Origin of the sequence: Streptomyces sp. NPDC002884 (genome assembly GCF_040295245.1) — a bacterium.
GTDB lineage: Bacteria > Actinomycetota > Actinomycetes > Streptomycetales > Streptomycetaceae > Streptomyces.
In genome coordinates, this window is the sequence record NZ_JBEOVB010000033.1 from 1 (window position 1) to 88,401 (window position 88,401).

82 protein-coding genes and 9 pseudogenes are annotated in these 88,401 nt (G+C 68.9%); 49 read left to right on the forward strand and 42 right to left on the reverse strand.

The window, feature by feature from the left end:
* Nucleotides 1–1,539: 1,539 nt before the first annotated feature.
* The 15 genes from ABT070_RS37785 to ABT070_RS37855 all read left to right on the forward strand — a co-directional run bounded on the left by ABT070_RS37785 (nt 1,540) and on the right by ABT070_RS37855 (nt 18,021).
* A complete protein-coding gene (locus ABT070_RS37785) occupies nt 1,540–2,343 on the forward strand; it encodes a hypothetical protein (RefSeq protein ID WP_351767442.1) in 804 nt (267 codons plus the stop codon).
* Between the two features lie 83 nt (nt 2,344–2,426).
* On the forward strand, nt 2,427–3,560 hold the full coding sequence (locus ABT070_RS37790; protein ID WP_351767443.1) for a hypothetical protein: 1,134 nt from the start codon (nt 2,427–2,429) through the stop codon (nt 3,558–3,560).
* 22 nt (nt 3,561–3,582) lie between these two features.
* On the forward strand, nt 3,583–3,975 hold the full coding sequence (locus ABT070_RS37795; protein ID WP_055645540.1) for a hypothetical protein: 393 nt from the start codon (nt 3,583–3,585) through the stop codon (nt 3,973–3,975).
* Nucleotides 3,976–3,977: 2 nt separating this feature from the next.
* A complete protein-coding gene (locus ABT070_RS37800) occupies nt 3,978–4,256 on the forward strand; it encodes a hypothetical protein (RefSeq protein ID WP_351767444.1) in 279 nt (92 codons plus the stop codon).
* 3 nt (nt 4,257–4,259) lie between these two features.
* Entirely contained in the window at nt 4,260–4,760 is a 501-nt protein-coding gene (locus ABT070_RS37805) for a hypothetical protein (RefSeq protein ID WP_351767445.1), read from the forward strand.
* Between the two features lie 42 nt (nt 4,761–4,802).
* Nucleotides 4,803–5,153, forward strand: a complete 351-nt coding sequence (locus ABT070_RS37810) for a hypothetical protein (protein ID WP_351767446.1) — start codon at nt 4,803–4,805, stop codon at nt 5,151–5,153.
* Complete coding sequence (locus ABT070_RS37815) at nt 5,150–6,856, forward strand: hypothetical protein (protein WP_351767447.1); 1,707 nt, start codon at nt 5,150–5,152, stop codon at nt 6,854–6,856. Before ABT070_RS37810 ends, ABT070_RS37815 begins: the two co-directional genes overlap by 4 nt.
* Complete coding sequence (locus tag ABT070_RS37820) at nt 6,856–7,200, forward strand: hypothetical protein (RefSeq protein ID WP_351767448.1); 345 nt, start codon at nt 6,856–6,858, stop codon at nt 7,198–7,200. Before ABT070_RS37815 ends, ABT070_RS37820 begins: the two co-directional genes overlap by 1 nt.
* A gap of 14 nt (nt 7,201–7,214) precedes the next feature.
* Entirely contained in the window at nt 7,215–7,613 is a 399-nt protein-coding gene (locus ABT070_RS37825) for a contractile injection system sheath initiator (protein WP_351767449.1), read from the forward strand.
* 3 nt (nt 7,614–7,616) lie between these two features.
* On the forward strand, nt 7,617–8,927 hold the full coding sequence (locus tag ABT070_RS37830; RefSeq protein WP_351767450.1) for a baseplate J/gp47 family protein: 1,311 nt from the start codon (nt 7,617–7,619) through the stop codon (nt 8,925–8,927).
* Nucleotides 8,924–11,131, forward strand: coding sequence for a hypothetical protein (locus ABT070_RS37835; RefSeq protein WP_351767451.1), 2,208 nt, complete (start codon nt 8,924–8,926; stop codon nt 11,129–11,131). Before ABT070_RS37830 ends, ABT070_RS37835 begins: the two co-directional genes overlap by 4 nt.
* Nucleotides 11,128–11,745, forward strand: coding sequence for a hypothetical protein (locus ABT070_RS37840; protein ID WP_351767452.1), 618 nt, complete (start codon nt 11,128–11,130; stop codon nt 11,743–11,745). The genes ABT070_RS37835 and ABT070_RS37840 overlap by 4 nt, the downstream gene beginning before the upstream one ends.
* 12 nt (nt 11,746–11,757) lie before the next feature.
* The gene (locus ABT070_RS37845) at nt 11,758–12,744 is read left to right on the forward strand and encodes a hypothetical protein (RefSeq protein ID WP_351767453.1); all 987 of its coding nucleotides are present in this window, start codon (nt 11,758–11,760) and stop codon (nt 12,742–12,744) included.
* Nucleotides 12,745–12,760: 16 nt separating this feature from the next.
* A complete protein-coding gene (locus ABT070_RS37850; RefSeq protein WP_351767454.1) occupies nt 12,761–16,468 on the forward strand; it encodes a hypothetical protein in 3,708 nt (1,235 codons plus the stop codon).
* Nucleotides 16,465–18,021 (forward strand): hypothetical protein, encoded by a 1,557-nt coding sequence (locus ABT070_RS37855; RefSeq protein ID WP_351767455.1) that lies wholly within the window; start codon nt 16,465–16,467, stop codon nt 18,019–18,021. The genes ABT070_RS37850 and ABT070_RS37855 overlap by 4 nt, the downstream gene beginning before the upstream one ends.
* Nucleotides 18,022–18,364: 343 nt before the next feature.
* Here ABT070_RS37855 and ABT070_RS46310 read toward each other — a convergent pair whose 3' ends face one another.
* Nucleotides 18,365–18,523, reverse strand: a complete 159-nt coding sequence (locus ABT070_RS46310; RefSeq protein WP_502990197.1) for a hypothetical protein — start codon at nt 18,521–18,523, stop codon at nt 18,365–18,367.
* Nucleotides 18,481–18,933, reverse strand: coding sequence for an IS5 family transposase (locus ABT070_RS37860; protein WP_502990196.1), 453 nt, complete (start codon nt 18,931–18,933; stop codon nt 18,481–18,483). The genes ABT070_RS46310 and ABT070_RS37860 overlap by 43 nt, the downstream gene beginning before the upstream one ends.
* A 563-nt stretch (nt 18,934–19,496) precedes the next feature.
* Between ABT070_RS37860 and ABT070_RS37865 the strand changes: the two genes are divergently transcribed.
* The 8 genes from ABT070_RS37865 to ABT070_RS37905 all read left to right on the forward strand — a co-directional run bounded on the left by ABT070_RS37865 (nt 19,497) and on the right by ABT070_RS37905 (nt 26,972).
* The gene (locus tag ABT070_RS37865) at nt 19,497–19,730 is read left to right on the forward strand and encodes a phosphopantetheine-binding protein (RefSeq protein WP_351767456.1); all 234 of its coding nucleotides are present in this window, start codon (nt 19,497–19,499) and stop codon (nt 19,728–19,730) included.
* Complete coding sequence (locus tag ABT070_RS37870) at nt 19,727–20,971, forward strand: beta-ketoacyl-[acyl-carrier-protein] synthase family protein (protein WP_351767457.1); 1,245 nt, start codon at nt 19,727–19,729, stop codon at nt 20,969–20,971. Before ABT070_RS37865 ends, ABT070_RS37870 begins: the two co-directional genes overlap by 4 nt.
* 13 nt (nt 20,972–20,984) lie before the next feature.
* Nucleotides 20,985–21,812: an alpha/beta fold hydrolase gene (locus tag ABT070_RS37875; RefSeq protein WP_351767458.1), complete on the forward strand. Its 828-nt coding sequence runs from the start codon at nt 20,985–20,987 to the stop codon at nt 21,810–21,812.
* 1,025 nt (nt 21,813–22,837) lie between these two features.
* A complete protein-coding gene (locus ABT070_RS37880) occupies nt 22,838–23,950 on the forward strand; it encodes a bifunctional DNA primase/polymerase (protein ID WP_351767459.1) in 1,113 nt (370 codons plus the stop codon).
* Entirely contained in the window at nt 23,947–25,488 is a 1,542-nt protein-coding gene (locus ABT070_RS37885; RefSeq protein WP_351767460.1) for a DNA primase family protein, read from the forward strand. The genes ABT070_RS37880 and ABT070_RS37885 overlap by 4 nt, the downstream gene beginning before the upstream one ends.
* On the forward strand, nt 25,485–25,886 hold the full coding sequence (locus ABT070_RS37890) for a DUF6009 family protein (RefSeq protein WP_351767461.1): 402 nt from the start codon (nt 25,485–25,487) through the stop codon (nt 25,884–25,886). The genes ABT070_RS37885 and ABT070_RS37890 overlap by 4 nt, the downstream gene beginning before the upstream one ends.
* A gap of 84 nt (nt 25,887–25,970) precedes the next feature.
* Nucleotides 25,971–26,132, forward strand: a complete 162-nt coding sequence (locus ABT070_RS37895) for a hypothetical protein (protein WP_351767521.1) — start codon at nt 25,971–25,973, stop codon at nt 26,130–26,132.
* A 450-nt stretch (nt 26,133–26,582) separates the two neighbouring features.
* Nucleotides 26,583–26,972: a hypothetical protein gene (locus ABT070_RS37905; RefSeq protein ID WP_351767462.1), complete on the forward strand. Its 390-nt coding sequence runs from the start codon at nt 26,583–26,585 to the stop codon at nt 26,970–26,972.
* 829 nt (nt 26,973–27,801) lie between these two features.
* Here the strand turns inward: ABT070_RS37905 and ABT070_RS37910 are convergent.
* A pseudogene (locus tag ABT070_RS37910) lies at nt 27,802–28,246 on the reverse strand (transposase); the annotation flags it as partial.
* 823 nt (nt 28,247–29,069) lie between these two features.
* Here ABT070_RS37910 and ABT070_RS37915 point away from each other — a divergent pair.
* Both ABT070_RS37915 and ABT070_RS37920 read left to right on the forward strand, forming a co-directional pair.
* Entirely contained in the window at nt 29,070–29,726 is a 657-nt protein-coding gene (locus ABT070_RS37915; protein WP_351767463.1) for a chaplin, read from the forward strand.
* Nucleotides 29,727–30,444: 718 nt separating this feature from the next.
* Nucleotides 30,445–30,765 (forward strand): annotated as a pseudogene (locus ABT070_RS37920) (IS110 family transposase); the annotation flags it as partial.
* Here the strand turns inward: ABT070_RS37920 and ABT070_RS37925 are convergent.
* Together ABT070_RS37925 and ABT070_RS37930 are read right to left on the reverse strand one after the other, a co-directional pair.
* Nucleotides 30,765–31,559: pseudogene (locus ABT070_RS37925) on the reverse strand (transposase). The pseudogenes ABT070_RS37920 and ABT070_RS37925 overlap by 1 nt on opposite strands.
* 717 nt (nt 31,560–32,276) lie before the next feature.
* Nucleotides 32,277–32,561, reverse strand: coding sequence for a hypothetical protein (locus ABT070_RS37930; RefSeq protein WP_351767464.1), 285 nt, complete (start codon nt 32,559–32,561; stop codon nt 32,277–32,279).
* A 1,095-nt stretch (nt 32,562–33,656) separates the two neighbouring features.
* On the opposite strand from ABT070_RS37930, the gene ABT070_RS37935 reads away from it, so the two are divergent.
* The 7 genes and pseudogenes from ABT070_RS37935 (at nt 33,657) to ABT070_RS37965 (ending at nt 37,994) form a co-directional block, all read left to right on the forward strand.
* The gene (locus ABT070_RS37935) at nt 33,657–34,130 is read left to right on the forward strand and encodes a hypothetical protein (RefSeq protein ID WP_351767465.1); all 474 of its coding nucleotides are present in this window, start codon (nt 33,657–33,659) and stop codon (nt 34,128–34,130) included.
* Between the two features lie 197 nt (nt 34,131–34,327).
* Nucleotides 34,328–34,612 (forward strand): hypothetical protein, encoded by a 285-nt coding sequence (locus ABT070_RS37940; protein WP_351767467.1) that lies wholly within the window; start codon nt 34,328–34,330, stop codon nt 34,610–34,612.
* A gap of 215 nt (nt 34,613–34,827) precedes the next feature.
* Entirely contained in the window at nt 34,828–35,112 is a 285-nt protein-coding gene (locus ABT070_RS37945) for a hypothetical protein (RefSeq protein WP_351767468.1), read from the forward strand.
* Nucleotides 35,113–35,513: 401 nt separating this feature from the next.
* Nucleotides 35,514–36,222 (forward strand): annotated as a pseudogene (locus ABT070_RS37950) (transposase); the annotation flags it as partial.
* 127 nt (nt 36,223–36,349) lie between these two features.
* Nucleotides 36,350–36,442 (forward strand): annotated as a pseudogene (locus ABT070_RS37955) (VOC family protein); the annotation flags it as partial.
* A gap of 420 nt (nt 36,443–36,862) precedes the next feature.
* Nucleotides 36,863–37,625, forward strand: a protein-coding gene (locus tag ABT070_RS37960) for an IS5 family transposase (protein ID WP_451102426.1) whose coding sequence is annotated in 2 segments (ribosomal slippage) — nt 36,863–37,179 and nt 37,178–37,625 — 765 coding nt in all. Because the reading frame shifts where the segments join, the coding sequence is not laid out codon by codon here.
* A 99-nt stretch (nt 37,626–37,724) separates the two neighbouring features.
* Nucleotides 37,725–37,994, forward strand: coding sequence for a hypothetical protein (locus ABT070_RS37965; RefSeq protein WP_351767470.1), 270 nt, complete (start codon nt 37,725–37,727; stop codon nt 37,992–37,994).
* 158 nt (nt 37,995–38,152) lie between these two features.
* Here ABT070_RS37965 and ABT070_RS37970 read toward each other — a convergent pair whose 3' ends face one another.
* Nucleotides 38,153–38,494 (reverse strand): hypothetical protein, encoded by a 342-nt coding sequence (locus tag ABT070_RS37970; RefSeq protein WP_351767471.1) that lies wholly within the window; start codon nt 38,492–38,494, stop codon nt 38,153–38,155.
* A gap of 272 nt (nt 38,495–38,766) precedes the next feature.
* Here ABT070_RS37970 and ABT070_RS37975 point away from each other — a divergent pair, with 272 nt between their 5' ends.
* Complete coding sequence (locus ABT070_RS37975) at nt 38,767–39,114, forward strand: hypothetical protein (protein WP_351767472.1); 348 nt, start codon at nt 38,767–38,769, stop codon at nt 39,112–39,114.
* A gap of 195 nt (nt 39,115–39,309) precedes the next feature.
* Here the strand turns inward: ABT070_RS37975 and ABT070_RS37980 are convergent, their stop codons facing one another.
* The 4 genes and pseudogenes from ABT070_RS37980 to ABT070_RS38005 form a co-directional block, all read right to left on the reverse strand.
* On the reverse strand, nt 39,310–39,609 hold the full coding sequence (locus tag ABT070_RS37980; RefSeq protein WP_351767473.1) for a hypothetical protein: 300 nt from the start codon (nt 39,607–39,609) through the stop codon (nt 39,310–39,312).
* A gap of 573 nt (nt 39,610–40,182) precedes the next feature.
* On the reverse strand, nt 40,183–40,428 hold the full coding sequence (locus tag ABT070_RS37990; protein WP_351767474.1) for a hypothetical protein: 246 nt from the start codon (nt 40,426–40,428) through the stop codon (nt 40,183–40,185).
* 1,289 nt (nt 40,429–41,717) lie between these two features.
* Nucleotides 41,718–42,593, reverse strand: a pseudogene (locus ABT070_RS46315) (IS701 family transposase); the annotation flags it as partial.
* Between the two features lie 641 nt (nt 42,594–43,234).
* The gene (locus ABT070_RS38005; RefSeq protein ID WP_351767475.1) at nt 43,235–44,005 is read right to left on the reverse strand and encodes a DUF2637 domain-containing protein; all 771 of its coding nucleotides are present in this window, start codon (nt 44,003–44,005) and stop codon (nt 43,235–43,237) included.
* Nucleotides 44,006–44,573: 568 nt separating this feature from the next.
* Between ABT070_RS38005 and ABT070_RS38010 the strand changes: the two genes are divergently transcribed.
* Nucleotides 44,574–44,975 carry a hypothetical protein gene (locus ABT070_RS38010; protein ID WP_351767476.1) on the forward strand — a complete coding sequence of 134 codons (402 nt, stop codon included), beginning with the start codon at nt 44,574–44,576 and terminating at the stop codon, nt 44,973–44,975.
* A 19-nt stretch (nt 44,976–44,994) separates the two neighbouring features.
* Here ABT070_RS38010 and ABT070_RS38015 read toward each other — a convergent pair whose 3' ends face one another.
* The gene (locus ABT070_RS38015) at nt 44,995–45,456 is read right to left on the reverse strand and encodes a transposase (protein ID WP_351767477.1); all 462 of its coding nucleotides are present in this window, start codon (nt 45,454–45,456) and stop codon (nt 44,995–44,997) included.
* 881 nt (nt 45,457–46,337) lie between these two features.
* Between ABT070_RS38015 and ABT070_RS38020 the strand changes: the two genes are divergently transcribed.
* On the forward strand, nt 46,338–46,544 hold the full coding sequence (locus ABT070_RS38020) for a DUF6417 family protein (protein ID WP_351767478.1): 207 nt from the start codon (nt 46,338–46,340) through the stop codon (nt 46,542–46,544).
* Nucleotides 46,545–46,755: 211 nt separating this feature from the next.
* On the opposite strand, the gene ABT070_RS38025 is transcribed toward ABT070_RS38020, so the two are convergent.
* Together ABT070_RS38025 and ABT070_RS38030 are read right to left on the reverse strand one after the other, a co-directional pair.
* The gene (locus ABT070_RS38025; RefSeq protein WP_351767479.1) at nt 46,756–46,995 is read right to left on the reverse strand and encodes a hypothetical protein; all 240 of its coding nucleotides are present in this window, start codon (nt 46,993–46,995) and stop codon (nt 46,756–46,758) included.
* Between the two features lie 161 nt (nt 46,996–47,156).
* Nucleotides 47,157–47,486 (reverse strand): annotated as a pseudogene (locus ABT070_RS38030) (transposase); the annotation flags it as partial.
* Here ABT070_RS38030 and ABT070_RS38035 point away from each other — a divergent pair.
* Nucleotides 47,419–47,580, forward strand: coding sequence for a hypothetical protein (locus ABT070_RS38035; protein WP_351767522.1), 162 nt, complete (start codon nt 47,419–47,421; stop codon nt 47,578–47,580). The pseudogene ABT070_RS38030 and the gene ABT070_RS38035 overlap by 68 nt on opposite strands.
* 59 nt (nt 47,581–47,639) lie before the next feature.
* Here the strand turns inward: ABT070_RS38035 and ABT070_RS38040 are convergent, their stop codons facing one another.
* From ABT070_RS38040 to ABT070_RS38060, 5 genes are all read right to left on the reverse strand, one after another.
* Nucleotides 47,640–48,896, reverse strand: a complete 1,257-nt coding sequence (locus ABT070_RS38040) for a wax ester/triacylglycerol synthase domain-containing protein (protein WP_351767480.1) — start codon at nt 48,894–48,896, stop codon at nt 47,640–47,642.
* A 224-nt stretch (nt 48,897–49,120) separates the two neighbouring features.
* Nucleotides 49,121–51,304, reverse strand: coding sequence for a geranylgeranyl reductase family protein (locus ABT070_RS38045; RefSeq protein WP_351767481.1), 2,184 nt, complete (start codon nt 51,302–51,304; stop codon nt 49,121–49,123).
* 2 nt (nt 51,305–51,306) lie between these two features.
* Complete coding sequence (locus tag ABT070_RS38050; RefSeq protein WP_351767482.1) at nt 51,307–52,209, reverse strand: polyprenyl synthetase family protein; 903 nt, start codon at nt 52,207–52,209, stop codon at nt 51,307–51,309.
* Nucleotides 52,210–52,261: 52 nt separating this feature from the next.
* The gene (locus tag ABT070_RS38055; protein ID WP_351767483.1) at nt 52,262–52,714 is read right to left on the reverse strand and encodes a hypothetical protein; all 453 of its coding nucleotides are present in this window, start codon (nt 52,712–52,714) and stop codon (nt 52,262–52,264) included.
* 49 nt (nt 52,715–52,763) lie between these two features.
* The gene (locus tag ABT070_RS38060; RefSeq protein ID WP_351767484.1) at nt 52,764–54,185 is read right to left on the reverse strand and encodes a S8 family serine peptidase; all 1,422 of its coding nucleotides are present in this window, start codon (nt 54,183–54,185) and stop codon (nt 52,764–52,766) included.
* 659 nt (nt 54,186–54,844) lie between these two features.
* Between ABT070_RS38060 and ABT070_RS38065 the strand changes: the two genes are divergently transcribed.
* Complete coding sequence (locus ABT070_RS38065) at nt 54,845–55,270, forward strand: hypothetical protein (RefSeq protein ID WP_351767485.1); 426 nt, start codon at nt 54,845–54,847, stop codon at nt 55,268–55,270.
* Here ABT070_RS38065 and ABT070_RS38070 read toward each other — a convergent pair.
* Nucleotides 55,246–55,698, reverse strand: coding sequence for a hypothetical protein (locus ABT070_RS38070; protein WP_351767486.1), 453 nt, complete (start codon nt 55,696–55,698; stop codon nt 55,246–55,248). The two genes, ABT070_RS38065 and ABT070_RS38070, sit on opposite strands and share 25 nt — an antisense overlap.
* 686 nt (nt 55,699–56,384) lie before the next feature.
* Between ABT070_RS38070 and ABT070_RS38075 the strand changes: the two genes are divergently transcribed.
* The 3 genes from ABT070_RS38075 (at nt 56,385) to ABT070_RS38085 (ending at nt 60,369) form a co-directional block, all read left to right on the forward strand.
* Nucleotides 56,385–57,980 carry a hypothetical protein gene (locus ABT070_RS38075; RefSeq protein ID WP_351767487.1) on the forward strand — a complete coding sequence of 532 codons (1,596 nt, stop codon included), beginning with the start codon at nt 56,385–56,387 and terminating at the stop codon, nt 57,978–57,980.
* A 23-nt stretch (nt 57,981–58,003) separates the two neighbouring features.
* On the forward strand, nt 58,004–58,927 hold the full coding sequence (locus tag ABT070_RS38080) for a hypothetical protein (protein ID WP_351767488.1): 924 nt from the start codon (nt 58,004–58,006) through the stop codon (nt 58,925–58,927).
* Nucleotides 58,928–60,066: 1,139 nt separating this feature from the next.
* Nucleotides 60,067–60,369: a hypothetical protein gene (locus tag ABT070_RS38085; RefSeq protein WP_351767489.1), complete on the forward strand. Its 303-nt coding sequence runs from the start codon at nt 60,067–60,069 to the stop codon at nt 60,367–60,369.
* 778 nt (nt 60,370–61,147) lie between these two features.
* Here ABT070_RS38085 and ABT070_RS38090 read toward each other — a convergent pair.
* A complete protein-coding gene (locus ABT070_RS38090; protein WP_351767490.1) occupies nt 61,148–62,791 on the reverse strand; it encodes a flavin monoamine oxidase family protein in 1,644 nt (547 codons plus the stop codon).
* 503 nt (nt 62,792–63,294) lie between these two features.
* Here ABT070_RS38090 and ABT070_RS38095 point away from each other — a divergent pair.
* The 6 genes and pseudogenes from ABT070_RS38095 to ABT070_RS38120 all read left to right on the forward strand — a co-directional run bounded on the left by ABT070_RS38095 (nt 63,295) and on the right by ABT070_RS38120 (nt 67,976).
* Complete coding sequence (locus ABT070_RS38095) at nt 63,295–64,344, forward strand: lytic polysaccharide monooxygenase auxiliary activity family 9 protein (RefSeq protein WP_351767491.1); 1,050 nt, start codon at nt 63,295–63,297, stop codon at nt 64,342–64,344.
* Nucleotides 64,345–64,898: 554 nt separating this feature from the next.
* Nucleotides 64,899–65,117 (forward strand): hypothetical protein, encoded by a 219-nt coding sequence (locus tag ABT070_RS38100; RefSeq protein WP_351767492.1) that lies wholly within the window; start codon nt 64,899–64,901, stop codon nt 65,115–65,117.
* Between the two features lie 258 nt (nt 65,118–65,375).
* Nucleotides 65,376–65,762 (forward strand): DUF6417 family protein, encoded by a 387-nt coding sequence (locus ABT070_RS38105; protein WP_351767493.1) that lies wholly within the window; start codon nt 65,376–65,378, stop codon nt 65,760–65,762.
* Between the two features lie 49 nt (nt 65,763–65,811).
* Nucleotides 65,812–66,888, forward strand: a pseudogene (locus ABT070_RS38110) (ISL3 family transposase); the annotation flags it as partial.
* Nucleotides 66,889–66,930: 42 nt separating this feature from the next.
* On the forward strand, nt 66,931–67,518 hold the full coding sequence (locus tag ABT070_RS38115; RefSeq protein WP_351767494.1) for an SMI1/KNR4 family protein: 588 nt from the start codon (nt 66,931–66,933) through the stop codon (nt 67,516–67,518).
* Nucleotides 67,519–67,697: 179 nt separating this feature from the next.
* The gene (locus ABT070_RS38120; protein ID WP_351767495.1) at nt 67,698–67,976 is read left to right on the forward strand and encodes a hypothetical protein; all 279 of its coding nucleotides are present in this window, start codon (nt 67,698–67,700) and stop codon (nt 67,974–67,976) included.
* 381 nt (nt 67,977–68,357) lie between these two features.
* Here the strand turns inward: ABT070_RS38120 and ABT070_RS38125 are convergent, their stop codons facing one another.
* Complete coding sequence (locus ABT070_RS38125; protein ID WP_351767496.1) at nt 68,358–68,510, reverse strand: hypothetical protein; 153 nt, start codon at nt 68,508–68,510, stop codon at nt 68,358–68,360.
* Between the two features lie 604 nt (nt 68,511–69,114).
* On the opposite strand from ABT070_RS38125, the gene ABT070_RS38130 reads away from it, so the two are divergent.
* The 3 genes from ABT070_RS38130 to ABT070_RS38140 all read left to right on the forward strand — a co-directional run bounded on the left by ABT070_RS38130 (nt 69,115) and on the right by ABT070_RS38140 (nt 70,730).
* Nucleotides 69,115–69,372: a hypothetical protein gene (locus ABT070_RS38130; RefSeq protein ID WP_351767497.1), complete on the forward strand. Its 258-nt coding sequence runs from the start codon at nt 69,115–69,117 to the stop codon at nt 69,370–69,372.
* A gap of 8 nt (nt 69,373–69,380) precedes the next feature.
* A complete protein-coding gene (locus tag ABT070_RS38135; RefSeq protein ID WP_351767520.1) occupies nt 69,381–69,749 on the forward strand; it encodes a PIN domain-containing protein in 369 nt (122 codons plus the stop codon).
* 744 nt (nt 69,750–70,493) lie between these two features.
* Nucleotides 70,494–70,730: an NHL repeat-containing protein gene (locus tag ABT070_RS38140; RefSeq protein ID WP_351767498.1), complete on the forward strand. Its 237-nt coding sequence runs from the start codon at nt 70,494–70,496 to the stop codon at nt 70,728–70,730.
* A 681-nt stretch (nt 70,731–71,411) separates the two neighbouring features.
* Here the strand turns inward: ABT070_RS38140 and ABT070_RS38145 are convergent.
* The 21 genes and pseudogenes from ABT070_RS38145 to ABT070_RS38245 form a co-directional block, all read right to left on the reverse strand.
* Nucleotides 71,412–71,675, reverse strand: a pseudogene (locus tag ABT070_RS38145) (replication-relaxation family protein); the annotation flags it as partial.
* Between the two features lie 6 nt (nt 71,676–71,681).
* Nucleotides 71,682–71,861 (reverse strand): hypothetical protein, encoded by a 180-nt coding sequence (locus tag ABT070_RS38150; protein ID WP_351767499.1) that lies wholly within the window; start codon nt 71,859–71,861, stop codon nt 71,682–71,684.
* An 86-nt stretch (nt 71,862–71,947) separates the two neighbouring features.
* Nucleotides 71,948–72,841, reverse strand: a complete 894-nt coding sequence (locus ABT070_RS38155; RefSeq protein WP_351767500.1) for a replication-relaxation family protein — start codon at nt 72,839–72,841, stop codon at nt 71,948–71,950.
* A 1,135-nt stretch (nt 72,842–73,976) separates the two neighbouring features.
* Nucleotides 73,977–74,882, reverse strand: coding sequence for a hypothetical protein (locus ABT070_RS38160; protein WP_351767501.1), 906 nt, complete (start codon nt 74,880–74,882; stop codon nt 73,977–73,979).
* Nucleotides 74,883–74,994: 112 nt separating this feature from the next.
* A complete protein-coding gene (locus tag ABT070_RS38165; RefSeq protein WP_351767502.1) occupies nt 74,995–75,348 on the reverse strand; it encodes a hypothetical protein in 354 nt (117 codons plus the stop codon).
* Nucleotides 75,349–76,043: 695 nt separating this feature from the next.
* Nucleotides 76,044–76,421, reverse strand: coding sequence for a DUF6907 domain-containing protein (locus ABT070_RS38170; RefSeq protein ID WP_351767503.1), 378 nt, complete (start codon nt 76,419–76,421; stop codon nt 76,044–76,046).
* Between the two features lie 110 nt (nt 76,422–76,531).
* The gene (locus ABT070_RS38175; protein ID WP_351767504.1) at nt 76,532–77,050 is read right to left on the reverse strand and encodes a single stranded DNA-binding domain-containing protein; all 519 of its coding nucleotides are present in this window, start codon (nt 77,048–77,050) and stop codon (nt 76,532–76,534) included.
* Between the two features lie 750 nt (nt 77,051–77,800).
* A complete protein-coding gene (locus tag ABT070_RS38180) occupies nt 77,801–79,342 on the reverse strand; it encodes a ParB/RepB/Spo0J family partition protein (RefSeq protein ID WP_351767505.1) in 1,542 nt (513 codons plus the stop codon).
* Between the two features lie 168 nt (nt 79,343–79,510).
* The gene (locus ABT070_RS38185; protein WP_351767506.1) at nt 79,511–79,912 is read right to left on the reverse strand and encodes a hypothetical protein; all 402 of its coding nucleotides are present in this window, start codon (nt 79,910–79,912) and stop codon (nt 79,511–79,513) included.
* Between the two features lie 141 nt (nt 79,913–80,053).
* Nucleotides 80,054–81,214: a hypothetical protein gene (locus ABT070_RS38190; RefSeq protein ID WP_351767507.1), complete on the reverse strand. Its 1,161-nt coding sequence runs from the start codon at nt 81,212–81,214 to the stop codon at nt 80,054–80,056.
* 52 nt (nt 81,215–81,266) lie between these two features.
* On the reverse strand, nt 81,267–81,443 hold the full coding sequence (locus ABT070_RS38195; protein WP_351767508.1) for a hypothetical protein: 177 nt from the start codon (nt 81,441–81,443) through the stop codon (nt 81,267–81,269).
* Entirely contained in the window at nt 81,440–81,733 is a 294-nt protein-coding gene (locus ABT070_RS38200; RefSeq protein WP_351767509.1) for a hypothetical protein, read from the reverse strand. The genes ABT070_RS38195 and ABT070_RS38200 overlap by 4 nt, the downstream gene beginning before the upstream one ends.
* 78 nt (nt 81,734–81,811) lie before the next feature.
* Nucleotides 81,812–82,573, reverse strand: coding sequence for a hypothetical protein (locus tag ABT070_RS38205; RefSeq protein ID WP_351767510.1), 762 nt, complete (start codon nt 82,571–82,573; stop codon nt 81,812–81,814).
* Nucleotides 82,574–82,588: 15 nt separating this feature from the next.
* A complete protein-coding gene (locus tag ABT070_RS38210) occupies nt 82,589–82,756 on the reverse strand; it encodes a hypothetical protein (protein WP_351767511.1) in 168 nt (55 codons plus the stop codon).
* 310 nt (nt 82,757–83,066) lie between these two features.
* The gene (locus tag ABT070_RS38215; RefSeq protein ID WP_351767512.1) at nt 83,067–83,510 is read right to left on the reverse strand and encodes an SsgA family sporulation/cell division regulator; all 444 of its coding nucleotides are present in this window, start codon (nt 83,508–83,510) and stop codon (nt 83,067–83,069) included.
* Between the two features lie 47 nt (nt 83,511–83,557).
* On the reverse strand, nt 83,558–84,022 hold the full coding sequence (locus ABT070_RS38220; protein WP_351767513.1) for a hypothetical protein: 465 nt from the start codon (nt 84,020–84,022) through the stop codon (nt 83,558–83,560).
* On the reverse strand, nt 84,015–84,698 hold the full coding sequence (locus ABT070_RS38225) for a hypothetical protein (RefSeq protein WP_351767514.1): 684 nt from the start codon (nt 84,696–84,698) through the stop codon (nt 84,015–84,017). Before ABT070_RS38225 ends, ABT070_RS38220 begins: the two co-directional genes overlap by 8 nt.
* 269 nt (nt 84,699–84,967) lie before the next feature.
* On the reverse strand, nt 84,968–85,972 hold the full coding sequence (locus ABT070_RS38230; protein ID WP_351767515.1) for a DUF932 domain-containing protein: 1,005 nt from the start codon (nt 85,970–85,972) through the stop codon (nt 84,968–84,970).
* Between the two features lie 150 nt (nt 85,973–86,122).
* Nucleotides 86,123–86,308, reverse strand: a complete 186-nt coding sequence (locus ABT070_RS38235; RefSeq protein ID WP_351767516.1) for a hypothetical protein — start codon at nt 86,306–86,308, stop codon at nt 86,123–86,125.
* A 44-nt stretch (nt 86,309–86,352) separates the two neighbouring features.
* Nucleotides 86,353–86,844 carry a hypothetical protein gene (locus tag ABT070_RS38240; RefSeq protein ID WP_351767517.1) on the reverse strand — a complete coding sequence of 164 codons (492 nt, stop codon included), beginning with the start codon at nt 86,842–86,844 and terminating at the stop codon, nt 86,353–86,355.
* A gap of 84 nt (nt 86,845–86,928) precedes the next feature.
* The gene (locus tag ABT070_RS38245) at nt 86,929–87,276 is read right to left on the reverse strand and encodes a hypothetical protein (protein WP_351767518.1); all 348 of its coding nucleotides are present in this window, start codon (nt 87,274–87,276) and stop codon (nt 86,929–86,931) included.
* Nucleotides 87,277–88,401: the final 1,125 nt, after the last annotated feature.

Below are 88,401 nucleotides of genomic sequence, written 5' to 3' on the forward strand. Positions count from 1 at the left end.
CGACGCGGATCTCGTAGCGCATGAGCTGCTCTCCCCGGGATGGCCTGGGACTGGCGGGCTGCGCACTCACCCCTGCGATCGTCCGCCCCCGCGGGGCGTCCGGCCTCGCCCGCAGCGGGCGATAGTCGAAGGCCCGGCCTCCTAGGCCGTCGCCACAGGCATCACAGTCGTCAGGTACGAAGTCCATACCTGCACCCAGCAGCCGACCGATCCCGCCTCGGCTTGCACGCCACGCTCGAGCGGCTGGAGCAGCCCCGCTGGGCGCTGGCCCCCTCCCATGGCATCGTCCACGTCCCGCTGCCCTGCCCCACCTGCGGCTGGGCTGAAAAACACGCCGAACGTACCCGCCTGGACATCCACGGCTGGGCGGCGCCGTATGCACAGCCGAGTGCACCGACCATGGTCCCTATGAGTACCGGTCGCCGCGCATCACGGCCCGCATCGCCCTGTCCGACGGCCCCGGTGGACACGCCACCAGTCGGCCGCCGCCGGTAGCAGCCAGCGCGCTCCCCTTTTGGCCCCACCCCGTGCCAGGACGGCCAGCCGCAGGCACCACTGTGGGCCCCAAGGGGGGGGCAGCCATGCATCCCTTGGGGCCCGGCTGTGGGCGCGCGGTTCAACGAGACAGCGACAACCGCGTCACGCGTGCGCTGGCAGGTCTCCGGTTGGCCCCCGCAGCCTTTCTTGGCCTGGGCGGACTCCATCTGGTGCTCCCTATCCCTGCTCGAGGTCACATACGTCCCGCCACGGCACGCCGCCCGACACCCTGTGTACGCCCGCGATTGATGCGCTTTCCGGCACAACCGGCCCGCTGCCTGCCGGGCAGGCAGCCGCTGACCTCGAGCGAGGACGGAATCAGTGGGCGGTCGTCGCCGATCAGTGAGTGGGCGGTGAACCGACGGCGTGGACGCGGCTGGAGGCCTCGAGGTGATCACGGCGCCGACCGGTTGGGCGGCGGCATGCTCGATGACGCGCAGGAGTTCACGGTCCCAGGAGTGTCGTGGTCCACGCGGCGGTTGACCCGGCCATCTTCCGCTTCGCCGGCGACGGGCTCGCCCCCGCCGAGACGCTGATGGTCGGCGACGGCCGTCCGCCGACGGCGGCCCGCTGGCACTCGGCGCCCGGGCGCACGTCGTCGAACACCTTCCCATCGACCGGCGGCCCGACGGTCTGCGCCCGGTCTTCGGGCTGCTGGGTGACACCGGCCGCGTCTGAGGGGACGTGCGTTGACGGCGGGACGGCGTCGAATACACATGAGGTGGCGTCAGGACCCTTGCGACATCTGGGAATTGCCGACGGCCCAACCGTACGCACGCCCCGGCGCACAATCCCCCACCAGGCTCGCGCGCTCGCCCGAAGGGGCGGGGGAGGGCATCGAAAACGTCGATCGCGGCGCAATCACCCGATCGGTGCCTCCTCTCCTCCGCACGGAGTAGGAGGCATTGTGACGTGGTGTGCGGACGTGCGTCCCTATGTCTTGCCGCATGCCGGAACAGCGCCTTCGCTCCGCGGTCCGCCGCGGCGCGAAAGGACGCGTGCATGGGTGTCATCCAGGACCGGGCCATGGCCCGGCTCGCCGACCCGGTCTTACTCGGCGCGCTGCTCCGACCCCGGGCCCGGTTCCTTGTCGAGCGCACCCATGAGCTGGAGTACGAGCGGATCGACTCGGTGGCGGAGCTGCGGGTCCGGAAGGTCGCGGCGCAGTGGCCGGTCTTCCCGCTCGACGCCCGCCGGGGCACCTGGAGTCAGGTTGTCCCGGGCACGACGCTGTCAGACTTCCGCTGGGAGGGCGAGACGGCCGAGCCGGCGTGGATCGACGTCCTCGCCGAGTTGGAGATCGACGTCGTCGCCGAGACCGACCCGGGCGGCCTCGACTCCCTCGTGGTCAAGGCCGTCGACGCGTACGACACCCTGGACGAGTTCCGTGACCAGTTCCGTTTCTTGGACCTGGACGCGTTCATGGGCAGCCACGGGCTCGTCACCGTGGAGGACCTCCGCGAGTCGGGCGAGTACCTCCGCACGGAGGTGAAGCTGCGCCGGCCGCCCGTCTTCGACCCGGGGCACCCCGCCAACCGGCGGACCGTCGCCGTGGACGTCGCCGTGGTCGTCGGCGCCACCGACGACGTCGCGGGGGCGGTACGGGCGGCCCGTCTGGTCGCCGCCGCGGCCCGCGACCGCCCGCTGCCGCCGGGGTCCTTCGGGGTGCGCGTCGCGCCGTACGCGCTCGTCGCCGCCTTCCCGGCCCCCGTACCGCTGCCGCCGCCCGCCGAGCCGGGGCTCACCCGGGCGCAGATCGAGAGTCTGCTGGAGGGCGCGGGCATGGCGGCGGTGTTCCTGACCTGACGCGATCGCCGCCTGCGGGCCTGTCCGGGCCACCGGTCGGCGAGCCCCGAAGACCCTCCCCGTTCCGGAAGGAAGCAGGTCCCATGCCCGACAGTCCCGTCCGCTACGTCCGCGTCAAGACCGAGGGCGTCCCCTTCGCCCCCGCCGTCCGTGCCTTCGGCAACGTCGGCATCATCGGCGTCGCGACCCCGTCGGCCAACCCTCCCGCGGACTTCCTCCCGCCCAACGTCCCCCACCTGTTCACTGACGTCAACGAGGCTCGCAGGATCGCCACCGGCGCCCTCGGCGAGGCAATCGCGACGGCCCTCGTCCAGGAGCCGGGACCCAGCGAGGTCTGGGGCGTACGGCTCGCCCAGTCCAACGCCTACGACGACGCGCTCGCCAAGATGGGCACGGTCAACGTGCAACTGGTCCTCTTCGCCGGCACCGCACTGGCCCTCAGTACTCCGACGGGAGGCCAGCCGACACCCACCCCCGCCATCGTGAAGCTGGCCGAGCACGTCGTCGCCCCCGTGGCCGACGGCATGGAGCGCATCGGCGTCGCGATGCTCGCCAAGGGCGCCGCCGACCCCGCCGTGGTGGTCGGCAGCCTCGTCAGCGAGCGCATGGTGTACGTGGCGCACAAGAGCGACGACGACGTCGCCGCAGCCGTCGCCGGCACCATCGCGGGCCACGAGCCGCACGTCTCGCTGCTCCTGAAGCAGGTCAAGGTGAGTTCCGAGGCGTTCACCGCCCAGGAACTCATCAAGCTGAACGACTCCGAGGGCGCGAACACCGGCGGCCCGGCCGGCAAGGGCGTCAACTGGCTGGTCGACCCGCCGCTCATCCCGGGCGCCGGGGTCTACCTCGGCGAGGGCTACACGGGCAATCCCGGAGGCAAGAAGTACATCGACATCGTCCGCACCGTCGACGACGTCACCTTCCGGCTCAAGGCCCGGCTCATCGGCACCATCGGCAACCTCCGCATCAGCCGCTCCGGCCTGCGCGGACTCGTCGCCGAGATGGAGACCGTCCTCGAACCCCTGCGCAGGGCCGAGGTCATCGAGGAGTACGAGATCGTCGTCCCCATCCTCTCCCTGCTCGACAAGTCGCAGCGCACCCCGGCCGAGGACGCCCTCGTCCAGGCCGCCCAGACCGAACGCGCCGCCGAGGCCATGGTCCGGGTCGACTACGCGGGGGCGGTCCACCGCATCAACATCACGCTCAAGTTCGACTGATCCGACCAAGGAGCCGTTTCCCATGTCCGACTGGAACACCCGGCTGGAAGTGAAACTCGCCGGCCGGACGATCTCGCCGATCACCAACTTCTCCCCATCGTTCAACGTGCCGCACACGGTGATCCACAGCCTGGAGGCGGACGGCGTCGGCTATGTGCGCCAGCCGTTCACCTTCACCTTCACCCTTACCATCCCGGCCATCGCGTCCGCCGTCGCGGACCTCACCGAACTCGCCGTCAACGGAGGAGAGTTCGCCATCGCGGTCGCCGAGAAGAAGGGCAACGACTGGGCGTTCTCCTCGCTCAAGTTCAGCCGCTGCGTGGTGAGCGCCGCCCAGCCCAGCAACATCACCGTCGACGGCGTCCCGCAGGCCACCTTCACCTGCATGGCCCTCAACGTCGGCGTGGAGGACTGACCGTGACCCGCGAGACCTCCGACGACGCCACCGCAGCGGCGGACCGCCCCGGCGACCGGGTGGAGCGCACCGGCATCGCCCTCGTCCACGAGGGCGAGTACATCGTGCCCGCTCCCGGCAGCGAGGCCGTGGTCTCCCACCGGGGCGACGGCGGCCAGGTCGTTCACTACCACTTCCCTGTCGAGGTGGAGGTGGTCGGCGCCCTCCAGGATCACCACGTCCGGCGGATCGCCGCGCACGTCTTTGAGGAACTCGACCGTGAACTCGGCAGCCGGGGGTAGCCCGTGGCGGACAAGGTGCTCGTCGGCACGATTCCCCTGCTGTACGTGCAGAGCATCACCATGACCGAGGGGTACCGGGTCGAGCGGATCCTGGGCAGCAGGTTCTCCCAGGCCACCCAGCCGTCCACGAAGACCCTGACCATCGAGGCGGTGCTGCTCGGCCCGGACCGCTTCGCGACGAAGAAGGCCCTGGAGGTGCTCGCGCTCACCTCGCGGGCGCTGCTCTCCGCCGCCGGACCGGCGCTCGCCGCCACCGGCATCCCCGTGGTGTGCGGGCTCACCCTCAGCCTCGACATGCAGATGACCGACCTGCGGTTCGCGCAGAGCGTGCAAAAGCGGGACGCCTTCGACCTGTCCATGACCCTCCAGTACGTGCCCCGCTCCAGCCTGAGCGCGCTGATCGGCGAGGCCGTCGACCTGGCGCTCGCCGCTGGGAGCCCCGGCGTCCCCTCCATACCAGCCCCCGGGGCCGTACCGCGCTCACCCGGCCCCCCGCTCCTCTGACCCAGCCCCACGACCAGCCGCCCCGTCCCGAGAGGAAGCCTGATGCAGGCGAGTTTGCCCGTCGACGCCGACGAAGGATTTCCGCAGTCCTTCCGGCTGCGCTTCGGCGAGCGCGTCTACCGGATCGAGTTGTACGTCAACGCCGCCGAGGAGACGGTGGCCGCGGGCGGGGTGCTCGACCTGCTCGGCGGCGGGCCGTTCCTGGTGATCGCCGTGGCCCGCGAGGAACCCGGCGGACTCGTCCCGCTGCTGCGCCGCAAGGCCGTTCGCGACCTGCCTTGCCCGGCCGGCGAGCTCCAGCTCGTCTTCCGGGAGGCCCGCGTCGACGTGCGCAACCTCAACGGCACCGGCAGCTACGGCTCGAAGGTCCTCGCGGGGGTGGGCGCCCGATGAGCTTCGCCATCCGCTACAGCCTCACCGTCGCCGAGGAAGAGGGCACCGGGCCCCTCTCGGGCCTCCTCGCCGAAGCCGACGCCGCCGCCGGGGCCGCCGGACCACTCGCGGCCCTCGGCGGCCTCACCACCCTGCCGTTGACCGTCTCCAACGACGTCCTCGGCGGCTCCCTGGTCCTCGACGCCGACATCACCGTCACCATGGGCGAGGGCGCCGTCGCGAGCACCTTCGAGGCGGTCCTCGTCAACCTCCCCGCCGAGACCGTCACGACCCTGCGCGACGCTCTCGCCCGCCGCCCGCTCGCCGCCACCGTCCGGCTCGGCTACTTCGACGACCCCTCCGCCGGCCGCCGCCCCGTCATGACGGGCCGGATCGTCCGACTGAACTCCTGGGTCGCCGAGGACGGCCTCAGCAGGGTTCGGCTCACCGGCCAGGACGCCGGCGGCTACGCCCTGCGCATGACCTCCGTCGCCGTCCACCGCGCCGAGTCCACCGAGGCCCTGGAGTTCGCCGAGAAGGTCGTCAAGGCCGCCGGACTCACCCTCGCCGAAGGCTCCGAGCTGGCGACACCGCTCACCGATCACACCGTCCGCAACCCCACCGCGCTCGGCGCCCTGCGCGAGCTCGCCGACACCGCCCGCGCGCCCGTCGTCATCCGCGACCGGCGCGTCCTGATCGGCCCCTCCGTCGGCACCGACGACCCCGCCCCGGTTGCCTTCGACCCGGAGGTCAACCTCGTCTCGTACGGCGACGCGCAGGGCGAGGAGACCCTCGTCGTGGCACCCGGCGAGGAACGCCCGCCGACCCGGAACTCGCTGAACCTGGTCGTCCTCGGCCACCCCGACCTGCGGGTCGGCCAGGTCGCCGCCTTCCGCCGCTTCCCCGACGCCCCCACTGGAACGCTCCGCGTCAACCGGCTCGTTCACCGCTTCGGCGTGCGCACCGGCTACGTCTGCGAGGTCCAGCTCGTCGCCGCGCGCGCCGGGGAGTTCGTCGAGGCCGTCGACGGCGTCCGTGCCGTCACCGACCGCCTCGACGCCGGCGCCGAACGCGCCCTGCTCGCCCGCCCCTCCGTCGACGTCGGCGAGGTCAGCGCCTACAAGACCGCCGGCCACCAGGTCTCCCTGCGCTACGGGCAGTCCCCGCCGCCCTCCATGAGCATGCCCAGCGTCGCCGGACCCGTCGGCGAGGACGTCCTGCTCGACAAACCCGTCGCCGCGCCCTTCGCGTTCGGCCCGTGCGGGCTCATGACGCCCGTCTACCCCGGCATGCGCGCGCTGCTCGCCCACAACCGCAACCTCGTCAACGACGCCGCCGTCGTCGGCTGGCTCTGGCCGCGCACCCCCGGCGCTCGGGCGCCCTCGCCCGAACCCGGCGACTACTGGCTCGCCCTGCCCACCGGCACCGGCTCCGACGGGCAGCCCACCGGCCCCGGCGTCAACGACCTCACCGACGCCAAGGGCGGCCGGATCGTCCAGGCCCGCGGCCTGCACGTCCTCGTCGGCACACCGAAACTGCCGCAGGTCGGCACCCGCCCCACCCCGCCCGACGATGACTCCGTCACCATCGAGCACCACACCGGCACCATCATCGCGATCGACCCCTCCGGAGCCGTCACCGTCCGCACGGAGGGCAGCGGCATCACGCTGACCAACGGGACCGTGAGCCTGTCCCTCGACGGCGCCTCGGTCCAGGTGACGTGATGCCCGAAGTCCTCACCACCGCCTCCGTCCTCACGTGTGCCCACGGCGCCACCCTCCTCACCACCGCCTCGCAGACCGCGCTGACCGTCGACGGCGCCGCCGCCCTGCTCGTCACCGACCTGCTCGGCGCCACCGTCCCCGCCTGCCCCAACACCGACGCCGCCAAGGGCCAGACGCCCTGCGTGAAGGTCACCGCCGTCAGCGTCGGCGCCAGCCGGCTGCTCAAGGTCAACGGCACTCCCGTCGCCCTCGCCACCGCGAAGGGCACCACCCAGGCCACCCCCGTCCTCCCCTTCGCCTGGCAGGTCCAGGACGCGGGCCAGACCCTGCTCCGTACGGACTGAGGAGCCGCAAGCCCATGACCACCCCCGCACCGCCCGAACCCCTCGGCCACAGCCTGCTCCTCGACGACGGCGACCTCGTCGTCCGCGGCGGCGGCCTCGCCGAGGTGCACGGCCTCGCCAACCTCGTCCAGGCCCTCACGCTGCGCCTGCTCACCCCGTACGGCAGCGACTCCTGCGACCACCGCTACGGGCTCAGCGCCGGGCAGGCCTTCACCCACCCCGGCGGCACCCGCGTCGTCAAGGACCTGCTGCGCCTTGAGATCGTCCGCACCCTGGCCGCCGACCCACGGGTGCGGGAGGTCGCCGACGTTACCTTCACCGAGGACCCCGCCGTCCGGGTCCTGACCGTCCGGGTCCTCGTCGAGGCCCTCGACGGCCGGACCACCGCCCTGACCGCCGAAGTGGAGGTGTGAACCATGGCGTACGGCGTGACTCCCGACGGCTTCGTCCTCAAGGGTCTCGACGTGATCCTCGCCGAGAGCAAGGCCCGTACCAGGGCCGCCCTCGGTGCCGATGTCGACCTGTCGCCCACCAGCCCCCTCGGCAAGATCCTGGAAGTGGTCGCCCAGGAGGACGCCGAACTGTGGAAGCGGATGGAGGCCCTCTACTACGGGCAGTTCACCGCCACCGCCGACGGCGCCGCCCTCGAACTCCTCGGCGACGACGCGGGACTCGCCCGCCACGCCGCCCGCCGTGCCGGAACCGTCGCGCTCACCCTGGCCGGCGGCGTCCCCGGCCGGACCTACGTGGTGCCCGAGGCGACCGTCCTGCTCGGCGACGGCGACCCCGCCCGGGCCTTCGCCACCACCGCCCCCGTCGAACTGACCGCCGCCGCCCCCGCCCGTACTGTACGGGTCCTCGCCGTCGACCCCGGGGAGGCCCCGGTCGCCGCCGGGACCGTCGACGACGTGCACCCGGCGCACCGCGCCCAGTACTTCGCCGACTGGCTGCCCGCCGCGCTCGTCGTCACCAACCCGGCACCCTTCGACGAGCTGCTCCCCGAGGACGACGACGCCTACCGCGCCCGGATCATCGCCCTCCCGCGCGCCCTGTGGACCGTGGAGAGCGTGCGGCAGGCGGCCCTGGGCGTGCCCGACGTCCTCGACGCCCGCGTCTCCGACCCGCTCGGCGGCATCGACGTCTCCCAGGCCTACTTCGGCGGCTTCGACTTCGGCGGGCGTACCTTCAGCGACGAACGCAGGGTCGGCGAACCGTACTTCGCCGAGGTCGCCGTCGCCCACCGCGGCCTGCGCCCCTGGCGCACCCTGCCCGCCCCGGGCTCCGTGACCGGCGTGTACGAGCTCGTTGAGGTCGCCGTCGACCGGGTCCGGCCGATCGGCGTCCATGTGGACATCGTCGAGGCGGACCACATCGACGTCGCCGTCCGCGCCGAGATCGTCCTCGCCGCCGGCTTCGACGGCGCCACCGTCGTCGACCGCATCCGGGCCCGCCTCACCGCCGACATCGGCCGGCTCCGGCTCGGCGACGACGTGCTCTACTCCCGCGTGATGTGCGCCCTCGCCGAACAGCCAGGCGTCGACGACGTCCGCCGGCTCCATCTGCGGCGCTGTCCGCCCGCCTTCGGGCGCTTCGGCTTCGGCGGCGTCGTCTACCAGCTCGGCACCGTCGAGGCCGCCGTCGGCGAGTCCCTCGCCATGGGCCCCACCGAGATGGCCGTCTTCGCCGCCGACCCCGCCCTTAGCAGCATCGAGGTGGTCGGCCGATGAGTGACACCCTCGACACGGCCACCCCCGCCGTCGCACCCGACCCGCCCCGGCTCGCCGCCGCTGACATGGCCGCGCGGCTCACCCTGCCGTTCGCACGCGGCGCCGACCGGCTGCGGCTCGTGGTGCGGGGCACGGCCGTCGACCTGTACGACTTCCAGCTGCACACCGCGCAGTTCGGCGTCACACCCCGCCCGCTGTACATCCTTCAGGCCCGCCAGGACGTCCCCGCCGGGACCACTGTCACCCTCGGCGTACGGGGCGGCCCGGCGCTGTCGCTGCCACTGCCCGACGGGCTCACCGCCGGCACCTCCGTCCCCCTCCCCGACGGCACCGGCCTCCTCACCGGCATCCAGTCCGGCCTCGCCGGACCCCAGGAGACCTGGTGGCAGCTCACCGCCCTCCTCGGCACCATGGGCCGGCTGCTGTGGGCCGTCGGCTGGGAACGCGACCACCTGCGCCGCCAGCTCTCCCGCACCGCCGCCCAGCGTCCTCTCGCCCACGCCTTCGGCGTCCACCTCGACCGCAACGGCGCGGGCCTCGGCGTCGTCCGCGCCCCCGGCGAGACCGACACCGCCTACCGGCGCCGCCTCACCGTCGCCTGCCGCTGGACCCTGCCCACCCCCGTCGGACTCCTCGCCGCCCTCAACGACGCCGTCGGCCCCGTCGACGGCGTCGCCGACCCCCTCGTCCTCGACGACACTGACGCCGAACTCCGCCGCGGCCTGCTGCCGCTGCGGGTCGCCCCCCTCGACCTGCCGCCCGGACAGAGCGTCGACCTCCTCGGCACCGTCGGCACCGACCTGCCCCGGCCTCCCGTCGAGGAGGCCTTCCACCCCGGCCTCCTGGTCGCCCTGTCCCCCTCCGCCGCCGAATCCCGGCCCCTCCCCGGCACCCCTGACCCGCTCCTCGTCCAGTCCGTCGTCGTCGCTGCCATCGCCCGGCTCAACCTCTTCGCCTCGCGGTCCGTCGTGCACGCCGGGTACGACCCGAGGGCCGCCGACGCCCGCGCCACCGGCCGCGCCGTCCTCCTCAGCCACGACACCATCCCCAGCGAACGGATCGCCGCCCTCGCCCACTGGTCCGGATTCGACCTGGTCACCCACCGACCGGACGGACTCGTCTACGCCGAGTGCGCCCCCGGCGAGCTCCTCGGCATGGACACCGGGGACGGCGCCCTCCCCGTTGACGGGACGATCACCCTCTCCGTACGGCCCCTCACGCCGCCGCCCGGCTCACTCGTCCGCTGGTACGTGCTGCGCAGCGGCGCGGGCCGCGGTGAACTCGTCGGCCCCACCGAAGGCACCTCCGTCGTCCTCCGCGGCAAGGCCGCCGGCCGAGTCGTCGTGGTCGCCGAACTCCGCCTCGCCGACCTCACGGCCTCCGCCACCCGCGAGATCGTCGTCCGTCCCGTCACCGTCGCCGACAACACCGCGATCGGCGCCGACGGCACCCTCGACCCGGCCCCGCCCTCGCCCATGCCGCCCGGCGAGGGCCTCCATCCCGCCTTCCTCGTACGTCACGACGACCCCGCCCACACCGAGTACGGCACCGACGCGGAGACCCACCGGATGCGCCGCGAGGTCGCCGAACACCTCGACGCGCTCATCGCCCTCGTGCCTTCGGCCACCACCGGCAAGCTGGCCGTCCGCAGGGACCTCGGCGCGACGGCGAGCCCCCTCGCGAAGGAGGCGCGCGAACTGCGTCTCAGCCATCCGGGCCTGCCCCCGGGGACGCTCGGCGCGCTCGCCCACCGGGCCGGCTTCAGCTACGTCCGCGTCGCCGGGGGAGTCGTGACGGTATCCCAGGAACACCAGGACCCGGTCAGGGTCACCGCGCCCGGGCTCTTCCGCGACATCCTGCCGATCGGCACCACCGTGCCACTGACCGTGACCCCCTCGCCCGCAGAGATCGGCGCCGCCGGAGTGCCCGGCTGGTCCACCGGCGACGGAGCGGCCGCCCTCCTGACCACCGCCCCCGGCACGATGTCCGTACGCGGCGAACACGGCGGCCCCGCCTGGGTGCAGGCCTCCTACCGGATGGGCGACAGAACCGGCGCCTACCAGCTCACAGTCCGGCTTCGCCCCGAACTCGCCGGCCACACCCTGCCGCCCGCCACCCGATCCCTGATCGTCCAGCTCCTCGACGACCTGCGCCCCCTGGGCGTCGAGGTCGTCACCCGTCTCCTGCCCGGAGGGAACCCGTGACCGACATCGTCTTCAGCCCCGGCTTCAAACACGTGCCATGGGTGGACAACCGCGACCGCGTGGCCGCGAGCGGGCAGAACGGCTTCAACGTGCGCTTCGACTCGATCCAGCGGGACCTGGAGAGCCTGTCGAAGGTGGTGAGGCAGATCGACACGGGGCTGAAGGCGGTGGGGCAACGGCCGACGGTGAAGCGGCTGCTGTCCCTGGCGCCGACGTTCTCACCCGTGCAGAACAAGACGCCGTGGGTGCTCGACTCGAGCGGTGTGGCGCTCCGGACGAGCGCGACGTCCACGGACCTCGGGGGGTTCCTGTCCGTCACGCCCCCCGATGGCGTCCAGCTGCTCGCCCTGCGGGCCACCGGAACGAACGCAGGCAACGGCAACCTGAAGGTCACCCTCTACCGCAGCTCGCTCGCCGTCACCGGCCCGCCCGAGCAGATCGCCCAGGCGCAGTGCTCCGGCGGCCCCTTCGGCGATCCCGAGCCGGTCCAGCCAGACAAGTCCCGGGTCGACATGTCCCGCTTCCACTACTTCGTCGAGGCGGGTCTGACCGACGCCACCCCCGGGGGCAGCGTCTTCATCACCAGCGTCCAGCTCTCCTACAACGTCGACTGATCGGAGTTCCCCATGGCCGGAAACCTCTACATCCCCGTGGAAGACGCGGACGACGGAACGCAACGCCCGTATCCCACCAACACGGGCACGCCACCTTGGGCCAGCGCCAATATCCGGATCAGCTATCTGGGAGTCGAGGGCACGAAGGCCTACGCGCAGAAGGACAACAAGGTCGTGGTCCGAGTGAAGAACAAAGGCGCCCAGAGCATGGCGAACGTCAAGGTCCAGGCGTGGGTGTTCGAACCCGGCATCGGCATGAACCGCCCGGGTGACGCCATTTTCCCGTTCACCTACGAAGGCACGCAGACCCTCGATCCGAACGCCCGGGCCACGTTCACCATGAAAGAGGCCTGGAATCCCGGGCCCGAGGTACTCGGCGGGGCGGCCGAGAAGCACTTCTGCCTCATGGCCAACGTCTATCAGGCCGGAGGTGCCAACCCCGAGGGCAAGGAGCTGCTATACACGAACACAGACCCGAGCAACAAGGTCGACGTCGACAACAACCAGCATCACGGCCAGTGCAACATCGTGCTGCTGCCCGCCTCGCAGGCCCCGAGCGGCGGGGGTACGAACTCGAAGGTCCCCACGACGACCTTTCCGCCCAGGGGAGGGAGTGCTGAGTTCCGCGTCCGCGCCGACCATGTCACCACCAAACCCGAGGCCAGCCAGCTCGCCGTCCTCAAGGCCCATCCCGGGATCGTGCCCGGTGGGGGGACGGCTCCGGGAGGTCTGAGCCTGATGACCTCCAAGGGGCCCGTCCCCATCACGCTCAGCACCGAGACCCCGGGCTTCGACCTGCGGTCCGAGGTCATCCCTGGGCTCGACACGCCCTTCCGCTTCTCCGAGGACCGTCCGGACAAGATTCCCACCGACATCGAGGTCCGACTCCCCGAGGGCGCGCCGCTCGGCAGCCTGCACATCTTCGACCTCGGACTCTGGACCGAACGGGGCGACCTGGTCGGCGGCGCGCTCCGCGTGATGATCCTGGTCACCGAGTAGCGTCGGCCGGACCACGATGGAGACCCACGTCCACGTTCCGGTGAGGATCACCCTCACCGGCGAGCCCGGCCCCGACGAACTCGCCGCGCTCACCCGGCGGCTCACCGCGCTCGTCGCCGGGCGGCTCGCGCAGGCAGAGCGGGAGGTCGGGCGTGGGCGGCGGACGGCGGCGTGGGCGGACGGGGCCCTGGCTCGTGAGGTGCACGAGCCAGGGCGGGACAGGGACGGCGGCTACGCGGTGCCCTCGTACGCCGATTCCGGCCGTCGTACCAAGGTCCCGGTGCACGGCAAGGCGCCCTGGACCGTCGTCGGCACCGCCCGCGCCCGGATCGAGGTCGACCGGTTCCTCGGCCTCGTGGCGAAGGTGCTGCGGCGGCCCTTCCCGCAGGCCGAGCTGTACCGCTCGCTGACCGGCACCATCCGCGAGGCCGACGTCTGGCTGGTGCGCGTCGACAAGGCGTACGTGCCGGACGTGCTGGCGCAGGAGCTGGTGGTCAGAATCTCCGCGCAGGAGAAGGGGAAGGAGAAAGCGCTGTCGAAGGCGGAGCGGACCGAGCCCGCCTGGGCCATGTCCGCGTCCGAGGACGTGCTGCGGGGGCTCACCGAGGCCGACGAGAGGGGGACCGTCGCCGCCCGCATCCCGCACGTCCCCCTGGGGCACATCGTCTTCGCCGTCATGCGGCTGCCGCGCGTCGACTTCAAAGACGTCGCCGTCCTCGGCCCCGGCCTCTCGGTCACCATGCCGGTCCGCGAGGCCGGGTTCTGCGTGGACGAGACCGTCTTCGAGCGGGCCACCGGCCTGCCGTGGAGCCGCTACGCCGAGGAGTACGCGAACGATCCGGTCACCGTCTGGACCCGACCCGCCGTCCTGCGCGAGGCCTCCAACCCGGTGCGCACCCCCACGGGCATCGCACGCGAGCTCCTCCTCGCGCTGTTCGACCGCGACGCGGCCGACGGCCACCCGCACCTCGAACCGGCCTCCCGCCTCTTCGTCGCCCAGGGCGACGCCCTGCCCGGCGTGCCCGACGCCGTGCGGCAGGAGACCACGTGGCCGGACGCGCCGGGCGAGCGGGTGCTCTACTGCCGCGCCGTGCTCGACGTCACGGCCGAGACCCTCGGCGCCGCCATCTTCCGGCCGGTCGCCCGGAAGATGGCGGCCGACCTCGTCCCGCTGATCGGCGACGACGGCTTCGGCGCCGCCCTCGACGAGGTGCTCGCAGAGACACTCTCGCAGGCGCGCGGACAGTACGGCAGCCTCTTCGCATACGTGCTGAACAGCATCGAACGGCACGGAAAGCTGCGCGAGTTCTTCGACGCCGCCGACGCCACCCGGCGGTTCGCCCTGCGGCTGCGCCTGCTCCAGCAGTGCGAGGCCACCCGGTACGCGCGCCACGAGCGGGTACACGCCCTGCGTGCCGCCCTCGCCAAGGAGCGCGCGGTCACCACCGCCCACGCCTACACGGTCGGCACGACCTGGCAGGGAGCCGTGGAACTCGACCGGCGGCCGGACGGGGCCGTGTTCGCCGGGCAGCTCCTGGGGGACGTCGATCCCCTTTACCGCAAGACCCGCACCGTCACGCGCCCGAAGCCGGGCCGGGCCGAGGCGCTGCGCACCGCACTCCTCGCCGAGCGGGAGCGGATGATCGAGGACATCCTCGCCGGACGCGATCAACGCGTCTATGAGGCAGGGGAGTTCACCTCGGTCGCGGTGGAGCGGGCCGCGCGGGTGGCCCGGATCACCGCCGACGACTTCGAGACCGTCGAGGTCGAGTTCGGTATCAGGCTCCTGGAGGTGTACGACGCCCGGGAGCACGGACTCCCCTCCTACGAGGTGGGGTTCGAGATCGTGTCGCGGGTGGAGGGCTCCGGCACGGGGTGGGGGACCGCCGCCGGCCCCCTGCGCGAACCCGTCGGCGAGTTCGAGGCACGGCTCGTGCAATGGCGGCTCGGCCGGGCAGGCGAGGCCTACCGGATCGCGGGCTTCGCCGTGCTCGCCATCGGTGGCGTGGCCCTCGCCTGGGAGGCCGGAGTCGTCGCCTCGCTCGCCCAGTTGGGCGGGGGAATCCGTGCGGTGGGCGTCGGCATCGGTATCTCGGAAGGCATCTACCTGGTCAAGATCCTGCTTCGCCAGGAGGAGGCGACCGCCGGCGGATTCCTCATGGCCGCCGTCGACGGCTACCTCGGCGCCGTCGGCTACCGGATCGGCGGCGGGCTCGGGGATTGGGCCGGCGGCCGTATCGGCACCGCCGGCCTGCGCGGCCGGATCGCCTCCTGGATCACGACCAAGCTGATCACCGGCGCGGTGGGCGGCGCCGTCGGGGCGGCCCTGGAGACCCTCGCCCACGATGTCGTCGCCGCTCGCTGGTCGGGAATCAACGCCTACGTGGCCAAGATGGAGTTCCACGCCGTCGTCGGCATCGTCGCCGCCTTCACCGTCGAGCCGCTCCTGCACAGGCTCTGCACCCGAGCCGGGCCGACGTTGATCAAGGCCGCCCTGCTGACCCGCCTCCTCAGCGCCGAGGGCGTCACAGCCGAGCGATGGGCCGAGGCCATGACCCTGACCCGGCGGCGGATGGAACACGCCCTGAGCCAGAGCCTCCCGGAGGCGGAGGCGCAGGCCTGGGCGCGGGCGGTCGGCGACCGCGTCGACGAGGCGGCGGAGGGGCTCGCCCACGCCCGCCCGACGACCAACGCGTCGCGCGTCCCCGCGCGCATCACGCCGGTGCACGAGACGGCGGCGCATGAGACACCCGGGCCCGCGTCCGAGCGTGCTTCCGTCCCCGTCCCCGTACCAGCCGCCGAGGCCACGCCCATGATCGAGACCTCGGCGGCCGCCGAGGTCACGCCCCCCGTCGAGGTCACGCCCCCCGTCGCGGAGGCCCCCCGCCCCGCCGCCGAAACCGCCCGCCCGCGCCCCCAGCCCGCTTCAGCGTGGCCGAGCTGGGCGCGCCTCAAGGAGGCCTCGCTCACCGACGGGGAAGCCGCCCTGGACCGCCGGTGGTACGAGACGGCGCGCCTCGAGGAACTGCGCGCCCGCGAGGCCCACGACCCTGTGGCCAAGCAGGTCCTGGACGAACGATGGGGCGGCGCCAAGCGCCCGTACCAGCCCGAACGCCCCACCGACCCCGCCGTACAGGAGCAGCTGCGTGGTGACCTGCGCGCGGCGCGCGCCGCCGTCGAGGCCGTGCGGCGCCAGCTGGAGGCGGCCGGGCTGCGCAAACCGTCCACCCGTGAGCCGGCGGGATACCGGAAGCGCACCACTCGGGTCGGAGTGCAGTGGGTGGAGCCGACCGCCAAGGCCGCCGCCGGGTACGAGGGAACGATCGGCGTCGCCCGTTCCGACATCCCCGCCCTCGCCGGGGAGCTGTTCACCGGCGGCTCGCCGCTCGCCTTCGGCTCGTACGACCCCGGCCACGCCATCCGGCCGCCGGACAATGTCGTCGTCCCGCAGGCCCACGGGCATGCCGAGCAGGACCTCGGCCAGCAGATCGACGCCCGTCTCGCCCGCCTGACCGAGGCCGAACAGGCCGCCGCGCGCGGCCGCACCGTCTACATCCGGGTCGACCAGGAGGTCTGCACGATCTGCGCCGCCGCGCTCGGTGGCGGGACCCGCGCCGGAGTGCTCTCCCGGCTCAGTGCCCGCCACCCCGACATCGTCTTCGAGGTCACCGCCGACGACGTCAGCACGGTCTACCGGATCGTCGCCGGAAGGAGGGTGCGGTGACCACCGGCCCCCGCGAGCGCCGCTTTCACCCGCCCGAGCTGCCCGCCCGGCCCGAGGGCCTCGCCCCCGAGACGGCGCGGCTCCTGGAGCTCGCCGTCCGGCGGGCCCTGGCCGACGCGGTACAGATGGTCGTCGGCGTCCCGCCCGGCGGGACGCCGACGGCAGCAGCCGCCCCCGACGGGGCCCGCCCCGCCGTCGAGGAGTCCCGTGCGCCCGGGGAACGCATCTCCGCGGACGGCTACGAGGTGCCCAGCTACGCCGACGCCGGCCGCCCGGTCATCGTGCCGTTGCTCGACGGCCCCGGGCTGCCCGCGACCGGACCCGTCGGACGGCCCGCGGGCGGCCTGGGCCTCGCCGCCCACACCGGGAGCGGCGTGCGCGACCTCGGCGCCGGCGCCCGCCCCTGGGGCGCGCCCCGGAGCGCGCCCGCGCCGCCCGCGCCCGCGGGAGAGTGGGCGCCTGAGCGGCTCGCCACCCTGCGGACGCGCATGGGTGACGGGTTCCGGTACGCGCCGCTCGGCAGGATCTCCCTCGACCGCCTCACCGTCGGCTCCACCGAGCTCCCGCTCGTGCCCGTGCTCGGCGGCACCGGCCCGGAGCGGACGGTGGCCGACCGGCTCGGCGCTGGGGCCTTCTACCTCGACCCGCTCGCCCGCGAACGCCTCGGCCCGGCCGCCACGACGCTGCCCGGCGCGGGCTACGCCGTGCACCGGGTCACCGACGACGGGCACCGCCACGACACCGGGCTCCGCGTCGTCACCTCGGACACCGGCACCGTCCCGGCCGGCATCCTCGCGTGCACCGTCCCGTACGCAGGAGAGCTCGGTCCGGGACCGGACGCTCGCCCGCACCCCCTCGAAGGCGCCGACGGGGCCTGTCTGTTCAGCGGCCTCCTGTGGGGCGCCGATGAGCACCTGGACCAGATCGTCGAGTGCGTCGGCGCGCTCGCCGCGGCTGTGCGTCCCACCGGGCACGCCGGGGAAACGCTCTGGTTCTGGGGCGCGAGCGCCGACTGTGTCGAGCATCCGCAGGTCCTCGCCGAGCAGGGGCCCCGAGAGTTGCGCGAGATCTACCGGGAGAAGCTGGAGCAGGGCGAGTTCTTCGACGCGGGACGCGCCCTCTGCCAGATGGTCCTTACGCTCCTCAGCCTGCCTGGGCGCCTCCCCGTCCCGTACCGGCCCACCCTGCGGCGCGTCGCCGTGGCGGACCTCGGCGGCATCGGAGTGCGGGCCCTGGACGTGATCTGCTTCCTGCTCGGCGGGCCGCATGCCACGCTCACCGCCGAGGGCGCGCTGCTCGCCCTGGCGGGGGACCACGCCGTCCTCGTCGCCGTGCCGGGCGACAAGGGCACCCGGGCGCTCTCCCGTTCCGGGCTCGCCATGGCGCTGGAGGCGGGCGACGTGCCGCTCACCGTCGCCGAGACGGAAGAGGTGGCGCGGGCCCTCGGCGGGAGCCCGGGGACCGGGCCGCGAGAGCGGCGCGTCCGGCGCGAGGCGGCCCGCAGGGTCGGCGTGCCCGCGAGTCCCGACACCCCGCCCGTCATACCCAGTTGATCTTCGCCTTCCCCAGCAGCGGATCGTCCACCATCTCCCACAGCGGCACGGCCACGTTGCCGATGCGGTAGCGCCCGCCGAACGGAGGCCGAGGACCCGGTGGTTGGTGAGGTCGAAGACGGGGGAGCCGCTGTTGCCGCCGAGGGTCGAGCAGTCGTGTTTCATCACCCGTCCGCCGGGCGTGAACTCCGTGGTCATGCCCGGCTGGAGCCGCTTCACGTTGTAGATGTCCATGAAGATCCTGCACATCGACTCCGGTTCGTTGCGGCGCCTGTCCCACGCCGGGTAGGCGATGACCTACACGGCCCGGCCAAACGGCGGGGTGTTTCACAGGCGCGAACACCTACCGATGCGAGCCTGTGACCCACCTGGCCGCTGGTGTGTGGCACGTTTCGCTCGTATTCCGGTCCCACCCCGACAGGGGCAGCAGTTGCCTGACATCGTTGCGGTTTCCGCCGGTCAGAGACACCGCGAGCGGGATTCCGTGGCCGTCGGTGATGATGTGGTGTTTGCTGCCCGGGCGTGCGCGGTCGACCGGGCCGGGCCCACTTTCGGGCTCCTGCGTGCGGCCCGCACGTGGGAGGAGTCGATCACCGCCCGCGACCAGTCCAGCTGGTTCTTCGAGCGCAGCTTGTTCAGCAGCAGCTGGTGCAGTCGGTCCCAGACACCGGCATCGTTCCAGGCTGCAAGGCGACGCCAGCACGTCATGCCCGAGCCGAAGCCCAGCTCTTGGGGCAGGTACTCCCACTGGATGCCGGTGTGCAGGACGAACAAGATCCCACACAAGGCCTGGCGGTCGGGTACTCGCGGCCGTCCCTCGACCTGCTTCGGCGGCGGCTCGGGCAGCAACGGCTCGATGAGCGACCACAGTTCATCCGACACGATCCACGGCCGCGACTGACGCTTCCCCATGCCCGCATTCAACGAGCGATCAAGCGGACAGTCACATGATCAACCCGCTTTTGTTAGAGCCAGTAAAGGGCCCGACCGCTACAACAAGTGCCGGGGACGCACCGCATCGGCACCGGCGGCCGCTACGGCCCCTACTTGTTTAGGCCGGTCGTGCCGATGGAAGCCCTGGGCCCCGCGGGCGCCTGCAACCCTCGATGCGGAGGTGTGGAATTGCGGGGGCCGGCCGTTGGCCGGGCGGCGGCACGAGGGGCCCGGGCGGCAGGCACAGTTCGGGCCCCTCGTCTGCGTACGCGTCCACGGGGGAGTTGTGTTCGCGCTGCAGTGCCCAACGACACTCGTGCAGAAAGGTCACATCAATAGGCGACCGCACGGCCCCGGATGAGACGGGACGCGTTCAATCCCTGGCGGTGAGTAGGCCAAGTTGAGACGCAATCACAGACGTCTGTTCCCGAACCGCGCTTTCGTTCATGGACCTCGTGTTAGGCCTGCCTCGTAGGCCGTGACCTCGCGATCGGTAACGCGTTCCTTATAGTTGTCCATCGCGAACGAGGAACGGTATCGACGTGGAAGCCACCGATCGTGTCACGCTTCTTTTACACAAGTGTTTCGGGGTTCGCCTCGACGAGTCCCCTGACGTCCCTCTGCATCAGCTGGCCATCGACTCTCTTGCCGCGGAGGAACTGCTCCGGATGATTGAGGACGAGTGCGCCATCGATATGGCCGACGTGACCCTGACCTCCAAGGACACGATCGACACCCTGATGAATATGGTTCGCCAGAAGGTAGCAACGGCATGACGCCTGCGGCACGCGAACCCGCTGCGGTCGTTGTGACGGGTCTCGGCCTGGTGACGGCCGCCGGCATCGGGGTGAAGGAATCCTGGAACCAGATCACCACTGCGGCCGCACCTCTTGGAGTGCGGCGGCCACCCTCACTGCAGGATCTGCCCTGCGACTTCATGTACACCATCGGCGGTCTCGACATCGATGCCGTGCTGGGTGTGGCCAGCTACCGGCTCATGGATCGCTTCGCTCAGCTGGCTGTGGTCGCGGCCAGGGAGGCCGTGGCGGACGCCCGGCTCGGCCCCGACATCTGGGACAGCACTCGCGTCGCGGTCGTCATCGGTTCTGCCCATGGGGGCCTGGACTTCTATGACGAGCAGCACAGGGTACTTCTGGAGCGCGGCGCACGCAGGGTGTCGCCGAGGCTGGCGCCGCTGAGTGTCGTCAACGGGGCAGCCGGCAGCGTCGCTCGGGACCTGGGCGCGATGGGGCCCAGCCTGGCGGTGGCGACGGCCTGCTCCTCCGGCACCGACGCGATCGGCACCGCGCTGTATTTGCTGCGTGCCGGGGCTTGCGACATCGCCATCACGGGCGGCGCGGAGTCCATGTCCACCCGGGCGTTCTTCGCCGGCGGATGCAACACGAAGGCACTGTCCACCCGTACAGCGGACCCCGCCGGGGCCTGCCGCCCGTTCGACGTGGACAGGGACGGCTTCGTGGTGGGGGAAGGGGCTGGTGTACTGGTGCTGGAACGTGCGGAACACGCCCGGGCTCGCGGCGCCATCTCCCGGGCCGTCGTGCGCGGGTACGGGGCGGCCTCGTCCAGCGATACTTCGTCCCCCGTCGCCCCGAGTGAAGCCGGCCTCGAGCTGGCGCTGCGCGCCGCGCTGGCCGACGCCGATGTGACTCCCGGCGACATTCAACACGTCAACGCGCACGGCACAGCGACGGTCATGAACGATCTGGCGGAAGCCGCTGTGCTGCATCGCGTCTTGGGAGATCACCCGCTGGTGACGTCCACCAAGGCCATGACCGGGCACACGCTTGGCGCCGCCGGCGGCATCGAGGCTGCCTTCACCGTCCTCGCCCTTGAGGACCAGTTGGTGCCGGCAACGGTGAACCTCAAGACGCAGGACCCGCGCGTACCGGTTGAGGTGGTAACCCAAGTTGCCAAAACTGCGCGTCTGGACTGCGCGGTGAGCACCTCGCTCGGCTTCGGCGGGCATAACGCCGCCCTCGTCCTCACCCGCGTCTGAGACGGGAGTAAGCATGACCGAGGAACATGTCCGCACCCTGTCCGTGCAAGGTGTGTCGTATACCTACCGGGTGCTGCAGCCGTCAGCCCCCACCGTAGAGCCCGTCATCCTGCTGGGCGGAGTACTGCAGGGCATGTACGACTGGGGGTACCTGGAGAGCACCGTGACGCCCAGGGCAAGCATGGTCACAGTGGATCTGCCCACTGTTGATCCCGGTGCCCTCCCAGCGGACCGGGACGATGTCGACACCCTGTGTGGCGGACTCGAAGGCATCATCGCGGACCTCGGTGCCACCCGCGTCAACCTCTATGGCTACTCCATGGGAGCGGCCGTCGCCTTTCAATATGCGCAGCGCCATCCTGAGCGCGTCACACGGCTGCTCATCGGAGGGGTGCGATATCAGCTCACGCCGGAGGTGTTGTCCCATTTGCGACGTGCCACCGACAGGGCGAGAGCAGGTGACGCAGAGGGCTTCGCCACCCTTATGGCCGCTGATCTGCTGTGCCTCGACGAAAACCACCATGTCCACCGCCGCGACCTGGCTCTCGGCTACGTGCTGCGTTTCATGCGCAAGGCTGCCCGCACGCCGCGCTACGTCGACCTGATCGCCAGCGCTCTGACGAGCCGACACCACTCACTTACAGGAGGCCTGACACGGGTGCCTACCATGGTGTTCAGCGCTGAACACGACCACCTCCACCCTCCTGAGCGGCAGCAGGCTTTTGCCGCGACGATCGAAGGCAGCCAGTTCGTCACATTCCCTGACTGCGACCATATGCTGCCATTGCAGCGCCCCGAAGCCGTCACATCCCTGGTGGCCTCCTTCCTCATGAAGGAATGAAGTTCGTGCTGCGGTGTAGTTCGGCCTGGATGATCCCCCCGTTCATTCAGCCCGAACCCGTGAGGGACCGCATGACACTGCCGGGGCCAAGACCCGCTCCACCACCGAGCCCCACGTCGTCACGGACACCGCGCCGCCCCTCGTGCGGGTGAATCCCGGGCCCACCCATCCCCGCCCGCAGTTACTCCCTGCGGGTGACGGTTTGTCAGTGCTGCTGCCTACCGTCCAACTGGTGACAACTCCCTTGCGCCCTGGCGGCGCTCGTTACCCAAGGCGGTGACCTCATGAGCCTGACCTCCGGTTTACTGTCCACGCACCCCGCTGCACCGGTTTCTGGACCGTGGACTGTCGGCCTGCCACCCGTTGCGCAAGAGCTTCCGCGCCCGGGGTCGGTGCGATCAAATGCTGCTGCCGGGCCCCGGCGTCAGTACGGCGATCGACTGGCTGCGCCCGGCGTTCACGGCTGCCGACCCCGTCGACCAGGTCGTGCGCACCGGCAACCGTGCCTGCCGACACCTCCAACTCTCAGTATCAGCGGGCAGTTGCAGACTCAGTGCCGGGCCGTCAGTCGCTTCAGTCGCTTGGGTCGCTGCACGGCGGAAGCTGAAGCTCGAGCAGCGACTGAAGGCGCAGCGACTGGGCGACTGTTCGGTCGCTCCCCCTGCAAGCATGAATGCGCAGGTCAGCGCCATGAAGCAGGGTGCGCAGCGACTGAAGCGACTCAAGCTCGGAGTATATGAGGCACTTATGTGTGTGCGTGTGCGTTATATATAGGAGGCTTCAGTCGCTTCAGTCGCTGTTCTGGGTGTTGCATGGTGACCCACCTGGGGTTTTCCGTGAACTGGAACAGCAGCGACCGAGCCCGTTCGGTCGCTGCCACGTCCGCTGAGTCGCTCCCGATGCACCTCCGATCCCATAGGGATACGGCATCAGGGTTCCTTTGCACGTGCTCCAGGACCTCATGCTCGACATTCGCTACGCTGTGTCCGTCGTTGAGTCGCTTCGGTCGCTGATGGGGGGTGCAAATGCTTGCTGAGCTGCGCTTTTCTGGCAGCGACTTACGGCCGCCTGTCTCTGAGTCTTCAGTCGCTGCCACTCTGGCCACCGCCAGCTGGTGCGCGCGCCGCGGCTGGCCCGTGCACCCCCTCGCCGCCGGCCGCAAGACTCCGGCCGGGAACTGCACCCAGTGCCGCACCACTCCGCACCCTCCTGCGCAGTGCCCCTGCTTGGCGGCAGGCCGTTGGTGCCACGGCTTTCACGCTGCCACTCTCGACCAGCGCCATATCACTCAGTGGTGGGGCGCCCATCCTGAGTTCGGCGTCGGCGTCGCCTGCGGTCCAGCCAGCCTGGTCGTCATTGACATCGATGCTCACCCCACTCAGCCGCCCACCAGGGACCGGATCCTGCCGGGGATCCCCATAGGCGACCACGTCGATCTCACCGGTCTGGCCAACGGCTTCCATACCCTGGCCGTCCTGGCCGCCCTGCGCGGCGAGCGCAGCCCCGCAGAAGACGAGACCACCCTGCGAGTCCGCACGCCCTCTGGCGGCCTGCACGTCTGGTACCGGATCGCCGACAACCGCCGCTGGCGCTGCTCGGCCGGCTCCAGCCAGGGCACCGCGCTTGCCTGGCAGGTCGACGTCCGAGCCCACGGCGGCTACATCATTGCCCCAGGCACCACCACCCACGACGGTTCCTACACTCCCGTCGACAGCGTCCGTGAGCCGACCGCCTTGCCCACCTGGCTCGCCCAGGAGCTCGAGCGCACCGGCCACCTGCCGACCCCCAGCGTCCCTGCGCCCCGCCCGGTCCCACCACGCGCGCAACAGGCAGTGCTTGCCTCAGGTGGCGGCCGCGACACCACCCAGCGCCTGCTCGCCACGGTCCTCGCCCCCGTCGAGGCCTGCGGCCAAGTCACCGAAGGCGCAGGGTTCTCCGGCACCCTCAACCGTGCCGCCTACACCCTCGGCGGCCTCGTCGCCGCCAGCCGGCTCACAAAAGAAGATGCCGAGGCCGCCCTTACCCAGGCCACGGCCGCCGCTCGCCCGGGCCAACAGCGCCGCGCCGCCCAGATCATCCGCAGCGGCCTGGCCGCCGGCAGCCAACACCCCCTCCACGCGCGAAGGGGGCCCCGATGACGTCCCACGGAAACGAAACCGAGGCGCTCTTCAAGTTCGACCCCGAAGCCGTCGCCGCCCAGATCCTCGACCAGCCGCGGACCTCCCCGGCTATCACCGTTGCAGTGCCTGCCCAGACGGCCTCTTCCCGGGCGGCCGACGGAGAGGCGACCCCTGCTGGACTGTTGCCCGACACCCTCACCGACCGGGGCAACGCCAAGCTGTTCGTCAAGCTGTACGCCAACGACTACCGGCATGTTCCTGGGATCGGCTGGTACCGATGGGACACCACCCGCTGGCAGATCGACGAGGACGACACCGTCCTGTGGGCAGCCGGTGACCTCGCCGAGGCCATCGCCGCCCACGACCCACGCGGCCTGTTCACCACCCAGGCCCTGCAACAACACCGCCGTCGCGCCCTGTCCACCACGGGCATCAACGCCATGCTCATCCAGGCCAAGTCCGCCCCCGGCATGGTCCTCAACGCCGCGCTCCTGGACGCCGACCCCTACGCCCTGTGCACCCCCGACGGCATCGTCGACCTGCGCACCGGCCTGGTGAAAGTCCCCGACCCGAACAAGGATTTCCACTCCCGTTCGACCACTGTGGGCCCCCAGTCGCTGCCCACGCCCCGCTGGGAACGCTTCCTGACCGACACCTTCGGCGCTGACGCCGAAGACCGGCAGATGATTGCCTACCTGCAGCTGCTGTTGGGCTACTCCGTCACCGGCGACGTCGGCGGCCAGGTCCTGCCCTTCCTCTTCGGCTTCGGCAAAAACGGAAAATCCGTCCTGCTCGACGTCCTCATGAAACTCTTGGGTGACTACGCGGACGCGGCGCCGCCCGGCTTCCTGATGGCCCGCCCCTACGAAGGCCACCCCACCGACCTGGCCGAACTCCACGGCCGACGCGTCATCGTCTGCTCCGAGGTCAAGCACGGCGACAAGTTCGACGAGGCCCGTGTCAAGCTGCTCACCGGCGGAGACCGCATCAAAGCCCGCCGTATGCGGCAGGACTTCTTCAGCTTCGAACCCACCCACAAACTCTGGCTGCTGGGCAACCACCGCCCTGAAGTCGGCACCGGCGGCTTCGCGTTCTGGCGCCGCATGCGGCTGATCCCCTTCGAGCGGATCGTCCCCGACCACCGCAAGATCGACAACTTGGCGGACATCCTCGTCACTGAGGAAGGCCCCGGCATCCTGGGCTGGCTCATCGACGGCGCCCGCCGCTACCTCGCCGGCGCCCGCGACCTCACCGGCCCTGAACGCGTCCGCATCGCCACCACCGCGTACGCGGAAACCGAGGACCACACCGGACGCTTCTACGAAGAATGCTGCATCCTCGGCCCCGAACTGCGCGCCGAGCAGACCGCGTTCTACACCATCTATCGGACATGGTGCCAAGATGAAGGGGCACCGGCCATGTCCTCGCGTGCCTTCGCCGCCCGCACCCGGGAACTCGTCGGCCTCGCCTCGCCCAAGCAAATGATCCTGTCCAACCAGCGCAAGCACTACCCCGGCATCGGACTGCTCACCGACCAGGAGAGGGACAACGAATGAGCTCCCTGATCGACGAAGCCGAGATCAGTCACGAAGCCGACATCGTCTGGCTGGAAGACACCACCGATCTCGACTACGTCCGCCAGAGCCTGGACCGCCTGCCGACCCGCAAAGGGAGGCCGGCCTACCACCGCGACGGCCGCATGGTCGGCTATGCCCTCCTCGACACCACCGCCAAAGCCTCCCGCGCCTCCGGTACTTTCCGCCGCCGCGTCTTCTGGCTCCTGCCGCACGACCGCGACACCGAGCCCGAGGGCCTGTACGCGAGGAGTGCCCCCGCCGAGGCCGTGGACCCTCGCACCCTCGAACCCCGAGTCAAGGGCTACAAGACCGAACGCTCCGAAGGCGGCCCGCCCTCCACCGCCATGCAGGAACTCGGGATAACGCTGCCGCTCTGACCGTGGAGTGGAACCGAACCCGGAAGAGCCGGGCTACAAGCGGCTCCGCAAGAAGGGCTCATGGGGCATGGTCTCCGTCGGCCGGTGCTTGACGTGGAGCGTGCCAGCCTCGGCGCCGTCGATGTCGACGATCTGCCACCCGTTTCCAGGTTGGCGCTGGCGTGCCATGCCCTCGAGCTGACACTGGATCAGGACGTCGTGCAGGTCAGGGGCCAGGTCGGCGAGGACGTCGATGCCTTCGTGTAGGTAGCCGGTAGCCGGTGGCCTGGGAAACGCCGGCGTCGCGGGCCAAGCAGTGCACACAACCGCGGTCGCGGAACCAGCGCAGCACCAGCACGGCCTGCCGAAACGGTCCCAGCGCCCGGGAGCGTCTGGGAGTTCCGATCTGGCGCCGGTGGTTTTCCAGCAGGCGAGCGAGGAACTCCGTCACGTGGTGCGGGACGTCGAGCGTGGCGACATAGGTGATCAACGAGCAGCCTCCGGTTGCTACGGACATGATCTTGGCGGACCTGTCCGGCCAGGGGATTCACGCCCGTCCGCCGCCATGTCCCGCCCGATCCGTACCGGTCGAGATGGTTCGGTGTCTGCGTTTGAACCGAATGCCCAGTGGATCTCACAGCCGGGGCGTGGCTTGCCGGCCGTGCACAAGGGAGAATCCCGCGGTCGGTCGCGCTTCCGACGCAGTACCGTGGGCCGGTGGATGAGATGCCGGCTCCGACGCCGGGTATGACGGTCAGTGTTCGGATGCGCCAGGACGTGGTGATCGTCGATCCGGAGCGCTTTGTCGCTTCGGCCCGCGCGGCGTACCGCGAAGCCTCCCCTGAAATCACCGAGGAGAGGGCAGCCGAGGAAATCCGTGATGTCTACGACGCTGTGTGGGCTCTGCTGGACCGCTTCGGTCGACTCGCAGCCGACGCACCAGCGTCCGCCGGGCTCCCGGGCCAACGAGTTCTGGACCGCCCAGACGGGCTCTCGCCTGCGGGCGAGTGGAAGCGCATCGTGCTGAACGATCCGCAGCCACTGCAGGACTACGGCTGTTTCATGCCCGAGGGGTACGACCCGTTCGCCATCCCGTCAGGGGTGTGATTCCGTCCACTGGTTCGCAAGATCATTTCTCTGAGAAAACCTCACTGAGCATCCTGGTAACCACTGAGTATGCCAACTGCCGCTGGACTCCACACTCGCAAACTACGACCTCGCCGAATATCAGGCTGAGACGACGACAGCCCCCTGATCTGAAAATCACCGCCGGAACCCATGATCCTTGCGGGGACGTTGTTGCCATGATTGGCGGGCACGTGCCGTTGCTGCCAGGGTGTCGATGAGCCAGCTGAGCGTGTTCAGCGCGGAGGCGGAGGCGGAGGCGGAGGCGGGCAGGTGGAGCAGGAGGAAGACGGCCCGACGCAGTCGAGGGGTCCGTGCCGCGCAGGGGCGGTTTTGTTCCTCATACTCTTGCGCCAGAGCCCATCTTCGATGGCCCTGCCCGTGCTGGGAGCCCTTCGGTCTCTATGGTTCCGGACCAGCCCGGTGCCTAGTGGGGCCGCCTCACAGCACACTTCCCCTGAGCGAAACTTGGCGTCGATGGTGGTTGGCGGGGCAGACCCTCCGCGGTGAGACGAAATAGGGCGTGACGAAACTTGAGCCGGGTCGTTGAACTGGTAGCGGTAGGCACGGCGCGTCCGCGCTCGGACGGCTTTTGACCATTTTCTTCCCTTCGGTGGTCGGCAGCTGTCGGACATCGGCCGCTCCTGCCGTCACTGGGGACGGGCCTACTGGCCCGGGGCTGGCCACCCTCTAAACCGGCCGACCCGGGGCTTGTCCCTCCACCAGTGGCGGGGGACAGGCCCCGGACTATTGCTGGGCACAGAAGCTGATTCGGGCGTAAGACGCAGGTTGAGGTACCGCAGGCATCTCTGGTGAGGTGGACGAGTCGCTTGTAGCAGCAGAGTGCGGCGGCGAGTCCGAGAAAGTCCAGGTAGTTGCGGGGATTTCGTTCGTAGCGTGGGCTGAGTCGTCGGTAGCCGGACAGCCAGGACATCGTCCGCTCGATGACCCAGCGTCGTCGTCCTAATCGTTCGCTGGACTCGATCCCTTTGCGGGCGATGCGCACGCCGATGCGCTTCCATCTGAGCCATCTGCGCAGATCGGCTCGGGCGTGGGCTCTTTCGGCGTGGAGGCGCTGGGGCTTGAAATGGCGGCCGCGGTGGGGGTCGCGTCTCGTTTGGTGACCCTCGATCATGGGCTTGAGCCCTTCGCTGCGTTCCGTCGCCCTGCGGCCGCACTCTCGAGGGCGGGATCAGCGGCTTCGCAATCTCCCACAGCCCGTCCGGAACAATCCAACTCCACGTACCCCGCCCCATGCACGGACCAACGACCGCCTCACCACGTAGGCCACTTAAGCGCTTTGGCTGAGGAGCGGGAACCTGAGGCGGCGCACGGTACCCGTTCGGGGACTCATCATCTGACGACGCCTACCGGTCACCCGACTCGTCGCGGAACACGACCACGCCGCCTGTCGCCAGTGAACCTTCAGAACCCGCCGACGTATTTGTTCCCTGGTTCGAGCCGGGACTGCCCGGCCAGGACGTGGCGGTTGCTGCCCGGCCATGCGCTGACGACCGGGCTGAGCCCCGCTATTGGGCCGCGTCGACCCGCACGTCGGGGGAGGAATCAATCACCGCCCGCGACCCGGTTCTAGCTTCTTCGCGGCTCTCGGCTTCCTCAGCAGCAGAGGGTTCGGCTCGTCCCACACGCAGGCTTCGTTCCAGGCGGTAATACATCGCCAGCAGGATGTGCCCGGTCGAATCCCGGCTCCAGGGCAGGTGCTCCCACCCAATCGGTGTCTGCTGCGCAGAGGATCCCGCAACAGCGCCTGTCGGTCCGAGATCTGCGGTCTGACCTCGGCCGGCTTCGGGCCTGGCTTGGGCAGCAACAGTTCGACGAGCGATCACAGTTCGTCCGAGAGATCCGCGGCCGCAATTTTCTCTTCGCCACGACTGGAGCACTACCAGACCGAAAGTCACATGATCGACGAAACCTGTCAGGACCTCTTAGCCCAGCACGACGACTTGGAAGGCGGCACGCCATAACCCTGTTGCTTTTCCAGCGTTTGTAGATGTGCGGGTAATTACCCGCGGTGATGTTAGGAAGGTATGGATTATGAGACGGGCTACTCTAAACCGCGTGCTCGCCGTTGCCGCAGCATCCGGCGCGATGGCACTTCCCGCGTCCGCCGCCTTCGCGGCCGACGGTGCTGACGCCGGAAGTACGGCGGCCGGATCGCCCGGGGTGCTTTCTGGGAACAACATCCAGGCTCCGGTGTCTGTGCCGGTAAACCTCTGCGGCAACACGGTGGACGTCGTGGGGCTGCTCAACCCGGCCATGGGCAACGTGTGTAAGAACACGGACACGGTAAAGGCTGACGGCGCGGAGACCGACGGCAGATCGGACTCGTCAAGCGAAACCTCGGCTTATGGCCGAGTCACGGACTCGCCCGGGCTGATCTCAGGCAACGGCATTCAGCTCCCGATTGATCTGCCGGTGAACGTTTCCGGGAACAGTGTCAACGTGGTCGGCGTGGGTAACCCAGCGATCAACAACCAGTCGGTCGTCGACCATGGCCTCTCTCACCCCCACGTCCCCCGGCAGACTCCGGCCCCGAAGCCCCAGGCATCGCAACCCCCGCCCCCTCGGCATCAGGCCGTTCCGTCCATCCCGGACCCGACGACGTCCACGCTGGCCCACACTGGAGCGGATCTGGCTGTCCCTGCCGTCGCCAGCGGCGCCGCGTTCCTCCTTGCGGGTGCCATCTTGTACCGCCGCTTCCGCCCGGGTTGCTGACCCGGATGCCGGTAGAGCCCCATCGGGCGTGTCTGGTGGGGCCCAAGCGGGCTGTCAGCGTCCGGCCGCCCTGCGCGCCGTGGTATCGACGTGAGCGCTTGGCCGCTGGAGCAGCTCCTGCCGCACACGATGTGTGGTTGCTGCGGCTCTCCGAGCCGCATAGGTGAGGTGGAAACCGGCCGCTCGCCATGTACTGACGATCGAGCAGCGAGCGCTGTGCTCCTCGTTGCGGATGCGTACGGGCATGAATTCGGTGATTCGCAGCATTCAGGTGCAACACCGACCCGTACTGGTCATGGCTACATGACTTCCTTGGCCGGCGGGTAAAGCAAGCATTGAGATCCGACGCGCGGAGAAGCTCGGTCTGTGTGTGTCATGGCATGCAACAGATTCATTGCAGTGCGAGGAGAGTAGTCGGCTGGCGCGCAACTTCTAGGGCATAGCATCGTTGGAGTATGTGCGTTCCCTTTCCTGGGCCCCAGGAGGTAATGGCGACTCCTCCTGGGGCCCGGATGGTTTGATCAGCTCAGTAATCGGGCTGCCTGCCACGAATGCCCCAGACGCCGCAGGTCCGGCCTCAGCCTGTGGGGGCGTGATTCCTCCGACGCCCGGAAGGCGCGACCTTCGGGGGATGACGCCCCCGCCCGCCTCACCGGGTCTTGTCGGCCTGCTCCCGGACTGTGCGGTTGATCCGGTCGAAAGGGTTCGTCATCGCGGGAGAGAGGCGTTCATCATCGCCGATGCCGCCCACGCGATGCCACACGGCGGCCGATCGGCGGCGAGGACGAGACGATCGCCGAACTGCTGATCGTCGGCTCCGACGACGACCTGGCCGGCGACCACCAGGGCCGCGAACCGGTGTCACGGCGTACTCAGGTGGATCCACCTGTCGTTGGAACGGGTGCTGGGGCCGCGGCTGCAGCACCCGGCTGTCCTCACGCTGCATGGAACGGTTCGGGTCCCCGGCCAAGATCCGCAGGGCTGGCATACGGCGGCTGGTCACCCTGCTGCGGCCAACGCGCCCAGGATGGCCGAGCGCTAGAGGTTGTCCTGCATGGGGTTTGAGTCATCGGTTGAGGCCCATGTTGTCAGCCGGGCGATGGCGAGCATGGCCTGGTGAACACTGTTGCCCTTGCGGCGGGAGTCGCGGAGAATCGTGTGGTTCTTCAGCCGGGACAGGGTGTGTTCCAGCCGGGCTCGGGCCCGGCGATGGATGGTGTTCTAGGCTCCTGCTCCGGGCTTGACTTGCGTCTGGTCGTCTCGTCTGCGGTGCGGGATGAGTAGGCCGGTGCCCTGGTAGCAGTCGTCGGCGATGACCGGGGCACTGTGGCAGGCCTGGTCGACGCCGGACTCGGAGAAGGCCTGACAGTCGTTGCGGCTGCCAGGCAGCGGGAGGCCGATCGCCACTACCAAGCGGCTGTTAGCGTCGATGCCGACCTGCAGATTGGTCGTATACCGATGGTTCTTGCTCGAGGCGGCGATGCTCCTGTCCTGCATGGGCACCAGGGTGTCGTCGACGATGTAGACGGTGTCCTTGCGCGGTCGGCGGGCCGGCGAGATGGCCAGCAGCGGTGCGAGGTGATCGAGGACGCGGTCGGCTGCGGACTTCGAGACTCCGAACAGCGGCGCCACCTGCCGCAATGTGAGGTTCGTGCGCCAGTACGTTGCTACCAGCAATACCCGGTCCTCCAGCGGCAGCCGCCAGGGACGGCCTCGTTGGACGTCGCCGCCACGACGCCGTACCAGCGCCACCAGTCTCGCGAACTGCACTTCGGTCAGCCCGGAGAACGGCTCGATCCACTTCGGATCACTCGCTGAGATCACCCCACCCATGCCCAGCCAACGCACCAACCGCCACACCAGTTATGGGACAGCCTCCAGTCGAGGACATCTTCACCGCTCTGGACGAGTGCCGACTGGGCGGATCGAGGAACTACTGGAGGCTCACCCATTTTCGAAGGTCCTGACGTCGATGCTGGGAAGAGGAAACAAGCAGTTCAAGCGCGCTTTCTTCCCTCCGGGTTTGCGGCACTTGGCGACCCGGCCTCGCGGGCCTGCTAATGACAAGAAGACAGAACACAACGCACCCCCGTTGCCCTTGCCAAAGACATGGGAGTACCCCCCGCCTGCGTTGTTCACGTGAGCACCTACCTGCCTCTGCGCATCACCCGGCACGCCGACAAGCGGCCCCGGCGCGGACGAGACCGACGAGGTGAGTGCGCTCACAGGCATCGACCCAGGGCGGACTCGACGAGCTTCGGGGCGTGGGGGACACGGTCGGCGACTTGACATCCCCACAGACACGCCGCTGGGGTCGCTTCTGACCCGGAAGGCATCAGGGACGAGGCGAGACGGAAGGCAGGTCGGCGGCGAGTCCAAGGAAAGCGGAAGCGGCGCGAACGCTTCATGCGTCCACGCCGCTTCCGTGCAGTCCGAATTTAAGTGATGATGCCGACTAAATCGAAAAGGTTTGCAGGCAAAAGGCCTTGCGTCACGCGTAAAGGCAGTGGCGCTGCGCCGATGGACTGCAGGGCGCGAGTTCGAGGTCCGTCAGAACGCGCGGCTGTTGCAACCCATGTTGGAACCGAGGTGGCTCTTCTGAGCGCCCGCAGCGCCTTCCCCGTTCAGCAGGTTGCCAGCCACGCCGGTGAGGGCGCCGATGCTGCCGATCACCTCGATGTTCATGTCGTGCGAGCGGCACTCGATGCCCTGCGTGACGTCGATGCTGTCGATGTCGTGGCCCGGCTCGCCGTGTGCGAAGGCGGTGTTGGCACCCAAGGAGCCGACACTGCCGAGGAGGGCGCACAGAAGAACTACCTTGTGCGAGGTGCGCATTTGAAGCTCCTTGAGAGAAGTGTGGGGACCTGACATGTTGAGTCAGGACTGCGGATGTGCAGGAAGCGGGCTGTCAGCCGATTCGGGGAAGCCCCAATTGCCCGACGGGAGGTGCCGCGATCTGTCCGAGGCCAACCGGAGCCAGCTGCGCTGCGCTCGCGGGCGTGATCGTCGGGTTGACGAGCGGGTTTACCTGAGGGTTGAGCTGCGGGTTCACCTGCGGGGCGACAATCATCGGGGGCTCTGGGCCGAATGCCTGGGGTACTGCTACCTGCGGGGCCACTTGCGGCATGATCTGCGGCATGACCTGCGGCACGACCTGCGGCGGGGCGGCCTGTGGCGGAGGGGCGGCCTGCACCTGCTGTGCGGGTGCGGCCTGTTGCGGGTTCGTCGAGCTGGAGGCTTGGGCCGTTCCCTGCGATGAGGCCGAGGCCGAGGCGTATCCCGTCTGCTGTGGTCCTGACGGGGCGGCTTGTGGGGCTGCGGCCGCAGTAGTTGGCTGATCCGGAACCGATGCCGGAGTGGCACTGGGGTGCCCAACCGGCGAGTCGGCAAAGCTGCCGCTGGCGCCGATGCCGGCCAAACCGCTGGCCGCTGCGACGACGAGCGCGGCCTTGTGAAGCTTCCGCATGAAACCCTCGGCCCTTCGTTACCTGAAATTTGAGTCCATTGCATTCAAAGCGGTCACGCGTGCCGTTGGTGCGTCACTCGCATCGCGCCGGAGGCTACGGTTGTCTCGAGGAGCACGCGGACTTCGTATCGGAGCTGGCAGCAGATCCTCTACCTCTTGCCTGGTTTACGGTCGCTGCCCTCTCCTCCGAGGAACGAGGCTTCGGCGCCGAGGTCACGGCACTCAGCGACTCGTCACCCATTTGCCGAGTGCGGACCCGGGCGTCACAGGTCGCACGCCCTGCATCAAATGGGTGACCACGCCCCCGCACCCGTATCGAGTCCGTGTCTATTTCGTTCCCCACGGGGCGATAGGAATGGTCCATCGCAGCCGAATTAGGGCAGCAAGGACAGCGAGACTGCGCTGCCCCATCGGCCATTAGCTTCCGTGCACAGGTCAATTGAAGAGCCGAGGAACTCATGCGCATGCTTCACAAGGTCGCGCTCGTTGCCGCAGCAGCCGGCGGCCTGTCCGGCGTCGGCGCCGGCCCAAGCTCCGCAGTCACCCCGTTCGTCCACAACGGCGCTGCACCGACCCCGGTTTCGCAGCCTGACGCGCAGGCCGCCTCGGCGTCTTCCGCTCAGGCGACCGCGCAGACCTATGGCTCGCCGGCTCCGCAGCAGGCAACACCGTCGCGAGGCACTCAGGTTTCCCCGCAGGTCAACCCGCAGCTGAATCCGCAGATCAGCCCTCAGATCTCTCCTGAAGCGCAGCAGAAGGCACAGGGCTCTTCAGCGGAGCAGACCAACCTGTTCCGCCCCTACCAGGAGTGCAGCCCGCAGACCCTGCTCGACGCGAACGTCCCGGTTGCTCTGCTTGCCGCATCCCAGACTCACGGCGTTGAGTGCACCCAGGCCAACAGCCAATCGAACTCGTTCGCCAGCGTGCAGCAGCACTGACAGACAGCCACGTCGACACCAGGGCACGGATCGTGGGCGACCGGGCCCGGCTGGCCCTGCGATACGGCTTTCGGTGCTTCCCCTGGCAACAGGAGGTCGGCGTGTCATTGTCTATTTCGCGGCATTTGTCGCTACTCTTCCGCACTGTAAACGCGATCTGTCACAGATCGTAAGCACTCACACCAATCGGAGATGAAATGCGCAAGCTTCGCAACGTTGCAGTCCTGGTCGCTGCCCTCGGCAGCATCGGACTCGTGGGCGGCACGGCCTACGCCGGCGGTCACGGCGGCGAGGATGGCGGCGACCAGTTCAACATCACGCAGAGCTCCACCTGTAAGTCGCACGACCTGAACCTCGACGTCCTCGGCCAGGTCGGCGTGCTGAACGGCCTGCTGGGCAACGCCCTCAACGGCGAAGGCAACCCGGGCGCCCAGTCCACCGACATCGGCTCGACCATGGGCTGCAACAACAGCGCCTTCTGAAGTCCCCTCCGGCGTAAAAACGTCGAACAGTGAATGGTCCCGGCACTGGGACTCAGGCAAAGTGCCGGGACCATTCACGTGCGCCGAACCACTTCCGCGGCGGCACAGCGTAACGCTGGACGCTTCCAGGTACGCCGTTCTGGCGCCGTTGAACCCTTCGCATCAAAAAGGCGATCCTCACAGATCGCATTCACCTCACTTCTTCTGGAGATGACATGCGCAAGCTCCGCACGGCCGCCGTCCTGATGGCCGTACTCGGAAACGCCGCACTCATGGGCGTCGGCGTCGCCCACGCAGATCAGGGATGGGACAAGGGCGACGGCGGCTTCAACATCTCGCAGCACACCACCTGTCAGTCGCACGACAGCAACATCGACATCCTTGGTCAGGTCGGCATCGGCAACGGGCTGGGCGGCAACCTGCTGAACGGCGAGGGCAACCCGGGGTCCCAGCAGACGTCGCTGGGCTCAACCATGGGCTGCAACAACAAGATCGGCTAAAGGCTCGCAGAAGAACAGCATGCGGGCGAGTGACTCACTGACCTGCATGGTCAAGTATCAAACCCACCGTTCGAGTGTCTGCAAGCCCCAAGCTTGGCGCTTATGGGCTGGGCGTCGAACACGGCCTCGCACTTGCTGATGGGTTTGTCCGAGTTTCGGACGCAAAAGCGGCCTTCGCCTGATCCTGTGCCCAACAGAGGCATGGAATCAACGCGAAGGCCGTAGCTGTGCGCTCTGTCGCCACACGGCGTCCCACGGGATGCGTGCCGAACTGTCACGTTTTCAGACGGAGCTCTACGGCCTGTTCCGGGCGCCGCGATGCGCTGTTCGAGCAGTGATGCCCTGCTGCGCGCGGATGGTCCGGTGAGGTCCTTGGTCAAACCGGGGATGGTACGACGCCCGTGCTCACGGTAGTCAACGAAGAGAGAACGACGTCACACGGTTCCCTGATTGACTGGATCGTCCGCGAAGGCGCGCGGCAAATGCTGGCCGACGCGCTGGAAGCAGAAGTCAGCGCCTGCATAGACGAGTTCGAAGAGCAGCAGGACGATTCCGGCCGCCATCTGGGCGTGCGCAAGGGCTTCCATCAGACGCGGAAGGTCACGACCGCCGCCGGGTCGATCGGAGTGAAGGCCCCGCGGGTCAACGACAAGCGCGTCGACGAGGCCAGCAGCGAACGATAGCGGTTCTCCTCGGCGATCCTGCCGCCCTGGGCCCGCAGAACCCCGAAGATCAGCGACCGCTGCTCTACTTGCACGGTCTGTCGTCGGGTGACTTCGTGCCTGCGCTTGAGCAGTCCGCGTGCCTCTCACCTGCGACAGTCACGCGGCTGACCGCGCAGTGGCAGGCCGACCACAAGGCGTTCATGGACCGCGAACCGTCGGCCACCGACTACGGCTACGTCTGGGCTGATGGCGTTCACCTGCGCATCCGCCTGGAGGGGGCAAAGGCCGCCGTCCTGGTCATGGCCGACGTGCGAGCCGACGGCACCAAGAACTGATCGCGATGGCCGACGGCTATCGCGAGCCTTCCGACGCATGGGCAGGACGGCTGTGCCCGCCGGGGCATGCGGCCCCCGTTCTGTCCGTCGGCAACGGGGAGCTCGGCTTCTAAAGTTCCTCGAATCCGCACAGGAACGCTTGCGGGCTGTGCACGCACCCCACCTCGTCGCCCTGGTCCGGGCCGGCGCCCGGTTCGAACGCGGCCACCTCGTCGCGCGCCCCGAGGCGGTGGCGGCGTGAACCGGCCCACCAACGGCACGTTGCACCACATCGAGCTGTGGGTGCCGGACCTCGACCGCGCGGTCGCCTCTCTCGGCTGGCTGTTGGAGAACGACGACGGCTTCGAGATCGAACTCGTCGCGATCAACCCATCGCAACGAAACTGAGGTCAACCGAAGCACAGATCTTGACGATTACTCGACGAGTGGGCGCTGTTTGGGGTGAAAGCGGAGCCGTAGGGGCCGGAGTTGAGCGCGCATGCTTCTCGGACGGACTGCAGCGTCGTAGCCGAACGCGATCATCGACCGCGGTGGCGTCGCCGCTGCGCCGACGGACGACTAGCGTGTCGCTGACCGTGTTCGTCGGCAGCCCATGGACACCAAGCCTAGGGCAGCCTTCTCCGGGGCCCGACTCGGCACGGGGGCCTCTGTTGCCACTTGGCTTGCAAAAGGATCTTGCCGATGTGCCCTGGTCGGGCCTGACCGATGTGATGACTCGACCGTTCGCGGTGTGTGACGACTCGGCCGTGGATCGTGGACGACGACGTGCGGGCGCTGACCGAACCATTGCTGCCGCCGTGGCCGGAGGGTTCACCGGGGCCGAGACCGGTGCCGGACCGGCTGTGTCCGCAGGGCATTCTCTATGTCCTGCACCAGGACGTCGCCTGGCAACTCCTGCCGTTGGAACTGGGTTTCGGCTGCGGGCCGACCTGCTGGCGGCGCCTGGACCGCTGGCAGAAGGCTGCTGCCTTCGAGCAGTTGCAGCGGATCCTGCTCGCCGAGCTGCATGCGGCCGGCAAGCTCGACTGGACTCGCGCGTGCGTGGACGGGTCCCACGTCCGTGCGAAAAGGGGGTGCCTCAACCGGTCCGTCACCGGTCGACCGGCGGAAGACGGGCAGCAAGCACCACCTGATCTGCGACGGACACGGCATCCCGCTCCACGTCATCACGACCGCGGCCAACGTCAACGACATCACCCAGACACTCAACCTGGTCGACGGCATCCCGCCGGTGGCCGGACGTCCTGGCCGTCCACGACGCCGCCCCGAATCCGTCCTGGGTGACAAGGCGTACGACTCCCGAGCCGTGCGGCGCGAGCTGCAACGACGGCGCATCATGCCGGTGATCTCACGCAAGGGCGCCCCGAACATCCAGGGCCTGGGCAAGCTCCGCTACGTCGTGGAGCAGACCTTCGCCCTGCTCCACCAGTTCAAGCGCCTCGCTGTCCGCTGGGAGCGACGTCTTGACGACGGACTCGTCTCGCTGGCATGCGGCCTCATCTGCTGGAGGTAACTCAAGTGGAAGGTAGCGTGATCACCTGAGGGACTGCTGACTCGTGGGCTCCTGGAGTGGGGCGGCCCCGCACACTGCAGCGATCAGCTTGCCGTCGCCATGGGGTTCACCGACACGCAGGATCTACTCCACCAGTGCCAACGGCTCCGGAAGGCTCTTGGTGAAGACGCCCCACTCGGCGCAGCGGACTGGGCACGGACACTTCTGGCTACAGAGATCGTCTTCGTCAGCGACCTCGCCGGCTCGGGCGTCGAATGGTCAACGACCACAGGGCGCGACGACGCGGCGACGATCAGGATGCTGCGGATGATCCAGCGGAAGCTGGCCCGGACCGTCAGTCCCTACTACGGAAAGCGACCGAGCGAGTAGCGCAGAGGGCCACTCCGTCAGTTTCCACGACTCGCTTTGGCTGCCCCCGGGGCAACGCAGAAGATCCTGTTGCGAGCTCTTAGGGTGGGGACCTGCCGCTCGGAAAATGAAATGGCTGGTCCGGGAATCACTTCCGAACCAGCCATTTCCGTGAGCGCTCAAATGCCGATGTGCGGCTTCTTGAACCCTTCAGGCAGCTTGGCCGTGTTGGAGCACTCCACAACCGCCCCCTCTTTGACAGGTTCGCTGCCCAGCAGTTGATCCTGCTGCGTGACCACGTTCGGTCGGTCTGTTGTCGTGCATTGCTGGTCCTGCTTGATAACGTGCGTGCCGTCCTCGTCGATGTACGTCTCGCCCTTCTGAACGCACATGACGCCCTCCTGCACGGTGGGGCAGTCACCTGACTTTCCCTCAGCAATTGCATGTGTAGCGCCGAGGCAGATGGCAGCGAGGCTTCCGACGAATGCGGCGGCGGCCGCAGTCTTCTGCGAAAAGAGCATGTGTTGCATTCCTTTGTAGTGAAGGATCGGACAGTCCCTTGTTGACCGGCGTCACCTGAGCCGAGATGGTCAAGCAAATGAATCTTTGCCCGCTGGCGGGATGCCTGTAGCCCGGACGCGAACTCAGCGTCCGGGCTACCTGCACTACGGGGTATCACTGAGCGCACCGCGCATAAATCGAGCCGTACGTAACCCCGACGCTGAGTGAGACCCCTGCGGGCCTCTACTTTTAGCTCTGCTCTTAGCCGCTACCGCTTGGGCGCGGAGCCTTCGTGCTCCTGTGCCTGGGCGGGCTGCTCAGGCGCCTGAGCCGGCTGCTCCTGTGCCTGGGCGGGCTGCTCAGGCGCCTGAGCCGGCTGCTCCTGTGCCTGAGCCGGCTGCTCCTGTGCCTGAGCGCGCTGCTCCTGTGCCTGAGCGGGCTGCTCCTGCGGCTGGAAGTAGTAGCCGCCCCCGACGGCCACAGCGTTGGCAGACGAGCTGGCAACGGCCGTGACCGGTACAGGCGCGCCGCCGTCACCGTCGGCGAAGCTGATGCCAGCACCGAGGGCGGACAGCCCCGCAACTGCCGCTACTACGACCGCGGCGCGCTGAAACTTACGCATAGCATGACCCTTTCCTGACCCAGGCATACCGCCCGGATTGACCACTCAAGGTGATCGTAAGCGCACCATGTGTAATCATTCGGGATTTGCGCCCCTTATGTCGCGCCGGTGCCTTTGCGCGCCGTAGAGCGTCAATGAGGCCGTAGCGCGAGGGTTCAGTCATCGCGCACCTCGGGGGAAGAGGCCGGGCAGTTTCCGCTTCCCGTCGGTCGTTTAGGGTGTTCCGGACGCGGCAGGCGAACAGGTCACCTTGGGGCCGAGTTGTGTCGTGCCGTTGCCCATAGCGGCGGGCAGCGTTACGGACTGCACAGGCAGGCAGGTCTCCTGATGAGGAATGGCGCCGCCCTCAGGGCTCTTGCCTTCGATGTGCTGCACACAGATGACGTCCCCTTGGGGGGTCCGAGTGCAACTTCCCTGGTCTGCCGCGACGTGCGCATGCGCCATGCCGGTGGACGCCACGGCGAGCCCGCCGATGAGCCCCGAGAGGGCTGTGATCTTCTTCTTGCTGAACATTGCGATGCGTGTCCTTAATGCGGGCGCCCGGGCGCCCACTCCCTCACGATCGACCGCGCCGCGGGCGTGGTCTGCGACACTGAGCCATTTCCAACTTCCCGCGTCGGCTGGGAAGTTGGCCTGACAGGCAAATGACGCCCCTAGCGGAGGGGTTTTCGACCAAGGGAACCGTCTCCACCAGAGGCTCGCGTGCTTGCCCACCCATTCCGGCATCGACATGTCCGCTCTGCCCTCCGCTTCTCGCCGCGGCTGGCATCACCTTTCTGGGCGGATAAGGGCTAGCACGACAGCCCATCTCCCCTACCGTGGCGGGATAACCCCTCCGCAGGTCGGCAGGCCGTCAACTGCGAGGTCCGGGCACTGTTCGAACAGGCCATAGCCACCCTGATGTCCTGGCGGCTTCTCGGCAAGCTCCGCCGCTCGACGGCCCGGATCACCGGCCTCGTCCAAGCAGCCCGCGCTCCCAATCAGGTCGGCCCGGAATGAGATCAAGGCAGTCGGCCGGCATTCGATCCCTTCGGGCTAGCCCGAAGGGATTACGTACCAACCGTCCCGACGTTGACGCCGCTTACCTCAGCCAGTGAAGGCCTTGTTGTACTGGCCGCAGGTGGTGTCCAGAGTCTGACCGAGACCGAGCACTCCGATCGGGATGTCGTTTTCCGACACCGTCTGCGGGCTGCACTCCTGGTAGGGGCGGTAAACGTCCTGTACCCGCGGCCCGTTGTCATGGGTGTCGGCCACAGCCGTTCCGGCACCGACGGCGGACAGGCCACCGGCCGCCACTGCTGCTGCGATCACGACCTGCTGAAACTTACGCATGGAACCCTCGGTTCTCCATTGCTTACACATGATGGCTAGTTGCCTAGCGTGACTGAATAAACACTAGCAGTAGCTTCCAGTGGCGGGCACACGGAGGTCATACGTGTCCTGGGGAGGAGCCGGACCCGGCGTGGACGCCAACTGGCACTAAAGGACGGCGCTTTGCCGTTCGGCATACGGCAGGGGCGCACAGCAGGCGAAGGTTCGGCACCGCACTCTGTCGCGTCAACCCGTATGACTGGCCAGAGAGTTACTTCAAGACCATGAGCTGGCTCGGCGTGGCCACTCATCGGGTGACGGGGGCGGTGTGCGTAAGGTACGACGCTCCTGTGCCGCTCATTACGCCGGTGCAACAGATGCTCCTATTTTCCGTCAAGCGTCCCGAGTGAGGGTGCGATCGGCGCTGTCAGCGCAGGTGAGCCTTGAAGACTTCACGGACTATGAAGCGTTTGAGGCTGCGGCGGATGTCTCTCCTGTGTAGGCCCGGTGCGGCGGGCGACGTATTCGTGTGCTCGGGGGCCCCGCCGTATGCGGACGACGGCGTGCGGTGGAGAGCGGTGTTGGCGGACCGATTCTCTCCACGGTTGAGCCGGTGGCGGTCCCTGCGTCCAAAGAGACGGGGAGGGGAGTGGCGCCGCACAGATGGGCGAAGGCTGCCTCGGAGCGCAGGCGTCGGACTGTCGCCGACAGCAGCGAGGAGCCGGGCGGCCGTCTCGAGGTCGACTTCATAAAGTGGTCATCAGGCACGGGGCGGCCACTGCGACAAGCATGCTCAACTCGGAGTCATATTCGCTGAATTTACGATCCCGTGCCTGACAACGGCGGCGAGGTGCCGCAAGGTGAAATTGGAGGTTCTGGCCAGGTCTGTGCTGAGGCGCAGTCGGGCGCAGGTAACGATGAGGTCGCTGGTCGTCAGGTCGCACACGCCTGCTAAAAGTGACCTTGACGCACAATCATTGACCGCGACAAGAGTCTGCTGCCAATTGTCGACCACGATGTCTTCCGCATCGCCGACGCGCTGCGAGGCTCCCCGCACATCCCTTTCGTCGCCGACGCCGAACCCGGCCACGAAACGGCCTGGTTCACCGACGCACGCGATGTCGACTACTCCCTGTCCCTGATTGCGGTGTAACCGCGCGAAGACGACCGTCAGGTACGAACCTGACCAGGCCCTACTAGCGCCCGGCAGGCCGCGCCACGGTCCGCGTTCACGTTCAGGTGGACCAGGAGCCGGTCCAGGTGGCGATGAATGTCCGCATTTTTCGGACTTCCTGGTAGAGGCTGAGACCTGCACCATGCTTTTGGTCTCGTGCCAGTCGTTGCAGTGCGCAGAAGACATGGGTGGCGGAGACAACGGCGACGTGGGGATGCCAGCCGTTCCAAATGCGGCCTTCGAAGTGGGCCAGGCTCAGGGCCTGTTTTCATCTCGCGGTAGTCGTGCCCGATGCGCCAGCGCAGCTTGCCCGGCCGCACGAAAGTGACTAGCGGCATTCCGGAGGGCCGGTTCGCCAGCCAGAACTGCACCGACTCGGGCTCGGTGGCGGGCCACTTGGCCAGCAGCCAGCACTCGGAGAGTTCCGCAGTGTCGCCGGTCTTGCGGACGTCGCGTCCGGCGGGCCGCACGCGCAGAGCGACGAACCTCGAAACCATGGGTGTCAAGCCACTGATCCCCTTGTCCGGCTGGGAGTCTTCCGGCAGGACACCGGTCTTGCGACCGTTCCCCCGGCCGCGATGATCAGGTCTTTCATAGTCTGTGCAGGCTCGGGATACTGCGTGCTCGGTGGCCGGCCGGTGCTCGGGTAGGCGGGCTGGACGGTCCAGGCGCCAGCTGGATGAGCAGTGTGGCGGGAGGAAATACGCACCGCGTAGGGCAGGTTGCGTTCTTCCAGGCCGTGGCGGAAGGTGGCGGCATCGCCATATCCGGGATTCGCGACGGCCAGGGGAATGCCGATGCCCCTACGACCAGGTCTCGTCGATCATGTCCAGCGACAGCTGCCACTTCTCACATACCCACCCGGCCAGGGATGCCGCAGCGGGTGCGGCGGGCAACTTCGTCCGGGTCCGCCTCCCGGGAGACCGGATCCCGAGGACGCGGGCAGGAACAGCCGCCAGTTCACCGCGGCCGAGGCATGATCCCGGGCCACGCACAGCGACACGCCGACCTCATCCGCACGACGGTCTCCTGCCGCACCTGGCCGCAGATGATTTCGGCGGCCACCGACTCGAGCTGCTTCAACTCCTCTCGCCCGTCAACGTCCTGGCGGGCGGTGTGCCGCTGCGCCCGCATCGGCCTGTCCGACATACCGAGCACAACCGCCGCCCGCAGGTTGGCCTGACGGTTGAGACACGGTCCGCTTGGTGACGTCATGAGCAGCACCCCCAGAGGTTTGCGCTTGATCGGCGCGGCAAGCGGCAAGCTGCGCGTCATTCGCAGCCAACTCCAGCCAGATGATCCACCGCGGCTCACAGGCGTTCGTCCTTGATTGCACGCGGATCTCCCGTACCTGGACGCGCGACGTCCCGGGCTATAGCTACTGCGCCGACGTCTCCGACATCTCCGGCGCTCTAGTGCATGGCGGTGTGGAGGACCGGCGCGGGGTGCGCGTTGGCGCCGACCCGACGTCATCGGCCCGCGGTCGGAATCAGATGAAGTGAGACGCGGCACGGCCTGAGACAGGGGAAGGGGAGCGCGCTTGCCGCGTCTGCTCCGCTACCGCGACGGCCCCGGCCGGGCGCAACACCAGTATCCGCACAGCGCACGGCTGAATTGCCGGGTTCATCGTCTTGCGACTGGAGGTCGGTCCGGCTACTGCCTGTGGCGGCGCGTGGCCTGTCGTGGTGGCAGGGTCAGTGTGATCTGCCGGACGAGTTGCTGGAAGCATGCGAGGGACGCGAAGGCGGGCAGGGCAGCTCCAGAGATTCCGGTGAGGGTCTTGTCTGCCTGTGCGACGCACAGCATTATCGCGACGGAGGAGAAGAGCAGAACGATGAACCACGAGTGCACGGCTCGGCGTTGATGCAGGGCAGTGCGCAGAATGGAGAGAGAGGCCACCATCCAGGGGCCGTACACGAGAAGGGGCCACGACGGGACCATGCCGACACCCGTTCCGGACGTGATGTTCTGCAGCGGCCTGTAGGCCACCACGCCACTGAAGACGCTGACCATCGCCACGATGACGGCGACGAGTGCGAGGATGAGGAAGCTGCCGGTCTGCAACCACTTGCGCCGGGTTTTTCGGACGTGCATCTTGCGATGCCCGGCAGAAGAACGTTGGGTGGGCGGCAGCTGGGCGGCGATCTGAGCCAGGCTCTCCATAGGGTCGGTGAAGTCGACGCCGGATGGGGGGTCGCTGCGAAGTGGCGGCACCCTGGCCGGCTGCTCCGCCGGAACAGCTTCCTGCATGAGGTAGGCAAGTTCCTCGACCGGGTCCCAGCCCGCGTCGGGTGTACTCAGCGGAACCCCTGCGCGGATGCTGTCGGCCGGCTCTCCGTTCCAGCCAGTTCCCGTCCCATAGGAGTACGCGTCGGAGTACCACTCATGCTGCACAAACGAAGGATTCACATAGTCATGATTCATGGAAGGGTCGCCGTCACGCACTGTTCGCGTGGCGGCCAAAGTTATCCTGGTCGTTCCACCGAGAATTGACCTCCTCCTGCATGGCCTGCAGCAGTCCGAGGAAATCGCGTAGGAGCGGCTCGGTAATCCGATGTTCGGCCCACGCGCCGTCCCCGACGCCGGTGCCCTGTACCGCGAGCGCCGAGTATGTCGCACCAGACGGCCAAGCGTATTTCCCCACTGTCAGATCAGGCGTCGCAGGCAGATTATCCGTCCTCGCGTTGCGCCGAGGCAGGCCCTGGGACGTTTCTTTCGTCATATCCCGCTAACGCCGCTCTCCCGCCTCCAGATGTGCGGCAAATGAGTGACCCTGGTACAGGTGGGCTTTTATTGATCAAGTCCTACGTATTCTACTCTGCACTTTATGGGCCGAGCGGGTTTTCCTCGGATACGCCAGTGCGGTAAATAAGATTCGCCGCCGGTAGAAAGCCACGATCATGCGACCCAGTCTCAGTAGTCGTGTCGTGGTGGAGCGTGGGAGCGTGGCCCTGGATCGTGGGCGATGACCTGTGTGGGGATGAGGGGTTGGATGAGCGTGGTGTGGGCGGCGACGTCGCCGGAATCTGGATTGTTCCGTCCGGTTGAGAGACGTTCAGAGGTGAAGGATCTGTCGGATCGCTTCAACGACCTGCGTTCCCGTGGCCAGGGGTACGTCGAGGTTCGCTCGCCGAACAGGGGGTTTCCGGTGCTGATCCTGGCCTTCCGAGATGATCACGCGGTCGTCCATCTGATGAGTGACACCGAGCGGATGTCTTTGCTCGTAGGAGACGGCACCGTGCCCTCGGGTGCCGAGGTCGAAGTGCCGATCATGGACGACCTCGCCGCGTTCACGGGCGACTTTGTCCTGGATATCGATCGGGCGTGGGACCTGGTGCACGACTTCACCCAGACGCGGGCGGCCGGTCCTCTGGGTGAATGGCGTGAGTTGTAGCCGAAAGCCCGTGACACGATCATGATCGGTGCTTCTTCAGTCGTCTCCAGCAGATAAGGCCGCAGGCCAATGAGATGAAGGCGTCGTGGAGTTCGGTTCGGCGTTCCCAGCGGACGGCGAGGCGCTTGAACTGGTGGAGCAGGGCGAAGGTCTGCTCGACGGCATAGCGGAGTTTGCCCAGGCCCTTGATGTTCGGGGCGCCCTTGCGGGGGATGACCGGCAGGATCCGGCGCTTGCGCAGCTCCTCGCGGTGGGAGTTGGAGGTGCAGCCCTTGTTGCCGAGCAGCGCATCGGGGCGACCTGCGACGGGCGGGATGCCGTCGACGAGGGCGAGGGTCTGGGTGACGTCGTTGACGTTGGCCACGGTGGTGATGACCTTGAGCGGGGTGCCGTGTCCGTCGCAGAGAAGATGGTGTTTGCTGCCCGCCTTCCGCCGGTCGACCGGCGACGGACCGGTGTCGGCTCCCCTGATCACTCTCATGATGTACGGGATCGAGAAGACGGCCGACGAGTGCTGTGCCGGGTCCGCACCAAAACGGTGTACAGGAACCGGCTGCTCGACGCCCAGCCCGTCGCCAAGTGTGGGTGGGGGCACTGCAGCACCACGCCCCTGAGTTCGCCGTACCTCGGCCGGGACCCTATGCGTCAGCCGCGGCTGACGTCGTTCCGCCCTGCGGGTGGTTTGCCGCCATGCGGTCACAGGTGCGCCGCAGTCCGCTCGGAGACTGGGCGGGCGGCGCGCTGCTGCCGGGGCGAAGGGGACTCATGACCGACAACAGGCTTTTGGTCGCGGTACGGGAGCATCCACGGGACGAGGGTGCGGGCGCCGGACAGTTGGTGCGTATCCGTGAGGCGATCGAGGCGCGGGGGTTCGACGTCCGATGGGCGGTCGACGCCGCCGACGCGGAGGCGGTGCTGCGGACGGAAGCGGGGACTGACCGCCGCGCTGGTCGGCTGGGAGCTGCCGGACCGAGGGGGCGCCGAGAGTGAACCCGGTGGCGCCAGGGTGCTGCGTTCCATCGGCCGGCGCTTCCGGGACCTGCCGTCAGGCCCGTACTTGCGGGATTTGCGCTGACAGGCGGCGCAAGAGCCGACGTGGCCGCCCGGGTAGGCGAGAGCGGAGGGGCGGGTTCTGAGATGAGCGCGAGGGAGCGGGATGCATGGGCGGTGTCCCTCGCCGCACGGAGCAGGGCCTTTAGGCAAGATCGTTCGGCTGAAAACCCTGCAGAGCCCTTCGGCGCGTAGGCGACCGCCCTTCACGACCACGCCTTTTCGTCTGCGGCCCGGCCGGCTCTCCCGCCGGTTGGGGCCGCAGATGCTTCCCGCCGTGACCTGACGAGGGCCGCTGACGTTGACCCGATCATGGACGGTTACCAGCATCTTGACCTCGATGAGATCGACTTCGCGCCCATGGAGCACGACGCCGAGCGGCTGTTCCTGTTGACACTGAACGAGACGTATGACCTGCTCAGAGTGCTGCGCACGGCGGCGGAGGTAGGCGGTGCGGTCGCGGGGGAGGCGGACCGTCTGGCGCGCGAGATCGGAGCCCGCATCCCGCCAGAGGACTGATCACACGACCTTTGAAGGCGGCCGGAGGGAGGTCAGGGGCGGGTGCTGAGTTAGCGCGCGTGCGGGCCCCACTGGTTCAGGCAGGGGGTGCCGCGCACCACTGGCACAGGGGGCTGCCGGTGCTCGTACTTATGGGTTTTGCGCTGGCCGGCGGCGCAGGGGCCAGCCTGGCTGGCCAGGCAGGTGAGGGCTGACGGGTCTGGTTCCGAGATCAGTTCCGGGGAAGCGGGGTGCATCGGCAGTGCTCTCCAGCGGCGTGCGGCTGGGCGCCGGGGCCGTCGAATAGGTCGGTGACGTTCAGGCGGGTGTAGGGCTGGCAGTGGCCGCAGGCCGTTGGCGAGTAGGCGTCGGGCTTCGTCGCGGCCGACGGTGCGTCGGCGCTTGCCTGCATGTGGCAGTCGCCGGTGTGGACCCGGGCGGGTGGTCGGCCGGTGCCGATGCCGAGTTCCACCGTCCATTGCGGCGGCTCAGGGCGGCGGCGGCGTCGCTCGGTCTCCGTATGCCACTGCTACGCGGCGGCGATCTTCGCATCGATACGGGCCAGCCACAATGTGTGCCACACCCGCATTCTGCGGAATCAGATACGTCAACCAGAGAGTGGCCAAGGAGGCCTGTGATTTCCATGTCGATGCCGAGGGCGGCGGCTTGCTCGACGAGGTGCTGGCGGTAACCGCCGTCGACCCACATCTTGCGGACGCGGGGATGTTCGGCGGCGACCTGGTCCAGGAGCCGGGTGCCGGCGACGGAGTCCTGCATGCTCGCCGCGGTGACCAGCACAGCGAGGAGAAGGCCGATCGTGTCGGTGACGATGCTCCGCTTCCGTCCGACGATCTTCTTCCCGGCATCGATGCCCTGGCCTGAGGCAAGCACGCCGGTGGAGGTCTTCACGCTCTGCGCGTCGATGGCGCAGGCCGACGCTTCGGCCTCCCGTCCTTTGGCCTCGGTCGAAGCCACCGGCTGGCGGTCGCGCCGGCGCGAGGAGGCCGTCACACTCTTCGAGCACTTGCCGCCGTGGAGCGTCGAACGGGCGCTGTGATCACACCCCGGCCCTGCAGGTGCCGCTGGCGCGGCGGCTCCGGGGCCGGCGGCGGCCGCTCACCGGCTGCCAGCAGGGTCCTCCAGGGCCTGCCGCCACCGTGCGGGCAGGCTCTCGGCGTCGGGAAGTGCTTCGTCGATGCGGAAGCACACACTCGCCTCGCCTGCGTAGACGAGCATGACAACCGCCAGGGGCGCGCCCGGCGGGCAGCACATGACGGGATCGATGCGGTTCACCACCGCGTCGCCGTAGCGAAGTCGCTTGCGCATCACCAGGCAGGAAGCGGCGAGCGTGAACCGACCCCGGGCGGTGGTCAGCCGCACGAGGCGCTTCAGAAGCCAGGCAGGCAGACGGGTGAGGGCCGCACGGAGCACGGCCCGGTGTTCGGGCGACTTCAAAGCCTCGGTAGCTGTGCGGGTATGGGCAAGTCGCCGGGCGAGGGACATGTCACCGCCCGGAAGATCGACGCGGGTCAGGAAGAGGCGATTGCCGGGGACCGCGACTTCGTCGGCCGTGCGCAGGTTGACCGGGATCATGACCGGGAGGGGGGCCTCGGCGACGCGTGGCCACGCGGTGCTCGCCCACCCCGCGATCGCATGGCCCAAGGCGGCGAGGTAGACGTCATTGATGCTCGCATCACCGGCACGCGCCGCCGCCTTGAGCCACGCCACAGGCACCCGGACCCACAGAGTCCGGCGGCGGCTCGACAGGGGCTTTGACGGTGAGCTCCACAGACGGTGCCTTCCGGCATGCCGCAGAAGGACCGTGCTACTCCGCATCACCTGCCACAGCGGGGGGCGCGGAGCGGCAGAAGCTGTCCGCAGCACCGTTGGCGACTGCTCGGCTGGCAGGCCCGGCCCGAAGAGAGCCTCCACGACCGCGACGGCGGTGGCGCCATCCTGGACGGCGTGATGGGTCAGGTAAAGCAGCGCGAACCCGTCGGGGACATGCCCGTGGAGCAGGACCAGGCGCCAGGCCGGGACAGCCGCGGGCCAGGGGTCGCGCACCAGGTCTCGCACCGCGGCCTTGAGGGCATCCGGGCCGCTGCCCACGCGACGCGCGCTGACGTGATGCGCTGGGTCGGGATCGGCGTGCACCCACTGAGCCTGTCGGCCGTCACCGTGCAGGATGTGCGCCGTGCAGGGAAGGCAGGACAAGCGCGCGGCCACGTACTCCTGAAGGTCCGGCAGCTCGGGAACGGCGCCGGTCACGTGCAGCACCATCCCGATGGTCGAGGCGGCATCCGGGTCCTCGGCGCGCCGCTCGACGTCGAGCAGGAAGAGATCGGCGGCGCGGGGAGCGAGAAACGTTCGCATACCTGTTGTCTCTGTCATCGTAGGAGGTCAAAAGCCGCGCCACCGACGACGGCGCCCATGTACGCCCCATCGGCCACCCGGGTGGTGTCGCACCGCAGCGGACCCGCGACCAGCCGATGGATGGTGCGAAGCGGTGGCGGATCTAGGACACGACCCGACCGGACCGTTCCCGCTCTAGCGCGCCATCGAGGACCCGGGCGAGGCGCCCACAGAGCCGGTCGTTGCTAGGGGTGCGGACGCCCCGCGAACGCCAGGGCCGGACAAGGTTGTTCCGGAACCTGTCGCCCGACCACATGGCCGACCAGCGCGAACAATGACGCCTGCGCAGGGCCTTCCGGCAGTCCCTCCAGCGCGTCGGCCGCCCGGCGGGCCTGCTCGCGTGCCAGCGCACGCGTCACGTCGAGCGCTCCGCTGTCACGGACGATCGCGACCGCTTCCTCGACATCGTCCGCCGCCAGGCGCCCACGACGAATCAGGCTCGTCAGCCTGCCGGGTCTGCGCCGCAGCGCGAGCAGTACGGGGTGGGCCAGCGTGCCTTCGCTCAGTGCGACGCCCACGGCGTTGTCCGTCGGGCGCGCGGCTCCTGTGATGATGCGGACGTCCTCGGTCAGTCGGAACGCGACGCCCAGCGCACGGCCGTAGCTCCCGAGTGCTCCGACATGTTCCGGGTGGGTTCCGGCGGCGACGGCACCGAGGCGGCACGGCAACTCGAATGTCGCCGCGGTCTGCGACTCCACCAGCGACAGGTGATCGTCCTCGGCCGTCCGTGCGTCGAATGCGTGCCGCCGCTCGCCCATCCGGCCGGTGCACACCTTCGTGACGGCGCGGGAGATGAGTGCGAGCGCCTCAGGACCGCCGTCGGTGGCCAGGTGCAACGCTTTCGACATCAGCAGATCGCTCACCAGGATGGCGAACCTGTTTCCCCAGTTGGAGTGATGTGTCGGCGTGTCCTCGACACCGAGTTGCGCGAGCGCCGCCAGGGCGCTGAGTTCGATCGCGGCGCCCAGTCTGATGCGGCGGCGTGCGCCGATGTCACCGAAATGGCTTGCCAGCAGCAGCAACAGCGCCGGCCGGAACGGGACGCCGGGATCTCCCCAGCTCGACATGGCCAGACGAGCCAGGAACGGCCACTCGTCGCGGACGGCGCTCGCCATGAGTTCACCCACGCCGAGCAGGTCGGTGCGTACGTCGACCCCGGGCGCCATCAGCCCGGCCACGTCGTCGATCGCGCGATGGGCCCGGAGCTCGCCCATGCCCTCGGGCAGCAGGAGCGCCCGGCGACACAGTGCGAACGGCACGCGCTCGCTGTCGAACGTACTCTCGAGGACCCGCCAGACGAACTGGTACCGGTGGGCCGACCGGCGGCCGGCCGTCAGCAACCCGGAGTACGAGTTCTCCAGCAGTAGGCCATGGTCCTCGAGGTCCGGACGCTCGGGATCGCGGGTCAAACCGCGGTCGATCACCTCGGCCGCGGTCCTACCGGACTCAAGGGCGTAGCTGATGCCCTCCCCCGTGAACGGGTTGACCAGCCCCGCCGCATCGCCGACGAGCAGGATGCCGTCGCCGACGCAGCGACCGGGAGCGAAGTCGAGGCGAAGCGGCGCTGTGGCCCACTCCCCGCGCAACCGGCCCTCGAACGCCTTCCGACTTGTGCCCAGCCGGGTGAGGAAGCTCTGCAGCACGTGCTCCGCGCGGCCCTCGTATCCGGGACGGAACAACGCGATGCCGATGTTGGCTTCCGACGAACACGTCGGATTGATCCAGCCGAACGACGGCAACAGGTCCCGTCCCGCCACGTCGTCGAGCGGCAGGAAGACCTCTTGCAGGTCCAACAGGCCGTCGAGGCCGGTCAGATAGCCGCGCACGCCGACGCCGAGGTCGGCTTCGGGCAGCAGGCCCACCGCACGCGCCAGCGGAGACCGTGCACCGTCGGCCGCGACAACCGCGGACGCCCGGACGTCGATGAGCCGGCCGTCGCGGCACACCCGCACCCCGACGACCCGTCCTCGCTCGACGATCGGGGCCGTGACCGTGGCCCCTTCCCAGAGTTCGGAGCCGACCGCCACGGCGCGGGCGCAGATCGCTTCGTCGAGCGCGCGGCGCGGCACCACGAGGCAGTGGCTGCTGGCGCCCGGATAGGCACCGTAGGCGAAATCGCGCCGCCCACGGCCGCGCATGTGGACCCTCAGACCCCGCACGCGTTCCGAAGGGGGGAGCAAGTCGAGGACACCCATCGCGGCGAGGACCTGGACCGCGCGCTGCGTCAGCGCATCACCGCACACCTTGTCCCGCGGGAAGCGCTGCGCCTCGAGCAGCAGGACCCGGCGGCCCTGGACCGCGAGGTGGTAGGCGGCCGAGCTACCTGCGGGCCCGGCGCCGACCACCAGCGCGTCGTAGTGGTTGCGCACGTTCATTCCATTCGGCTCGCGATACGTCGTGCCGTGACGGCGAGTGCGTCCCGGCCCGGGAATTCTGGTAGCTCGGTGAGCGCGGCGGCGGCGCCGTCGGCATACATGCGTGCGAGTTCGCGCGTCACGTCCACGGTGCCGGAGCGACGCACCAGCACCGCCGCTTCGGTCGCTTCGCGCGCGCTGAGGTTCTCGTGACGCAACAGTGCGGCCAGCCGCCCGCCCGGGGTCTGTCGCAGGGCGAGAAGAACCGAGTAGGAGAACACTCCGGCGCGCAGATCGGTACCCGTCGGCTTGCCGAGGTCGACCGAGTCGCCGACGAGATCGAGCAGGTCGTCGGTGAGCTGGAACGCGATGCCCAACTGCTGGCCGTAGCGGCAGAGAGCGTCGACGTGCCCGGGGTCGCAGCCAGCCAGCTCCGCACCGAGTCTGCACGGCAGCCCGAACAGCGTGGCCGTCTTCATGCGAATGATCTCGAGGTGCTCGTCGACGGCGAGCTCCACGTCGTAGACGTGCTCGGTTTCCCGGAGCTGACCGCTGCACAGCGTGAACGCCGCTTCCGTCACGGTGGACACGGCATCGGGCGGCAGATGCGCCAACTCGGCCATCGCGCAGGCGAGTACGTGCGTTCCCGTGGTGGCGGCATGTGCGTTGCCCCACTGGGAATTCACGCTCGGCGCTCCGCGTCTGGTCGCCGCGCCGTCCATCACGTCATCGTGGAGCAACGACCCCACGTGCATGAGTTCGATCGCGGCGGCGGCGCGCACGAGCAGTGCTTCGTCGGCCTTTCCGAGGCTCGCGGAGAGGAACAGCAACCGGGGGCGAAGCCTCTTGCCGCCGTGACGGATCAGCTCGCCGGCGATCCGTCCCAGACCCGCGTCCTGTGCGGTGACCGCCTCGTGCATGGCGTGGGCGAGCCGTCTGGCCCAGCCGTCGTCGACCGAAGGTGGCAAGGCCTCAGAGGAATTCATCGCGCAACTCGTCGAGCTGCGTGCGCATTCTCGCCGACGCGAAGGCCAGTTCGGCGAATCTGATGAAGAAGCCGTAGCCGTTGTGCAGATCGCCCGCCGGAGCCCGCACGATGACGTCTCCCCGGAAGTAGGCCTGAAGCGGGGTCAGGACACCGCTCGCGATCGCCTGCGCCGCCTCCAGATAGACGGCGCCGTGCATCATCTCGTCCGGTCCGAGCCCTGGCTCGATCACGACGTCTCCGCCTCCGACACGGACGTTGATCCGGCCGAGTCCCAGCACGGCCAGGTTGGCCCTACGGCCGTCGAACTCGCTGACTACCTGCTGGAACTCGGCCGGGTTGTCGGTCCGGAAGGTCATCACCCCGCGTTTCACGTGGGTTGCCAGGGCCTTGTCATTCGGAGTGACGCTTGCGGCTCGGGGCGCGAAGTCGTCGGACATGGAACGTCTCTCCTCGTCGAAGGTTTCCGACCTGCGATGTGCCGCTCCGTCACGGCGGCGACGGTGTGGCGTTGACCGCCGCGAGTGCGTTGATCCTGCCGTACCAGAAGGGGCCGATGAGTCCCGGCGTGGTCGTCACGATGAGTTTCCTGACCTCGCCGGGAGTCAGGGTGTCGTTCTTGTCCAGGATGAGCGCGGCGAGACCCGCGACATGCGGGGCCGCCATGCTGGTGCCGGATTTGTTGATGAAGCCCGGTGCGACGACGTCGGCCGGCTTTCCGGTTCCCGCCGCCTGCGCGGAGGCGATTTCGACACCCGGTGCTGCGACGTCCGGCTTAGGCCTGCCGTCCGGCGTCTGGCCGTGGCTGGAGAAGCCCGCGACCAAGTCGTTGTTGGCGGTGGCACCGACGGTGATGACCTTGTGCGCGTTACCGGGGCAGCAGATTCTGGAATAGGGGCTCCCCCACCAGAACTCGGGGCCTTCGTTTCCGGCGGAGGCCACGACCACCACACCGAGGCTCACCAGACCGTCGGCTCCGGTGCACACGACGCAGGTGCCGGCGGGGCAGACCCACGCGCCGTCATGGTGTCGGTACCCCCAGCTGTTGCTGGCGACCTCGGCGCCGGTGGTTGCCACGGCGATCAACCCCTCGACCGCCCATTCCGGCTTCGCCCTGCCTTCGCCGTTCATGATGCGGATGTCGACAATGGTCGCTCCCGGGGCGATGCCTCGAAATGTCGCATTCTGGCTCGCGATGATCCCCGCGCAATGCGTGCCATGGCCCCTGTCGTCGCGCTTCACCGCCGTACCGGTCATGTCCTGCTGCGGGCCGACGACGCCCGCGAGCGCGGGATGGGCGGCGTCGACGCCGGTGTCGACGACCGCTACGGAGACGCTCGCGCCCGTGATGCCGCCGGGCAGGAGATCCGCCTTGATATGTGACCGACTGAAATCAAGCGCCTCGACGTCACGCAGCTTGTTGCTGGTGACACTGCTGACATCGTCTCGCGCCGCCACCGTCAGCACCTCGGAGGACGTCAGCTCGGCGAGCACGCTGTGGGTCAGCCAGAACTCCTTCTGGACATCGATGCCCCTGCGTTCCAGGTCCGCCCGAATGCCCCGCAGGAAAACCTCCGCCTCAGCTTGACGCGCCTCGATCGCCCGGGCCCGTCCGGACCTCGGAACAGCGGTGCCGCGCGCGGCAGCCTGGCCCGACACCAGGTTGATCAGTACCTCGTGCACTGGCTCCTCGGCCGGGAGAGGCGCACCCGTCCAGGTCGCGAGCTTGCGTTCCTCGCGTTCGGCGAGAATTGTGTTGACGATCCACGGATCAAGCTTGGGTACCGCGATCGGGCTCTCCGCCGTCAGCTCTTGCAGCTGCTTTCGGCGTCTGTTCTGTACGTACCAGTCGATCTGATCACGGCTGCGTTCGGCTGCGGACCGACCGTCGCTCCCCGTCGGCGAGGACATCACGGCTCCTCTCCACGCTGCAGCCACGGTCTCCGCCTGCTGCGGCGAACCCAGCAGTACCTGCCGGACCTCCAGTCAGCCCGGGCCCGTGAGAAGCGACGGTATCGAGATACGGGCTGCGACCGTGTAACCGAGCCGGAACTCGCTGATTTGTCGCCCGCCCGCCGCAACGGGTGTGTCGACCATCGCGGCGCCTCGGCGGCCGAACGCCCGGCACCGGCCCCTCTCTGCGGTGCGGCTGCTTGCGCCGGGGCTCGGCCCGCCGGGGACCACACATCGCCCCGCTCCCGATACCCCGTGCGCTGCCGGCCGTACTCGGCGCGCGCGGACCCCGGCAGACGCCGCCAGGAGGTTGCCCTCGGCCGACACCGCGACAAGCCCCTCCGTTCCCCTCGGTGTCGAAGCGTTCACCGATACCTCCTGGCAAGGCACTTCCGCCGAGCACCGACACAAGCCCGCGCCGCGCCCTCTAGCTGCTCGACAGATACTGACCAGGGGCCGGTAGAGGCTGCGCCAGTCGCAGCCCGGCCAATGGCGTCACCGCGGTCATGGCGACAGCGTCGTGATCCCGCCGCATCACTCGGCTGTGCAAAAGGCACACCCCCGCGCGGTGGTGCCGTCACCCGGGTGTGTGTCGGAAGTGCGGAGATGAGCGTGGCATGGACAGCGACGGCACTGGGGACGGTACTTCCGCCGCTGAGAGGGATTTGGACCTCAGAGAGCCAGCAGATCGCTTCAGTGAGCTGCGGCTGCGCTCCCGTGGACGGGGGTACCTCGAGATCCGACTGCCGGGCAGTGAGTTCCCCCGGTCGGCCCTGGGCTTTCAAAGTGATCAAGCGGCCGTTCATCCGTTTGGTGATGCCGAGAGGTCGTTGCTGCCCGTCGAAGGCGGCGCCGCTGCGGCAGACAGCGTGGTCGACCTCCCGCTCATCGACGGCCAGGACGAGACCATCACCGAGCTGGAGATGATCGTCGGGTTCGACGACGGCCTGGCGAGGGAAGCGCCCCGGGGCGAGAACCGGCGCCCTAGGGCCGATGCTGCGCCTAACCGGTACTCCTGTCAGGCCAGCCCCACCCAGGTGTAGATGGCCGTTGCAAGGCAGGTCGCGAGGCTCACATGCACCACCCAGCGCCCAAGGTCGAGGCCCAGGAAACGTCGAGAGGGCGGATTGCTTTCGCGTTCGCGCTGGTACAGGCGTAGCGCCTGGACACCAGTGGCGTCAGCTAGACGTGCCTCAAGTTCGGCGACGGCGTCAGCCGCCAGCGCTGCCGACGCTCTGACGCGAGTGGCCTCACGGTCAGCTGCAACCAGACCGACCGCAGCCAGGATGCCTATCGCGCCCCCCAAGCTGTACAGCTTTGCCTGCAGCACGGCACCATAGCCTGCGCCCAGAATCGCCAGCCACAGAGTGACAACTTGAAGCAACGCCACCGTGCGGCTACGGCGGTTCTCATACCAACGCCATGCATGGTCCAAGGCGATGGCCAGCGTTTCGCGCTCCCCCTCGCTCACAGGTTCACCTTCGCAGAGTCGCGAGTGCTCGTCCACGGTGCACGGCGCCGGAGGCGGTACAGGACATTGCTTCGATGTTTCGGGACGGGCCAGCACTGTCAACGTCCCGACGAGAGCCGGGTAAGTGCCCGTCGGTACGTCGGGCTGGAAGAGCCGGGGTGGTCGCTGTCGGCAGGGCCATCGGGACCGTGCCCGGACTTCACGGAGACCGGGCACTCGACATCAGGATCTCCCGTCTAGCTCGTACAGGTTACATGAATGGGCTAAATCATGGGCTAAATCTTGCTAGATTGGACGAGGCCCTGTCCGGCAAGCGGCCGTCCTCCCAGGCAACCCTGCTCGAGTGCGCCCGTGTGTGGGCACCAGACGTATGCGGCCACAGCATCGACTCCGGGCGCCACGTGACCGAAGAGGCGTCAGGAGCGCTCGCGTCCGCCCTTGCGGGCATCTTCGTCGGACGGTGTGAGCAAGAAACCTCTGGGTCGTCTCCCGCAGAACAGCGTGGGGAAGTGTTCGGCGCGCGAGCTCTCCCTGGCGGGCCGCAGGGCGAAGCGGAGCGCCTACGGCCCGCTGGGGCTCACTCTCGGTAATATGCCGGGCAAATGGGCGGAAACCACCCTCACGACCCGACTGTCGACCCGTCAGACGGGGACGCCGGTACCAGCGCTCGTGTCTCCCGTACATGGGTGGTGGTCGCAGGTATCAGTCTGGCGCTGGCGGCATCGCTCGCCCTGGCAAGCGCGCTCGGCGCGCGTCCGGGGCGTGTGGCGACCTTCGTCGGTGTGCTTGTCGGGGTGAGTGGTTTTCTGGGGTCGGTCAGTCAGTTGCTGCGGGACAAGTTCGTCGGAGTCCCCCGATGGAAGCGTGTTGCGTTCGCCGGCGGGATCGCGGGGATCTTCGTCGGTACCTTCGTCGCCCTCCTCAGTTTCCAGGCGCCGCCGCCCCCACCGCACCGGCTCACCGGCCCCCGGGATGTGGCGGTGGTCGGCTTCAAAGGTAACGGCCCCGGGCAGAACCAGCGGGTACTGGACGACGTCTCCGCGACCTTCGCCCATGATCTGAGCAAGGTCCTCAAGGATACGACCGTGCGCGACTACGCGACGGAGTACTCCCTTCCGCTCGCCGAACTCCTGCACCGCGACCATCACGGCCTGGAGAAACGGACGAGGAAGTTCGTCGACCAGTCCAACGCGGCGATCCTGCTCGGCGGAATCGTCACGTCTGGCGACGCCGGGCAGACTCTGGTGCGTCCGGCCGTCTACGTGCGCGCGGACCAGGTGGTGGACGCGCCGGAGCTCGCCGGGTGGTACACCGGCGATCCGCTCCCCATGGACGCGGGATGGCAGTCCGCGTACAGCCGCAGGGCAATGGTGTCGGAACTGGTCCAACGGGCTCGGGGCCTGGCCGAGTTCACCTACGCGTTGGACGCCTGGCGGCAGGGGAACGCGACACAGGCCGACCATGCACTCGCCCGGCTGCTGCCGGGCGGCGGCGGCCCGACGTCCGAGAGCGGAACCGGATTCGTCACCCCCGACCTCGTCCATCTCTTCCGGGGCCACACGCTGGAGGACGTCGCCGTGACAGACCCGCAGAACATCCGCCGCTCCGCACTCGACGCCGCCCGAGCCGAGTACCTGGCCATCTCAGACTCGTCCCCGATCCGGCTGCGTGGGCAGATCAGCCTGGCCTACAACACCTACCTGCGGGCGCTGGGACGGCATCCCAGCTGCGCCGCGGGCACCGTGAGGGCGGCGGAGCTCGCCAAGGCCTCCGCGGCTTTCCGGCGACTGGCGGACGATCCCGCCTTCACGCGGCTGGGCCGGCTCAAGGCCTCGGTCGACCTGGCCCAGGTGGAGAACTGCCGCGTCAGCGCCGGTCTCGTAGCCGATGACGGCACGATCGACCGCGCCCTGAAGCGGGTGCGCGACGCCCGGCGCACCGAGGGCGTCAAGGAACTCGTGGCGTTCGCAGCGTCCGTCGCCGCCCAGCACGAGGCGATGCACGAGCGATACGACGCAGCGATCTCCGACCTCAGGCAGGCACTCGCGCTGGAAGCGCGCTTCGCCGTGCGCGCCCTGTGGGAGGCGCAGTTGGCCGTCCTGGCACTCGCCCAGTGCGACTTCGCCACAGCCGCCGCCGCTCACCAGGAGTCCCTGCGCCAGCTGAACAGTGCCATCACCACCGGCACCGCGCCCCAGCAGCGCTACGACACATACCGGACGGACTACGAACACCAGCTGTCCAAGGCCCACGCGACGTGCGGAGCGGGGAGCAGCGGGTGAACCGAAGAAGGGAACACTACGCGATGAGACGTCGACAACTGGCAGGGTGGCTCGTGCTGCTGTGCATGGCCGCCGCGACAGGATGCGGCTCGGACAGTGGGGACACCGCCCGGACTGCGGACACGGCAACGGCCCGGTCCGCGAGCGCGGCCACAGACCAGGCCATCGGCGCGCGCCCCACCAAGAAGAAGAAAAAGAAGAAGTCCGTGGTGCTGGCCGGACAGCTCGTGCTGCACCCGGGAGGCGGCGGCAGAGGTCCCGACTGCATCTCCGACCTGGCGCAGCTGCCGTCCTCGTTCGCCACCTCGCCAGCGGTCTGGCTGAGCGGAATGAACGGCCCCGACAACGTTCCGCTCGCGTTCCCCGTCGCGCTCTGTGTGCACGGATTCGCGATGGACCAGCCGGTCACCGTGACCGTCACAGTCGGTACCCGCAGCTACCGCACAACGGTGACACCCGCCTCCGACAAGCCCCCTGTCGGCCAGTTCGAACCCCCGGAGACGCTCTTCACCGGACGTCAGCTGCAGGTGTTCGAGGCGGGCGCGGGCCTGCTGGAGAGCAATGTGTGGGACTTCGTACCGCCTTCCCCCGCCCGCGACGCCATCGTCACGGCCGGCGCAGTCACCACCAGCGCCGTACAGGCGGGAACGAACACCTCGTACCAACAAGAGGTCACCGTGGCCGAAACTCCCGGACAGGGCTGGATCCGCGGCCAGAGGCACCAGCTGGTCATCTACGGCTTCCAGCAGGACCAGGAGGTTCCGGTCGGGCTCTACCACAGGACGAGCCAAGCCCAGCCCTTCAAACTGATGCGCCAGATCGGCGCGGTGACGATGCCCCGCTCGCGCATCGCCGTGTTCCCCCTCCCCGCGACCGTCACCGCCACAGGAGATCAGTACTGCGTGACAGCGCCACTGGAGACGCTGCGCAGCTGCCCCGCTCCCTGAACCGCTCCTCAGGTAAGGCCGGGCGACAGTTCCGTGGGCGGGATGACGCGTCGATGCCGACCAGCTGCCGATACCGCCGGGACGGAGCCCGCCCTGGAGGCGCTTCTTGTGCACCGGTCGAACGGCGGGGGCTGCGTCCGCGTGGCGCTCGTGGCACGGTGCGCCAACGCACGCCATGGCACAGGTATGGCTTTCCCAGAAGCCTGCGGCCCTCGACGAGCCGCAGGCTTCTGGTCTCCACCGCGACTCACTAGTTCGGGCATTGGCGGCCAGCAGCCCGAAGCACGGACTCTTCCCACATCTCGCTCGAGTGTCGTTGAGGGAGATCAGGAACGGCTACGGCAACCTGACCGTCGACCAGTTGGGGATCGCGACGCGCCCCAGGCCCGTGGGCCCTGACCTGGAGTCGGTGTGCCTCCTCTGCCTGTCGCCCCACTCCGGCGACCGCCCATGCTTGCTCATCTCGCCGGAGAATGATGTTTGCCGCCTAGTGAGTGAGTGGTTGCCGCCACTGTCTACGTCGAGACTTTTCTCCGCCCGGGCTGGCTACCAGAGCTTGAGCGGATCGTGCAGCCGGAGGACTGAAATTCTGGCGTAGTGCAGTTGATGACAAGAGCGCGCATGGAAAGGTCGTGCACGTACGCGGGCAGCAGCCGCCCGCGTACTTTCGCCCTCGACTGGCAGGCGGCAAGGCCCGGACACGGCCACGGTGGCGGCCGTCCGCCCGGCACACGCGACGCCTTGCCGCGCGCGGAGATCCTCCGCGCACCGCCGCCCTGCTCGACGGGCAGAGCACCATCACGGCGGCCGGGTTGAGCCGACAAGCCGGGATCCACCAGACCAGCGCACACCGCGCGCTGAGCGACCTGCGAGCCGCGCACGTCGCAGCCCTCCTCAAGGAGAGCCGGCCGCGAGCGCCGAGGACGTCGCCGCGCGTCTGGGGTACCCGATCCGTACGGCCCGGCCCGCCCTCGCAGCCGCCCGCGCCACCCTCCACGCCGAGCCGCCCTCGGCAGAGCACCTCTTCTAGCCCGCCCCCTCCGTGTCCGCCCCCCCCGTCCGCCAGGGGCGCGTCTCGTGCGGGTGATCTCGGCTGGTGCACCGTGCCGGGCGTTCCTGGCTGAGCCAGGATGCGGCCCATGACTGATGACGTTTCTCTCTACGGCCGCTGGACCGATGTGGAAGGGGCCGGGCATGTCGGAGGCCAGTCCGCCGACTGCCTGGCCCTGGCCCTGGCCCTGTACGGCCTGAACGAACGCTCCTCCAAGGGCACCGTGCGCCCGACGGCCGCGTTGGTCACCGTCTCCCGGCCCGATGGCCAGGTGCTGGGTACTTTCCGGGCCGATTCCGAAGACGTGGAGGTGTTGGCGGCAAAGGTCACCCAGCATGCTGACGACCGGTACGGCCCCCTGCACGCGAGCGACCTCGAAGCGCTGCTCTAGCCCGCCCGCCGGAGGGTCCCGGCGCCCCGCTGAGTCGCGGGCGTTCCCCCGGCACGGAGTGCGCGCAGCGGGCCCCTCGCGGGGCGTCGTGGAGGATCCTGGAGCCGTGGCCGGGAAGAGTGTTCCGTGCTGTAGCCAATGCGGCAGCCCACTGCCCGAGGACAGCAGGCGGTCGTGCCGGTACTGCTCGGCGGCCTGCCGCACGACAGCGTGGCGCTCGAGGCGCGAGCGCGAGGAATGGTGGCGCAGCAACGCGGAGTTCGCAGCCGTCCCGCGCGAGGGCCGCCCGGACCGCCGGCCGAAGAAACGCTGCCCCGTCTGCAAGAGCTGGTGGTTCACCGGCGAGGCCACGGGCGGCAACCACAAGCGCCCAGATGCCCCGTACTGCTCACCGGAGTGCCGCACGGGGGCTGCGTATCCTCCGACACCGAACCTGGATCGTTGCCAGTGAAGTTGGATCGGGTGGCGCCAGGCAACCCCGAAGGGGCGGAGGCTCGGCGTACGACACCTTCCAGGGCCGCAACGGCCAAGCGAGGTAGGGCTTGCCGCCGAAGCGCGGCAGCGTGCTGACCGTCTGGCGGCGGACACCCGGCCCTGTTGGTGTGTAGATCAGCGAGGTGCGGCCCGGCATGGTGTACGCCTCTGGGCGGCCCTCTGGCCGTCCGTACGGGGACCTCGGGTCGGACTCCAGCGACCAGGGCCTTGAACCAGCGGGAATTCCCCGTCTGTCGGCGGGTCGTTCGGGGCCCGGCTGCTGGACCGGGCCCCGAGCGTGTGTTCAGAGTCCTTGCGTCAGGAAGACGGCGTCCGGGACCTGGACCGTCTCGGGGGCGATGCGGGGGAGGAGACCGAGGATCTGAGCGACGACGTACTGTGCCGACATCATGGCTCCCTCCTGCCAGCCGGGCAGCGGTGATGCCTGGTCGCCGACGACGTAGAAGCGGCCGTCGCCCTCGGGCTGCAGGAGCTGCTTGTAGGCGACCTGGTGGTCGGGGTCGGCCGGGTCCCAGTCGGCCCAGCCGCCGAGCTGGTGGGGCACCTTGTGCCAGGCGATGGTCACACCGAGGTCCTGGGGCACGGTGGTCTTCTCCCGGAACTCGCGGTGCATCTGTGTGGCGCCGTCCCGGGCCAGGCGCAGCCGGTCGGCCGGCGCGAGTTTGCCCATGTCCTCGGCGTGGGCGCCGAAGTTGTACGCCCCGGTGAGGGTGCCCGTTTTGGAGAAGTAGTCGTTGGACGGGTACCAGAACTGGGTGATGGGGTGGTCGGTCCAGCTGATGCCGCCGTAGATCTGGTTGTGGTCGTCCTCCCAGAACCGCCGGTTGGCCTGCCAGCCGACCTTGCACGTCGGAGCGAAAGCCACCGCTGCCGTGGCGTTGCGGAACCCCGTGGAGAAGCCGGTCAGCGTGAGCTGCTTCAGGACCGGCAGCGGGATGTTGCTCACGCAGTAGTCGGCCGTCGTCGTCAGTTCCTGTCCGCCCGTGCGGTAGGTGACGCTGACCCCGTCGCCCGTCAGGTCGATCGAGGTGACCTCGGCCTCGAGTTCGACGCTCACGTCGTACTCGGAGGTGATCCGCTCGGTGAGGGCGTGGACGATCTTGTCCATGCCGCCGACGGGCTGGAACATCGTGGCCTGCCACAGGTAGTCCACCGGCTGGTAGAACCTGTACTTCCAGAACTCCGACTGAACCAGTTCGGCGAGGGGCAGCGGGGGCGCGGGCCTGGGGAATTCGTGGACGTCGAGGGGCTCGTCGTAACCCGAGCGGGTAGAGCCGTGGTACTCGCCTTCCTCGTCCAGGTCGCCGAACTTGCGCAGCAGGTCCCGCAGCGGTCCGGTGAACTCGTCGCTCTCGGTCAGGGTGGCGGACAGGAGCGCGGCGACGTGGCCGCGGGTGTCGTTGGCAATCCGCCGGTTGCGCCAGGGCTGGCCGGGCGGGGTGTGTCCCGCGCTGTACAGGACGTTCGCCGTCGTCTCCATGATGTACGGCTCCAGAGACACCCCGAGGTCGGTGCAGTAGTTGAGGACTCGGCGGTGGTGGTACGGGATGCGGCCGGGGCCGAGGTTGAGGTACAGGTCCTCGTCGAACGCGCAGGTGTGGGTCAGCACCGGGCTGTTGCCCTCGCCGTCGAGTTCGTACAGCTTGTCGCCCTTGCGGGCCGTGCGGTTGCGGCCGCCGGTGCGGGTCTGGGGCTCCAGGACCGTGCACCGGTAACCGAGCCTGCCCAGCTCGTAGGCGGCGGTGAGTCCGCCGACGCCTGCTCCGAGGAGGAGTACCGACGGCTCCTCGCCGGCCGCTGCGCGTGGTGCGGCGGCGAAGTCCGGCGCGGTGCCTTCGCCGGAGCTCAGTGGGCCGGCGAGGCCGGACATGGCGCGGTAGAGCGACTGTGCGGATTCGGAGGGGGTGGCGGACGCGCGGGTACTCATGGCTCACCTTTCGGGTGGGACGGGACGGTGCCGCTCCCGGTTCGTCTGGCTCCTGTGGCTTGTGCGGTGACGAAGCCCGTGGGACCGGCCGCGGGATGGCCCCGAAGGAGACGAGACCTGGCCATGAAGTGCCGCGCGAAGTGCGAGTTCGGCCTGCGTAAGGGGTACTTCCCGGTCTGTCGAGAGCGGACGCCGACCGTCCGGGTGAGCACACGGAACGGAAGTCGGCGCACGCCGGCGTGCGCCTGCGCCTGCCGGCGCGCGGCGGACGACCTTCAAGGGGCCGTGTGCGTGTTGGAGGGCGGTGACTGCGATGCCGGGCACGGCCAGGCGCAGTCCGGAACCCCGGCCTGACGCTTCAGGGAGCCCCTGCATGCCACCTGTGGCTCACCGCGCTTGCGGCATATGCCACCGTAAATAATCTGATAAGTGGCAACAAGGGTGGTCCGCTGCGTGGTTTCGCGCTGGACCATCCGTTCCGTGCGACTGGAGGAGTTCCCAAGATGCAGCAGCCTCACCCGGCGGACCTGCGCGCGGTGGCGACCTACCGTGATGACGGTGATGTCAAGCTTGAAGGCATCTCACTCACCTGGCGGATCGGCGCAAATGCCCCCGGCCAGGACACCACGGAGCCGTCCGACTGGAACAACGGGCGCCCGGACTACCCGCACCGCTACGAGGTGTGGCTGGACGGGCGTCCGGCGCAGACGGTGGACCTGTACTGGGCGGCCTGGTATCCGCACTGGCAGTCGGCCAACCGGCACTGGGTGTGCCTCGGAGAGACCCCCGCCCGCGAGTACCGGGTGAAGATCCGGGCCCAGCACCCCGACGACGCCTGGGGGCCGTTCACGGACGAGGTCACCATCGATACGTCCACGTCCACGCCCTACAACGTGCACATCCCCATGCGCGCCGAGGAGCGTGGGGACGACGGCCGGGAGCGGCACGGGAGTCTGGAGTTCCCGGTCAGCCGAGCGATCCGGGCGATCCGTGACGAGGACGATGCGCCGATCTGCCGGAAGGCGCGCGAGTTGAACACCTCGACCACCTGGCAGGAAGTGGTGCCCCCCGGCACGGCCGGCAACCCGCCGTGGAACGAGGACCGCGGGTACCTGGAGTACCGCAAGTTCTTCCAGGGTGCCAACGTGGCATCGGCAGCGAATCCCGCCTTCCAGGGCCTGGACCTGGTCGGCGGGGACGGCCTGGGCGACTGGCCGACCAGCACGCTGGAGGCCGTCGACGGCCGGCACACCTTCACCTACAACTACCGGCAGAACCACATGGGCCCGAAGTGGACTCACCAGTGGTTCATCACCACAGAAGGCTGGGACCCGGCCCAGGGAATCTCCTGGGACGTGCTGGAGCCGACGCCCTTCATGGTCGAGTACCACGGCGGCGGCACACACGCCGACGACCAGCTGCACTACTCGACCGAGGCACTGGCATCCCGGCGGGGACGACACGCCATCGTCAACATCTGGGGCGGCGGCGACGCCGGACACGACTTCAAGGGCGAGTTCTTCGTCAGCGTCTCCGATGTCGAATTCCGCTAGGCCCGCGCTGCGAGCCCATCAGTCTCACGGACCAGCAAGTCGTGCTGCCTGGTGGCTGTACAACATTGCTGGCAAACGATCCAGGTTCGGTGTCATAGGACACGGCGCATCCCCATGTGCCCAGCCCCCGCACCATATTCCCCGCGGCTGAGGTCCAGCGGGCATCGGCCGGCACCTCGAGGGCAGCGGAGTGAGTGCCCGCCACCGGGAAAGCCGCGGCACGGTGGCCGCGGCTTTCAGCCCGTCTGAACGCCTCCGCGACAGGCTCCAGGCACGTGCTGCGCTTCCCAGCCCGGCCACAGCGTTCAGCAGCTGCCCGGTAGCGGTGAACGGCCGGGCCGGCGCAGCGGACGAGCGGGGCGGCGCGGCCCGTACCCGCAGGGCACCGACCCCGTTTCCCCCTGGTTGCCCGCCCCCGCGAAACGCGGCGCGCCGCCCCCCCCGCTGAGTCATCCGGATCCGCCCGCAGAGCGGTTCGGGTTGCCGGGAGCCTCTGGCGCCGTACGGGCGTCGCAGGGATCTTCGGCGCGCGGGGCGCACAGGCAGGGGATCCGATGAACCGGCTCGAGTTCGGGGAGTACCGCACGCTCGCGCTGCTCGGGGCGGGCGGCATGGGCCGTGCGCATCTGGCCCGTTGGGGGTCGGGACGGCTCGTTTTGGTGAAGGTGATGCATGCGTACCTCGCCACTGATCCGCTGTTCCGGGAGCGGCTGCGGCGTGAGGTGCGGGCGGCCGTGCTCGATACAAGGAGTTGGGCAAGGGCGAAACGATGATGGCTGCGGGCGCACTGCCACCGGGCCGGTTCGCCCTGCTCACAGAGAAGGGCGTGTTGCATGTCATCGACACCCGCAGCGGAAACCGGATAGCCGCCCGCGCCCTGAGAACCGACATGCGACCGAAGCTGTGCTCGTCACGGCCGGTTCAACCCCTCCGGTCCCTGCCGCGGGCGTGACCTGAGGGGTCTGTCGCCTGGTGCTCCGCCGGGGGGCCGGCCATCCGAGGCGGGCGGTCTCATCTGTGTGGGGGTGGGGATGCCGTACGAGGACAGGGCTGTCACCGCGCTGGAGGTGGTGGCCGACCGGGAGCGCGCGGCCGAGCACGGCTGGGCACTGGACTGGGATCTGCGCCCAGTCAGACAGCGGGTGTTCAACCTCGCCGACCGGGGCCTGGCCGAGTTCGCGGGCCGGGATGACCGTGCGGCGCTGTCGGCGTTGGAGGGCCGGCCGGTTCGCTGGGCTGCCCGCCTGACGGCGCCCGGCCACAACCTCCTTCTCTACAGCAGCTTCCGACCCCAACCCGCAGAGGGCGCTTGCGGCCCCGGTCTTCGGAGGGTGGAGCTGATTCCGTCGCAGGTGACGGCGCTGCGCCTGTTCGTGGCGCTCGTCGGCGGTTGCGGAGGCGGTTGGCCGGCGGTCTGATGGAGCGGGTGCACACGGCCCGGCGTGATCCGGCGGTGAACCGGTACGTACTGTCCTGGTCGACGTCGAAAGCCGGCGTCCGGTAGACCTGCTGCCCGACCGGGAGGCTTCCAGTCTGGCCGCTTGGCTCGCGAAGCGGCCCGGGGTTGAGGTCGTATGCCGCGACCGGGCACCGTTCTTCGCAGAAGGCGCCACCGCCGGGGCGCCCCAGGCGGTGCAGGTGGCGGATAGGTGGCATCTCTGGCACAACCTGAGCGAAGCCGCCGAACGTTGTGTCGCAAACCACCGCGGATGCCTGCGAGTTCTGGCGCCAGATCCAGCCCAGCCTGCCCCCGAGCTGGAGAAGTTCGAAGACCCGTCCGGCTCGCCCTGGCCACGGGCACACCGCTTCGCCGACCGAACCCGAGCCAACCACGCGACCGTCCACGAACTGCTGACCGCCGGACTCAGTCGGAGGGCGATTGGCCGCCAACTCCGCATGACCTCGCGTACCGTCAAACTCTTCGCCGACGCAGCCACCCCGGAGGACCTCTTCCGCGGGCAGTGGCAAGGCCGGCCGTCCAAGCTGGACGCGTTCAAGCCCTACCTGGATGACCGCTGGAACCAGGGCTGCACCAACGCCTGGACGGTATGGGAGGAGATCGTGCCACTCGGCTATCAGGGCAGCTACCAGCGCGTTCGCGCCTACTTCCGGGAGAAGCGGACCTCTCCCAACCCGATCACAGCTCGACCACCGTCACCCCGCGTCGTCGCCGGCTGGATCCTCCGGCGCCCCGAGACCCTCCCTGAAGTCGACCACCTTCGGCTCAAGGCCGTCTTGGTCCACTGTCCCGAACTCGACGCCCTCACCACTCACGTGCGGTCCTTCGCCCAGATGCTCACCGAGCGCCAGGGCGAACGGCTGCCGCAGTGGCTTGATGCCGTCCGGCGCAACGACCTCCCCAGCCTCCACACTCTTGCCGCAGGCATCGAACGTGACCGCGATGCCGTCATCGCCGGGCTCACCCTGCCCTGGAACTCAGGCGTCGTCGAAGGACACGTCAACCGGATCAAGATGCTCAAGCGCCAGATGTTCGGTCGGGCCGGCTTCGCTCTCCTGCAGAAGAGGGTTCTTCTGGCCAGCTGACCGCAGCCACCCATAGGGTGACGGGGACGAGAGAAGAGCACGATGGATCCCCGCATACCCCGCCTGCGTCGCAAACTGGCCGCGATCCCGTTTCAACCCCTGCGCAGCCACTCCTTCGGAGAAGAGCAACACAAGTTCCGCCCCGGTCCGAAGCTGGCGGAAGCACGCGTCGCTGCGTTCGAGGCCGAGCACGACATCGTCCTGCCCGACGCCTATCGGCAGTTCCTCACGCACATCGGCGGCTCAGGCGCGGCGCCGTTCTACGGCCTCATGCCGCTGGAGCGGTGTTCCCTGCTGGTCATGAACCCGCGCGGAGAACCGGGGGCACCCCGCGGCTTCGACGACGCAGAACCCGAGGGTCACAGACGCGACCTCTTCCTCCACGTCATCGAAATGGGCTGCACCGACGTCTGCGTCATCGCGGTGACCGGTCCCCTCACCGGCCGCGTCCTCATCGGCAACAGCGACGGGTTCTGGGGCCCCAACGTCTCCTCAGCCACCGACTTCCTCGACTGGTACGAACGCTGGCTCAACCACATGAGCGCCGGACGCGACAACCGGGCCCTGGAACTCACCTCTCCCCAGCTTCGTGCCCATCCCGACAGGCATCGCATGGCACCGAAGATTTGACTCTCCGTAACCACTCCACGGAAAGTGAGCCAGAACCCGGGAAATGACGTCAGGGATGTAGGCAGCCGCGTCCGAGGGGATGTCAGCGGTGTGCTGGCCGCGGGCAGTCCTTGATGCCGGAGGGGGATGTGGTGGGATGGGCGGTGCAGTCCGGGGCCGTAGTTTTGGGGGAGATCACCGTGGCATCTGAGTACTCATCGCTGGCTCATGCCTTGACCGAGGCCCTGGTCGACATGGCTTGGTTCATCGACGGCGCGGACGACGAACAGATCGATCTCGATGACGTGGTGAAGGCATTGGAGGGTATGGCTGCGCGGCTCAAGCACGTCTCGAGCGATCAACGGCGCGACCTGCTTGATGTGCTTCGCGGGATGGCTGAGGCAGAGGCCGATCCCGCCCGGCGGGAGTTCCTTGAAGCCTTCCCTCAGGACTTCGGACTGGTCGACGAAGCAGCATGACGTCCGGCCGACGGCCCCGCCGACCGGAGGGCGGCGGGACCGTCGACAAGTAGCGGCCAGCAATCAGCCAGCCTTGGCCGATTCTTTGGCGCGGGCGAGTTGGAGCGCGGGCGCCTTCCTGCTGCGTCTTAGCGATGTACTCCCGCCGACTGCGCAGGACGGGGCTGTGGGCGGCAGCCCTGCGCAGCCCGGTCCTTCTGCGCAGTCGGCGGGCCAGTAGCGGTGTGCCGGTGTCCGGCCGTCTGCGCAGTGCCTGCGCAATGCCCGCTGACCTGTGCTGGTCGGGCTTGTGGTCGGGGTTCGCGACCTCGTGGTCGGGTCTGTGGTCGGGGGTATTGCGCAAACCGCGAGCTGGTGCGCATTCGCCTGCTGCGCACCCGTCTACGGCGCCAGCGGGTCCATCCAGCCGACCCGGCGCTCGGGATCCCGCACAGGGCGCCACACAGCCGCGGCAGGCCGGTGTTGGAGGAGGTCGGTCATCGGCGCGGCCAGCGCCGTCGCCTCCCGCTGGAAGAGCGCCACCGCAAGGTCCACGTCAGCCGCGTGCCCAGTGCGCGGATACGGCTGTCGGTGCCGGCGGTCCGGTGCCGTCCAGGACGAACAGCAGCCGCGGGAAGAGCGGATAGTGCCGCCGCTATTCCTCCTGGACCGCTGTCCAGTCCGGCGGCTGGGGGCGGTGGCGCCGTCGTGCTCGGCTTCTGTCTGCCGCTGCTGCACGGCGGTGATCTTCGCATTGATCCGGCCCAGCCGCAGGGGCCCCTGAAGTGGCGGGCGTACCAGAGCTCGCCCAGTCGGAACTCGAGCCGCTCGATCACAAACGACGCGCCCACTGGGCCTCCTCCGCATCCGGTGTGTAGATCCACACCGGAATCGACCACCGGCCGTACGAGTGACGGCCTTGGTATCTGCGTAGCCGTCGGCTCTCCCGTGGGGAGGGCCGGGAGGGACGGCGCGGCCCCGCCCAGGTGGCAGTACACGGGCGGGGCCCTGGGGCGGGGGCCTCCGCCGGGGTTAGAGGATCACCGCCGTCACAGCACTGCACTGGATTCGGCCATGCAACAGGGCTGTAACTGGAATTAGGTACCTGGCGGGTACGGGTACGTACCCGTATCCTCTAAGGGTGGGAAGGAACACGACGATGTCCGATGCCAACGTCCGTATCCCCGAGGAAGCCAAGGACCGGCTGGCCGCTATTGCTGCCGCTGAGGGTCTGTCGCTGCGTGCGTATCTCGCCCGTCTTGCTGAGACGCTGCTGACTCCGGCCGAGCGCGCCGAGCGGGCGGAGAAGGCCCTGGCCGCGCTGAAGGAGTGGAACGGCTACGCGCCGACCGCTGCCGAGGAACAGGACCTGGACACCGAGCTGGACCAGCGCCTGGCCCAGGTGACCAGCCAGTGAGCGACGCCATGCACATCGTCCTGGACGACACCGCGATGGCCGCAGCTGGCCAGGGCAACGTCCTTGCTTCCCGTCTGATCCACCGCGCCCACGCCGAATCGGGCTGGTTCCTGTATGCCCCGGCGTGCGCGTTAGTGGAAGCCGATCGTGCCCGGCCCGGCACGGCCGAGCACCTGGCTTCCCTTCCCGCCATCACTGTCCTCGATCTGGACCTGGCTGCCGCCCTGGCCGTCGCGCGGCAGGAGACCTGGGCCGCGGCGCACAGCCAGTACGCGGCGCAGCCGACCCCGGACCGTCCGGACGGCGCGATCATCGCGACCACGGCCCCGCACCGGTGGGCAGGTGAACCGGTCCGCGTACTGGACCTCACCCCCTGATCACAGCAACAGAGTCTGCGGACGGCGCGCAGGTGACCACGCCTGGCGGTGACCAGACCCAGCCACCGCCGGCGCGGGCTGTTCTCCATTGAGTCACCGTGCTGGTGAGGGGCAGCCCGAGAGGGTGGTGGCTGCGTGAGCGGCGCAACCCTGTCATGCCGAGGCGACAGGGCCGGAGCCCTGCGTTCCCGAACCCCGTAGCAGGATGTGCTTGGCTGTCGGGCATCAGCTTCGGGCGGGTTCTGTCCGAGAGGTCCGGGGAGCCCGTCACCTGAATACTGCGGTCGGACGACATGAGCATTTCCAGCCCAGCCCCCTTGCTCTGGACGTGACCCTCCAGATGCTCTGTCGCGGGGGCTCCGCGGCCACAGCGGCCAGGCCGAGCGTCTCGGCGACGATCGATGCGAAGCTCTCACGAGCTTTGATGCCCTCGTCGGCGTCAGGCCGCAGGAGGGGTGACGATTTCCATGGCCCGCACCCTAGAGGGCTGCCCCGCTGGAGCCACACGCGCCCCGGGGCCCCGACGCGGCCGCCGTCGACGGTGAGTCCGTCGAGACGGAGCGCCGGGTCCCCGGGGCGCGTGTGGGCGCCGTCTGCTGCCACCACGACTGATCCAAGAAGACCTGGACCGTCATCGGTGGCCCGGGAAGCTCCTTCGCGGCGACCGCCAGCCACCTCTACGGTATCGGCCCCGACCACCAGGGCACCTTCGAATACGGCGGCACACCAGGCGTCTGGCATCAGGTGCGCGGCGCCACCGACCGGATCTTCACCAGCCCCACCACCCTCTACGCCACCGACACCAGCGGCGGGAAGCTCCAGGAGTACGACCAGTCCAAAAAGAGCTGGACGGCCGTCGGTGACTCACCCGGTTCCCTCGCTGCGACGGACGACCGCCTCTACAGCGTCAGCGCGGACCTCTCCAGCGTCTCCGAATACTCCGCCACACCAGGAACCTGGTCCCCTGTCAGCAGCCCTTGACCAGACGGCTGCCTCGTCGTGCGAGACCTCGAGCGGAATGGCTGCGCAATCGCCCATGCCGCCGACTGCGCAGGACCCGGGCGGTGAGCGGTGGCCGTGCCCAGTTGGCCCTCTGCGCAGTCGGCGCGGCGGTGGCGGCGTACTGGTGTCCTTGCTCTGCGCAATAGCCCGCGCAATGCTGTGACCTGCGATGGTTGGGCCTGTGGTTGGAGTGCCGAAGCCGTGGTCGGGCCTGGGGTCGGGGCATTGCGCAGACCACGAACGACTGCGCAACCGCCCGCTGCGCACCCGTCTACGGCGCCAGCGGGTCCATCCAGCCGACCCGGCGCTCCGGATCCTTATCGGGCGCCACACGGCCGCGGCGGGTTCGTGCTGGAGGAGGTCGGTCATGGGTGCGGCGAGCAGGGTCACTTCCCGCAGGAAGCGGGCGACCGCGAGGTCCACATCTGCCGCGTGGAGCGCACGGATACGGTTGTCGATGCCGGCGGAGCCGGTGCCGGCCAGGACGAACAGCAGCCGGGGGGAAAGAGCGGGTAGTGCCGCCGCCACCCCTCCTCGCTTCCGTGGACCGGCTCCGCCGTGCGGCGTCGGCCGACGGGCGTCGGCACGTGCTGGTGGAGTCGTGTAGGTGCGGAGTGTGGCTGCGAGGCGTTCGGGGCCCCTGGTCGCCCGGTCGGCATCGAGGAACGTCCGCAGCATCGACCGGTCATCCCCGTCCTGGCCGCCGCGCTGGTAGTAGATCAGCGCGTCTGGGATGACGGCTTCGCCGCCTCCGATGGGGTGGTGGACTTCCGGGAGGAAGTCCAGCGGCCGACACACCTCCCCGCGGCGGCGTGCGTCCAGCGGGAACTGCAGTCCCGTCTCGGTGACGGTCAGGGTGTGGCTCGTCCACAGTCGCGCTGCGACCGGATCCGGTACCAGCCTCGGCGGCCGTCGGCCGCGCAGCTCCGGTCACCCCGCGGCGACCTGCACCCCGTACGCGGTGGCGAACCACAGCCGGCTGCGCCCCGCCTGAGGCAGGGTGATGCGCTTGACCAGGCCCTCGGTACGGAGTTTGGCCAGCCGTGGCCTGGTCTGCTCGATCTGCACCTGCGGGGTGATTAGCAGGTGCATCTGTTCGGTGCTGGTCATCCGGCACTGCGCCCGTGTAGGTGGAGCCTGCCGGTCACAGACGTCGGCGTGGGCCGAGACTGTTGCCGCTTGCTTGCGCGAGGAGGTCACAGGGCGGTCCATGGGCGGGGCTCGCCCCCAGTCAGTGGTACCCACGCTGACCTGCTGGGGCCGTGGTGCTCGAGGTCTTCCAGGATGGCGGCTCCCAGTTGGACTTCGCGGGAGAGGGCTGCGACGAGCGGGTGTTGGGCGACCATCGCCTGGAGGTCTCTGGCCCTGTCTTCCAGTCTGGCTCGGGTGGCGCCGGTGAGGACGAAGAGTACGCGGGGGAAGACCGGATACCAGCGGAGCCAGGCGGGGCCTGTGGAGGCTGGTCTGCGGCGGCCGATGGGCTGGGCTTCGTACTGGAACAGCCGGGCGTACTCGATCAGCTTCACGGCGAGGCGCTCGCTGCTCATGGTGGTGCGGTCGACTTCGACGAACGCGCGCAGCTTGCGTCGGTGTTCGCTGTCGACGGCGGTGTAGTGCATGACGGCGTCGGCCACGAGCCGTTCGCCTTCACCGATGGGGTGAGCCACCTCAGGAGTCCAGTCCCACGGGCCGTGCTCGTGCCCCAGCCGGCGGGCGTCTGCGGCAAAGGCCAGGTGGGTGCGCACGACGGTGAGGGTGTGCGGCGTCTTCAGCGAGGCGGCCGTTGCGGAGTTGATCGGATACGGAGGGCGGCCCCGCAGCGCTGGGAAGTCCCGCGTCAGGCGGGCGCCCTCGCCCGTGAGATACCAGGCGCGGGTGCGGTTGGACTGGGGCAGCACCGTGTAGTCGACGAGGCCCTTCTGCCGCAGCTTGTTCAGTGGGGTGGAGACGGTCTGGCGCGCGACGTTCGGCCGGAGCAGACCGTGGAGTTGGCCGGTGGTGGCCATCCGGTGCTGGGCGAGCGCGGACAGAAGCTGATGGGGCAGCGGCTCGTCGGGCCTGGGAGTATACGAGGCGGCGGTAGCGGTCACTGGTGTCCCTTCTTGACGGGAGACACGGTCGAACTCCCAGGTCGGAACGGGGTGTTGCTGCCTCTGAGGAAACCTGCCGCCCCCGACCCGGCCACCGACCACGACGCCCCAACCATGGTCACGATGGGGACACAAAGGCCGTGGTCAGGCTTGTGGTCGGGGTGTTGCGCAGACCACGAACGGTGCGCAATCGGCCTGCGGAGCTCAGCCATCTCGAGCGGGTGTCGTACTCGGCGACGATCTCGATCGCTGCCTGGAAAGGAGTGGCGGGGCGGCCTGGCCCGCGGCCGGCTATCGGAGCCAGCGGATCGAGGACCGGGTTTCGGACAGGACGAGACCCAGGAGTGCCAAGAGGCGCTGCCGTCTCGTCCTCGTGACCGCAGCGACCCGGCCCTCGATCAAGAGCGCACCGCCAGCCCATGTGATGCGTGGGGTCACGCATGAGGCATTCGGGAACTCCTGGTGACTCCACGCGCGTCTGAAAGGTGAAGGCCGTGCTGACGAACAGGGGTTGGAGCGCGTGGACGTCGCGATCTCCACTGCGACGGACCTCAGCAGGAAGCATCCGGAGCCCGCTTAGGCCCGGGCGGGATGCCACTGACGAGGTATGAGCAGCTTCCGGAGGCAGAGGAAACGACGGGAGGAGAAAGGCCCCACATGTCAGGGCGGGACGGAACCGGCGAGACTGCCCTCGCCGAGACCGCGGAGGGGCTCGACTGGACGATCCCCAAGCCCGCGGCCAAGCACACGGCGCTGTGCGAGTGGGACGCTACCGCTGTCTTCCGGTGCCTGGCCGGGGCTGTGGCGTTGAGCTGCAGCAGCGCCCCCCGCCGCGCCGCGGACTGGCGACTTTTCCCTCACCGTGACCTCGTCCAACGGGGACTCGGTGACGGTTTTCGCCGGTCATGATCGCTCCGGGGCGTGGGGATCGGCTTGGGCCGGCGGTGTGCGTGGGCTGTTCGGGAAACTGGCGATGGCCGGTGCCGTGAAGCCGTGCGGCTTCACGGCGGAGTGGTGGCTGGCCTCTCCGTGCCGGCCATCGTGCGGCGTCTGGTCCGCCGGGAGTTCGTCGATCCCTTAAACCAGAGGCCGCGGTCTTACGGTATCGCGCTTGCGGGGCGGTTCGGCCTTTCAGTCAGGGCGTCGAGGAGCGGCGGGCGGCCAGTTCCTCGATGCGGGTGCGGTTCCAGCGCTGCTGGCGTGGCCGGCCGGCGCTGCCGCGGCGGTATTCGTAGCCGTCGGGTTGCTCGAGGTCGGGCAGGAGTCCGTGTCCGAGTGCGCTGATGAAGCTGTCGGCGTCCTTGTATCCGAGGATCTGGGCTGCCTCTGCGGCGCCGATCAGGTCCTCGTTCTGGTCTTGATCGGCAGCCGGCAGGACGCCGCGTTGTCGGGCGGCGGTGACGGCGGTGGCCCGGCGCCACTTCTTCCGTGCCCGGCCGCGGCTGCCCGCTTCCTTCTCCAGGACGTCGGGTTCGGGCAGTTCGGGGATGCGTCCTTGGTAGAGGGCACTGGAGAAGGAGGCGGCGCTGCTGTAGCCGAATAGGCTCGCGACTTCGGTGGTGCCGAGCAGTTCGTCGGGGTCCCCGTCGGCTGGCACCGGGGGGAGCGCGGTGGCCGGGGCGGAGCTGCGTCGGCCTTTGCCGGGACGGTTGCCGGCCCAGGTGACGATCGTGCCACGGCGCCACATCGGGCCGTCGATGTCTTCGTCAGGCTCGGGGAAGTACCCGGGCCGGTCGCGGAAGTACGCGTCGATGGTGGAGGTACGGGTGTAGCCGAGGAGTTGGGCCACTTCTCGCTTGGTCAGCAGTTCGTCCTGGTCAGCGTCGAGTACCGCGGCCGGGAGCGTGCGCTTCTTCGGGGTGCGCTCGGCGAAGAACGCTGCGACTTCGTCGTGCCGCCAGAACCGTTTGCGACCTTCGGTGTGCGCGACTGCGGGGAAGCCGCTTTTGGGGTTGTTGCTCCAGTCACTGATGCGGGGCTTGCTGGTGCCGAATTCTTCAATGATTTGCGCGGTGTCTACCAGCCGCTCGGCGTCGGGCATGGCATCCCCTTTTTTGTGACCGGTCAGCGTATCTGTGCCGCTCTCGGACGGCGACAGGTTCGATAATGCCGATCATGATTCGGGGTGTCCAGCGGATCGCGGCGGGCGGGTCCTAACGGGGCTGCTCGGGCAGGAGGCAGACGCCGTGGGCTGCGGCGCGTTCTTCGAGTTCGGCGTAGGCCATGGCTGCGGGGGAGGCGTCCCAGACTGCGAATGCGAGGAGGGCCACAGCCTCGCTGCGCGGCGTCCCGTGTTCCCAGGGGCTGCCGGCAGCGGCGCATTGCTCGGCGAGCTGCAGGTCGCACGGTCTTTCGGTCTGTCGTTCGACGGCGGTTCGCACGTCGGCGACGCCTTCGCACCAGGCGCGGTGGCCCGTGGCTAGGAGGCGGTGCAGCATGTCGTGGTCGCTGATTCCTCGGGCGCGGGCTGTGAGGTCAAGGAGCAGGGCGGTGGGGTTCGGGTCCATGGTCTTCTCCGGCGTCTGCTGTAGGGCTTGCTGCCCAGGGGCGCCGATGCGGGGGCAGAAGGCGAACAGTATGCGTGTTCTGCGTGTGTGTATCGCCGTACCGGCTTTGAGGAGCCGGTACGGCGATGGTTTCACTCCTTGCGGGTCCGTTTCAGTTCGTCGCGCAGAGCGCGAACTGAGCGGACGGCTTTGATCGCCTTCTGTGACAGCGCAGGTACCTGGTTGAAGATGTATCCCAGGAGGGATACGCATCCGGCGACCCCGGCCACTGCGGCTGCCACCCAACCGGCAGCTTCCATGCTGGGCCTTTCGAGAACGTGCGTGGCGGCTGGATTCAGTGCGCGCCTCATGCTTGGGGGTGGCCTGAGGCGCACACTCCCCTCGCCAGCCGGTCACGGCAGTTTCGAAGTCCCGTATGTTGCGCGGGTTGCAGGCGGATCGGTGTGCCGTCGGTGGGGGATCTCTGGAGTTCTGTGCATCGCTGATCACCGGCACCCCTTTCTGAGATGCGTGGCGATGAAGCCCGATGTGCCGGTGCCTACCCCACGTGTGAGATCGGCAAGCCGGAGGCCGGACGGTGTTTGCGGTGCCACCCTTCGGGGCCGTGTTTTGGGAAGGCAGCAGCAGGGCGATGCGGGATGCCTCCCGCATCGCCCTGCTGCTGCAGCGGGATGTGATGGGCTTGTGGGGGGTTGTTAGGGCTGCTCGTTGCGGGTGTGCAGCGTGCGGAGGTGGGCTGCTCGTGCATGCAGGGTGTAGGCGTGGGCGGTGAGAACGTCGGCCATGGCGTGGAGTGCGGTGGGGTCGCAGGGATACCAGTCGCCGTTGATGCAGACGTTGAGGTAGGGGTGTTTGGCGAGCGGGTCGGGAGTGAAAGGCCGCTGTTCCAGGGCGGTGATGAGGTGGGTTACTGGACCGCGGGCGGTGGGCAGGCTGAGCGGTTGATCGGGGCCGGTGTGGCTGATGTCCGTGCGGTGCTGGGCGGCGCTGTCGTGACCGGCGCACCAGAGCGGGCAGGTGAGCGTGACAGGGCCGTGGTCGAGGGTGGGCACGGTGATGGTGCGGCTGTTCATGAGGACTCCTTGGCTGTTCGGGCAAATGCGGCCTGGCATCTCATGGCCTGTGCACGGACTGGCTCAAGGCGCGGCGAGAGGCCGGCGGGGTTGAGCGCGTACTGGCTTCTTCACGGTGTGCGCGGCGCGGAGCGCCACCACTCCCTGGCCGGCGCGGCAGCTGGCGGACCGGCAGAGCGGGCCGCCGAACCGGACTGTGCCGGTTCGGCGCAATGCGCGGGCGGTGGTATGAGTGCTGCCGTCGTGCGCGAGGGCGGGGCGGGGACGAAGGTACGTCCGGCCAGGACGGCGGGGAGGGTGTCGTCGGTGTAGGTGACGTGGTGGGCGAGATCGATGCCGACCTGGGCGGAGTCGAGGTAGAGAGTGCTGTTGCGCAGTGCCAGGTTTCCGGTGGCGATCACGTGCACGGCGTCGGTCAGGCATTCGGCGACGTGGCGGGCGAGAGGGCCGGTGACGGTGCAGATGAACGGGACCGGTTCTCCGTCGTGCCACGTGCCTCGGGTGCGGTTGTACTCACGGGAAACCTGGATCAAGGTGAACCGGGCGGCAGGTGTGCCACGGACGGTGTAGCGCAGGCATACGGCTCCGTACACGCGGCCGCGGACGACAGCGCTGGTCACTCCATTCATGGGCTGCTCCTCGAGACGACGAACGTTCTGGCAGTGCCAGTGATCAGAGGCAGAGGTGAACGAGTGAGGCTGCCTGTTCCGTCCATGAGGACCTCATTCGCAGCTGTCCCGGCATCCCATATGAGGCACTGGCGGTACTGCCGGGGCGTGTGAGAGAAGGTGCCGGTCTGGTGCGCTCGTGCACCATCTGCGCGCCCTGCATCTTTGGGAGGGCCGTTCGTAGGGTGTGGTTGCCGACCTCACCAGTGGGCTGGGCCGGGGTATCTGGTGCCCGGTGTCCACTGGGGGATCCCGGAGTCAGAAGTACCGGGACCCCGGCCCAACAAGAAGAGGTGAGGTGGGCACATTGGTGGCAATCGATAGCGCTCCACCCCGAAAGGGATGGGCGCGTGAGGCAGCGCAACGACTAGGTATCGCACTCACAGCGCGTGCGTTGTGGAGCCTGGTCGAAAGGCTGTTCAACCACCACTAGGGCCTGAGGCCCGGCCGTCCCCGGGTGTATTCCCCAGTCACGCGGGGCCGGCCACCCTCCCCACGCCCTGGGGACTTTTACCGGGCTCATCCCGCACCGGCCCGTGTACTGCGCCGTACCGCCGGACGGCGTCCCCAATCGCAGCTGTCGCGGCCGCTTCAGGCTCTACGGCAGGGCCGGAGCCGGGCATGGCGGGCTCCGTGTCGGTGACCGAAGTGTGGTGGGGCGGCCGGGCACCTTCGGTGCCCGGCCGTGTCGTGCGTGTGAGGCCTGGCGGGTCAGGCGGCGGGTTCGCCTTCGGCGTCGTCGCCCCGGTGTGCGGCGACGGCCTGTTCCTCGACCTCGGACAGCCGGTAGCTGCCCTTGTCGTCCTGGCCGAGCTTCTCCAGGAGCAGCAGGTAGGCGGCCTGCTGGGGGGTGGGGTCCGCCCACAGGAACCGGACCTGCATGCGGGCGTCGTTGAAGCCCTTCGGCTCGCGCATGTCGCGCTCGAAGGAGGCGGCGACGTGCGCGAACAGCACATGCGCCGTGCGGGCCTTGGACAGGGTGACCAGATCCGACAGCCGCGCCCGCTCGAACGGGCTCTCGGGGAGCTTCACGCCCAGAAAGCGGGCCACGTCCTCGGCCTCCTGCCGCTGCGCCCACTTGCCGTAGAAGGGGGGAAGGTCCAGCAGCACCCCGAGGGCGAACCGCCAGGCGTCCTCCGGCAGGGCCTTGCTGCTGCGCACCAGCCGGGTGACGAACTCCTTGCGGGGACCGGCGGCGGCCTTCCAGGCCCGGTTGCACGCGGTGGTGCGGGTCCGCTCGGCGGCCTTCTCCTCGTCCTCGTCCGTCTTGGTCGGCTTCGGCTTCGGGCGCACCTTGTGGCCGTACTCGGCCGGGTCGGCGCAGTACCAGAGGGGCTGGTTCTCGTCGTCGAGCCGGGCGCTGTGGCCGGGGCATCCTTTGTGGTTGTCCTCGTCCAGCGACCTGCCCAGCGGCGTGGTCAGTTCCGGCAGCGGGTGAGCGGTGTCCTTCTCCCCGTACGAGAGTCGCGTGGGCAGCAGGGGGATGTCCGCCTCCTCCAGGGCCGTGACGGCCTCCTTGCGGGCGGTGCGGTCGTCCTGTTCGGCCTTGAGCAGCGCGAGTTCCTGGTCCCAGTGGCCGCGCCCGCCGCCCTCCTCCGACTCGTCGCGGGCCAGCGCCGTGAGAAGGCGGTCCTGGGCGCGGGGCACGTCCTCGACCTCGGCGAGCTGGGCGATCTGTTCGAGGTCCATGCCTCCGGCGGAGGCCCGGCGCAGGGTGGCGTCGTCGAGCTGCTGGGCCCGGCCGAGCCGCTTGCCTGTGCCGTGCTTGAGGCCCAGGGCGCGCGCGGCCGTCGTCTGCTCGACCTCGTCCATCCCGATCAGCGACAGTTCGGCGGCCTTCAGGGTGTCCTTGGGGGACATGCCCTGGCGCTGGTGGTTCTCGATCAGGGACAGGAACTGTGTCCAGGCGTCCCGGCCGACCAGGTCGGCGCGGACGTACGCCTTGATCTGACGCTTGGCGTGGCCTTCCGCCTCGGCGGTGGCGTTGGCGATCTGCGCGGCCTGGGTGCGCCGCCAGCCCTTGAATGCGCCGTACGTGCCGTCAGGGCGGGGGCGGACGCTGACCGGGTCCTGGACGCCGACGGCCTTGACGGAGTTGATCAGGTCGGCGTCGGGCTCGGTGTCGTGCTCGCGGGCGTTGAACTCGTCGCGCACGATCGTGTCCGGGTCGAGCAGGACGGCGGTCAGGTTGTCCTCGTCGGTGTCGACGGGGACGGGTTCGGCGGTCTGGCCGGCGGTGGTGGCTGTGGCCATGTCTGGCCTCCTTGTGCTGGGTTGACGGACGTTCAGCGGTGCCGGAAGAGAGCCACTCTCTCGACATGTTCCATAATGCTGAATTTATGAGGTGAGGCAACCGGATTTCTCGGCGCTGCCCCACCGTCAAAAGCGCAGCTCGGGGCGCTCGCGACGTAGCTGGACCGGTCAGTCGTCGAGGTCGCTGGTGAGGTCGGAACCGCCGTGCTCGCGGGCACAGGCGAGGATGGCGGCGACCAGCGCGACGGTGTCCTCCTCGTACGGGAGGCCCCGTGCGAGGGAGTCGTAGAGCACGTCACAGCCGCCGTCGGCGTCGTTCAGGGATGCCTGCCAGCTGTCGTGCTCCCGGATCGGGTGGTGGGTGCTGACGTCATGGCCCGGCCTGTCGCCCTGGTCGGCGGCGGTGCCGCTGAAGGTGACCTCCGTGCCGTCGGCGAGCGGAACGCGGATGTATGTGCCAGCACTGTCGCGCCAGGTCAGGCAGCGGATACCGGCTGCGCGCAGCCGGGCGAGTGGGGCCGTCGCAACCTCTTCGTCTGCGTTGGGGTCGAGCGTCTGCGAACCGGTCACGTTCTGCCTCCTCGGCGGAGTCTGCTTCCGCCGTCCTCCATGTGAGCGGCGGGCGAATCGGTGTGGCATGTTCCATAATACTGCATTCGTGGGACGAGGCAACCGAATTTCTCAGCGCTGCCCCACCCCGCAACCCGCAGATCAGGGCCTGGCCGGCGGGTCGTTGTACGTGACCTGGATGCCATCCAGCATGACGGCCACCACCCGACCGGGCCTGGCCAGGAGCCGCGCGTAGGCCTCCATGTCCTCGTCGTAGCGCTCGACTTCACGCTCGGGCGCCTCGAAGCGGGCACCGGGCCGGATCGCGCCCCAGGGCTCCAGCAGCCGCGCCACCTTGGCCCTGCCCGGCTCTGCGCTGGGATAGATGTGGAATCCCGGCGTCTGCGTGTAGTCGACGTCGGCCAGGCCGTAGGGCATGTGTCCGGCGGCTGCCAACTCCACCGCCAGGGCGCGGAATTGCTGGTCCTCGATCAAGTCTGCCGACAGTCCCGGCAGGTCCATGGACGCGACGACGGCGCGCCGGGCGGCGTCCTCCTCGCCGTTCGCGCTCTCGGCGACCCCCTGGGCCCATTCCCGGTCGTCGTACGTCCGCACGCACGCGCCGGTGAACCCGTCGACCAGGTCCCACCCTGCGCCCCCGGCGGCGTGGGCGATCCGGAACCGGGTGCCGGACAGTTCGGCCGGGGGCTCGGCGAAGAACACGTAGCCGCTGCCGTGCGGCTCCGTCGTCGCCAGCCCGGCCCGGCGCAGGGCGTCGCCCATGAACGGTGCCACGGCGCGAGAGGGGCCGTCGAGCGTGTGCCACCAGGCGACGGCGCACCGGGCGGTCAGTCCCAGCGGGCGGCGCACCGGCTGCTCGGAGATCGCCACCCCACCGCGGGGGCGGTCGAGGAATCCGGCAAGGGCGGATTCGGCACGCTGGAACGTGGCCGCCTGGGGGGCGGTGCGCTCGCGCAGCTCGGCCAGAGCGGCGGTGTGCGCGGGCAGCAGTCGCTGACGGATGTGGCTGGCCGTGTGCCGCGCGGTGGCCTTGGCCTGGCTCTCGCTGGGGCGCGGGCGGGGCAGGGCGGTGACCGTGATCGCCTTCACCTCGATGCCGTGCGCGGTGGCCTGCTCGGGCAGAACCGCGGTGACGGTGATCCGGGTCCGGGGGCGGTCGGGGGTGAGTTCCAGGGCGCGGCCGTCGGCGTAGACGACACGCACCCGGCCGCTGTCGCCGTCCTGCTCGGTGTGGTCGGCGCCGAGCTGCTCGGCAACTGCTCGTGCGAGGGCCTCAAGGCCGGCGGGGGTGGACAGTTCCATGGCGGGTCTCCTTCGAGGATGTGGGGTGGGTGGGGGAGTCGGGGCGGCGCGCCTACGGCGCAGGGGGCTTGGCGTCGCGTCGGGTGGCGTGGCGCTCGGCGTCGGCGCGGGCGTCCTCGGCGGTGTATCCGGTGTCGCACCAGGTGTGGCAGAGCTGTCCGGGCGGGGCGTTGCAGGTCTCGCAGCGCTCCTCGAAGTCCTCGGGCCTGAACGGGGGCGGGCTGCTCATGCCGGGACGTCCTTGATGCGCTCCGCGACCAGGCGGGCGGACAGGACCGGGGTCCTCGTCGTCAGTGCCGCGCAGCTGGCCTGCCAGATCTGCCCCGGACTGGACGGGGAGATCTGGAAGTTGGTGGCGGGGCTGATCCGCCACGTGCGGCCGTGCGGGTCGGTCACGGTGTAGGTGAGGAACTGCGGGTCGTCCTGGCGGCCGTTGTCGCTCCAGCCAAGGCCGGCGGCGGTGAGGGCGCGGCCGAGCTGGGCGCAGCGTTCCGGGGTGGCGTGGGCGAACGTTGGCACGGGTTGGCTCTCCTTGTGATCGGGGTGGGGGCCGGGGCGGTCTGGCGGTAGGCCACCCCGGGAAACGGCCGTATCGGCCTACGGGCGGGTGAGCTCGCGGTGGATGCGTTCGCTGGTCTCGCGCGCTTCCTGGCGGGCCTGCTCGGCTGCTGCCTCCGGGCTGGCGGCGTAGACAATCTCGACGCTGCCGAACGCGTCTTCGGCGTCCACTGTGTGCTGCTCGCACAGGTCGTACATTTCCCCTGGATCGGCGGGGGCCTCCTCCACGTGCCAGATGTCGACGTCGCCGCCGCCTTTCCACTGACCGACCACGAAGTACGGGCGGTCCCGGCTCTCCGGCGCGGCGGGCCGGGCCAACCCCTCGTACTCCGACCGGAAGAGCCTCAGACGGCGGCTCTCGTCCTCGGCTGCGCGCGTGCTGATCTCGGCCCACTTCGGCAGGTACTCGGCTCGGTGGGCCAGGCTCTCGCGGTCCGCAACCAGCAGCAGCGCGAGCACCGGGTGCGGACGAGCGGTGAACCAGCGGGTCAGCGTCCACCAGGCGGCCAGACTGCGGGCGGCCTGGACCCGGTGGGTCTCGGCCTCCTCCAGCCAGCGGGCCTGCGCCCGTTCGGCGTGCGAGATCATCGCGTCCAGCCACTTCAGCAGCTGCGGGGCGTCGTGGCGGCGGGCCGCGTGCTGGAGGCTGGGGAAGTCGCTGCGCGCGGCGTAGTGGCCGGCGCATGCGCGCAGGATGGCAGTCAGCGTCTGGCTGGCCTGCGGGGGCGCGGGCCGGTCGTCGGTATCGGTCAGGTCGCGTTCCAGCCATCCCCAGGGCACGTCGGAGGAGTGTGCGAGCACGCGGACCGTGTTGCCCTAGTAGGCGCGGCCGCGGATGCGGACCAGCGGCTCGGCGGGCCACTCCCACGCGCTGGCGGATCCAAGGGTGGCCCGGACGGCGTCGAACCGGTCCCACCGGGCGGGGCTGCTGGTCGCGGTCACGTGGACGGTGCCGCTGGCGGCACCGGTGAGCAGGTAGCGCACGGCTCCGGCAGCGTCTGCCTGGGACGGGACGGCACGGACGGGACCAGACGGAGTGGCAAAGGTGATCACAGAGTGTCTCCTCACGGGGCGGTACGGGAAAGGGGAGTGGGCGGGCGACCCGGCCCCGCCGGGGCAGGGCGGAGGCCTCAGCCGGTGACGGACGGCTCCAGCAGGAACGGAGCGGGGTAGGCGCGGGGCGGCGTTGAGCTGCTTGCCCAGGGCTGTACGGCGGCTTGCACGGTGGTGGTCCGGCCGATACACGGCGCGGGGCGCGTTCCCGAGACGGTCTCGACGTCTTGGTCGGGCTGTATCAGCTCTCCGCGAGGATGCGCGCGAGTTCGGCATCGAGATCGAAGTACTGATGCTCCGTGCCGGGTGGTACGGCTGCGTGCGTTTGCTTCAGGAAGGATTCCAGGGCCCGCACGGGGGCTTCGAGGAGTGCTTCTCCCTCTGGAGTGCTCAGCACGATACTCACGGTGCCCAGTTCAGAGCTCCGGGCCGGCCAGACGCGGACGTCGCCGGTACCGGTGGGCCGGTGCAGGCCTTCGGCGAGAAGGTCGCGGGCGAACACCCACGCGACGGCTTCCTCCGCTCCGGTGTGGAAGGTGGCGCGCACGGCGTAGGGATCGGCGGTGTCATAGCGCAGCTCGGCGGTCATGGGCAGGGATATATCGCTCGTCAGGATGTGGCGCAGGTGCACTTCGCGGCTGATCTTCATCGGTGCGAGGACCCTTCGCTTGATGATGCTTGGCATGCGCAGATATCGCGGAGTGCCCGCGCGCTGTGGCGCGCGGGCACTGGTCAGATGACGGGGCGGCCGCGGCCCTGCTCGTCCAGGCGGCGAATGCCGGGCGCGGGCTCCCGGAAGCGGCACCAGGTGCGCCCCATGAAGTCCTCGGCGGTGTAGAAGTGCACCGTCCGGACCCGGCCGCTTCCGCCTGCCGTGGTGCAGGCGGCGGCGTACCAGTAGCCGTTGATGTTGAAGGCAACGGCGTCCTTGGGCCACGCGTGCGGGACCGGGGCCAGGTGCGCTCGGCGGACGTGGTGCAAACGGCGGTCTGTGGTGAGGTCGACCGCCAGGAAGTGCTCCCGCTCCCCAGGGTGCTCCTTGCCGAACTCGTCGTCCTGCTCCCAGCAGGCGCCGCAGTGCCCGAACCACGTGCACGGCAGGAGGTACAGGGGGCGGTCGTGCATCTCGGCGATGCTGCCGTGGTAGGTGACGCGGCTACCGATGAACAGCCTGGGCGCGGGGGCGGTCTCAGGCATGGGCGGCCTGCCAGGCCTTCGCGTTCCACTCACGGGTCAGGTCGTCGGCGTACGCGACATCGCGCGCGGACTCGGCGTCCAGTGCAGCCACGACCAGGACGCTGCCCCGGATCTGCTCGGCGCGGCGCTGAGCTGCGGCGGCCTGCTCCTGACGCTCGGCCTCCTCCTCCGGCACAGGCCGTACGAGGGAGATCTGGCCATCGCTGGTGAAGATCACGACGTAGCGGCGGAAGTCCGCGATCCGCGACGGGCGGGCCAGGCCTGTCGTGGTGTCGGCCAGCGTGGCGCGGGCCTCGGCCAGCAGCTTCGCCACTTCCTCGGTCGCCTTCACGCCCGTATCCCGCTGGCTCTGGTTGCGGCCGTAGTAGACGCGGGCCTTGTCGCGTACGGGGGCGAACTCCACCGGGGCGTAGATGCTGAGCATCCGGCGGGCGAAGTCATCGCGCTGGTCCCGTTTGGCCTGGGCGGCGCGGGCGGTGTCGGTCACCTTCCCCTGGGTCCAGCTCAGCGCGGTAGCGGCGCACGAGGTGCCGTAGTAGACAACGGAGCCGTCCTCGTTTCCCTCGGCGTCCAGCGGCATCAGCGCGACCGTGCGCTTGAGTCCGCGGCGGCCGCAGCAGCCGCATTCGTCGCAGTCGTCAACGGTGCCTTTGATCGTCCACTTGGGGATGCTCATGAATGGCCTTCCGAGGGGCGGTGGGCGGGGCGGTGTGCGCAGGGATAGCCGCCGACGCGGCCTGGGCGCAGGAAGGGGCGGACGTCGTTTTGGCGCGCGGGCTGCTCCGCAGACGCGACGCGCTGCCGCTACGCGGCAGGGGCCGGCGGGGTGCGCTCCCCTGAGGTGGGGTGAGCGCTCCGCGCTCGGGCGGGGCGGCCTCTGCGGGCCTGCGGGGGCCGGGCGGGCACCCGTGGGGGAGTGCGGGTGCCCACCCGGCGGTCAGGGGGTCAGACCGTGGTGAGGGCGAATGCCTTCTCCATCAGGTCGTTCGCCGCTCCGCTGATCACGCGTTCGGCGCGGGATCCCGCCTTGTCGGCGTCGTTCGTGCCCCGGGCCGGGGCGACGTGGTTGGCGTACTCGGTGAGCGCGTTGTAACCGGCCCACCGCGTGCCCCGGATACCGGCCTGGGTGTCGGCGTGCTCGAACAGATTCGAGATCGCCCCCCACCGCTGCCGCTGGTTGGTCTTGGCGCGGGCGTGGTCGCTGTCCTTGATCGGCCACAGCTCGTCGACCACCGACTTGAGCTCACTGAGCGTCATCTCGGCTTCGATCATGCGCTGTGCGGCCTGCTCGAACTCCTCGGCGTACCGGAACGTCAGACCGAGGGCGGAACGGGCCTGCGCGATACGGGCCTTGGCTCCGGCGGTGTGCCTCACCACGAACGAGGACCGTGCCCCGTGGATGGCCGCGCGCATGGTGTTGGCGCACACCACCCGGACCGGTGTCACGACGATCCGGAACGCGCTGCCTCCGTCGTGGCTGTTGAACGCTGCGATGTACAGGTCTACGTCGTCGTCACGGCCGATCGTGAGGGTCTGCGGCATCTTCATGGTCAGGAACACCTGACGGCCGTCCTTGAGCGATCCGGCGGTCTCGAAGTGCGCCCCGGACTCGTCGGCCAGCAGGTTGAGGAACTCGGCGTGCTCCTCGTTCTGAACTGCGTGGTAGTCGCTGCCCACCACTCCGAGCGTCTGCGTGCGGCCGCTCTTGGGGTGCGTGCGGGCGGTCGCGAAGTGCTGCGGGACCTCCAGCGGCGCGACTCCGTCGGGCGTGATCTCGGTCGCGGTGAGGGGCAGGAGACGCACGTTCCAGCCGGACAGAGACGCGATGCGCATGGCCTCCTCGGCGGTCATCGCGCCGTCGGTGACGGTGCCGAGTCTGTGCCAGGCGCTCGTGGTGGCGGACGCGAAAGCGGCGGTGCCGTCGGTGAACTGCTCGATCTCGTGAGCCACTTGGGCTTCCCTTCTGGTGACGAACTTTCGGCGGGTCCGGCAGGGGGCCAACCCTCCCGAACTAGTTCCATAATACCTATTGCTGGAGGTGGGGCAACCGATTAAATCTCCGATGCGCCCCACCCCCGGGGCCGGGCTGTTGACCTGCGGTTACGACTGCGGCGGCTTGTGCCGCATGAGGTTGCCCGCGTCGGTCACCGTGATGGTGCGGCCACACGTGCAGTCACCGACACGGCGGCCGTGCAGCTTGAGGAACTTGCCTCCCAGACGCGCGCCGTTCAGTCTGCGCACGCTGCCGGAAGCAGGCTCCTTGTTCGTGCAGTAACCCTTGGACATGGGCTGTGCTCTCCTTCCTGTGGTTCCTGCGGAACGGGGCGGGCCTACCGCTGCCAGTGCTGCGGCAAGGCCGTGACGCTCCACGTGTGGACTCCAGTCAGCGAGGTGACGAACGCGCCGTTCCTGTACTCGCTGAGCCGGTAGAGCACCGACTCACGTCCTCGGCGGTCCAGTTCGCGCTCAATGCGCGTCACCCAGTAGCGGCCGTGGCAGCACTCTTGCGACCCGTGGTAGCTGACCAACTGCCCGATGCTGGGGCCGCTGTTCGCGTGCAGGGCGACGGACAGGTTGGCCAGGGCCGTACCGAACGTGTGGGGCGGCAACGGCACGTCGGCCAGCGCGGGCCCGGTGTGACCGGTCCGTACGCCAGAGATCCAACCCGACTCGAACAGGGGCCGGGCCAACTCGCGCACGTCGCGCGGGAAACCGCTGCTCTCGGGGAGCTGCTCCAGGGCGGCCCGGAAAGCTGCCTCCATCTGCTCTCGCTCGCCCTCGGTCGCCGGAACGGCGCGGCGGCCGGGCTCAATGCTCGTCATGCTCACAGTGACTTTCCCTCCGGTTGGTGTAGGTGCTGGGGTTGCCCGGAGGGCCTGGTGGACCGGACCCCCGGGCATTGCCTCCTACTTCAGTCCGCGCGTCCGCAGAAATTCACTGATGCGGAATGCGACGGAACGGACCGGAAGGGATGCGCCTCGGAACGTTCCGAGGATACGGGGCCCGGTGTCGCTGTCGTGGATGATGTGGAACTCGAATCCCTCAGCGATCGGCAGAAGAATGCGAATGGGACCGGCCGTGGTCTCGAACCGAATCGACGTGGTGTTGTCGTCCTGGTTGTGCTCGATGACGGCGTCCCTGAGCAGTTCCGGACGCGGGAGGAAATTTGCGATCCGGCGGGCCTTCTGAGCCTGAGGGGTCGTGATCTCGTCCGCGCCGGAAGTCACCTTGCCTGCGGTGATGACGATTTCCACGCTGCTGCCTTTCTGTTGACGAACGTTCGGCGGTGTCGGTAGGGGGCCACTCGTTCCGACATGTTCCATAATACTTTGGTCTTGGTCTGTTGCACCACCCCACGCGCAAACTCCTGCACTATCTCTTGCGCCATCTCCTGACCCTGCCCGGTCGCCGGCCTCCGGTCGGCCGAGGTCAGAAGCCCATTCGGCCATGGTCGGGGAGCTGACATCCCCTCTGCTGCCGCTCTCCCTGCCCGAATGAGAGAAAAAGGGTGGGTGCGGGCGTGGGTGGCGCGGCGTCGTCGGGGATCGGGGTGAGTGGGTGTGTTGCGCGTCGGCGGGGCCTCCGCGCTGAGCCCCGTGAGCCTGACGGCTCGGACTGAGTTGGGGATGGACGGCAGACGGCGATCAGGGGCGCATCGGTAGACGATCAATACGCCATGCGCGGAGCACCCTTCTAAGGGACGCCGTCACGGACAAACCGAAATATGGCGCGGCTGTCGGTGGATGATTTCGCCGTCCGGCCCTAGGGGCCGTTCGACTCCGGTACCTCCGTTCGCTGTATTCCGGCTTTTCGAATTCGGGGTTCCTGTTCTGCACCCGAGGTATTCGACTCCCGCAATTCTGAATTCTGCGGGGTATTTTTATCCGGGATGATGGAGGGCGTACGCTGAGCCAATTACTACACAGCCTTTTTACGTGATGCATATTGGGCACTACTGGTTCCCGTGTCGGGTTGATGCTTCGTCATGCCGCATTGGTGGGCTGGGGTGCAGTCTGTCGGGTATTGGTGAGGTGACGGTAGGGGGTGGAGCGTAGCGGAGCCCGTCGGGTATGCAGGAACGGGCTATGACGGTTCGTCAACTATCTGCGGGTGATGTGGCATGGAATTCGGACGGGGTAGTGCCTTGGGATCCCAGACCGTACACAGGTGACGACGTGATGCACCCTCACTCCTCGCTGCCCGGCGAAGCCGTAGGGCGGGAGCGCAGCGAACGCCCCGGATTCCCGCTTGCGGGAATCCCCTTCTTCGCTTGCGCGAAGAAGCTTCTTTTAGAATTCCGTTTACGGAATTCATTCCCGCGTTTACGCGGGAATCCGAATTGCGCTTGCGCAATTCTTTCTCTATGCCCCGGCTTGCCG

What these genes read in the sequence shown, in the direction of transcription:
- ABT070_RS37875 (WP_351767458.1), top strand. Translation starts at nt 20,985, where the DNA reads ATGACCGAGGAACATGTCCGCACCCTGTCCGTGCAAGGTGTGTCGTAT.
- ABT070_RS38215 (WP_351767512.1), bottom strand. Translation starts at nt 83,510, where the DNA reads ATGCCAAGCATCATCAAGCGAAGGGTCCTCGCACCGATGAAGATCAGC.
- ABT070_RS38020 (WP_351767478.1), top strand. Translation starts at nt 46,338, where the DNA reads ATGGACGGTTACCAGCATCTTGACCTCGATGAGATCGACTTCGCGCCC.
- ABT070_RS37940 (WP_351767467.1), top strand. Translation starts at nt 34,328, where the DNA reads ATGCGCAAGCTTCGCAACGTTGCAGTCCTGGTCGCTGCCCTCGGCAGC.
- ABT070_RS37790 (WP_351767443.1), top strand. Translation starts at nt 2,427, where the DNA reads ATGCCCGACAGTCCCGTCCGCTACGTCCGCGTCAAGACCGAGGGCGTC.
- ABT070_RS37825 (WP_351767449.1), top strand. Translation starts at nt 7,215, where the DNA reads ATGACCACCCCCGCACCGCCCGAACCCCTCGGCCACAGCCTGCTCCTC.
- ABT070_RS38130 (WP_351767497.1), top strand. Translation starts at nt 69,115, where the DNA reads ATGTCCGATGCCAACGTCCGTATCCCCGAGGAAGCCAAGGACCGGCTG.
- ABT070_RS37785 (WP_351767442.1), top strand. Translation starts at nt 1,540, where the DNA reads ATGGGTGTCATCCAGGACCGGGCCATGGCCCGGCTCGCCGACCCGGTC.
- ABT070_RS38055 (WP_351767483.1), bottom strand. Translation starts at nt 52,714, where the DNA reads ATGTCCGACGACTTCGCGCCCCGAGCCGCAAGCGTCACTCCGAATGAC.
- ABT070_RS38175 (WP_351767504.1), bottom strand. Translation starts at nt 77,050, where the DNA reads ATGAATGGAGTGACCAGCGCTGTCGTCCGCGGCCGCGTGTACGGAGCC.
- ABT070_RS38180 (WP_351767505.1), bottom strand. Translation starts at nt 79,342, where the DNA reads ATGGCCACAGCCACCACCGCCGGCCAGACCGCCGAACCCGTCCCCGTC.
- ABT070_RS38240 (WP_351767517.1), bottom strand. Translation starts at nt 86,844, where the DNA reads ATGACGAGCATTGAGCCCGGCCGCCGCGCCGTTCCGGCGACCGAGGGC.
- ABT070_RS37815 (WP_351767447.1), top strand. Translation starts at nt 5,150, where the DNA reads ATGAGCTTCGCCATCCGCTACAGCCTCACCGTCGCCGAGGAAGAGGGC.
- ABT070_RS37885 (WP_351767460.1), top strand. Translation starts at nt 23,947, where the DNA reads ATGACGTCCCACGGAAACGAAACCGAGGCGCTCTTCAAGTTCGACCCC.
- ABT070_RS37850 (WP_351767454.1), top strand. Translation starts at nt 12,761, where the DNA reads ATGGAGACCCACGTCCACGTTCCGGTGAGGATCACCCTCACCGGCGAG.
- ABT070_RS38160 (WP_351767501.1), bottom strand. Translation starts at nt 74,882, where the DNA reads ATGCCCGACGCCGAGCGGCTGGTAGACACCGCGCAAATCATTGAAGAA.
- ABT070_RS37930 (WP_351767464.1), bottom strand. Translation starts at nt 32,561, where the DNA reads ATGCGCACCTCGCACAAGGTAGTTCTTCTGTGCGCCCTCCTCGGCAGT.
- ABT070_RS38050 (WP_351767482.1), bottom strand. Translation starts at nt 52,209, where the DNA reads ATGCACGAGGCGGTCACCGCACAGGACGCGGGTCTGGGACGGATCGCC.
- ABT070_RS37810 (WP_351767446.1), top strand. Translation starts at nt 4,803, where the DNA reads ATGCAGGCGAGTTTGCCCGTCGACGCCGACGAAGGATTTCCGCAGTCC.
- ABT070_RS38090 (WP_351767490.1), bottom strand. Translation starts at nt 62,791, where the DNA reads ATGAGTACCCGCGCGTCCGCCACCCCCTCCGAATCCGCACAGTCGCTC.
- ABT070_RS37860 (WP_502990196.1), bottom strand. Translation starts at nt 18,933, where the DNA reads ATGGGGAAGCGTCAGTCGCGGCCGTGGATCGTGTCGGATGAACTGTGG.
- ABT070_RS38065 (WP_351767485.1), top strand. Translation starts at nt 54,845, where the DNA reads ATGGACAGCGACGGCACTGGGGACGGTACTTCCGCCGCTGAGAGGGAT.
- ABT070_RS38235 (WP_351767516.1), bottom strand. Translation starts at nt 86,308, where the DNA reads ATGTCCAAGGGTTACTGCACGAACAAGGAGCCTGCTTCCGGCAGCGTG.
- ABT070_RS38135 (WP_351767520.1), top strand. Translation starts at nt 69,381, where the DNA reads ATGCACATCGTCCTGGACGACACCGCGATGGCCGCAGCTGGCCAGGGC.
- ABT070_RS37945 (WP_351767468.1), top strand. Translation starts at nt 34,828, where the DNA reads ATGCGCAAGCTCCGCACGGCCGCCGTCCTGATGGCCGTACTCGGAAAC.
- ABT070_RS37990 (WP_351767474.1), bottom strand. Translation starts at nt 40,428, where the DNA reads ATGCGTAAGTTTCAGCAGGTCGTGATCGCAGCAGCAGTGGCGGCCGGT.
- ABT070_RS37965 (WP_351767470.1), top strand. Translation starts at nt 37,725, where the DNA reads ATGGGGTTCACCGACACGCAGGATCTACTCCACCAGTGCCAACGGCTC.
- ABT070_RS38060 (WP_351767484.1), bottom strand. Translation starts at nt 54,185, where the DNA reads ATGTCCTCGCCGACGGGGAGCGACGGTCGGTCCGCAGCCGAACGCAGC.
- ABT070_RS38165 (WP_351767502.1), bottom strand. Translation starts at nt 75,348, where the DNA reads ATGGACCCGAACCCCACCGCCCTGCTCCTTGACCTCACAGCCCGCGCC.
- ABT070_RS37980 (WP_351767473.1), bottom strand. Translation starts at nt 39,609, where the DNA reads ATGTTCAGCAAGAAGAAGATCACAGCCCTCTCGGGGCTCATCGGCGGG.
- ABT070_RS38100 (WP_351767492.1), top strand. Translation starts at nt 64,899, where the DNA reads ATGAACCGGCTCGAGTTCGGGGAGTACCGCACGCTCGCGCTGCTCGGG.
- ABT070_RS38225 (WP_351767514.1), bottom strand. Translation starts at nt 84,698, where the DNA reads ATGAGCATCCCCAAGTGGACGATCAAAGGCACCGTTGACGACTGCGAC.
- ABT070_RS37970 (WP_351767471.1), bottom strand. Translation starts at nt 38,494, where the DNA reads ATGCTCTTTTCGCAGAAGACTGCGGCCGCCGCCGCATTCGTCGGAAGC.
- ABT070_RS38115 (WP_351767494.1), top strand. Translation starts at nt 66,931, where the DNA reads ATGGATCCCCGCATACCCCGCCTGCGTCGCAAACTGGCCGCGATCCCG.
- ABT070_RS38220 (WP_351767513.1), bottom strand. Translation starts at nt 84,022, where the DNA reads ATGCCTGAGACCGCCCCCGCGCCCAGGCTGTTCATCGGTAGCCGCGTC.
- ABT070_RS38095 (WP_351767491.1), top strand. Translation starts at nt 63,295, where the DNA reads ATGCAGCAGCCTCACCCGGCGGACCTGCGCGCGGTGGCGACCTACCGT.
- ABT070_RS37835 (WP_351767451.1), top strand. Translation starts at nt 8,924, where the DNA reads ATGAGTGACACCCTCGACACGGCCACCCCCGCCGTCGCACCCGACCCG.
- ABT070_RS37935 (WP_351767465.1), top strand. Translation starts at nt 33,657, where the DNA reads ATGCTTCACAAGGTCGCGCTCGTTGCCGCAGCAGCCGGCGGCCTGTCC.
- ABT070_RS37820 (WP_351767448.1), top strand. Translation starts at nt 6,856, where the DNA reads ATGCCCGAAGTCCTCACCACCGCCTCCGTCCTCACGTGTGCCCACGGC.
- ABT070_RS38170 (WP_351767503.1), bottom strand. Translation starts at nt 76,421, where the DNA reads ATGAACAGCCGCACCATCACCGTGCCCACCCTCGACCACGGCCCTGTC.
- ABT070_RS37880 (WP_351767459.1), top strand. Translation starts at nt 22,838, where the DNA reads ATGCTTGCTGAGCTGCGCTTTTCTGGCAGCGACTTACGGCCGCCTGTC.
- ABT070_RS38190 (WP_351767507.1), bottom strand. Translation starts at nt 81,214, where the DNA reads ATGGAACTGTCCACCCCCGCCGGCCTTGAGGCCCTCGCACGAGCAGTT.
- ABT070_RS38150 (WP_351767499.1), bottom strand. Translation starts at nt 71,861, where the DNA reads ATGACCAGCACCGAACAGATGCACCTGCTAATCACCCCGCAGGTGCAG.
- ABT070_RS37845 (WP_351767453.1), top strand. Translation starts at nt 11,758, where the DNA reads ATGGCCGGAAACCTCTACATCCCCGTGGAAGACGCGGACGACGGAACG.
- ABT070_RS38010 (WP_351767476.1), top strand. Translation starts at nt 44,574, where the DNA reads ATGAGCGTGGTGTGGGCGGCGACGTCGCCGGAATCTGGATTGTTCCGT.
- ABT070_RS38085 (WP_351767489.1), top strand. Translation starts at nt 60,067, where the DNA reads ATGACTGATGACGTTTCTCTCTACGGCCGCTGGACCGATGTGGAAGGG.
- ABT070_RS37870 (WP_351767457.1), top strand. Translation starts at nt 19,727, where the DNA reads ATGACGCCTGCGGCACGCGAACCCGCTGCGGTCGTTGTGACGGGTCTC.
- ABT070_RS38080 (WP_351767488.1), top strand. Translation starts at nt 58,004, where the DNA reads ATGAGACGTCGACAACTGGCAGGGTGGCTCGTGCTGCTGTGCATGGCC.
- ABT070_RS38105 (WP_351767493.1), top strand. Translation starts at nt 65,376, where the DNA reads ATGCCGTACGAGGACAGGGCTGTCACCGCGCTGGAGGTGGTGGCCGAC.
- ABT070_RS38005 (WP_351767475.1), bottom strand. Translation starts at nt 44,005, where the DNA reads ATGAATCATGACTATGTGAATCCTTCGTTTGTGCAGCATGAGTGGTAC.
- ABT070_RS37830 (WP_351767450.1), top strand. Translation starts at nt 7,617, where the DNA reads ATGGCGTACGGCGTGACTCCCGACGGCTTCGTCCTCAAGGGTCTCGAC.
- ABT070_RS38015 (WP_351767477.1), bottom strand. Translation starts at nt 45,456, where the DNA reads ATGAGAGTGATCAGGGGAGCCGACACCGGTCCGTCGCCGGTCGACCGG.
- ABT070_RS38195 (WP_351767508.1), bottom strand. Translation starts at nt 81,443, where the DNA reads ATGAGCAGCCCGCCCCCGTTCAGGCCCGAGGACTTCGAGGAGCGCTGC.
- ABT070_RS37890 (WP_351767461.1), top strand. Translation starts at nt 25,485, where the DNA reads ATGAGCTCCCTGATCGACGAAGCCGAGATCAGTCACGAAGCCGACATC.
- ABT070_RS37795 (WP_055645540.1), top strand. Translation starts at nt 3,583, where the DNA reads ATGTCCGACTGGAACACCCGGCTGGAAGTGAAACTCGCCGGCCGGACG.
- ABT070_RS38040 (WP_351767480.1), bottom strand. Translation starts at nt 48,896, where the DNA reads ATGCGAACGTTTCTCGCTCCCCGCGCCGCCGATCTCTTCCTGCTCGAC.